The following is a 115,343-nucleotide window of genomic DNA, read 5'->3' on the forward strand; positions in this document are numbered from 1 at the left end:
TCGTCCTGAGCCAGGATCAAACTCTCCATAGTAGAAAGATGACTTGCTCATTTGAAGCTAGCGAGATTTTGCAATCTCTTTATAGTCGATTGCTCGACTGTGCTTACTCACTCGTTGTTCAGTTTTCAAAGATCAATTTCTTTCGTCCGCTACCGTGTTACCGAAGCAGCGAGAAGTAATATACCATGTTTATTTTTATTGTGCAACTACTTTTTTTCGAGTTACTTTCAGTTGCTCTCGCCTGCCCTCTTGCGGCCGGATTGATAATATAGCATGGTTTCGACAAAGAATGCAATGTTTTATTTTTCCAAATTAAAAACTAATTATTTAGCGTTGTTATTGCATCCAATTGTAGAAACCATACTTTATCCTGCAGATCACAAAGGTGAATCCTTGTTATTACTTTACTGAATCAAAATGTACTGGTCTTCCATCTGAACGATTCAGGTGGAAGAAAACAATAAATAGATCTGTCATCGCATCACCAGTTTGCATTTTCTTTAACATTTTTTGAGTTTTCTTTATGATGTAATCTTTATGGTCTGCTAACAAGATAAATCCAAGCCCTGATGTCATGCTGAACTCCCCAAGTTTAACCAACCGTGTAAATAGTAAAGCATTCTTCTTTAAACTTTTACTCAAACTAAGGTCTACAAGTTTAATAGGATTGCTTACTTCACTAAGTATATCGGTAATGAGGAGAGTTCCTTCCTCCTTGTTAATCTCCACAACTTCATAAAGAGAAATATGAGATTCTAGCATTGCGCTTAACAATTCTTCTTCATCGGTAATTTTGGGCGAATAACTGTCGCTGAATTCTGATAACGCACTTCTTCCATTTCGAATCTTTGCATAAACATTAAAATCATAGACCGAGTCCATTTCCATCTCCGAACTGAGTCCCACTCGACCATTGTTAAGTATGCCTAAAATATTTGCCGCCTCTTTGTATTTTACTAAATCAACATGCCTATCCAATACTTCTGTGTGAAATCCGACTTGTGTTTGTCTGTACCTCTTATATTTTTCTATGAATTCCATGTATGTGCCTCCTATTGTTGTATTTCATATTTCTTAATTAGGTTTAACTTTCTTCCGTTTAGCTCCTCTCGCTCAACGACTGATTCAACTTCGCCTTCATATCCTCATAACGATCCAATAGAGGCAGCAACTGCTTGCGAGTTAGCGAAAGTAGCGTGCATTCCGTTAGCGCTGTAATGTTCGCATTACGAGGCGCATCCTTCAGCAGCGCAATTTCTCCGAAATGATCTCCATCTTGTAGAACAGCAACCCTGATATTCTCACCTTGGGCGTTATTTTTCGATACTTCAACTTTGCCCCGTACAATAATGTACAATTTATGCCCAGCTTCACCTTGGCGAAACACATCTTGTCCGCTCGTAATTTTCTCCGTCATCAATAAATCCTTGATCTCGTGAAGTAGATCTTCATTCATATAAGAAAAGAACGGCATCTGTCTTAATCGCTCGACTTCAACAACAACTTCCCCAGTTTGGGATAGTTGGAAGCCTTGCTGCTTTTGCCACAGTTGGTGGTAGGCACCTTGTCGCTCTAACAATTCCTGGTGCGTTCCGTGTTCGATTACTTGCCCCTTTTGTATAAAATAGATTAGATCCGCATGTGAAACGGTCTTCAAGCGATGCGATACGGCAACAACCGTACGCCCCTGATTGGCACGCGTAATAGTCTCATTTAATGCTATTTCTGACTCCGGATCTAATGATGCCGCAACTTCGTCCATGAATGTGAGCTCATTCGACCGTAATAATGCACGAGCGATTGATATCCGATGCCGTTGACTGACGGACAGATTGGCACCATCATTCTCAATCCAGGTATCGTAGCCATTGGACATTTGCATAATTGCCTCGTGAACGCCGACTGCAAGCGTCGCTTCAATAAGCTCTTCCTCGGTCGCATCGGGATGACCCATCAGTAAATTTTCGCGTATTGTCGTATTGAATAAATAAGGTTCCTGAAAAATAACACCAGCTTGCTTAAGCAGTGCAGACAATTGAATTTTACGGAGATCAAGGTCATCCACTTGAATGGAGCCCTTTTGCGGATCATAGAAACGCATGAGCAGTTGGAGCAACGTGCTTTTGCCTGAACCACTAGGACCCACCAAAGCCACGTAGCTGCCTACCGGAATAGCTAAGTTGAGATCTTGAATAATAGGTTGCGCCTCCGTATAGCCGAAGGTCACATTGTCGAACTTAATCTCGTTGGTTAAAGAGGGATTCTGAACGGCTTGCTCGTCCTCATCCAAATCTGGTTTAATCTCCAGCACTTCGTTAATACGTCGTATGCCAACCTCACCTTCAATTAGGTCAGGTACAACCTCCATGAATTGAATCACAGACACTCCTACTGTGTCAAAAACTGAATAAAAAGCAATTAAATCCCCGATCGTCATCGTACCTTGGAACGTAAAATACCCACCTAATCCAAGAATAATCACGTTAATAACGGATAAGACCATGATCGGAAGTCTCTCTAAATTAGAGTTAATGAAGCTCCGCTTCACCCCTAACCGAAACCACACTTGCAGTTGCTTCGTGAACCTATTTTTCATGGATTCTTGCAATTGAAAACCCCGAATAACCTTAAAAGCTTTCATTTCCTCATCCATATTATTTGAAAATGATTCTACGATACCAACGTACTCCTCGTTGTAGCGCTGCGCACGTTTATTCAGTAGTTTTTGTGGGACGAACATGAACACAATGCCGACGAACGCAACAAGTGCCAGTTTCCACTCTAGTACAAACAAAATGACTGTGCCCACTACCATGCTAAGACTGGCCAAAATGAGCGTAGAAAACGTCTGCATCATCGCATGCTCTACCGCTGGAATATCCATCGTAAATCGCGCAACAATATCCCCGATTCGATAGCGTGAGAAGAAATGAGCAGAAAGCTTCTGCGTCTGTTCGTAGAGATCTTTGCGCAGTCCGATAAGAATCGTCTCGTTTAATTTGGACATCGCATAATCGCCGCCGACACCAATCAATAAATTCAAAACACCGCCAATAAGCAGCGCTAAGAGCAGACCAAAGAAAATGGTCATATTCCGAGGGGTAATGGCATCGTCAATTAAATATTTAATACTTAATGACGTAAAGTACTCGAAACTGAGTTCAAATAAGAGTGCAATGATGAATACGGTAAATATTTTTTTGCTATTCGCTAAGTATCTTAGAACGGATCGGTATAAGTAAAGCATCGATGGTTTCAGCGCCTTTTCATAGATTCAGTCGATAGGATGTGAGGATATAGTTCATTTTACCTATAGTTTACCACATCTGATTTGTGCCCGGTAACGATTTAATTAACCTTAATAATTGAAAAAAAGCCTCGTCCGTGGGACGAAGCAATTATCTCTACTACTCTGCAAACCGGATTACTGCGCGGTACTCCAATTCCATTCCACTGTATCCCATGGCCCGATAACCAGCTATTCTTTTCTTGTACATACTCATGAGAATAGAGACTTGGATATCGATATAATCGTAGATCTGGACGTCTTTTTTGTTAGCATGGGATCGGTGTAATCTTCCTGCGTATTGTTGTAAGCTCCCTTTCCATGAAATGGGGTGTACAAGAAATAAGGTATCTAACCTAGCATCGTCAAATCCCTCACCAATCAATTTACCTGTGGCAATAAATACCCGTTCTTCTGTATCAGGGATACTAGCAATCTTTTGTCTTATCGCTTCCCTCTGTTTCTTCCCCATACCGCCGCGTAATACAATGACATTCTTGGCAAACTTCTCAAGTCTCTTTTCAAAATATTCAACATGAGCAGTTCTCTCTGCAAGAAGAATCGGTGATCTGCCCTGATTCAAGCATTTTAATAGATCATCAAAAATGAGCTCGTTCCTATTCTCATCATCTACTAAATGTTGATAAATAGTTTGAATTGATGGATTAATTGTCTGTGGCGGCATTTGAAAAGAAGTATATCTAGGCACAACTTTATGTTCAAAGCCTCTTGTTAGTACTTGTGATTTGGCATCAATTCGAGTTCGTATCGGACCGCATTGCATCAGTACGATCGGTTGGTGTCCGTCCTGTCTCGTGGGGGTAGCTGTAAGCCCAATGACATATTTGGCCTTCGCCTTTTTTAACACCTGCTCAAAGCTAAAAGCCGAAATATGGTGACACTCATCAACGATAATTTGCCCGTATTCCGATAGATATTCCTTAATATGCCCCTTATTATTCAAGCTTTGAATGACGGCAATATCTATTTTCCCTGTTCGTTTCTCCTTACCACCACCAATAACACCGATTTCTTTGATATTCACATTTAAAAAAGTGCTCAATCTTTCCTTCCACTGATCCATTAATTCCCGACGATGCACAAGAACTAGCGTATTCACTTTTCTAGAAGCGATAATAGAAGAGGCAACTACCGTTTTACCAAAAGCTGTGGTAGCTGAAAGAATTCCCGTATCATGGGCTAGAATGGATCGAGCAGCTGCATCCTGTAGCACTGAAAGTTGCCCTTTAAATTGAACATCTATATCGATACCTACATTTCTCTCATCGGTAATCGAATACGTTACATTATTCTTCTCAAATAATTTGATTAAAGCATGAAAACAACCTCTCGGCAGAGCGATATGCCTGGCGAAATCCTCCGCACAGCCTATCACTCGAGATTTTCCATACGTAGATAATCGCATCGCTTGTGTTTTATAGAAATCAGGATTAGGAAAGGAAGCAAGTTGTTTAATCCGATTAATTGCATTGTTTGATAATTCATTCTTTTCAATATAAATCATGTTCGAAAGAACCAGCTGTACTTGGGACGGCAAATCTATCCCTACTTCTTCATCGTTAAATTGGACTTGCTGAATTTCCCAAGGTCTATCCTCGCTTACATCCTCCCAGTTTCCTACATTCAGAATACTCGAGTACCTTGTTACTTCTTGTAGAAGAGTTTCGACTTGAGCTAAACTAAGTTTTCTTAACCCCGCTAAGAAACTCCATTGATCCTCGTACGGTTTAAAATTTGCGTCTATAAAAACGCTATTCCCTTCTTTCCTAGGACCTCCTTGCAAAGGCAATGCAATTAGATTTCCAAATCCTCCTCGGGGGAGTGTATCTTGATTAGGAAATAATCGATCGTATGAGTCTAGTCCAAGCTCATGTCTATTCTCCATCGTCCTAGTTATTAATGCACATCCTAACGACCTAGCAACACTGGCTTCAATTGGTTGTTCAAAAAATATCCATATATGCCCACCGTTACCTGAACGAGAGCGTTCAAGCGCAGCAGGAATTTGAAGATCCTCACAAGTAGTAAGTACAGCAACTGCATCCTGATTCCAATCTTGTTTGTCAAAATCCATAGCTAGAAACCAACAAGTCTCATTTTGCAGCATCGGATACACACCTATTGTCTGGTCAATCTTTGCATCTAAATGGCGGGATATTGTCTCATCCGTTATAGGAAGGAAAGCTCTGTGAGAACAATCCGAACATTTAATCTGAGGCTTCTTACAGATCAGAGACCACTCGTTCCCACATGCTGGAGAGTACCCTGATTTTCCTACTTTACTTTGCCATCGATTAGGATATACATCCTCACGTCCACGAAACAGCGAACGAAATAGCGCAATTTTTTCACTGGGCGTTGAATAATTATGCACGGAGCCTGGACTAGGTGGTAAATATTTAGGAATAAGTTCCTCGCTAATTTGGCTCGGTGTAGGCTTGTAAGTAGAAACCTCAGATGGTGATAACTCCTCGAGCATCTGTTTCAATAATTGATTCTCTCTTAATAAACGTTCGATCTCTTTCAGGGCAATTTCTAGTTGCTTGGCTAGATCACTCATAATTCCTCCAGCGGAAATATCTTTGTAAAGCTAGTTTAGCATAGGAATAAACGAATAAATAACAAGAAACCGTCCAATCACATGGACTGTGATAATAGACGGCCGATTAAGTGCATGCTTCAAATCATATGTGACCCTTCATTTCTTCCAATTAGGCATTTTCTCGCTTAAGCTTAATTCCATCTATCCAAACAACTGAGTTATCTTCATCTACTTCAAATACAAGAATGACTTGATAAAGGCCTAGCCTGGCCCAATAACCTTTCAATTTACCAAACGATATTTGTTTTGCCGTGGACCAGAATACATTATAATTTTTCTCCATGCTCAGCTTCCCCCACCTTTTCACGGAGGTAATCGAGCCCTGCTTGCTGATCATAAACTCGCCCAGAATTACGATCCTCGCGGCTCCGCTGAACTTGTCGAATGAAATCTTCATCTATAGATAGTGCTTCAATATCCAAATGCTGTGCAGCTTCGCGTTCTCGTTTCATATTCAAGTAACCAATAAAGTCAAGCACTTCAATCGCATCTTGTTCAGGAATATGTTCGATTAACCTTTTTAATTCTTCACGATTCACACTCATGGATAACCCCACCTTTCGATTACTATTACCATTATAACATAACAACAATAACATCAAATCGCTCACTGCTCTTGCATTTACACAGTACTTGGATTAATTGATAAAGAGCTAGGTTCATGAACCTAGCTTCTCCTGTCCTACCTATTGTTTAGACGCCTGCTCACCGATCCGTTCCCAATCCGCAGCCGTATAATTCCCCATAAACCATAATGAAACACCTTGCAAATCATAGAATTTGGCAAGCCAAATCTTCTTGGCTATGCTCTGCGAGTCTTCGTAGTACAACACATGGCTCCCCCGATGGTCGGCGAATGTGGCTTTCGTCAAGAAATATGGCATTGTCCATGAGCTATCGACACCTGGCATCGCCAACCTTTTCTCAACATCGGCAACAGCTGGTTTAAGGGCAGTTCCAGTTGCGCCAGATTGGGTAATCCACTGGTTAGCCTGTTTGGATATGCCGAGTACCAGCTTTTCTTTCGGTATCGATTGAAGCGCTGTAACGACAGTATCGTTCACTAATGGTAACGGTGCCGATGGCAACATGTTATCATCATGTGTGAAGTCATACGCCATCAGGATAACTGTATCGGCTAGCTTGCCGATCTCTTTTAGATCATAACCCTTATAGTAGTAAATTGGAGGAACGGCTACGGACAACGAAAGCGATCCTAATTGGCTTTTCAACTCCTGAAGAAATTGGGTGTAATCTGCCGCACTTGCCGCGTCTTTCAATCCTTCAAAATCAATGCTTACCCCAGTAAACGAGTAGGCTGGATCTTTCAACGTACTGAGCAATGAGGCGGTAAAGGTCTTCTTGGCAGGAGCATCTTTAAGGAAGTCTTTTAAATTGGCGCCATCATAGAAAACCATCAGTTCTTTCGTGATTTGGGCAGCATCCGCAGTGGCAATGACTTCTTCATAACCTTCCGGCACACGATTTACTGTTGAGCTAATGTTCAATGAAGCTGTTCCAGCTGCGCTGTATGACAAGTTAGACCAACCCATAATGACACGGGAAAGCTTGTTCATCTGCTGAATTGCAGGGTAAGATACCAGGGCATAGTAGCCTGTGAAATCGATCTTCTGCTCGGCAATTCGCTTATCAATTAAGCGATAGATTACGGCTGCGGCCTGTTTGCGAATCAGAGACTCTTTCGGGGTAAATCCTGTCAGATCCCCCTCCATGATGCCACGACGCGCTGTGTAGTAGACATAAGGTTTCATATCTTCATGTATACTCGAATCATCTTTAAAGCCTCTACTACTTTGTTCCTTCTTCCATTCGGTAGTTAGCCATTGTTGACGGGCAGCTTCACTTTCAGACTCCAACAGAGATTTTCCTACGAGCATAGCAACTTCTTCTCTCGTAATTGTCTGCGTAGGATGAAGGAAACCTTCCTTATCTAGTAAACTATCAAGCCATTTCCGTTCGAAGACAGCAGCAATATAAGGCGCCGACCAGCGGTCCTTCGTTACGTCTGCGGGGATGCTCCCCACGGTGGCTTTACTCTCTATTTTACCTGCCATAACGAGCAACTTAATGAAAGCCTCTCTAGACAGATCATCATTAGGACGATACGTTTGGTCATCGTAACCATTAATAATACCTAATGCGGATAATGTGTAAATCGGATCCTTGGCATAGTCTTGTTCCTCATCCTTGAAAGGCTGAAGTTGTACATCGTAAGCAAACGCGGTATTCGCAAACAAAAGAACAAACAACGCGCCGAATAAGATTGTCTTTTTCCACATAAACGTCTTCTTTCCTCTCCTCTATATCTGCGATTGCTAGAATGAATACTCATAGCAACATAGTAATAGACGCTTTGGGTTGGTGTTTAGTTACGTTAATAGGAAAAAACCGTCCTATCACATATAGTGTGATTGTGGACGGCTGGGTTATGGTATGTTCCTTAGAACTCAATCTTCATCATCAAATCCGCCGACGTACGTGTAATAAGCGTCAGCTAGTCCCTCTTGAAATCCCCAACCTACATTCCCGGCTCTTTGCATAATGAATATCAATTTCTCGCGGAACATACGATGCAGCGCACCGCTATCATCTGTCGCAATTTTTTGAACAGCCGATTGATACATGGACACCATACTATTATAAAAAGACTCGTACATATCCCCGTAATCATTGGTCATCTGTACACCTAACTCGACGTAGTAAATCATTAACTCAATCGTTCTAACTTGATTATTGGTGAGCTTACTGAATTCAGAAATTGCCTTTCTGGCATCTGCAAATTTCAGTTTGGGCTCACCGCGGTCAGGATAAAATTGAATTAATATCTTCTTTTCTGCCGCTTCAAATAGTTGATTTTCTGTATGTTCAGGATCTAGCATCATGTGAATATATTTTTTGACATCTTCACTAGATTTGTAGCAATCTACAATAATAGATACTAGCTCTTCCGGTTTGTACGTTTTGAGTTGTTTCTTAAGCTCTGGCAGTGAAATCTTGGACATGTTGATCTCTTTCCTTCCTTCTAAAGATCTTTGTCCACTATTATATCAAAAAGTGATTTCAAATGAGCTACTTTTTCTCCGCTAACGTGTTAGCTTCCTGCAAGTAAATCACATGATTAAATAACAGCGAAAGTAACTTCCGCATGGATTTGATACCAGCTTTGTTCATTATATTAGCAAGATGAATCTTGACCGTTTTCTCGCTGATTCTGCAGCGTTCGGCAATTTCGTGATTGGAAAAGCCATAGATTGCGACCATCAGGAAAATTTCCGACTCTCGTTTCGTGATTTGATACCTATTGGAAAATACGTCGATGGAATTACCCGTTTCCTGAATGAGAAACTCATTCATACGATCATAATCCGTAGTGCCTAATGCATGCGTGTCCCCATTTTTTCGATGAAGCAAGTCTTCATTCAAGTCCTACTCCCTCCTACTCAGGGTTACGTTCCAACAGTGATTTCAGGGGCAAATATAAACTTAAAATTAGAAGAATGCCGCCTAGTAAGTTCCATAAAACCATTAACATGTGGACATACCTCCCTTGGAATCTCTAAATCCCTCTATCTATATTATAGATGATACTAAAGACCTATCCTAGATGAAGAAATTCACTAGATATGCAACTTTTTCGACGCCTTCTGCGTTCAAGGTATGACTTAAGTCATGTTTATGCTAAAATGAATGGTAAATAATGCTTTATTTGAGGGTAACGATATGGATGTACATCTAAATAAAAATATGACGCTCACTTTGAATATCATCGTGATAGGCGCAACACTCTCCCTATTGTTTCATACGAGTAAGTTTTCGGTAGGGCTGCTGCTGCTAGCATGTACGTATATTGCTGGTGTCCTTACGCGGGATTACATCCTGAAGATCGCTCTGCATAGTAAGAGAGGTTTCCAGTTTTTATACGCTCAACTAGCCTTGGCGCTTGTTATCTGTGTTTGGTCAGAAAGTTATTTTTCACAAATTTACCTCTTGATTCTCATTGGCGAATTTACCTTTCATCATGGTAGAAAGCATGCGATTATCTTTACAATCGTTACTTATGTTTGTGTTTTACTAGGCGTCATGATCTATCGTCAGTTCCCACCCTTTGAGGACATCTATTTAATAATTCCTAGAGTGATTGATTTCTTCGCTATTTACGGCATGAGTTTACTGGCTCGGATCGCATTTCAACAAAAGAATCAGTTGGCTATCGACAATGAACATCTGCGAATTGCCTCTATTGCGCTGGAGCAGAAGGCCAAATTACAAGAACGCACGCGAATTTCCCGTGACATTCATGATTCCGTTGGACATACGCTGACATCCGCGTTAACTGGGTTACAGACTGCCTCACATGCGTTAGAGAAAGGTCAATATTCCATCGCTCAAGAGATGGTAGATAGAACGAAAGAAAGTATTCTCAGAGGGTTACATGATGTACGAAGCTCTGTCCATGTGTTGCGAGAAAGCTCTACCGATCACTGCTTCACACCTGATCTTATTCGGCTGATCGAAGATACCAAAAAGCAAACTAACGTGGAAATTGCCTATACGATCGACAGCATGACGCCTGATTTGACACCCATTATTGAGATCACCATTTACCGTGCACTACAAGAAGGTTTAACTAATGGCATTCGCCATGGCCTAAGTACCTATTTCCACTTATCGCTAACGTATCACGAGGAAGTCCTTCGCTTCGTTCTATCCAATAATGGACATTCACCGACCCAGATTGTTTATGGCTACGGACTTAGTGCGATGAAAGAGCGAGTGGAAGATGTGGGGGGAACGTTAACCATACGTAACAAAGGTGCATCTGGCGGAGTAACGCTAGATATAGCCATACCCTTCAGTCGAAAATGATCGGAAGGAGTGATCGATTTGTCGCAGACAACCATTCTTATTGCAGACGACCAACCCCTCATCCGCGACGGATTAGCAGCTATTCTAAGCATGGAAGAAGGATATTCTGTCGTAGCTACAACAGGGGATGGCATAGCCACAATTGAACAAGTACAACTGCATCGGCCACAGCTCGTTATGATGGACATCCATATGCCTAAGCTTGATGGGCTAGAAGCTACGAAACGAATCAAAGCCGAATTCCCCGAGATCAAAGTACTTATTCTGACCTCATTCGAGGATGAAGCCTACATCTGGGAAGCGATACGTCACGGTGCCAGCGGATATTTAGTGAAAGGCGTCGAGACGAAAAAAATACTCTCAACCATTCAGGTATGCCTAGATGGCGGCATTACATACCCCTTAAGTATTCAGCCGCGACTTGTCCAAGCAATGCGTTCCTCAGAAGAGCATGAAGAACGGGTACTAGAGGAAAACATACAGCCAATTAAAACGGAACTCTATGATGACAAGCTGTCTGGGTTATCAGCTCAGGAACGGAACATTCTGCGGAATTTGAAGCAAGGGAAGTCGAATCAAGCCATCGCTTCTGATATGTTTCTGACTACGGGGACTGTGAAGAATTACTTAAGTGTCATTTATAAAAAGCTGAATGTCTCTGGACGGTCGGAGACGATTGCTTACTTACATGAGAATGATCTGTAGGGATCATTGAAAGGGATAGAATAAAAGGAGTAAGAGTCCAGTTAATCGAATCTTACTCCTTTTATTTGTCTCACATTATAGCGTCATCGCCTGTCCGTACCGAGCTAGGAAAGCTTCCTTCTCTTTATAATTCGGCATGATACCGCCAACACGTCGCCAGAAGGAGCGATCATGATTCATATGTAGAAGATGGCATAGTTCATGAACAATAACATAATCAATGACCTCAACCGGCGCCATGGCTAGGCGATAATTGAACGTTAACTTTTTATCCGAACTGCAACTCCCCCACTTCGTTCTCGACTCATCGATCTCGATCGTCTTGGGTTTAACCTTTAGTTGAGCTTGATACGTTTTAATTCGCTCCCCTATGACTTTCTTACAGCTGCCAAAATAAAACTTCTTCAAGTTGATTCTCAACTCGTCTTCCGTGAGACCATTCGTTTCGATGAGCTCGTGCAGGAAATAATATTTCCCAAGATGTAAGAACTTCCCTTCGTCTTCGTATTCCTTGACTTTGGGGATGGGTTGCCGAGCTTTGGTAATGGCCTCTAGCTTGTCTAGGATAGGCTTGCTGTGTTGTTGCACAGCATGAATGATTTGCTCCTGACTAGTGCCATTGGGCGCTTTGACCGTGATGAAACCTGTGTCATCGATGTAGATGTGAAGTTTACTGCGGATCGCATATTGGACATTGACGTCTATGGTTGTGTTGTTGAGTTCGATTTTCACGATGATGTATCCTTGCTCTGAATGAATTTCATGATTTGCTCAACCGTTACCTGCTGCTGTTGTTCACTTGAGATCGTCGCTGTGCCATCGCCTTTTTGAGCGCCGTAATTTCCAAATTGCCCATGATTGCCACCCTCAATAACGAACACATTCTCTGTGTAGCTAATCTTCGATTTGTCTAAAACACTATCAAGCGAGCCGTAGACAGTTAGCGCATTGCTCGGCGGAATGTCACCGTAAATATAAGCACCAAGCAGTACTAGTCCCTTGATCTTATCCGGATGCTTTGATGCGTAATTGCTTGCCATGGCTCCGCCTAGCGAATGTCCACCAATGTACCAGTTATGGATTGCAGGAAGCTTGCCAAACACCTTATCCGCGGCACTGCTGTTAAAGAACGCAAGGTTAAATGGCATATCAACCAGCACACAGGTTATCCCGTTCTGACGTAACTTCTCCAGCATGGGTAGATAAGCCGTATGCTCAACTTTACCGCCAGGGTAGAAAATGAACCCCGTCTCGCTAGGTGTTGAAGGCGTAAGAATGGTAAGTTTGCCATCTGTTGTGATTGTCTTTTCATTGGCCAAGACGTCTTTGTCCACGCCAACGGCATGATAATAATTAGAGACATAAATTAGAAATGCTGCTGCGAGAATAACGATAAGCGAAAGAAGTGAAAGAAGCGTTATCTTAATCCATTTTTTCATGTGCTGGCCTCCATAGGTGTATGTATGTAAATCCTATTGCGTATTGATGCTATCTTACATGGTTGTGTGCCATTCTACAAATGAACTTAAATCCCATTTCTACACAATAAAGCCCCAGCGTATTGTCTCTGAGGCCTATCTGTGTTACTTATTTGCTTATTAGCGCATTCCTTTACCGCCACCAGCACCGCCTCGACCTCCACCACCTCGTGATGGGGTGATTTGGGTAATTTTTTCTCCATTGACGGTAACGTTACCTCCATTTAATTGAGCTATTCCATCCGCATCAAAAGCGGAAACCGCTTCTACATTGATCGTTCCTCCATTGATATAGAGATTACCATTTGAATCAAATGCATCCGTATCACCGCTAGCCATTTTCACATTGATGGTACCGCCATTGACTTCAATCACCACATCAGCGTTGACTTTGGCTGAGGCATTGATGCCGTCGTCATTCGCATACAAAGTAATCTGACCATCATTAATCCTAATAGCATTGGCCTCGATGCCTTCTTCACTGGTCTCAATGTTAATGATGCCGCCATCAATCTGAACAAAACTGTTGCCACGAATGGCATCGTCCGCAGCCTTAATCGTCAATGTACCACCCTCAATATAGACATACCCGCGGGAAGCATCTTCATCGTTCTCGCTATGCAACGCATCCTTACCAGAATCTATGGTAATCGTTCCGTCATTGATAAGAATTGCATCATTAGCCTCTATCGCATCGGCCGATGACTGAATGGTATACACGCCGCCCGTAATTTTGAGATCATCCTTGGAAGAAATACCGTTACCCGCCTTCGATACAATGTCTAAGCTACCAGTCCCATTCAGCGTCAGATCTGCCCTCGAGAAAATAACTGCATCCAAATTCGTATCTCCATCTGCTACATAACTTCCGGAAACCTCCATATGGTTCTTACTACTCGTGGATGTAACGAATACTTTATCCGCTGCTTTTACATAAATGGCTGGTGAATCTTCATTATTTATGCTGACGCCATCAAGGACGATTTGAACTTTGGCATCCTCGGGAGCATCAACCACTACTGTCACATTGTCTACCTCTCCGCTTAGCACATAAATGCCTTCCTTACTCAAAGTCACATCTTGATTACTTACCAATTTCATGGATGTGGCCGCTGCAAGATCCGCCGATTGTGCTAAATCTCGATCGCTGAATAGATCCGATTTATTGGGAACGGATGATGTCGCTGTAGATTTTGGCGTCGTGCTTGACGAGCTGGTCGAAGTTGCTGCTGTTGCTGTTTGTGTGGTTGTCGTCGCACTTGCATTCACATTGTCACTTGGCGCGTTAGAGCAACCCACAGCAGCTACGCTAAGTAATGCGGCCAATGTGATAACACCTAGACTGTTCAGTTTCTTTTTTTTCATAAATAAACACTCCTCGTATATGAAATAGTCATGGGCTGATTATGATTCAAGAGCATGATCGCTTCCTGATATGTCTACATCATAAGGCAGTTAACTTAAATCAAACTTAAATGACAAAAAAATCCCTACATCATGGTGATGTAGGGATTGGTTTTAATTAGAAGTTCAGGAATTGTCCGCGACTACTCTCGTTGATTAAATATTTGATAATTCGTTTCACAACATAATTAGCAGCTTCATTGATTGAGTTCTTGCTTAGATCAATTTCGATCTCGGAATTGCCAGCTGCATTGTTGGCGCTCGCGCTGCCTGCAAATGATGCTTTTACGGATACTTCGATAAATTCGTTGCCAATGATGTCACGCGCGATCGCTTGGTCACTACCACTTGAGGAATCATTCGATACCAAGGCAATAAGTCCAGCGTCGTTCATCAATTTCGCAACTTCCGCTACGCGCTGCAGTGATTCTCCTTGGCCATTACCAAGTAACATGGTATGGTGACCTGTCGATACCAGGCGCTTCTCAACTTCCTTCGCAAGCGTCGCGTGATCCGAACCCGCACCTGTGAACCACAGGGTCAACGGATTTTGACCTTTTTGCTGAGCACGAACATCTCTGGTAATTTCCGAATCTAATTGGGCAGCAGTATCTGAGCTTTGAAGAATTTGCTCAATGACGCCACAAGCAGAAGTCATATTCGTGACGCGATCAATCAGAATAAATCCGCCAATGCTTTTGTTTTCATCAAAAGAATCAATCACGATGTTGTCTGATAACGAAAACTCACAAGTGGCCAACTCATTTTTGACAATATGATCGGTCGGCACCGTTTTTCCTGTATTAATTTCGATTTTATGCGTAATAGACGTTACAGTACCAGGTAGGATTTTCGTTCCTACTTTGACCAGATAGTTCTTGCCTGGCGTTAGCACGGAATCGTCCATCCATAGGATGGTAGCGCTGAAATTGCTCGCTTCCTGAAGTTGAGCATCCTTCGTGAACACACAACCCCGCGAAACGTCGACTTCCCGATCCAATTGAATCGTGACAGGCTGTCCCGCATAAGCATAATCGCGATCTTGGTCTCCCACGAGGATCCGTTTGACTTTCGCCTTCTCATGACTAGGCAACGTCGTCAGCTCTTCGCCAACCGCGATACGCCCAGCCTCAACTTGGCCTTGGAATCCGCGGAATGTATGATCTGGACGGCATACACGCTGAATCGGCATCATAAATTGCTTCGCATTGTCGTTCTGGTGAACGTCCACATTTTCCAAATAGGGGAGCAAAGCCAGACCTTCGTACCAAGGGGTATTCGGCGATTTCTTCGTGATGTTATCCCCTTCTGTGGCGGAAACAGGAATGACCTGAATGCTTTCAAAGTGGAACTCAGCCGTCAACTGCAAAAACTCTTGCTTGATCGCATCGAAAACTTTCGGATCAAACCCGACTAAATCCATTTTATTCACAGCTAAAACAAGATGTTTAATACCCATAAGTGCACAAATCCGAGTATGGCGCTTGGTTTGGGTAATTACCCCTTTCTTCGCATCCACAAGAATGATAGCCAGATCCGCAAACGATGCGCCAACGGCCATGTTACGGGTGTATTCTTCGTGTCCAGGCGTGTCCGCTACGATGAACGAACGGTGGTCTGTCGTGAAATACCGATATGCCACATCAATCGTAATCCCTTGCTCACGCTCTGCCAGCAAACCGTCAAGGAGCAGGGAATAGTCAATTTTGCCGCCGCGGCTGCCAAGTCTGCTGTCTAGTTCTAGCGCTCTTTCCTGGTCGGCGAACAAAAGTTTGGCCTCATAAAGCATATGTCCAATCAAGGTGGATTTTCCATCGTCCACACTTCCGCAAGTGATAAATTTAAGCAGACTCTTCATTTTAGAAATAACCCTCCCGTTTACGTCTTTCCATACTTCCAGCCGCTTCTTGGTCGATTACCCGCGTTGTCCGTTCGGATGAGACCGCACCTAGAGTTTCTTCAATAATGGCATCAAGTGTATCTGCCTCAGACTCCGCGCCGCCAGTAAGCGGATAGCAGCCTAATGTACGGAAACGCATCTTCTTCATTTCGATTTTCTCATGAGGCTCCAGCTTCATGCGATCATCGTCCACCAAGATCAGATGTCCATCGCGTTCGATAACAGGTCTCTCTTGGGCAAAATAAAGAGGTACAATATCAATATTCTCTCTGTGAATGTATTGCCAAATGTCCTTCTCCGTCCAGTTCGAAATCGGGAATACGCGGATGCTCTCGCCTTTGTTAATTCTTGTGTTGAAAAGCTTCCACATTTCCGGACGTTGGTTCTTCGGATCCCAGGCATGATTCTTATTACGGAAAGAGAAAATCCGCTCCTTCGCACGCGACTTCTCCTCATCACGTCTTCCACCGCCGAAAGCAGCCGTAAATCCGTATTTGTCCAAACCTTGCTTCAAGGCTTGGGTTTTCATAATATCCGTATACGCGGAACCATGATCGAAAGGGTTGATCCCTTGTTCAATCCCTTCTTGATTGGAGTGAACGATCATGTTAATTCCGAATTCTTTGGCTTTGCGATCGCGAAAATCAATCATTTCTTTGAACTTCCACGTCGTATCAATATGCATGAACGAAAATGGCGGCTTTTCCGGATAGAAAGCTTTCAGCGCCAAATGCAGCATGACAGAACTATCCTTCCCGATCGAATACAGCATTACGGGATTCTCACATTCCGCCGCTACTTCTCGAATAATATAAATCGCTTCAGCCTCGAGTTGATCTAGATGCGTCATTTCATCTATAGAATCAAGCATCATTTTTTCCATGGAAAGGTGCCTCCTTTTAATTCTTACTAAATCTATCGCCTTTCTTTATATCCTAACAGATAATGGCTTTCGTGCAAAGTGGAAGAAAGTAAAAAACTTTAATTTTTCTGAGGGTTTGGTCGAAAATTGTCGTGTATTGCAGGTGAGCATGCAGCACTTATTTATATATGCATATAATGGGCTTATCGTTACTGAAGCATGCAGTGCTTCTTACCTCTAAAACGAAATAAAAAAGCACCTGATCATCAGGTGCTTCTAACTATATAAGAAACTTATTTCCAAAACAATCTCAAGCTGGGGACTTGGGTTTCGTTAATTCCGTCTTATCTGACTTATAGAATCTCTCTCTTGAATAAGTTAACTATCCTTTCTTCATTAAACTTATCCAAAATCGCAAAAACAATCCGATCAAATAACATCCCATATCCTTCATTGATTAGCACTTGCTTAAACATCCTTGCAACATCACCAGGATTATTCCTAAAAACGCCGCATCCATACGCACCCAGAATGATGGCTTTCTCCCCATTAATTGCCGCTACCGAAAGAATATATCGTATTCTCTCCAGCATTACCGGTTCAATCTTATCCACTTGCTGCGGTTCCCGCTCCCGGACAACCCCAGCATTAACGGCTGGTGCTGTAAGAACTGATACTAGATACGGACTCTCTAGCAGAGTGCAATCATCGCTTCGGAAGACGGGAACTCTAGGGGAGTACACCATATAATGTGAATAGAGACAAGTTTTAAGGGTACGGTTATAGACATACATCTCATCCATTTGCGAAATACAGGGGTATAAAGCTGAGGACCGAGCCAAACTTTCTTCCTGAGCCTGGCTTCCACCAAGGAACCCCCCACCCGGATTTTTGGCAGAAGCAAAGTTAAGACACAGTGTGTTCTGCAATCCTTCCTTTACCACAAGTCTTCGCGCGGCTGCCAACGTGGATTCATTCGTTACTTCAATATTTGAAGGGACTAACAACGCATCACTTATCCGAGATACCGCCTCTTCCTTAATTACTGGCAATCCGTTTGGTGAAAAAAGCTTGGATTCACGAATTGCCGTCTCTATCTCTTCCTGTACTGAAATTTTGTTCCCCTTTGGGTTAAGGTAGAAGCCTGTTTCAAGAATCTCCAGCGTTTCCTTTGCAATCTGTGATCTTATTTCTCTATTATTGTTTGGTGTATGCAATCCACTCACTCCATTACCTAAACTTAAATGTAACGCTATCATCTACGCTAACTTATATAGGGTCACGTTCACTTCCGTGAAAATATCATTCATCATACCTAAGATAACATGCCAATCTCCGCCGCCGCGGTCGCAGCCAATTTTGTAAGGAAGTGCGATGGAACACTGGTTAGCCTTGGCAAACTCGTTCAACTGACAAAGCGCGTTCCTTAAAGCTTCATCATTGGTATATTTCTTGCCATCCCTGCCGAAGGTTTGTTGGCCAAATAAATTGGCAACATACTTATTCATACGGTGGTCAACTTCAACAATTTGACAAGAACCAAGCAGGTCCCCTTTATTTTCGTTACAAAATCGTACATATTCTCTAAATACCTTTGGGTAACGTTGTTTCATTTGTTTGGCTACACCGTGAACCCATTACAGCCTGGCAATTGACTTGATGACCAACAATGGATTCAGATGCTTGAAATAAGTCTCCAGTAATGAAGTTAACCATGACACTCACTTCACTTTCTGTTTTCATTTATTCATCTCAGTGAACAGATCCTCCCTTAACTCCGTAAGCACTTCACCAAGCCAGTTAGTCCCTCTCCATGTTTCTCGCTTCAAAATTCGTGGATCATCTTCAGACAAACCTACACCCCATATGCGATCCGTCGGACTTGCTTCCACCAGTGTGGTTCCTTGTGTGACAAGCAGACTCTCGAGAAGCTGTTGGTTCTGAGTAAATTTTGCGTAATTGCCCTCGTACACGAATTGTTTGCAGTTCGTTTCCCATTGCTCACGATGAAAGTTACGTACCGCTCGTCCAAGCTCTTTCTGTTCACGCGGAGTTTGAGCGGATAATATTTGAGCAGCGATTTCCGCATCATTAAATAGCATTGCTTTTTGATACATCATGTATTGTTCAGCGCAATTAAAGTAGACTCCATCTATTTCAAATAAAGCAGGATGCCATTGTGAAAATGGCGATTCTGTCCGGTAGAAAAAAGTGAACTTTTCCATATGAAATCCGTCCTCACCTTATTAAGTGTTTTCCCAGCTGGGATTAAAGCGATATAGCTTGGAAGGGCGATGCCCAGCGTCTTTTGTATATTGATTGGTCTCTATAACCATGGGTGCAATCTTTCTTCGAAATGCCGCGGCAAGTAGCTCTTTTCCGAGAATGACTTCGTAAACCTGTTGAAGCTCTGACAGTGTGAATAATTGAGGCATGAGATGGAACGCAATGTGTGTGTACTCGATTTTATTACGCAGCCTTTCAACAGCGTATTCAATAATCTTAGCGTGATCGAACGCGATCCCCTGTGACCCTATAATCTCACGGCTGATTCTTCTCGTTCGCCCGGTAATCATCGTTGCTATTTTCACCGTTGTAGTTAAAACTTCCGCTTTATGCTTCAACGTTATTTTTATGAGACGCTCAAACTCGTATCCTTCCGCCAACATTGTTTTTTTCTCTTGGAAGACTTGGTAACTAACTTCAAACCAGCGTGCATCCTCTGCATCGTCACCTGCCCTAACATCAAGAGATGTCCGATCTACAAGCGCCATATAAGAGGAACTAATTACCCGTGTTCTTGGGTCACGTCCTACGTCGCCCCATGTGAATAACTGCTCCATATAGAGATTCTCAATATTGGTTTCGCTTTTCAATTCTCTTTGAGCCGCTTCTTCTATACTCTCATGTACAGATACGAATCCTCCTGGTAATGCCCATTCTCCTAAGTAAGGATGCTCCCCCCTCTTAATGAGCAGCAACTGCATAGATTTCTCCGGCAGCTTCCTGTAATTATCTTGTTCTTTATCAAATACCGTAAATATAAGCATATCTACAGTAACCGAAGGACGTTCATACATACTGACATCATATCTTTGCATAAATTCCTGCTCCGTCAGCCCGTTGCGGTCTCGCTTAAATATTTCCGTCACACTAATCACCTGATATCTATATTTTGTTAATAACATTTTGTTAATATCTAAGTGTTATTATATATGTTATCGCACTATTGTCAATACATGGAAATAAAGAAGTTTAATTCTCGAGCTTTGGAGCAGACGAATAGATGTTTTTTTTATTTACTGGAAAATGTACAGTTATATATGAGAATTTTCTTCAAAAACTCAATTTAACTGGAAAATATGTTGTTAAATTCACCCTTTTTCATTCCTGTTGGCTATCTGTATAAAATTAACTGTAGCTTTTCCATCTATTGAGCATCTGCCACGAAAATCCGCAATTATAACTACATAGAATCCATCTATTTCCTTTGCCTCCGGCTCCGTGTAAACCTATACATCCGAACGCCAAAAAACCGCAGAAAAGGAACCTCCCTTCTCTGCGGTCTTTCTATAAACTAACCAACGCTAGCCAAACTCACCACCGGCTGCACATACGGGCGGCTCTCATAAAGCGGAATTCTAACTTCAAAGGCGCTTCCGATCCCAAGCTCGCTTCGCACGCGTATGCTTCCATTGTGAAGCTCGACAAGCTCTCGCACAATGGCGAGCCCCAGCCCGGATGAGCCTTTATGCTTCACGGGTCTGCCTCTCTCCACTTTGAAGAAACGCTCCCAGATGAGTCCCTGGTCCTCGGGTGATATACCGATTCCCGTATCGGTGACCGTGATGAGGACACATTCCTCCGATGGAATCGCCATCGCCTTCAATTCGATCGTCCCGTTCTCGGTAAATTTAACAGCATTTTTGATCAAATTGTTTAAAATTTGTTCTAGCCGATCCGGATCAGCATGAGCCTGTGGTGAGTTATCATCCTCATAGCAGTGAATGAACGTTCCACGGAGTTCCGCTTCCGGTTGGAATTTAAAGGCTAACTTGGACAGCATCGCCTGAACATCGACGGCCACCCACATCAGATCGATCTCCTTATTTTCCAACTTCATGAGATCCGTAATATCATCGACCAACCGGTTCATATGTAAGGTTTCGTTATACAGAATTTCGTAATATCTATCCCGCGCTCCCTCTTCAATCAAACCATCCTGAAGCGCCTCTAGAAAACCCCGCATCGCCGTAAGCGGCGTGCGCAACTCATGAGAAACATTAGCCAAAAAGTCGTGGCGCATCTGATTCAGCTGTCTCTTCTCCAGATCCACGCGCGCAATCTGCTCCACCATGTGGTTAATGGTCGTCGCCAGTTCGCCGATCTCGTCTTTGGAATCGATCTGGATGCGTTCACTGTAATCTCCGATGGCAATCTTGGCTGCCGCCTTATCGATCTGTTGAATAGGCCGGGTAATGGACCAAGAAAAATAGGAGGATACGCCAAATGAAAAGAATATACCAAGGAGGGTTACCCAAAGGATGGTTTCTCGGAGCTGAGCGATCGTCTCATTCATCCCTTTAAGCGGCGAATGCAGAACAATTCCACCATATACATCGTTGTCTTTGCCCCAAGGGACGGCAACCGAAAGCATGCCTTCCTTAAATCCCTCAGACTGATTCCATACCGCGGGTTCACCACTCAAGACACCGTTTATCACATCCGCGCTAATGACCTTACCAACATTTACCTCATCCTTAGAAGAAGTCGTTACAATGTTTCCCTTTAAGTCAAATATCCAAATACGCGAATCGAAGGCTTGATCGAAAAAGCGCAGCTGTTCCTTAAATCTGTCACTCGGATCCGTTTGATCTTGAATAGCAAGATTCACCTGCTTGGCTTGGCGGATCATCTCATTACTTTTGGAATTGACGATATAATCCTTGGCAAATAGCGAAATAACGAGCCCCACCGCGCATAGCCCGAGAAGGACCGTAACCATGGAGCTTGTCAGCATTTTGCGGAGGATGCTCTTATTTGGATTTAAGTACATGCGGCTACCTCAAATTTATAACCCACTCCCCAAACTGTATGAATGCACACATGATGACACGGGCTTAATCTTTCACGAAGTTTTTTAATATGGACGTCCACTGTTCGCATATCACCTAAAAAATCATATCCCCACACCTGCTCCAACAGTTGCTCTCTCGTAAACACATCGCCTGGCGATTTCGCAAAAAATGCGAGTAATTCAAACTCTTTGGGACGCATGTCAATCTTCGTACTCCCCGCCAGCACCTCTCGGCGAGCCACATGGATGACTAAATCTTCAAACTCATATTGGACGGGTGCATCTACCTCAATAATCGGCTGCCCCTTCTGCATTCTGCGAAAAATCGCTTTAATGCGCGCCACGAGCTCCCTCGGACTGAAGGGCTTGGTCATATAATCGTCGGCACCCAGCTCAAGGCCAAGCACCCGATCGAATTCATCGTTCTTCGCTGTCAGCATAATGACTGGCACATCTTCATAGCGCTTCGTAATCTCCCGGCACGTTTCATACCCGTCGAGTCCGGGCATCATCACATCTAATATCACAATATCAGGCTTAACTTCTGCTAAAATGGTCAGGGCCGAGACGCCGTCAGGGGCTTCGATTAATTCGATGAGCTGCTGACGGAAATAGAGCCGGATGATTTCTCTCACATTCGGATCATCATCCGCAATCAACACTTTCCAAGGCACAAGCGGTCACACCTTTCTATGATCCTCCCATAGTTTTCTACAATCTTTTCCATTTTAAGGGGGTACCCTTGTTTGTATTCTTTATATGACACTTTAGGAACTAGATGACATCGCTTACAAAATATTGAAAAACCTCGCAAAATTTTTCTCACTATACACTCTCTATCCCACGCCCTACACGGCATTCCCCCGCGTATCACCCAAAAAAGCCCTCTATGGAATAGAGGACTTTAAGAAATTATTGTTACCACGAAGATAATGCCGTTCTCTTCCAGGTATTAGGTGCCACACAAACATAGACATACCCGTCATCCCAAGCCATCTCCCCTACTTCTCCGGGAGCAGTAGACGAGGCTGGTGTCATAGATTTCCTGATGCGAATGCTGTCATCACTGACATCTAACTTGGTCTTGGCGTCTGAGTTGCCAATACCGATATTACCGCTGCTGCGGTTAATCGATAATGGATTGTCTAGGGCTTTACCATCATCCGAATAACGGATGATCTGCAGATTCGAGCCGGCATTACCTCCCGATTCCTCGGAGTTATCTGCACGCATGGCCCAGCGGGGCGTCGTCACATTCTCATCGTCTGCCCTGGCCCAAGTCAGATCACGATTGACGCCAACGGTTCCAGCAACCCTGAGAACCCCATCCATCACATTAAAATTAGAGGAATGCGTGCGAATTTCAGCCACATCCTGATCGAACGGAATTTCCAGACGCGTGAACAGTTCATTCGGGTTTTTGCCGTCAGGTGACATCGTCGTTTCGAATGACATATGATTATGGTCGTGCTGCTCTGGGTTATTCGCTTTGGCATGGGCGACGATAGCCGCCTTATCCTTCCCTTTCTCATCTAGCCAAGAGATAGCAGGCTTCGCTCGATCTTTCGTCCACTGCAGCCGGATGAGATCCGACAAGTGGCCTTCTGAGGAGATCCACTGCTTATCGGTAGAGAGATGAATCCGATCATTATGAGGGACTTCAAGGCCTCCCCCAGGTAAGGACGATTCCTGAAAGGCGCCGACCGTGCCGGCCGCCTCATTGCCGCCTGCAAAGGCCATTCCTGAGACACCCAGCGCCGCACCAGCCAATAGAGAGATCACTAAACCCATTTTTTTCATCTTGCATCCTCCTCCTTCTTGTTCATCGAACCCGTTTAACGATTAGCGTTCAATAGTTCGATCCATCTCACGTAATCATGGACAGCGATGCCGATATAGCTCGGATAAAGGGAGAGGCTTGCCTTGACCTGTTTCAATTCCGACTCCATAAGCGAAGAATTCGACGTATAGAAGGTCGTGTAATCGGCTTCCTTGCTAGGCAACGTATCCACGGCAATGACCGCCTGTTTCTTCAGCGTTGCTGCCTCTAAAATGATGGATTTGGCTCTGGCAATGATACCATTGCTGCCGAGTGCCTTATTCCGATAAGCCATAATGACGACGCTATCCGCTTTCTCAAGCAGCCACGCGCTAAAGGAGTAATTAGATCCGGGAACCTTACTGCTGTTGATCCAAAAGGGAATATCGAAAGCCATCGTCATGTTGCGATCCGAGCTCTTCACTTGGGATTCAATGAGTCTGATCGTATTCATCCACTGTTCGAGCACCAAGGTCTGATTGGTCTTCCACATCTCCAAGGTGTAGGGTTCAATATCGAAATGAAAACCCTGGAAGCGCTCTAGAGCGCCTACCGAAGCGTTATATTGCGTAACCGCTGCGATCCACTGCCGGATATAGATATGGTTATACTCATAGATCCAATCCGATTGGCCTGCCAGCGCCTCCACCTTGATGCCCAGCTCATTCGCCCTGCGGATGAAATTTCGGTAAACATCCTGACTCGGATACGTTTTTTCGTAGCGGAGATAAAGCGACGTCAGCTTCTGGTTCACCGCAAACTGGAGAACGCGCTCGCCATCCGTCTCAATCAGCTTGCTATCCCAGATCCAAGTAGACCTTTGCGCTTTGTCCGCCGAAGTAATCAGTACCAAATTTTGTTCTCCCACCCAATCAACATCTGCTCCGAGGCTTTCACTGACCGCTCTCAGCGGAACCATGGTTCGGTCATTTCTTAAGACAGCCGGAGCGTCTATTTCCACCTGCTTGCCGTCCACAATTGCAACTTTTTGTCCGATGGTCAATAATGATGTGGCGTGTTTACTGCGAAAGGTTACCTGCTCCAAGGAACGATTCCATCCCACTTCAGCACCCAACTTCTCAGCAATCTCCCTTACCGGCACCATCGTACTGCCTGTCGTCTCATCAATGTAGGGCTGCGTATCTGCAAAGACGATCTTCTCCCCATTGACCTCCACGCCAAGCCCAGTGTCCAGCGAGTACACCGGGAAAAACAAAGGAACACTTACTACCAATTGAATAAAAATCAAGCAGACAATCGTCTTTCTCATAGGAACTAATAGATTAAACCACGCTATATTCAAGCTCTTCCTTGACCACCTCTACAATACCTTCCACATAACCGGACAATTCCCGTTCATCCGGTCCTTCTGCCATCACCCGCACCAGTGATTCCGTGCCTGAGGGCCGCACGAGCACACGACCGCGGCCGGCCATCTCACTCTCCACCTGGCGGATGACGGCATCAATACGACGATTGCCTTCCAGCTTGTATTTATTCATTACGCGTACATTAACAACCAACTGAGGGAATTTGACGACTGGCGATACGAGCTCAGACAAAGGCTTGCCTTCTTGAATCATCACCTGCAACAGCTGAAGGGCGGATAACATACCATCCCCTGTCGTGGAATTATCCAGAAGAATGATATGCCCAGATGACTCACCGCCCAAGTTGTACCCGCCACTGCGCATCGTTTCCATGACATGCCGGTCTCCGACCTTGCTCTTCAACGAATCAAGACCGATGGTATGCAGCGCTTGATGAAAACCAAGGTTGCTCATGACAGTAGAAACGACAGTGTTCTGATGCAGCCGTCCCTGCTTGGCCAGATGAGCTGCAAGGATATAGAGGATGTGATCCCCATCCAGTATTTCACCCCGCTCATCAACTGCAATCAGCCGGTCAGCATCACCGTCGAACGAAAGTCCCCCATGTGCCTGATGGTCCAGCACAGCCTTGCGCAGTTGCTCTGGATGCGTCGATCCGCAATCCAGATTAATATTTAAACCATCTGGCTGATGATGCATGAGAATGGTCTCCGCACCCAACTCGGCGAACAACTGCGGAGCTAACACGGAAGCAGCCCCGTTGGCACAATCGAGCACGATTCTACAGCCTAACAGCGGCATCGCAGCTGTCGACTTCAAATAGCTCAGATAGTCTTGTGCGCCTTGCGGATCATCACGCAGCGTGCCAATCCCCGCTCCCGTAGGGCGGGAACTCCGATGCTCGTCACCCTGCAAGCGGCTCTCGACTTCCGCTTCCCAGGCATCCGGCATTTTGAAACCGTCCCTTGCAAAAAATTTGATCCCGTTATCCTCCACCGGATTATGAGAGGCAGAGATCATTACCCCTGCGTCCAGGCCTGACTGCCGTGTGACATAAGCCACACCTGGCGTCGGTAGGACGCCTAGTCTTACAACATCAGCCCCGGCGGATAATAACCCAGCAGACAGAGCTGCTTCTAGCATGTGCCCCGAGATGCGGGTATCCCGCCCTATGGCGACGGTCGGCCGATTCCCCTCACAGCTGCGCATTAGCATATAGCCAACAATTAGCCCTAGTTCATAAGCCAGCTCTGGCGTTAACTCACGGTTGGCCACACCTCTAACGCCATCCGTACCGAAAATAGCTCCCATATCAACACTCCTCCCTATGGCTTGTTAGGCGAATATCCCCATGTGTTCATAAAAGGCCCGATTGGCTTCCTCCAATTGTTCCGGGGTATTAATCCCCATCACCTCTGCCTCATCCTCAAGGATTATCGCCTCGAATCGCTTCTCGCCACTGGAAATACCACGCTGCCGCATCACCTTCACGATATCGGTCAAGTAGTACTCCCCCTGCGCATTGTGATTCGTAATGCCAGGGAGGGCTTGGAACAAGCTTTCATTATCAAAACAGAAAATCCCTGTGTTAATTTCGTTAATCGCTCTCTGCTCAGGCGTCGCATCTTTCTCTTCAATGATATCGACCACTTCACCGCTTGCAGCATCTCGAATAATTCGGCCATAGCCGGTTGGATCCTTCACAATCGCGGTCAACACCACACCCGCGCTTGCTTGTGCTCGCTGAGCCGCCAGCAGCCGCTCGATGGTCGATTGCCGGATGAGCGGCGTATCGCCAGTCAGCACCAAGGTCGAGCCGCTGCGATTATATAGCAGCCGCTCCGCCTGAAGAACGGCGTGTGCCGTTCCCAGTTGATTCTCCTGATGAGCATAGGTAACCCGCGTTCCCAAGCAACTCTTCACCAGATCTCCCCGATGGCCGATCACGGCCACAATTCGGGTAATCGGCATCGCTTCCAGCTTGTCCACCAAACGGCCGATCATCGGTATGCCGCCGACAGGATGAAGCACTTTGGGGAGTTCCGACTTCATCCGTGTGCCTTTTCCTGCTCCTAACAGAATAGCGAATGCTTCCATGTAAGTGATTCAGCTCCCTTCGGGTTGGTTATTCTGGTTATTCTACCGTCACGCTTTTGGCTAAGTTGCGCGGTTTATCAATATCGTTCTCTAACGCCAAGGAGGCGTAATAGGAAATTAACTGCAGCGGTACCACGGCCAATATCGGTGCCAAGAGCCCATGGGACGGCGGGATAAAGCAGATTTCATCGACCGCGTTGAGCAGCCCTACATTGCCTTCTACTGTGATCCCCATGACGTGTGCTCCGCGTGCCTTGACTTCTTTAATATTGCTCACTGTTTTCTCGTACAGATCCATCTGTGTAGCCAGCGCAATCACTGGCGTATCCTTCTCGATCAGCGCCAATGTGCCATGCTTGAGCTCTCCGGCTGCATAAGCCTCCGAGTGGATGTAAGAGATTTCTTTCAGTTTGAGAGACCCTTCAAGCGCAACGGCGTAATCCAAGCCTCTTCCGATAAAGAATAGACTCTCGGCATCCTTAATCGATTCTGCATACAACTTCACTTGGTTCGCATTCTCCAGCAGCTTCTCTACCTGCACAGGAAGTGATTTCAAGCCTTTGATCAACTCCGCGTGAAGCTCGGCAGACAGCGTCTGTCTTTCCTGTGCCAAGTAAATGCCGAACAAATAGAAAGCAAGCAACTGAGCAGTATACGCTTTGGTCGACGCTACCGCAATTTCCGGACCAGCCTTCGTCGCGATGACATAGTCCGCATCTCGCGCAACTGAGCTGGTGGGTACATTCGTAATAGCCAATACTTTGGCGCCTTGCCTTCTGCTCTCCTGCAGCGCAGCAAGCGTATCCGCCGTCTCCCCAGATTGGCTCACGACGATGACGAGCGTTCGGTCCGTGACGATCGGGTCCCGATATCGGAATTCCGATGCGATATCGCACTGCACCGGGATTCGCGTCAGCTTCTCAAGAACCGTGCCCCCGACAAGGCCAGCATGATAGGCGGTGCCGCAAGCCACGATAAAGATTTTATCCACCTGTTGAAAGGCTCCTGCTGCATGTGCCAATTCCGGGAAACTCACTTGGTTGCCATCATTGATGCGCCCAAGCATGGTACCCCGCAGCGTTAACGGCTGTTCGTGAATTTCCTTCAGCATGAAATGCTCGAACGGTCCCTTCTCCACCTGATCGGCACTCCAATCGATATGCATCAGCTTACATGTCGCCGGCAGCCCAGTCTCGATCTTCGTAATGGAGATACCGCCATGTGTAAGGATGGCCAAATCGCCATCCTCCAGAATATAGACCTCACGCGTATGCTCAATAAGCGCAGAGATGTCTGAAGCCATGAAGTATTCACCCTGACCCACGCCAATAACTAACGGACTCGCTTGTCTGACTGCAACAAGTTTATCCGGCTCATATTCCGTCATGACACCAAGGGAATAGGCCCCTTGCAGTCTCTGAATAACCGCAAGCATAGCGGTGTAAATATCGCCTTCGTAATGCTCAGCAAGCAAGTGAGCAATCACCTCAGTGTCGGTCTCTGAAGTAAAGGTGACACCTTTGTCCTCCAATTCTTGCTTGAGTTCCATATAGTTTTCCACGATGCCGTTATGCACGACCGTGAACTTACCCGACATATCCGTATGGGGATGGGAGTTGACATCCGACGGTCGGCCATGCGTCGCCCAGCGCGTATGCCCAATACCAATTGATCCTTTCAACGGCTGCTTATCCAACTGACCCGATAAATTAGCCAGACGTCCTTCCGCCTTACTAACCTTGAGCTGATCTTGCACCAAGACCGCGATCCCTGCAGAATCATACCCTCTATACTCCAGCTTGCTTAATCCGTTCAGTAGAATCGGCTGCACATCTCGCTTTCCAATATATCCCACAATGCCACACATCGTTAGTTACTCCTCTCTCTTCTAAACTAAGTCTATACGCCAACTGCGAGCCTTACTTCTTGCTGACGAATACCCGTTCCCAATTTATAAATATTGTCCCTTTGAATATCTACAAACGCGTTGCGCGTATCAATAATCGGCACATCAAGCTCCGCTAGCTCACGGTTATTGAAGATGCGGTGATTCGTGATCAACACCATGCAATCATAGTCGGCAAAAGTGGACAGATCGTAATTCACAGAGTGCACCGTATCCCCTTCTTTATCGAGAAATGAAACGGCATGGGGATCGTAATAGTCCACTTGCGCTCCGCTCTCCCGAAGAAGCTCATACAGCTCTAGTCCTGGTGATTCACGAAGATCATCCACATCCGGCTTATACGCCATGCCTAGAATAAGAATCTTCGAATTCCGAATGGATTTGGCATACATATTGAGAACCTGCGAAGCTTTATACCGAACATATTCCGGCATATTATCATTAATGGATTGCGCCAATTCGATAAACTTACTATAAAAACGGAATTCCTTGGCCTTCCACGATAAATACATCGGATCCAGCGGAATGCAGTGACCACCGATACCAGGTCCTGGATGGAACGGCATGAAGCCAAACGGCTTCGTCGACGCCGCCTTAATAACCTCCCAGACATCAATGTCCATTTTGTCGCACATCATAGCCATTTCGTTAATGAACGCAATGTTAATACTGCGGAACGTATTCTCCAGCAGCTTGGACATCTCCGCTACTTTCGGTGAGGAAACGGGTACGACGTCTTTCACGACATGGCCGTATAACGTAACACCGAGATCGATACACGATTCCGTCGTACCGCCGATTACCTTAGGCGTATTATAAGTGTTGAATTTGGGATTACCTGGATCAACCCGCTCCGGCGAGAAGCAGAGGAAGAAATCCTTCCCTACCTTAAGTCCCTGCGCTTCCAGCTCGTACTGGATAAGCTCTTCCGTCGTTCCGGGATACGTGGTGCTCTCTAAGATGATCAAAGCTCCGCGCTTGAGATTTTTCTTAATTTCCCGGACAACACTCTGAATATAAGAGGTATCGGGATCCTGGTTTTCACTAAGTGGCGTCGGTACGCAGATGGAGATTGCATCTAGCCTCTGAACCGTATGGTAGTCATCGGTCGGAATAAACCGTCCAGACTCGATCGCTTTCGCCACCTCTTCGTTCGGAACGTCTTGAATATACGATTGACCGTTTTGAAGGGACTCTACCTTCCGGAAATCGAGGTCGATACCGTATACGGTAAACCCGCCCTTCGCCATCTCCATGCAGAGAGGTAGTCCTACATAGCCGAGGCCGATGACCCCGATTTCTGCTGTTTTTGCCTGAAATTTATATTTTAATTGGTTATATGTGTTCATGATGAATCTCCCTCCTATGTTTCCTGATTTATTAGCCGAGACGGGGAACTAGCTTCTTGATTCGCCACTCCAACTCCGAAATGGAGAAAGGCTTCGTCACATAATCGGATGCGCCTAATTCGAAGGCACGATCCATGCTTTTGGGCAGCTGCTTATCTGTTAGAACGATAACTTGTCCTTCGCCGCCATGCTCCCGCTGAATCTTGTCAATCAACTGGTAGCCGTCAAGAATGGGGAGGTTCAGCTCCGTGATCACCAAGTCTGGCATTGATTTCTCAAATTTCTCAAGTGCTTCACTGCCATCCTTAGCCTCTTCTACCTTGTAACCGCCTATCTCCAACCGCAGCTTGACGAACTCTCTGCTCACTTCGTCCGGATCGGCAATAAGAATGGAAGTAATGCCTTGCTGAGCCCCATGATTCATGAAAAGGTGGATATCTCTGCTCTCCCCTTTTCCTTGGAGTGTTGTATGAAGCATCTGTGACATCGATTGTTCCGTCAACTCTCCGCTCTCAGGGAAACTAGCGACGACCATCTGACCTTCAAGCACACCTTGTTGTTCAAGGAACTCTTTGAGCACGAGCGATGCATAGTGGGTGTTAATCAGTTTTTGCCCAGAAAGAACGATCCCAAGAAGGCCGCTCCCATCCAAGTAGAAGCATTGAAGAGGTACATTGGGCTCAAAGCCACTCACATAGGATTGCATCTGATCCAGTACCCTCTGGCCCACCACTGCGCATGGCGCAAGGATCATCCCGTACGGAGCACCCCTTTCATAGGAAGCCTGAACTTTTTCTGCGACTTGCAAAATTGCTTCTTGAATCGGATCATGCGCTAATACAGCCATCTTCTCCACTCCTCTTGTCTTTGTTTCGTATTTTATTTATTAAAGTTGGTGCGGACCATCGTTCCCCACGAGTTGTTATTTCGCAGGAATTGGACATGCCCGTTTAACCTCCACCAAACACCGATTTGCCGATACCCCGCAAACATCAAGAGCGAAAACAAGATCATTTTGCTCAAATCACTAAGCTTGGGATATCGGCTGAAGGCCGTCTCTTCAATAAACAGGGCCCCCAGACTTAAGGCAAAGCAGGAAAATAAATTAACTAATGAAAAGATCACAACGGTGTGCCAATCTGTCATATTTAGCATCCAGTAGCCCAATATCGCCAACAGACCACTGAGACGGAAATACGGATTCAAGGTTTCGAAAATAATGTTATAGGGAAGTGTCAGCATGCCGAAAATTTTGTATTTCGGGCGCAGCACCATGTGAATCCCTTCCTCAATCATGTTCTTCAGATTCCCCCGCCCCCAGCGCTTGCGCTGGCTGCTTAAGATTCGGTACGAATCAGGGGCTTGCGTCCAACAGACCGCATCGGGGCAGAAGGCTACCCGGTACGGGATTTTGTTCTCCAAACAGTGACGGTGAAGCTTAATGACAATGTTCATGTCCTCACCGGGGTAGCCCCCACGGTAACCGCCAACGGCGATGACCATCTTCTTTTGAAACACGCCGAAGGCTCCTGAGATAATAATGAGGCCATTGACAGCGCTCCAGCCAATCCTGCCGCCTAGGAAAGCTTTCGTATATTCAACGTGTTGCAGTGCCGGCAGCAGCTTGCGAGGAAACTGAACATCCTTCACAATACCGTCTTCCACCTTGCAACTGTTCACGATACGAACATTACCCCCAACGGCGATCGTCTCCTCAGGGTTCTCCATGTACACCCGGGCAATCCGTGTTAAGGCATCCTTTTCAAGCAAAGAGTCTGCATCAATCGTTGAGATTAACGCATAATGGGAGAGGTTAATGCCTGCGTTTAGCGAATCGGCCTTCCCGCCATTTACTTTATCTATAAAATATAGATTGGGATACTCGGGATTATGGTACACGCCTCTGACTTTTCCGGTTTTAATGGAGCTGGAAAGCACCGGATGAATGAGTTCCATCTTGAATTCTTCAAGCATGCATGTCAAAGTCCCATCCTGTGAACCGTCGTTGACGACAATCACCTCATATTCGGCATAATTGAGCGCGAGCAGCGACCTGACGTTCTCAATGATCGTTAACTCCTCGTTATAGGCCGGCACCAAGAGGGAAACCGGCGGGAGCTGACTGGAACTGGATAGCTTATTGATCCGATTGTATTGAATTCCCCGCTTGATCGAGAATATATGCCGAATCGAAAAGCCGAAGATAAAATAATAGAGCAATGTGACGAGAACAACGTAAAAGAGCGCGGCGTAGCTGTAATAGAGCAGAAAATCCCTTAATCCATTCAGGAATGAATCCCAAATTACTTGATATCCGAAAACCCACATGTTTACGCAACCCTCCTATACGACACGATAAATACGTTTGGATTTGTGAAATATTTTGTCATAGGTATACATCAGTGTGTTATATTGCATGAGCTTATTCCAATTGTGCAGCCCCATAGACAGATGCTTGATCTCATCCTCAATCAGCTGCAGCATAAACTGACCGCGTTCGGTGACTTGGATAGCTGCCGCACTTTCACAAAGCGCCACCATACCCTCTTCGCCCATACGAAGCAGCCCCTTGCCTGACGCATACACAATGCGTTGATCGGGGTCGTTCAGACTGAAGGTCATCAGCTCGACGTAAGCTGTGTTCTTCATATCAGCCAAAGCCTCTATCGTTAATTGGCGAATGCTCAGATTGGAATGATTCAGCAGCTTGCTAACGATATTTCTAGGCAGCAGACGGGAGCTTTTCAGGTACAAATCCACCGCTTTAAGCTGAATGTCCTCTTGCTCGGCATCCATGAGACGGTAGACCGCAGAGGCCGCTGCTGGATCGGTGTAGACATTCAGTCCAATGAGCCCAATTCGAATGTAAGCCGGATTCTTATGACTTACATAGCCCGTGTACAACGAACCGGCATCCACGTCCGAATCGGCGATTATATTCACAATCAGCTCATAGTACTTCTTGTTGTGCCCAAGTAGAATCTCAACCATGGCTTGGAGCTCTTGCTGGCTGCAGGCACACTTAGCGACCGCTCGGGCGACGACAAACAGCGACGAATCGAGCGGATGCTTCTGCAACATGTCTAGTAATCCCGGAACTGCCTCCTTCACCCGCATGCATCCCAAATGATAGGCAGCATCCAGCTTTACCCGATAAGATCGGCCCTTAAATCGCTCCTGATGGTACTTCACAAGCCCTAGATCTAGACATAATTGCACCAGCTTATGTCGCTGTTCGCCGGAGAAAATTTCCATCATATCATTCAGCTTCTCCTGCATGGCCTCTCTTTCCACCGCGTTCATCGTCCAGGGAGGAACCCTTAACGGCTCCACCCCATCCAGATTAGCTTGCACATACGTCAGATAATCCTTGAACTTCGTCTGGAATCGATCGTTCATCCTTCTCCTTCTAATACTTCGCACCTTAATGGCATAAATGATAACCACACAGATGAGATTAAAAGCCAAAATAATATATAACGCTTGTATGGCTGCATTCAGATTGGTGTACACGCCTGCACTCTCCTCATTTTCAGCTCCCCGGTTAATCGTTAGTCGTTATGGGGCCATTGATCTTATGCAACGCCTCTTTCAACATGTAGTAACTTTGTTTCGGCCGTTCCACGTAGTTCACCTTATCCTCCCAGCCCTGCCAGGTGTATAGCGGCATAGCGGACACTGCTACTTGCTTCGCCGTAGCCGAGTTTTCCTGACCGACGATTTGGTTTTGCTTTACAATCCAAGGAACTAGGCGAACGCCTTTCACGTGCGTCATTTCAAATTTATTTTTGTTTGGCTGAGTGTAGTTGATAACGCTCAAAGAGCTTGGATCGCTGAATCCCAGCAGCATCCACGGGATGCGGATTTCGAGCACCTGCCCTTGAACCTGCCACATCGTCTTCGAATTGTAATCGGGACGCGCTGGATCGCTGTAGCCTCTTTCTAAAATGCCAACCTCCACATCCCCGAAAGGGTGGTTCACCCGGGAGTCGGGATATTCCAGCAGATAATTGACTGCTAGCTTCCAAGGTTTGAAAATCCCCGAATCATCCAACTTCTCCTTCGGATCGACCGCCGGCAGTCCGGCACGCTCATAAAGCCGCGCATGAATATCGTAATTGGAAGCAATCGTCATGCGGCTTCGAGTGTCATCTGACAGCTGAATTAATGTTTCCAACCCTTCATCAAGCACCATGCCGTGAAGCTCTGGTCCATGTCGATTGCCGCCAGGCAGCGTATCTACCCCGAAATTGATGCTTTCCGTCGATGGGTCGAACGGCTCAGAAAGCTTCGCTTCCAAGTAAAGGTAACCCTCGTCATGCGTGGCCCAGATCTCCTCAAAGCCGGAAGCTTGTATATCGAGCTTCGTCTTATCCTTCAATTTGTCCCAATCCGCAGCGTCCCCATCAATGTGAATCGCTTCGTCTTTGCCCGGGAACATGCCGAGCACCCCGAAGAAAGACTCATTCGTCAGCGTGTTATACCAGTACGCCCGGCGATCCGCTTCATCGTAGCGTTGTGTGTTCCACGTCTTCTTGAACCATTCATCCTGCCATGTGAACAAAATTGCACCTGCATAGCCAGAATCGTGAATCTGCCCGAGTAATTCTACATCGATCTCTCCCTGCCCCTTCTCGCTATGACCACCTTGATTGCGGCCAAGCGTGCCTAAGTGGGCTACACCTAAGGAAGCCGGTACGCCGTATTCAGTGACCATCACCGGCATATTCGAGTGCGCTGCCTTTAACTTATTCAGGTAGGTATAGTAACTATCCGGCTCCCCCTTGCTATTGGTCATTTCCTGGAACGACTTATCAAAGGCGAAGAAATCTGGATAGTATGGATACACATGATACGAGGCAAAATAGCCCGCTTCCCAATTCACCGCCTCAATATGCGTTGGATCGACACTGACCATATCCTCTTCAACGAGCGGTTCGCCCGGATGCGCAATCGGATCTGTCGTTACCCAATTGGCGAAGGCCATAGGATGCTGCCAACCATACTGAATCTCCGTTTGCGCCGCCGTGTCGACCATCAAGGCCAGCCACTTCTCAAAAGCGTTCGCTCCCGGTGTACTGCTGAAGTATTTCCCCGCGTAGTCCGGGGTGTCCGCATGCAATTCATTGGTCCCCTTCACCATCTTGGGATCCCATTCCGTCCCAACAATCCAGCCCATGAGATATGGACCTGCATTATATTTATAGGCACCGCCCGCTTTGCCCGAGTGAGGCTCGGGTGTGAGCGTGGTTTTGCCATAAACCGCCGCAACCGCGTCTTTAATCTCTTGCTCGAATTTCTCCTTGATCTTGGGATCGAAGGCATCCTGCCCTTCAATCAGTTGTTCCTCGGGGCTCCATACGCCCTGAAGGAAGAACAGCGGATCCTTCTGATGTTTCATGTTGTACTTGGAGAGCGCCTCGTAAAACTCGGGCATCATAATCGTATACACCCGAATCACATTCGCTCCCATGTCCTGAATCATGCCAAACCATCTCTCATACTCATCTTCGGAAATGGCCAGTTCACCTGGATAATGTCCGGGGATCGTCGCCCCCATATTAATTCCCTTGGCGAAATATGGCTGCCAGGCATCATTCGTGTATTCTTCAACATTCATTCCTTGTGTCTTAAACTTCACATGTATGCCGTCAGCCAGCGTCGTACTTTCAATTCTGACCAGAAGCGGACGCAGCCAATAATAAAACGCACCAGCTACAATCACGAGCACAAGACCTAATCTCACCAACAATTTGAGCCACTTGCCCATCCTATTCACCTTCAATAATTTGCTGAGTTCTTCTGTCTATTGCCATGGTACGACAGGAAAGTGCAATTGTCTGTTTTCAAAGTGTTAAACATTGTGATCAAATTTAGAGGGTTGTGTTCGTGATTTGAATTGTGTTATCAGAGGTTTAAAAAATTGTGATCGAAATGTTAAAAGGGGATAAGATTGTGTAAATGGGGAGATATGGGAGAAGTGAGGGGGATTTTGGCGGATGTTGGGGGAGTGTATTTAAAAGGATCATTTTTCGGCAAAATAAAACTCTACTATGTGAAGCGAACTCTATAAGTCTTAACAGACGAAGACCCATGCGTCTTCGTCGCATGGGTCTTCGTCTAAATTCGAGTCGATAGCAGCTCACAACTTTCTTAACTCAACCAGAATATCCTCTGGCTCCAAACGCTTCATAAAATCTGGGTTGACGTACGCGGAACGGATAATGCCAGACTCGTCGATCATGAATGTGGAAGGAATAGGGAGTATCCACCTCTCAGTTGCGTTATATTCTGCAAGATTCAGCTTGAACAGGTTCGTCATGGTCTCCTGAATGTAAGACGGTACGTCGTACAGAATATTGTAAAAGGCGGCCACTAGACCGTTCGTATCGCTCAGTACTTGGAACTGCAGTTCTTCCTTCTCCTGATGGGAAAGCGTGTTATCTGGGCTTTGTGGGCTAACGGCGATGAGCCTGGCACCTAGCGCTTCAATCTCCGGCAGCACTCTCTGATATGCCCGGAGCTGCGAGTTGCAGTACGGGCACCAGCCGCCACGGTAGAAGGTGAGAACGACAGGACCTTTGGCCAATTCATCGTACAAGTGAATGGGGACGCCCATCGAGTTTTTCAGCGTAAAGTCCTTCGCCTTCTGCCCTTCCTGCAGGCCGTATTGTACTCCCGACTCCTGTTGCTCTCGGATCGAACGAAACATCGCAGCCTGAACTTCTGCTGGCGAATGGGCGATAAACTGTTGTTTCATTTCTTCTAGCGTTTGATTTAATGACATGAATAATTCTCCTCCTATTATATATAACAATAAATTCTTCAGTGTTCTCACTCATTCTTAGTTTTCCAATGTGGACACCTGTCTTGTTCCAAGTGTATCAGCACACGAAGCAGTTTTCCAAGGCAATTATTTAATAAACCCAATAATCAAAAAAACAATACCAATTACGATTGAGAGGTAGCCCGCAATTTTTTTTACAGGACCGCCCCATTTTGCCAATTTGCGTAGAATAGTAATGGAAAAGACTGCAACAGCTGCGAGTACCACGCCCTTCCCTAACGTATAAGTAGTCATGAGCAACGCTCCGTGAAGCGGACTTCCCTGAAGTGCAATATAGCTAATTAGAGCAAAAAAGATGGGAATTGCACAGGGCGAAATGACAAGTCCATAAGGAATCCCTAGTCTGAAAGCGGCCACGGTGCCTTGTGGGCCTTCTGGGCGGCTCAAGGGCTTTTGGAAAGTTGGCATTGCGAATGAAATGACACCCAGCAACTGCAGCCCAGCCAATATGTCAAAGAGGGGCGGAACCCAGTTTAGTAAACGATATTTCTCAACAAAGGGCAGGAACTGTTGGCCGAGCAAAGCGAATATCAAACCAGTTATCAGTGAAGTGACAACCATACCCAAGATAAAGTTGATGGATATCCGAATGGCCTTTCTTTTATCACCGGCTGCTCCTCTCTGGACATAACCCGCAAACATGGCAAGCACAGGCAAATAGCATGCCAAAACCGCGCTCACGATTCCAACGACGAACACAAGGATATAGGTAGGGCCGGAAATTCCGCCTGTAATCGTAAAATGATATAAATCTTCCATTAGTTTCTCCTTTGATCTAGTAGATTTTCTTCCTAATTGAGCAATTCGAATACACGATCACGAAGCTTAGGCAATGAAGGTAAAGAGCCAAATTCAGCTTTCCCATTGATGAGAATCGCTCCAGCGCTGAAAATGTTCAATTCCTGGAGACGTTCAAACTGTTCGACCACATGTAACTCGCGAATCTCAATTTGCGGAAATTCCACCGCTACTTGCTTAACTAGCTTTAACGCTTTTTGACAAATCGAACACCCCGGTCCAGCTGATACAACCTCAATTAACAAAGGAACTCCTCCTTCTTTTCATTCTGTTAAACACCCTCCATGCAAAAGGAAGATATGCTTTGATTATAAGGGTCGAGCTGTTAAATCCTTGTTAAGTAAGCTCCGAAAGAAGCGATTATTATCCTCGCATCTCGCATCGCAAAAATGGGAGTGGTATGCTATTGTCATAAAAGGAAGGGAGTGGTATTATGCGAATCCTCATTGTTGAAGATGAGGAGGACCTTTCACGTGCATTAGCCAAGGGCTTAAAGCGGGAAGGTTATGCAGTGGACAGCGCTGTTGATGGGCTTACAGGATGGGAGTTGGCAGATACCAATGAATATGATGTGATTCTCCTCGACATCAACCTTCCGGAGCTGGATGGCATTTCACTTTGTCAACGAATTCGCCAGTCATCACACCATAACGATGTTTTTATCCTCATGTTGACAGCGCGCAGCCATCCGGACGAGGTGGAAGAAGGGCTCGATTCAGGTGCAGACGACTACCTCCGCAAACCCTTTGTGTTCAATGAATTGCTTGCCCGCATACGGGCGCTCCTTCGCCGGAGTTCTTCCGTGAAAAGCCCTGTCTTGCAGTTCGAGCAGCTTACCCTTGATTCGAAAACGAAGGAAGTCTGGTTCGAGAATGTGCTTATTTCATTGACGAAAAAAGAATTCGGTTTGCTCGAATATCTGATGCTGCATCCCGGCGAGGTCATTTCATCTGAAAGGCTTCTTGAGCACGTTTGGGATATCCATGCGGACCCACTTACCTCAACGGTCCGGGTTCACATCAATTCCTTGCGCAGAAAGCTCTCGCACCATGATCCAGAGGCAGGAGAAAGGTATATTCAAACCGTTCAAGGTTATGGATATAAATGGGCTCTGCGCACAGCTGAAAAGAAAGAGGAAACGAAATGAGACGATGGAACCGTCTTTCACTGCGTTCAAGATTGACGCTGTTTGCTATTCTTTTTTTGGCGATAATGATTATTCTATATGCAGCTATAGAGTCTTTTTTCTCCGCTTACAGGATTGTATCAGAGATACAGGGGCGAATCATAAGCTTGCTTGTAGCTTTAGCAGGCATGGTTCTCAGCGCGCAATGGCTCGCAGTGATTATCCTGAAGCCTGTGAAACGGATGAGCGAAACCGCTGCAGGTATAACGGCAACCACCCTGCACAATCGATTAGAGATTGACCAACTACATGATGAATTGAAGAAGCTCGGGACCGCATTTAATACGATGCTAGATGGTTTGGAACACTCTTTTAAACAGCAGGCTCGGTTTGTTTCCGCCGCCGCGCATGAATTAAGAACACCACTTTCCATCCTGCGCACGAATCTTGAAGTGGCCGGAGACAGCACTGGTATTGATCCAAGTGAATGGAGAGATTACAGGGAGACAACGGAGCGGACGCTTTCGCGACTAGAGTCATTAACGGAGGATTTGCTACTGCTGGCTGACGGAACGTACGATCGGACGCATGATGAGCACAATGTTGTAGAGCTTGCCACCATTCTTGCAGATGCAACTTCATTTATGGAACCGATGGCAGTCAAATACGGAGTGACGCTTCATCTGACGGAGCCCTTCTCTGGTTCGGTTAAGGGGGAAGAAAGCTTCTTATTCCTGGTCTTTCGAAACCTGCTGGACAACGCTATCCGGTATAATCGGCCAAATGGGAGCGTTACGCTGCAGGTTTTGCATGAAGATGAACGGGTTGTGGTTCGGGTTTCGGATACGGGGAAGGGAATATCTCCTACATCCAGGGAACTGGTTTTTGAGCGGTTTTATCGAATCGACTCATCTCGGGCGCGTAGGCATGGCGGGGCTGGTCTTGGTCTGTCGATAGTCCGCCATTTACTTGCATTATTCCAGGGGACCGTTGAACTGGAGACAAGTTCCGAGTCAGGAAGTGTGTTTAAGGTCACATTGATCCGGGGTTAAGAATACATAATTAGGGCTTGTTGTACAAGTCCCTTTTTCTGTTAGGGATCGTCTAGCAAATAGCGATTCAAAGGTATTGCTTCAATCATTCTAGAACAATTCCATCAACATCAACACAATTTCATTAAAATTTTCACTAATAAAAAAGGGCTGCCCGTCTATCGCCAGATGACGATAAATGGACAACCCAGACTACAACTGCTTCATCTCATTCAGTTAATCAACCCTGACATTTGCAGCAGGCGCTGCACAAGCGTTGATATCTCCGCGCGGGACACTGCCTCTTTCGGCGCCAGATTGCTGCCGTCGCGGCCAGTCACGAGTCCGGCTTTCAGCATATCCGTGACACTACTCGCCGCCCAGTCCGCCAGCATGGCGCTGTCTGTGAAGTCGCTCACCGATGGCGTCCAAGCGGTTACTGGTTTCAGCTTCGTAATCTTCATCGCCTGGGCGATCACGACCATGGCCTGCTCGCGTGTAATGCTCTCTTGCGGACGGAACGTACCGTCCTCGAATCCGCTAATCAAGCCATATGAATGTGCCGTCTGCACAGCTCCGCTAAACCAATCACTGCTCTTCACATCTTTGAACGGCGATGTAGCGCTGTTTTCCAACTTCAATCCGAGCGCCCTTACCATGGCCGCTGCAAATTCCACACGAGTCATGCTTTGATTCGGGTTAAACAAGCCGTTGCCCACTCCATTCACGATCATCCGCGAACCCAGATTATTGACAGCTTCCTGCGCCCAGTGCGTCTCTACATCTTTAAATGTAATCGGATGATAGATCAGCGTATAAAGGCTGTTCGTCAAGCTGTTGACTATGGCGTAATATTTGCCATCAATCTTCACGACCTGCGTTGGCACATGGCGCGTTACGCCTTGCGGGTCTACGACAATCGCTGTCGTAATCTTCGATGCGTCTACATCGTCTGGGATCGCGATCGTACGCTCCACATACGAGTCGAACTTGGAAATCTCAAACGAATTGCCGTTGTAGATACCGCGAACCGTAAACTTCAACGGTGGCAGCACGATGCTGAATTCTTCCGCTTTCGCTGCGTTCGGTACGATTGATTCTTCCAACGTCGAAGGTTTGGCGATTTCGATCTGGATCTTGATATCTGACAGCTTCACGTCTTGTCCATACTGTGCCAAGATCGCATCGATATCGATCTGCTCAGCTGGAATCATGTACGTAGCACCGTCGGTTTTGATCTCGAGTATCGCTTGCTTCTTCTCCAAATTGCTGATCATTTGCCCGTTCAGCTCACCTACCACTACATCCGATGTTGTCGTGATAGGGATCGTAATGATTGCTTTTGGTCCGGCTGTGTTCAACCGCTCTTCCAGCTTAACTGGGTCGATGGCGACCGTAGTGACCTTCTGCCCATCCACCGTCGTCATCGACGCCGTGCCGATTTGCTCGGCTTTGCCGTTCACGAGTACGATTACGCCGGTATCCGGCGTACTGCCGCCAGTACCTGTCGAATTATCGACAGGGCTAAACGGCCGAGCGTTCAGTTCATTCGATGCCAAGCTTTCACCCGAGCTGTTCGTCGCTTTCACGATGTAGTAATATGTGGTTTCGTTCGTCAATCCACTGAACGTATAGCTATACACCTCGCCTGATACGGTAATCGGCGTGGCGCTTTCGTACGTACCCGATGCTGCTGCTTGGTACAAGTTGTATCCTGTCGCTCCGCTTACTGGGCTCCATCCCAAAGTCACTTGCCGGTCAGCCGGTACTGCCGACTGCAGCACTGGAGCGTCCGGAGCTGGAATAACGGTCGAATCAACCACCGTGATCGTATAGGTCTGCGGCGCACCAGCGCTGAAATTGAACGTCAGCGTCTTCGTGCCGTGCGGCAAGCTCGCCAAGTACGTGCTGTTCAGCGTGACTGTGTTGCTATTGACGCTGTACTGTTCTCCCGAGACTAGAGCGGTCGATCCATCGGAGATGTTGTCCAGTGTATTTCCATAGGTAGCCATCGTTATGCTTAACGGCGACTGCAGCGTAATGTTTTTATCAAATGTGCCGGATTCCGGCGTAATCTTGCTGTTTTGCGGGCCGGACGTATCGATAATCGATAGCGTCAGCGTCCGAGGCGTACTGATGCCAAAATTGAACGTCAGCGTCTTAGTTCCAAGCGGCAGCTGGTTCAAGTACGAGCTATTAATCGTCACTGTTTTCCCATTTACCGTATAATCCGTTCCCGATACAAGAGGTGTAGTATCATCCGTGATACTTGTCAATCCTAATCCGTTCGCCGACAACGTCACCGCAACAGGCTCTGGCAGATTTTTATCAAATTCCGCCGTAGTCGGGCTAATGGTTCGCAGTTCTGACGAGTAGAATTGCACTTTGAGTGATTGACTTCTATATGCGAAATACATGTCATTATTATGGATGGCCATATCAAATTGAGCGTTAGAGATCGGCAATACGTCGCTTTCTGCTACCCATTCGGAACCGTCGTACCGCTTTAAGAGGATACCGTTATTCCCTTTCAAATAAGATGCATATAACGTTCCATTTGAAGCGGTCATGACCGGATATCCTTCGCTTGGACCGTCACTCAGACCATTATCCGCAGCTGCCCAGGAGGAACCATTGTATTTTTGAGACTTAATTCGCCCAGAGTCCGCCCAGATCGCAAAAAGCCCGCTATCCGTCGCCCGTATGCTTGGATTCGCCAAGAGGCTTGCGCTAAGACCGCCATTGTCGACAAACTGCCAGCCGCTGCTCTCCAAACTTTTGACTCGAACATGCGTAAAATCTTGCAGCCAACCTACATATAACTTGTTATTATAAACATCAGCAGAAATCGAGGCGTGCAAATAGCCCAGTGTGCTGCCCAGCGATGCGCCGCCGTCGGCAGATACCCAGGTACCACCCACTAATTTTTTGGCGCGAATTTGGGAACTGCCAGACTTCGTTTCAGCCCAAAATGCGTGGAGAACGCCGTTAAAGCTTATCATAAATGCACCATCTGCGTATTCATCGGGGTTGTAGTTCAATCGGTCTCCGCCGTCCGCCCATGACCAACTGTTATTTTCGTACTTTTTCACCCGTAGTTTGGATTCAAATTCATATTCTGACCAGTAGGCATATAAAGCGCCGTCGTGTACAACCAGTTTAGGGTGAGAATTAATGACGACATTAACGTATTCTGAAGGTGATTGAAGACCTGAGCCAGAGATATCGACCCATGTCGAGCCGTTATACTTGTAGACCTTTACTACATCCCCTTCCTGTCCTATAGACTTCACTGTTAAATATAAATCGTTGTTGTATTCCGTTATATCGGGTACAAACACCCCATTTAACTGCTCTACGGCACCTTCGAGCGGTGCGAATATGAACGAAGCCGACGCTCGCTGTCCCCCAAACGGAATGAGCACCCCGAAGGCTAAAATAACGCATACTAGCAGTGAAACCCATCTTCCTCCAAATCGAGTAACTTTCCCCTTTAATCCCATTGCTGACAACCATCCTCTGACGTTATTTTTCAGTTTTTATTCATGTACCCCCCCTCCTTAGGACTACATTTTAACCTAATATTATCCATCTTTCGTTTTTATTCGACATAATTTGCGGGATTCCCTTCTAAAAAGTTACTAAAACTAAATGTTCTACCTTCGAGATATCTAATTCTAAGGTGAGTTTGGATTCACTTCTCGGTAGGGCAATGTAAAGGGGCACAGTTGAAGATGGAGCATACAAAATAAAAGCAGCCAAGGAAGGGTTTGTGAACCTTCGTTGGCTGTTAAACTTTTATCGTGCTATCCATAGTTTCCCAAATGAGGATGAGAGTAGAATACTCCTAATCTCTCCGAACAAGTTATGTTTGAAGTGAATTAAACTTTCTTTCCAATAAACTCTTTTCTAACCTGATATGCAGTAATTCAGTATTTAGGTCCTGACCTATCTGATGAATCGCGGTTACAATATCTTCTGCCGTTAGAATATGAATAGGATCTACCTTATCAGATACATACTTTAAAATAACTTCAATACAGTCGTTACATACTCCGATTCTTTGAATGAGTGTATCTTCTTCTACAGCAAATCCATCGTATTTACTCTCTATATCTTGAATAACAATCCTCTCCTCATTGTTACTTATATGCGTACCAGCAATAGAAATATTATATGGTACGTTATTGCGTATAGTCAACATTAATTATGCTTCCTCAAAGGTGGCTCTACAAAACATGGCAAAAAAAATAGTGGTTAAGATTGCGAACCTAACCAAACAACATAAGATATCCTTACGTGAATTATCTAGGTTATCTGATGTAAGACATGCAGCATTAAGTGAGTTATCCAATGGGAAAAGGGAAAATGTAAATTTTTCTCATATTGTTAGGATTGCTGAAGCTTTGAATATTGAGGATATACGGGAGATTATTGATCTTGTCGAGGATGAGCAAGAAGATGGGTAGTTCCGCGTACAAAATATAAGCCTACTTGAGTCTGACTAAACTCGAGTAGGCTTTATTAGTTTTATATCATTAAACAGATCTCGTCTGCCTACACTTAGGAAATGTGGAACAACCTAAGAACGGTTTCCCCTCTCTCCCTTTCCTCGTAACCATAGGAGAGCCACAGGTACATATTGCTTCTTTGGTAGCTGAGACTTGCGCTTGAGATCTTTGCACTTCGTTTTGAACTGTATCCTTCACTGCTTGTGCCTTTTTCTTCTTATTTGTTGGCTGCCATTTTTCCCATGATTTCAATTTCTGCTCGACAAGTGCCCCATGCCAATAATCAACTTTGAATTGCTCAGCTTCTTTCTTCGCTGGTTCCGTTAAATCCGAAGTAGTAACTAGTAGCGATAAAATACAATCATGATTCCTTTTAGCTCCGACCAGTTCCCGCACAGTTTGTACACCAACAGTGTTATGGTTTGCATAGCATTTGGCTTGAACGGCTGTCTTCTCACCACGTTGGTCAATAATGACAAGATCCACGCCACCATCCTTACCGCCTATACCAACTTCCTTAACCTCATAGCCTTTATCTCGAAAATACAACGCAAGCAATCGTTCGAACTCCGCTCCCGATAAGCTATCCAGTGAGCTACTTAAAATTTCTTGATCCGATCTATTTTGTGTAGAAGAGTGTGGTCGTTGCACCTTGGTGCTGCTAGATTTCACTTTCGTTTTTCTGACTCTCCCCTTTTTCTTGCTAGGAAGTAGGGCAACTACAACACCCAGTGCGACAGCTGAGATTATCATTCCTATAATCATTCCTGTAACAGTCCAGTCTTTAACGAATACCTTTATTTCATCAAATTTCTCGGAGCTTGTAAATAGAATAAATACAGCTCCAATGAACCAGACTAGTGTCGCAAGCTTCTCATGTAACCACTTACTTAAGAATCGATAATAAAGTAATGCTCCTATAAATGTAAATAGTGCAATACACATGGCAATGAAATAAAATGGGGCAACAAAACTTTGAATTGCCAATTGAGACAGTTCGTTATTCATAAGTAATTCCTTTCCAATCTTAAGTAGGTTAGCAGTCTTCTAAATGGATAAATTCTACAATAAGTTACATAAATCCTTCCAATTTGTAATATAGAAAAAACACCCTGAAATTGGGTGCTCCTGAGCTCCTCGGAAATAATCTCTTCCAAGAATTTATCCAATATAGGCCACTTAGCCAAAAACACTTATTATACGCAAAAAGCGTTGGCACTTCCCTGGCCAACGCTTCTTACTTATTTTCTCTTATAGGATTTCTCCCAATTTCTAAGAATTCTTTCTTTCGAAAATTTTGACTGAAGTCTTGCATTCGTTTCCCACTCGAGAATGGCCTTTTCTTTTGACTGATAAAACCTATAATCACAAATATTCCAGGAACAAAATAACTTTCTGTAAGATCTGCCATTTTCGACATTCCCTGCATGTCGTCTTACAGCTTTGGCAGCTTGACGCTTAGCCCACCTGGTTCCTGGAGAAGTGTGATCGGTACATACTGGTGATTTTTTATAACTTCTGCTCATTGGTCTAACCTCCTTGGGGGAAGTTAGAGGCCGTCCAGCTTCTTCATCTGCTCACCTCTTTCATTTTCTTGTTTTAACTATATATACTGAGCTACTGTGAATTATGTTTCTGTACAGATTCCAATAACTTGGAAAAAAAACTTCCCCACTTGTGGGTTCTCATACAGACTGTTTATGGGATAATGACTGTTTATGCCATAACTCCTAAATGGAGGTTATTACCTATTTAAGATCAGATTAATCCGACTTTTAAATAAAGAAAGAACAGCCCTATCTATATGAGCTGTTCTTTCTGAGGTTCAATACTTTGTATAATACATTCAATCCATGAAGGAATAGAATCAGACCGATACGTTATTAACCCATTGTCGGCGCCCAAAATAATTCTTCCCTCGGCTAGACTGTTATCAATTATGATTAAATGATCAATTAAATCAAGATGAGATAGTAAATTTTGAATCGATGTTTGATGCCGCCTTATAATATCTTCAGATGGAATATGATGTCCACCATTTTTGACCCGCACTGCCACTCTCTCAAGATTCAAATGATAATCGCCAAGACCGACATAAAACATTGTCACTTCGAACCCATTGGCCTTAGCATCACGCATCAGTCGAATGGCATTCCCTCCAGCCAGTGTAGTTTCAACTGAAAAATCCCGTCTGTTTCGAATACAATCCTTGGCCAATTTAATGGCTTCTTTCCCTGCAGATATCTTGCGACTTTCAGGATGCATCGAGTCGATTCCCCTCGCTAGAGCATCTGGATCAATATTCACACTTATTCCGAGCCGATCAACAATAAGGTTCCGAATTGTACTTTTCCCACTGCCGTTGTTCCCAGCAAAAATGTAAAAAATCGGTGATAATTCATGCATGTGGGGGATCCTGCGCAGTAACCGGGATAACATGACCATCATTGTATTCCTTTACAATCTTACCCTCTACATTTTTATAAACAATGTATGTCTCGTTAGCCTTAGCATCCAGTTTTGCTCGATCACCTGTGAGTTTGATAAATTTTTGAAGATCTTTAATGTGATTCATGTTTTCACCCTTCCTACAACTAAGAATCAACTAAACATTTCATTTATTATAGCATATATGAACTTATCGTTTCTCAAGCGTCAATAATAACCTTATAAACCCTAATTGTTCAAAATAATTCTAATAACGAAAATAAAATAATCTGACCCCTGATGAGCACAGGAATCAGCTTTTAGCCAATCCAGCAGCGCCGAGTTGCAGCCCTTGCGCGGCGGATAGACCACGATCACGTCAGGTCGGATGACCTCGGCAGGTCCTGCGGCCAAGCATCATAAGTCTGTATTGTCCATAATTGACTGATATCCCATACTCTCCTCAGCAGCTAGCAACAACCCCCCCGTATAAGGCATGTACACTAACTCTTGTTTCTTCTTCATCCTCTGTGATAAATAGGCATTCAGCTCCGGGTCCACACAGTAAACGTAGCATCCCTTTTGCCCTCTAGTCATTAAAGTACGATATGTATTCTTAATGATCTGATCAGCTATTCCTATCGCACGATCCTTGTCTTCCTTATACATTTTCTTAAATCCCGAAAGTGACTTATCCGTCTTTGCACGCTTAAACGGATCTGTTATTAATACGCCATTCACATAGCGTAAGTCTTCTCCGATAATGACACCAACATAATTAAATTCAAGCCCTTGTGAAGTATGAATGCAGCCAGCTTGTTCCACCGATTCTGGATCAATAGCCCACGTTGTCGTATTATCCAAGTTCCAACTTATATTAAAATCATGCTCTGCAATAGCTATGTCGTGAATATCACTATTACTTTTCCCGTTGGATTTCCAATCCCAACAGTAACCTGCAACAATTCTTGCTTTATTATCAATTTGATTCTTCTCAATTATTTGTCTTCTGAGTTCGTTAGGGTCATCGAAGATTTGAAAATCATATTCAAAATCAAACCCATCAAAATTGGCTGTTTTACGAATGCCTAATACATCATCCAACCAAGCTAAATAACCATCTGAACCATTGCAGCGAAATTGCGATTCTAATTCCATCTCAATTATTTCTGCATCATACTCTTCGGCAAACCATTTTATATGTTCCTTGTTGCCTATATCATGGATTGAAATCTTTTGATACTCATCGATAAAAAAGACAGAAAACTTAGAGGCATGAATGATTTCTTTCATTTGGTTTTCGCCTTTATTCTTGAAAAGCCCTGACTTTTCATTCAGCCTATGTGCTTCATCCACAATTAATACATCAAGTTCATTATGTAATGATTCATAATACACGCCAGATCCCTTAAACATATTATTGATATATGATTTCTTATGGTTTCCTTGGAGTTTCTTGGTGTACACTTCTCTAGGTGCGCTGTTTTTAGTCACATATTGACATAAGAGTCCGCGAGAAGTGAGCTCAACTAGAAGGTTAATTCCAAGAACAGATTTGCCAGTTCCCGGTCCTCCCTCAACGATAAGCACTTGCTTCTTATTGCTAGTTTGAGCTTCAACAGCCATTTGAATAGCTGTTTCATAGACGACTTTTTGCTCGTCGATCATCGTAAACTCATCATTGCCATCTAACATTCCCACTAAGGCGTCTTGCAGTGATTTTGATGGTTTGATTTTCCCATGTTCAATAAGATACAACAGTTTCTTGCGATCAGTTTTCTTAATATAAAGAGAAATAAAGCCCCTTAGCTTTAAGGCATCTCCTTTAGTAAAAATGGGGGCTTCACTAACATATTTTTCGTACTGCTCATTAGTTAGCGGATCATTGATTGGCTTCACATAGTTATGCAAATAAGCACAAGGGTAAATAGAGATTTGCTCGTTCCTTACCGACTCATTATATTCTGTGATTAACTTGGCATAGGACCAGGCCTGATAGGATGGATGTGTTGTTTCCCTTAAACGACGACCAAGATACGTTTGCACAATGCCATCCTTTTTATCAACACTACTTAAATTCTGCCATTGTTTTAACTCAATGATGACGACTGAACTCTGATTATCTGCATCTAATCCAGTGAGTATGAAGTCTATTCTTCTAGAGTTAGCAGGAACTTTATACTCAATTGCAATTGTAATATCATCTGGAATATCTGTCGTATTAAGTACTTTATACATATAATTCATTGAATTATTCCAAGAGTTAATCTCACTAGCAGAAGTTCCACCAATCTTTTCTACTAATACATCATGAATTTTTACCGCGATACTATCCTCAGTCACATGATGCATAAACTCTTCCTTGGTAGCCTCATAAATAATCATAGAATAACTCCCTCTATTCTCATTCCTCAGTATACTTCTTAGATGTACCTTTGAATTTCTCAATGGGATACTTCTCGGCATTTTTCTTCAATTTATGTGATATGGCTTGTTCGACGTCAATCTCTAGTTCATGAGCTATCATAAGGGCATAAATGAGTACATCAGCCAGTTCATCTTGTATCTGCTCTTTATTTCTATCTACAGCTTCGCCGCTTTCTTTCCATTGGAAATTCTCAAGTAGTTCACTTGCCTCCAAGGTTAGCGAAATAGCTAAATCCTTAGCGTTATGGAATTGCTTCCAATCTCTCTCATCGCGAAATTCAATTATTTTCTTTATAATAGCATCCATATCGTTATCCTCCATCCTACTCCACTTCAATCCCCACAACCGAACTCCCCTGATCCACATGCTCCCTATCCAGCGTCACACGAACCTTACCCACACGCCGTTTCTCTCGCCAATCCCGCAGCTCCTCTTCCGTTTCCAAACGTAGCTCAGAAACTTCCTTAGCCCTGTTAAGCATATAATCCGTTGTATATAAAATCCGATAAATCCCATGCCCCGCGGGAACAATGGCCGTCTCTCTTTGAATCCACTTGTCCACTTCAAACACAACATAAAGCTCATCCGTCGCACCTCTGCTAGAAGGAATTTCAGTTATGGCAGATCGTGGAACAACCTTCCAGTCTATCACTCTCCCATACCAGGAAATGCCCGCTTCCTCTGTGCCAAACAAACGGATCGACTGATACAATGCCACGTACTCTATATGAGTCAACACCTTATGATCCGTTATATTCCGCAAAGGTGTATGATAAAATCCATGCTCCAATGCAGCCTCCAGTTGAGTCTTCTTACTCAATGCGCCAACCAAGACATTCTTACCAGACATCTTATCCTTGTAATACTCCTTCGTACCTCTCGGCCTAGTCGTCCGTTCGTAAGCCTTCTCGGGACTATCCATAATGATCTCGTCCAAGAACTTCTCCATTAAGCTCGTTGAATTCGGCAAAAAAGGAAAAGCCCCAATGTTAATGAGCTCCACACTTTTATAAAACTTATGCTGCTGGAAACGCTCCTCATCATGATAGGGAAACAACACATAAGCCCCGAACATGCTCCGCTCGTACTCTCGGCCTTGCCCCTCCGAATACACAATTGCATCGCGATAACGATGCATCGTGTTAATATCATCTTCTTCTGGCCCCGGCATCCGGTATCGCTCATAATATGGCGTCCCCTCATAAGCCGGATTAATCCGATATTTTGCATCGAAAATATATTTATACTCTGCCGCGGCATCGTTTTTCTTCAAAGTAAGGACATTATCTGGCCGCTGAGAAAGCGTCGGACTCTTATCTCCCTTAGGCAGCGCGTTATAAAATAGCGTGAAAATCTCACCATTCACAGGATTCCTATATACCATCTTAGCCTGCTGCGACTTATCCAGTGTGACGAATAGCCCACTCCGATTAAGTTTAATAATATCTTGTTTCATTAGTTCATATTTGTTGCTTAAAAGGTGGTGAATCTTCAAGAAGCACCAATATTCATAGAGTTGAGCCAAATCTTTCATCGATAGTCGGAATAGATCATTCTGGATCGACAAACCTTTTAATAGCATTAAATAATACCGATACACCTCTCGGTACCCTGACGCCATCTGTAAGACTAAGGAGATCGACAGTTGCCTCATCTCACCTACATTCAGAAAATCATTCTGCAACAACCTTTGTACATGACTCTGCATTAAATTCAGTTTCCTTGTAAGTTCAGGATCTTCCACGCGACTTTTCTGCGCCAAACGTGTTTTAATGTCCTTAAGCTTTTGCCCAATACGTAAAAGTACCCATTTCACAAAACGGTTCTCAGCCGTATCATAATTTACATGACGCCTGCTCTCTAGCAAGTGAGTAGGGGTATATCGCTCTCCATTTACTGAAATAACCCCGTTCGTCGAATCTTTCATTAATAGATGAGGACGTTTTGCTAGAAAGCTGATGTTCTCTTTACCAGCTCTTTTGACACGTGCAGCGTCTACCAGGCGATTCTCGCTCTGCAGCTTGGAATGAGGTGAGAGCTTAATGCGTTCAACAGCCTGAATAAGCTGCGTAAATATATGCTGAAGGATCGTAAAATACTCCGTCAAACTCTGATGATTCGTCTCTTTCAGACCAGTCATGTTAAATGTTTTGCGCAAAAAATCGAAAGATAAATTATAAATCTGTGCATTAACATCATTAAGAATCATTTGATAATCGTTCTTATAATCGATTTTTGCCGGGAAAATCTCCAGCTGAAGACGAAAAATAGCCTCCCCATTCAAACGAAGCTCAAGTTCGGATTGACCGACCTCATTTTGAAAATTAAGAATCCCCGACAAAATCAACTTCCCTAGCGGCTTAACCGCCTGCCTTAAATGAACATTATCATGGAAAAAAGATAAAGAAATATCCGCTTTCTTTTCAATCACCAGCTCATAAGACTGCGTCTCATAAAAAGTTGGCGCACACACATCCCCCGCGCTCCAACTCCTAACAACCCCGTGTTCATGGGAGAAAACAGCAATCGACTCAATAATCAGCGTATCCGCAAGCGGAGCAGCATGAAAATGCGCATCCACCCACTCCTGATCCACATTGCGATGCAGATTTAAAGTCTCAACAGTGGGATGGAACGGCTTGCCCTGAATATAGAGATTAAACAGATTCGTCTCAATCCGCAGCAATTCCCTACTCTGATTAAGAGATCCAGTAAGAGGTAAATCCATCTTCTTCTAACCTCCGTAGCATGAAGGCAATTTTCCGTGCGCTATGTGGATATTTGGACGCTGCCAATGTCTCCATCGAAAGATATAGCTTAGAAGCATCTTCTCTGTATTCCGAAAGAGGTAGGGTGCGATCCTGAGCCACTTGCATTAATTGTAGCAAAGCATTTTTAACGGAAGCATTACTACCTTGTATTCTAGGCAAAATCTTCTGAAGCAACTGCATATCGAACGCAGCTTCCTTACTTAGCAATCCAAATCGTTCGTTATAAATCATATAGAAACATACCGCATCCCGAATCCGAAATCCTACATGTGAATGAATCTGCTCCAAAATCCCATTGATTTTAACCAATAACTCCGTCGTATCTTCCGTTAGCTGCTTATAGTCCCTATACACATCTACAAGCTGTAAATACTCGCTCCGTAATAATGAATTAGGAGGCACGGGAGCATCCGTATGATCTGTGAGATCCTCCAACGACGGATATTGACCAAGCTCAATGTAATTGAACTCGATTGTGTTCGCACGGTCTAATACCTTTTTGCTAAAAGGATGCGTCGTCTCATCCATATTTACCGTTCCTACGATGTACACATTGTCTGGCAAATAGAGATTGCCGTACATCTGTTTATCTGACTCATTTTGTAAGGAGTCTATATGTATAAGCGGCGTTGTCACAATCCTTTGGTTATGCCACTCCTGTGTCTCAAGCACGCTCAATAGATCACTAAAATAATGCTCAACCCTAGCCAAATTCATCTCATCCAAGCAGATAAAATAAGGCTTATGTTGGTTACCCGGCTTTGAAGCCTCAACCAATATTTCTGCTAACTTCCCAGGGCGAAATGTCCCTGATAAATCCTTGTACCCCAATAGGTCCGAGGGATCGCTCCAATCTGGTCTGACAGGAACTAGTGAGAATTGGCCATTGCTCGCTGTTGCTCCTACAGCCTCAGCAAACAGCTTGACTAGCTTGGTTTTCCCTGTGCCAGATACCCCCGCAAGGATGACAAAAGGCTTTGTTTTTAGAGATAGGAAGAAGTTCTCGATCCAATGGTCAGGATACATGAAGCCTTTGTTTGCAATGAAATTCTTGATTGTGGCTACTCGTTCAATTACCGTTAGTGAATCCACCAGAGGTGTCTCCTCCCACTCCGTATACGTGTACTGCTGACTTGATTTAGAAACAAACTTCAATATCTCTAACCAGTTAAGCATGAAAATAGAGCGTTGTTTCTGTGTGACTTCTCCCCATGTCTCCAGTGTGCCAAGTGCTTCGTTAAATTTGGGTGAGAATTGATCTATGGTGAAGGTATTCAGTTCCTTGCAGATTTGGATAGCTCTGTTAATGCTTTTAACAAGAGGGGTTTGGTGTTCAGTGTTAGTTAAGTACTCTCGAATTAGTTTTACTTGCGCTTCACTGAGAGTCCATTTATTTTCGTTAAAATGGTTTGCGTATTCCTGACCTAGATCAGTTAATGAGAATTGGTTCTCCTTTATTATGATTAGACCTAGATCTCGCAAAGCTCGTCCCAGATGCTTGATTCTTTCTTTGGGGTGCTTCACGTCATCTCCAGGGAGAAGAACTGTAGCTTGGTTTGCTACTAAAGTGTCTAATGAAATCGCGGTTGGTCCGTGGTCTTGAAGGTATTTTATAATGCCTTGTCCAGCATACAAATGACTGATCGTATAGTTAAAGCTGATTGACGGTTCAGGTTCCTCCGTTGGATTGATGACTCTACGAACGTATTCGTTGTAGTTGGTGACAGCATTGTTTAAGTCTGCCATTAGCTGCTCATCATCTGGCAACTGATCCAATTCGTAGCGATAGTAAGCTATTGTAGAAACTTGATAGTCTTGGCCTAGACCGCCTGATGTTAGATAAATGGCATCGTCCTTGATCATGCCTTCCAAGGGAAGCATGTTTCTGATTTCATTTACTTTTTGTTTAAAATATTGATACGCTGCTGGCTTACCTTTCTCAGCAACTGGGATCGTAACACCTTGCATGAACGTAAGGTAAACAGATTTCATATCTTCCGCGAAAAGGAACACAAGATACTCGCCTTGGCGGGTAGTCTCTGTAATACGCTTATCCATAATCGAGATCCATGGAATCGTTGCCCAGTTGCCTTGTCCAACAGATCCTTGGATCTTTAATTCAGAGTGAATGAGTGGGAGCTTCCTTAGCGCTGAGGGGATTTCTTGGCGTACAAGGTTGCCAAGTCTGTGTCCTGCAAAGGTTTCTCGCTTTGCGGTTAAATAGGTGGAAAGAATATCTGAAAGAGCTTCTTTTAGGGAGAAACTATTGTTATTTTGCTGATTGTAGTAGTCCGCTAGTTCTGATTTGGCATACTCATAAAGTTCACTTTGTACTTCATCTGACCACGATTCGAATAATCCTTCCTTGAAGCCAATTGAATCGTCTTTTTGGTCCAGAATAGCGGAAAGGGCTGCAATTGGGGTGGAAATAACCGACTGAATGTTGTTTATAGTCATGCTGTTCCAGGTAGTTCCAGCCTTCTCAGGTGGGGGGTCGACAACTAGACCGTTCGACTCTCTTTCTTGGAGTAACATGAGGAACCTTTGTTTTAAATTTAATAAAGTAACAACTCTTGATCCGGTTGCATGCATTTCTAATAAGAGTGCTAGGATGAGCACCATTTTGTAGGATTTTTGCTTGTTAGAGAATATATTATGAAGCTCTATCGGTAATGACAAATTTATCACCTGTTTCGTAAAAGAGTATCTTAGAGAAGTACGCAAAATATAAATATTTGTCTTATATATTCGACGAATAACAGGCCCTACCTTCTTCTGTAAATGGATATAAACGTGAAAAAGGAGCGAAGCCTATTATGCTCGCTCTTTTATTATTGTCTAAATTATTTGATGTAATTAGCATTATACTAGGAGCATTGAATGAACTAACTGTTTACTGTTATTAATATACCTTCCTAAGGTTGTTCGGTTTATTCTGCAGTCAACAGACATTACCGTTTTATATTTTCACGGAATTCTTCTTTATTAATAGTAATGGTATTTTTGTCGTCCATATGAATTTCATTGACAATATTGAAATATTCATGATTATTTAATGCCCCTAAGTTAAAATTAATAACCACAAAATTTTTACCTTGTTTTAAATACTCTATCGTGTCTAATTTATAATTGTATTCATATTTACTTTTATTAGACATAAAAGCTTTACTCGACCCTTTGTATATTTGAGCATCAATATTTTTAAAAAAGGTAGCACTCCCATTGCTTTCTTGCTTTTCCATAACTTCTATAAAAGAGCGACGGAACTGTGAGCGAGTGAGTTCTAATTCTTTTGTTAATACTTCATTGTCATTAATGTCTACCGAGTAAAAATATAAGATTATTTTTTCTGGAATTGAATTCTCAAAATGAAAGTTAATTGGCGCTTTCGCATCAGTTGTGAATTTTGCAATAAAGAATGCTTTTTGGGAGCCCGCCATAATAACTATTAACAAAAATAATAATGTAGTAGTAACTCCAAACCAAAGTATAATTTGTTTCCATTTTTTTGAAAAAAAATCACCAAATAATTGAAAAACACTACGAAGATTTGTACGAGCTCTTTTAAAAATAAGCAGTATTATAAATAAAAATATGAAAAATGAAGTCAATGAAATTGTAATGTAGTTCTTAGCAATAGTACCAATGACGATTATGAATAGTAGATTAAAACTGAAAGTGAGGGCAGTGTATAACTGAAGAAGCTTAAATAATAAATCGTATCTTTCATCAGCTGTATTTACTCTTGAAGAACTCGTTTCATGGTTATGTAAATGATTCAGAGCGAAAAACTCAGAATAACAATAGGACACAAGGCTTAAAAGAATAAGCAAGCCAGAAGAAAGCATGCATGAAATAATAACATGTTCGTAACTAATAAGAAATGGCAAATATATTTTATACGAAAGTGCTTTAAAGAAGAATCCTAGTGCTTTTTGATATACTATTGCAAGCGCCCCTATTACGGTCAAAACAAGAACCAATCGAGCTGTTCTTTCTGTAAAAGAAAGATTGATGTTAGAAGCGCTAGGTGCTGGATTTTCGATAGTTGGATCACTCATGAAATTAAACCTCCATATATTTCTACGTTTTCCCAAATATATACGCAAGAACAAGTGTTTGGTTTCAATGTTTTCAATTGTGTACTAGTTTGAGGAGTTTGGATTATTTGTAAGGGTATTGCCGGACATTACAACCTCAACACAAACAAAAGGCATAAGCATATTACTGCTTGTGCCTTTAATAAAACTATCCGACACTGATAATCGTCGCTCAGTGGGAAACTTTGTGAGATATTTTGTTTTCTACATTCCATGTCCCTATTCAATTAATACTGCTGTGGATAGACTTAATCGTTTATTACCAACCCATAATGCGGGTTGGTACGGTTCTGTGTTTTGACATTTCGCCTGCCAACATTACAAGTTTTACCGTACTAGGCAATTGAGAAAACCCTTCACTGTAACAGTATTCAATTGAAATATTCTATCTCTGCAAGCGATGAGGTCAGGGGTTCTTTCCTCCTATGCTCCATTTATGTTCCCCGTTATTTTACCTATTTAAGACCAGATTAATCCAACTTTTAAAAGAAAAAAGAACAGCCCTGTCTATATGAGCTGTTCTTTCTGAGGTTCAATATTTTGTATAATACATTCAATCCATGAAGGAACAGCGTCAGACCGATACGTTATCACCCCATTGTCTGCGCCCAGAATAATCCTTCCCTCGGCTAGACTGTTATCAATTACGATTAAATGATCAATTAAATCAAGATGAGATAGTAAATTTTGAATTGATGTTTGATGCCGCCTAATAATATCTTCAGACGGGATATGATGTCCACCATTTTTGACCCGCACTGCCACTCTCTCAAGATTCAATTGATAATCGCCAAGACCGACATAAAACATTGTAACTTCGAACCCATTGGCCTTAGCATCACGCATCAGCCGAATGGCATTTCCTCCAGCAAGTGTAGTTTCAACTGAAAAGTCACGTCTGTTTCGAATACAGTCCTTGGCCAATTTAATGGCTTCTTTCCCTGCAGATATCTTGCGACTTTCAGGATGCATCCGGTCGATTCCCCTAGCTAGAGCATCTGGATCAATATTCACACTTATTCCGAGACGATCAACAATGAGATTCCGGATTGTACTTTTCCCACTTCCATTGTTCCCAGCAAAAATGTAAATAATCGGTGATAATTCATGCATGTGGAGGATCCTGCGCAGTAACCGGAATAACATGACCATCATTGTATTCCTTTACAATCTTACCCTCTACGTTTTTATAAACAATATAAGTCTCGTTAGCCTTAGCATCCAGCTTTGCTCGACCACCTGTGAGTTTGATAAGTTTTTCAAGATCTTTAATTTGATTCATGTTTTCACCTTCCTACATCTAAGAATCAACTAAACACTTATTTATTATAGCATAAACGAACTTATCCTTTCACACACACCAAACCAACTATTAATAATGACCTTATAAATCCTAAATTGTTTGAAATGAACCCACCATGGAAATAAGAAAACCCCTGTCGAGGCCATTCAAAGATGAGCAACCGAGTTTACATGTAGAGATAACCCTTAACTTCTTACTATAAGAGTTATGATATAATGATTTTATGAGTAACCATACCATTTGTGGGGTGTTTAATTATGCAATGGCAAGAAGTTCGTACCATTTATCCTGATCAATACGTCCTGCTTGAAATTCTTGATTCTCATACCAAAAATAACGTTCAGTTCGTTGATGATGTTGCTTTGGTTCGAGCGATTCAAAGCGCTGATGAAGCAACCCAAGAATTATTAAAGTGCAAAAACAACAACATTGTATATCATACTGGACAAGAAAAAATAACGATTGAACTTCGAAAAAATCCTTTCTACAGGAGCCGTTAAATGAGGATCAATTCAATTGATGGTTTACTTCAAACATCTATGACAATTTGTTACAGAGGACGTTCTTTAACAATCGATAACTTAGTGATTGATACTGGCGCGGCACATTCACTGTTATCCTCAGACGTTGTATCCGAAATAGGTATTAGATTTGAAAATGGAGACAGGCTCTTGCGAAGCTTCGGAATCGGTGGGGATGAGTACTCTTTTCAAAAACGTGTAGATCAAATTTAACTAGGCAATTTCATCATGATAGACTTACCTATCGATTTTGGTCTTCTTCATGAAGATATTAATTACATTAACGGACTCATCGGTCTTGATATTCTTAAAAGCGGTGATATGATCATTGACCTTCATCGTATGGAAATGAATTCGGCAAAACCCAATCGTGATTAAAATGAAAAAAGCCAAGCGAACATCAGGCAAATACCTGAGAATCCCTTGGCTTTTTTAGGTAACAGAGAACCAATTTCACAATTAACAATCACTTCTTACAAGTAAGGCGACATTTTCTACGTGTGTCGTCCAAGGAAACATATCCACCGGCGTCACCTCCGCGACGCCGTAACCGCCATCGACCAGCACGCGCAGGTCGCGCGCGAGTGTCGACGCGGAGCACGACACGTACACCACGCGCCGCGGCTGCAGCTCGAGGATGGTCGCCAGCAACGCCGGGTCGCAACCTTTACGCGGCGGGTCGACCACAATCACGTCAGGCCGAACGCCCTGACGTGTCCACTCCGGCAGGACGACCTCGGCGGGTCCTGCCTCGAAGTGCACGTTCGTCATGCCGTTTAACTCGGCATTCTTACGTGCATCGGAGATCGCCTCTTCGACGATCTCGACGCCGTACACCTGTCCCGCGCGCTGCGCTAGGAACAGAGAAATCGTGCCGATGCCGCAGTAGGCATCGACCACAACCTCATCGCCGGTCAACGCGGCGTACTCCAAAGCTTTCCCGTACAAGACTTCCGTCTGGACGGGGTTCACTTGAAAGAAGGATCGCGCGGAAATGGCAAATTTCACTTCGCCGATATAGTCATAGATGACCTCGCTGCCCCACAGGACGCGCGTCTCATCCCCAAAAATAACATTGGTCTGTCTCACATTAATGTTATGGCAAATGCTCTTCACCGCAGGCAGAGCCTCGCGAATGCCAGCAATCCACTCGTCCGCACGCGGAATCTCCGACCCATTGGTTACCAACACAACCATGACCTCACCCGTGCGGAAGCCGACTTTGACGACGACATGGCGCAGCAGCCCAGACCCCGTCTCTTCACTATAGGCGCGAATGCCTAAGCGCGAGCCGATCTCTTTCACACGCGCAACGACTTCATCGTTAGCCGCATGCTGAATCAGGCACTCTTCCATGTCGATGATGCGATGACTGCCCTGCGCATAGAATCCTCCGATGAGGCCGCCCTGCTCTTCCCCAAAAGGAACCTGAGCCTTGTTCCGATATCTCCACGGATCGCTCATCCCAAGCGTAGGATGAACAACAATCCCTTGACCTTGCTCTTCATCTTCGCTTTCACCGGTTCGGCCGATTGTCGGCTCACCCGCCACAGCCAACTTCCCAATCCGCACCAAATTATCAATAACCTGCTGACGCTTCACGCGCAACTGCGCCTCATAACTCAAATGCTGCAACTGACAGCCACCGCACTCATCATAAATCACACAGTCGGGAGCCACACGATCCGAACTCACCGATAGCAGTTCCACCAAAGAAGCATACCCATACTGCTTTTTCAGATGCCCTACCTTAACCAATGCACGCTCACCCGGCAGCGCCCCCGCGACAAAAAGGGTAAAGCCGTTCACACGGCCCACCCCTTCGCCATCATGACTGATCCCAATAATCTCAGCCTCGTATTGCTTTCCGATCTGCACAGGCAAGCCTGCCATCCAAGCTGGCATTTCTTTTTTCCCTTTGCTGTTACCATTCCCTCTGTTCCCTGCCGAACTCCCTGCTCTTCCAGTAGATCCCGACCTGCCACTACCTCTATGTTTACCTGGCGCCGAGCCAGATGTACCTTTTGCTCTCATAATTCCCTCACTTAATTCTAGCTAAAATTAATCATTCATCTCTTCGTCGAAGCTTCCCGGCAAAAAAGGTGGGAGAAAGTTTCCCCCTACTCCTCATCATGCCCATTCCCATGCCCCTTCAAATGAAACGGCGTGGTCAAAGCCTCAAGAAATTTCTTTTTATAAATCGACTGACCCGACTCATCCACGATCACCTGCAAATGGCTCTGCAAATTCGTCATCACACATGGCAATGTCCCGCCGAACTCTCCATCGAGATTCAACTGAACATAATCCGGGGAGTTAATCTCAATATGATTGGTCTGAAAATAAATCAGATTCGGATCACTCAAATGCTCGCCGCGCAGCGCCAGTGAGACGATACGGATGAATTCTGCCAGATTGCATTTCTTCAAAATAATCACGTCGAACATGCCATCATTAATGTTGGCTTCCGGAGCCAACTTCTCGAAGCCGCCAACGGAGTTGGTGTTGCCCACGAGGAAGAGCATGACTTCTTCATGCATCTCGCGATCGCCGGCTTTGATATAGAGCTCGATGGGCTTCAGCCTAGGCAGCTTCTCGAGTCCCTTCATATAATAGGCCAACTGGCCGATCATGGTTTTGAGCTTGCTCGGGACTTCATACGTCAGCTCGGTCATCGAGCCGCCCCCAGCGATGTTGATGAAGTAGCGGTTGTTGATTTTGCCTACATCGATCGAGGTTGAATACTGCTGAATGATGAGGTCGCAGGCATACTCCAAGTTCTTAGGGATACCAAGCGCACGCGCAAAATCATTCGTCGTCCCTAGCGGCAAAATACCCAGCGGCGGTCTGCCTTCTCTCTCGGCCATGCCGTTGACGACTTCGCAGATCGTGCCATCGCCGCCAGCTGCGATGATGAGATCGAACCCTCGTCGCACAGCTTCGGTCGCTGCAAGTGTGGCATCTCCTTCACCGATGGTCGCGTGAGCGGACGTCTCGAACCCGCCGCGCTCCAAGCGCTGGAGAATTTCGGGCAATCTTTTTTTCATTTCTTCCCGGCCTGAAGTCGGATTATAGATCAATCGTGCTCGTTTGACCACTCTATGTCATCCCCTGTTCATCGTATGGGAATACGGAGGCAATCTGCCCCTCCATCCATTTGGAAATTTGCGGACTCGGCAACAAAGCCCGTCCATGATACTTATAGGTTAACCCTTCCAAACGGGAAGGAATCACTTTCTGTGTAAAATACCCTTCACTTAGAAAAAGCGGTGCAATAATCACCTTATACGTCGGCTTCTCTCGGGCCCACCAAGCCATCTTCTCGGCTAGCTGATCCGGCAAAAGCATCGCAATATCCGCCTCGGCGAAGCCGCCTAACACCTTCACCCGCTCCGCGAGTTGCGTAAGTCCTTGGCGCCACTTCTGGTGGAAGCCCTCTTCCTTACTCCCATGCCCCACCAACAGCAGAATCTCTTCCTGGGGCGACACGGACAGCTCTGCAATTTTGCCATAAAGAATGGCTGCAATATCGGGATGATCATCAATCGGCGACGTGAAGTGAATGCGCGCACGTATATCTAAGAGCTCCATGTCGGTTTCGAGCACCGGCTCGGGAATAACCCCTAACGCGTAGCTGATCTCATCAATATGTGTACTCCCAGAGGACACGAACAGCGGAACGACGATGATATCAGTCACGCCTTGTGCCTCTAAACTGTAAATGCCATCTTGTATCAATCTACCTTCGACAAGTTCCAAATAGGACGCATAAATGGGCATAGCATCCGGCATCCGAACCGCATTCACGGCATCCTCCACCAGCTGCACCCAACCCTCATCACGGGATCCATGGCTAATAACTAGCACACCATATTTACTCATTCCAAATTCCCCCACCCGTACGAACTAAGCCTATCTTCCTATGCTAACGAAAGTGGTCATCTATGTCAATTTGAGGTCTGCTTAAACAGAGAAAAACCCCGCATTACACGAGGTAATACAGGATTCTGCAAAGTCATTATTTAACGATTCAAACGATCCAACGTCAACACATAACCATCGTTCCCGTAATTCAGGCACCTTTTGACCCGCGAAATGGTTGCTGTTGAAGCTCCCGTTTCCGCTTCGATCTGGTTATACGTGCATCCTTTGCGCAGCATGCGAGCTACTTCAAGGCGCTGCGAAAGCGACTGAATTTCGTTAACGGTACACAAGTCGTCAAAAAAGACGTAACACTCTTCAATATCCTTCAACGTTAGTACAGCTTCGAAAAGCTGGTCTATGGCTTTATCATTTAATTTTTTTAATTGCATCTGCTGTCAACTCCCGGTCAAAAAGCATGTTGGCTTCGTGGTTCTCTAAGCTCCTGTGTATCATTCGACACGTCCTGGGTAATTCCTTCCTTTAGGATTGCAGAACGTTAAAATTTCTATGCGTTAATTGACTAAATAGCAACAAATCCCCATGACCCGTGACATTCGTCCATACCAAAGGTAGGCAAGTGACATATCCTGTAGGAGACAAATCTGATAAAAAAGGATCGTGAATCCTAGTGACCAACCCAAGACAACAAATTATTGGTAATGGCGCAAATCGTCCTGAAGTAGAAACAAGGAGCTTAACCCTTCCAGGTGAAGGCTTCGGTCAGTACCCCGGCTTAGGCGGTGGCAATCCCTTCGGTGGTGGCGGCTTTGAAGGCGGCGGTGGCTTCTTCGGCGGCCCTCCTGCAGGCGGCAATGCCGGTGGCGGCTTCTTTGGCGGCGGCGGTGGTGGCGGTAATGCAGGCGGTGGTTTATTTGGCGGTGGCGGTGGTAGTACCGGTGGTGGTGGCGGCGGTAACTTCCTAAGCAATCTCCTTGGCGGCGGCGGTGGTAGCGCTGGCGGTTCTTCGAACCCGCTTAGCGGCTTAAATATTAAGCAAATCTCCGGCTTCGTTGAGCGGATGGGTGGTATTGACGGCATCATCGGCACGATGGGCAAAGTTCAGAAGTTCATGTCGACATTCCAGCAAATGGCACCGATGGTGAAGACACTCCTTGGCTCCGTCGGCAAAGGAAAGGTTGCTTCTGGCGACGTAGAGGAAGTCTTCCGTCCGAAACGCAAACGCCGTAAGAAATCCGGCACGGGTAAAAGGCGCAAAGGCCGCTCCACCTCTGGCACGGCTAAACGCAAGCGCAGATAGCGCTTCCCACACATTCATAAAAGGCTCCCCGTCTTCATAGACGGAGGAGCCTCTTTACATGTTGCTATTTTTTCAATGATCTTAAAATAATTGCTGAAGCCTCCGCACGCGTTGATACCCCTTGCGGTTTCAAGGTGCCGTCTTGGTAACCATTCAATAACCCTTTCGAAGTCAAGACAGCTACTGCTCCCTGTGCCCACTCCGATATCGCTGAGTTATCGGTGAATCCCGTGCCCTCTGTGCCTTTATCATTCATATGTGCTGCACGTACAATTATGACAGCCATTTGCTCGCGGGTAATCGTATCATCCGGACCAAATGTCGTATCGGTGTAGCCTGAGATGATGCCACTAGCTGCCGCTGTGGCAATGGCATTCTTCGCCCAATGGTTCGTCGTATCGCTGAACGCCGCTTTACCGCTCTGATCGCCGAGCTTTAAGAATTTGACAACGATAGAGACGAATTCGGCTCTTGTAATACGGCCTTCCGGTTTAAATGTGCCATCTGGATAGCCATTGATTGCTCCCTGCCCAATCAACTCGCGGATGTTGGCCTCTGCCCAATGTCCCTTAATATCCGTCAGATTCGATTCATCTAATCCAGGCTTACCATCTTCTTTGGAAGTAGCCATGACCGCATATTTTGTGAAGTGATTAACGTCTACAGTAATATGATTGCCATTGACTTTACCACCCTTGACTTCCACCCATTTCTGATTGACTTCATCGAAGTAGAAGACAGATGCTCGTTGATCGGCTTTCACACTTGTAGGATCGAAAGCAAACGTCAACGTAACCGGTTTACTGAAGTTCTCTGTAAAGTTTTTGAGAATCTCATAGATTGGACTTGCTAGAACCTCATGATTCGTTAATAGGTTATCTGTTCCTGACAATTTTTCAATGGTTAACTTCAATTCTTTCGTTGAAGCATTCGCCGGAATCGAGATAGAAACCTCGTTCTTATAACTCACTTCGCCCGTTTTTCCAATTGGAAGTGTTAAAGTTCCGTCTGTCGAGGTCACTTTATCGTCAATCGGTGTCGTTGGTGGTGTTGGATAATAGGGTTCCGACGAAGAATCTTCAGCACGGTAAACCGTCAGGTTATACGGCTTCTTCGTACCATCTTGCGCTTCGACCATTATTTCAATTGGGTTAGCCCCGACCTTAAGATTAGCCGCTTTGTAGGTATATACATTGTCTGTAACAGCTGTATACTCGGCACCTGTTACCGTAAGCTTTTGATAGCTTTCCTCTTTGGTTATAGATAGATTCACCTCAGAGACGGCGTTAGATATGCCTACCGCATAATCACGTTGGGCCGAAGAGAATGCCGGATTCAAGCTGCCTTGATTAACCGCGATGTTGGAAAGCAAGACATTGTTACTCATCCTTGTAACATGAATCGTATACGTTCTAGTCGAGCTGTCCGCTGCTGTATGGACAATCGTAATCGTATTGTCTCCTAGGCTTAACGGGATCTCTTCACTCGCTTGACCATTTCGTACCGTCTTTCCGTTCACCGTTACGCTTGCAATTTCGTTGGTAAGCGTTGGTGTGACTTTCAAGCGATCTACACTGTTAACCACACTCTGCGTATAGCTTGTTCTTGAGAAGTAGAAGGGCTCGTTCAGATCTCCGCTGCTAAGACTTAGACCGGTCATATATTCAGTCGATGTTGTCCCCGTAGTAAACCTCCAAATATCTGATTTCTTTACCCCACCATACATATCGATGGCCGCCGCATACCATTGGTAACTGGTCAGTGGCGCTAGATCTTTCCAGATGACCCCGGCAACTTCACCGCTCTTCACATGATTCATGCTGCCGATCACATGATCCGTATACACGTTTACTCCGAAATAGTCCGTAGCAACACGTTTCGTAACAGGCTGCAAATTCAAATCAATGGAAAACTCATCTTTGCCAGGATACTCGGCTGGATCATAGTAATTGTAATCATCCAAATGCGGTGAATAAGTTTTCATGTTGATTTTGCCATGTGCCATGTCAAACTGCATCAGTCTGATATAACCAAGCCCACCTTCTGGTGCCCCTTGGTAGTCAGCAAGCATTTGATACACGTTACGATCGGCTACTCCGTCGTTGTTATCATCAATCGCGTCGACTTTCAACTCTGCATCGTGATAATGGCCCGAAAGCGCCGCAATAACGTTCTTATTCGGTTTGATCACGCGTTCGAATACTTTTTCCGCCATTGGCGCGCGATTATTGGAAACTAGCATGAACTCATGGAAGTTCAGAATCGCCTTCCGATTCGGGTACTTTTTCAAAACCTCGTTAATCCAGTCAATTTCCTTGTCACCATAACCCCAACCCATGTAAACGACGATAAAATCATTACCGTTGGAGGATACAAGGTCATAATGTCCCTTGTTGTTTTCGTAGGATTCGCCGTACGTGGGCTGATCCTTGAAGCGATCTTCCCCGAACCATTTGGAATAATAACTGTAATCATTATTTTGATGGCCCACGTCATGGTTACCCGCCAGTACCCCATAAGGAATGTTGGCCTTTTCCAAAACCTTCATATCTTTATCTGCTTCTATCCATTGATATTCTTGGTCTGCGATATCGACGATATCACCGGTATGAATGACATATTTAATTTTATTATCTACTTTGTGATCCGCAATCCATTTCACGATCTCCTGATAGATATACGGATAGGTCTTCGAGTAATACTGCGTATCCGACATCCATACAAATGAGAAATCATAATCCGCTGCCGCATCCGCATTCGCTTGAACTGTGGTTGCTGCAATTTCATCCTGAACCATCACTTGAATCTTCTTGTTGTTGGCATACGTACCTGCAGCTACCGTAGCTTGCAGCTCAAAATCAGCTGTGCCCGCTATAACCGTTTGTAGTGCGTTCCATTTCTGACCGCTAGGACTCCATGCATATAATGTAACTTTCCGGCCTTCCAGCGACTTGCCCTTCCAGTTAATTTCCACTTGATCCGTACTCTTGATCGCATCGTCCAATGAGATTTCAAAGCGCTGATACGGGAATTTCTCGTCGGAATCATCCACCAGATACCGCCCATCCAATGCACTAATTTTAGTGTAATCCTCTTGTGTAAAGGCAGTCTCACCATCCGGCTTTGCCTGTCTAGGCGGCTCGGTGTCTACGGCGTTGCGGAACCCGGCGAATTGCCCCTGCACGCTGGCATCGTATTTATAACCTTGATTAAAGCTTACGTCCATTTCATCATTCATGGGATCCGATACTTTAACGCTCAACGGAGCATTACGATCTACGTCCACAGCGCCTTGCCCTGGTGTCAATTGTTCAGGCAGATTCGGGTTTTCATTCGGCACTTCGAAATTAATCGTCACATTTTGCACGTTACCTACTTTATCGACAGCCTTGATGCTGAATACATGCATCCCACCTGGAAGCTTCGCAGATGATGTGGCATATGGCAACGTGATTGGCAGGGTGTCGAGGGTAGTCTCTACCTTGTCCACGCCAGCAAATGCATCAGTTATCACTGCATCCAGGCTGAAGTCTCCACGATACATAACGCCTTCTTCAACGGAAGGTTGAATCACTGGCGCTGTATTATCGACTGTCACTGTTGATGTAGCTTTGTCATTACCATGGCTCACCGTAATCTGATGTTGACCATCATTTGTAGCTGCAGTATCCCAAACATAAGCTTTAGATGCCAACTTATCCCCAGGAATGTTGAAATCGAAATCGACTACTGGAGGTTTCCCTGAAGAATCTCCCATTTTGATAACCTTGGCCGGATCATTGTTCTTCGCATCATAAATCACCGTACCATCAGCCAGTACTAAACGTACGTTCTTCACGTCAAAATTATCTTTATTCTCCGCTGGTCGGTCATCGAAAGGCGAAGCCTTCGAACCCGCTCGGATAGAAAATACGTTGCTGCCTTCCTTCAATCTGTCCGCTTGAATCTTCGTAGACAGTGTTGTATAGCTATTCACAGTATCTTGGAATGTAAAGAGAATGTCCTTATCTTGGGTGATCGCATTTTTAAAATAATAATTTACACCCGTCACTTCGAATGCAATATACGCGTCATGTTCAACCGCATGATAGGTTGATTGCGTTAGTGCTTTGCCATCAATGGCAAGCTGCAGATCATCTGCACTTAACCCTTCGCCTGTTCCTCTAATCACTTTGGGTTTGGCAATCACATCGCCGTCTTTCACATTCAAACGCAGGGCTGAGTGATCTGAGCCACCTGTAATGGCAACGCGCTTGGTGCTTGACGTACTCTCATTCTGACCATCCGAAGTAACAAAGTAATAGTCTAAGTACGTATTACCAATGAGCTCCGGCGAGAACACCGTATAGTGATATAACGTATCCGCAAAGCTTTCTTTCAAATACTTCTTCGTATAATCCGACTGTTTTTCGGTTTTATAATAGAGCGCTACGGTCTTTATCGATGTTTCATCTTTGGCATCGCCGATCATCTCAAGATCCTTGGATTGATCTATACTGGTCTCTTTGGTTAAATCGGTTAGCGTCGGTTTGATCGTATCTGCTTTCACAATCACGCTTTGGAGTGGTGTTTGGATTTGTTCAACCGTTCCTGGCGTTGCCGCAACTAATCCTCCCGAGCTATATTTCGTCATCGTTGTACTACCATTAACCGGGTATTTATACAATATCCCCATATCCGCCTTGGCATCGCCTGATACGTAGTACGCGGATGAGACTTCAATACCTGTATTTGTAGCAATGACGATACCTCGATTTCCGCTATTCGACATACCATCGGAATGTACGCGAACAAGATTGGTACCCTCAACCAAATTAGAATGGTAGTTCCCATTGAAGGCATCCACAGGAGTACCCTCATTTTGAGCGTTGATTACCCAGAAGACAAGTGTACCTTTCGAAGGAATGATCATGTCTTCTTTGTCTGCTGGCCAAATGACATCTGCATCAGGTCCCGTATCTGGGTAACGGTAAATCAATTGATAATCTTTGAAATTCATAGCTTTATCCGTATTATTGTATACTTCAATAAACTCATAACCATCCGCGGTGCCCACATTCTTAGAATCGGGTACAATTTCCGTTACGAGAAGCGGTGGGATCTTGGTGAAATCCGTTTTATCGATAGCCACGGTCGCACTATACACGTTGGATCGTATCGTACTATAACCGTCATCCGCCTGAACGTAATATTTCAAAGGCGTATCCAACAGCTTTTCCTTAGGTATCGTTGCTTGATACTGGGTGGAGCCTAGTACCGTCATAGGTACCGAATCATAGGCAGCCTGAGAACCTGTTTTAAAATAAACGGCCGCGGTTACGGATTCACTCTGCTCAGGATTGGAGATTTGCGCTTGCAGCGTTACATCCAACTTTTGGTCCGCTTGCGTAACCGGCATGTGGGTAATAACCGGAGGCTCTGAATACGTCCGTGGAATTGGTGGTACTTGAGTGGGATCGATAATGCCTGGCGTTGCATTTGCTGGCGTTGTATCTTCACCTGAACCGTACATCACCATATTTTTCGAACCATTTACGGGATATTTATAGAAAATACCTTTATTCACTTTCGTTTGATTATCATTTTGGTAACTCGCAATGGAAATATCGCTGCCGGTTTTCTCTTGAATAACCAAATCTCGAGGACCTGCGTTACTCATACCGCCCCCACCTTCCACACGGAAGAGGTTCACGCCTTCTTGCAGGTTGGAAGTAAAGGTACTATTAAACTTAGCTGGTGTTTCTTCCACATTATCTGCATTCGTTACCCAAAATACGATAGAGGATTGCGCTGGAATCGGCATACTCCCGTAAGGTACTTGTTTATACGAAGCTGGCCAAATTGTATCTGCACCTGAATTACGGTACACCAAGTTGTAATCTTTGAAGTCCACCGTTCTGTCTGAATTGTTGTACACCTCAATAAACTCATAAGCATCTGAAGAAACCCCAGTTACATTTGTCGTATCTGGCACCAGTTCAGTAATCAGAAGTTTCGGCACCTTCGAATAGTCCACAGCGCTAACTTGAACGCCGTTGTCCGCTGCAACTGCCATAGGCGCCAGCATGCTGAACATCATTCCGAATACAGTCATCCCGGAAACCCATCGTTTGAAATCTTTTTTATACACGTAGTAACGCCCTCTCATTATCAAATGATTGTTAATCTATTCCTATCTATTGAGAAACAATTCGCTCAATCAACCAGTACAGTCCGAATACGCCAATGATGCCTGAAGCATATAAATTCCAATTGATCTTGAGCGGCACGCGGCGAAGCAGCAGAAGAACTGGAATCACAATTGCTACGACGACAAGTTGTCCAATTTCGACGCCTAGATTAAAGGAGAATAACGGCAGCGCCATTTGCCCAGACAGTGTACCTCGCAGCACTTCAGCGAATCCGAAGCCGTGGATTAATCCGAACAGCATGGTGACCGTTACACGTGCGCTCTCTTTTTTCTTCCATATGTTCCCAAAGGCAATATACAAAATGCTAAGCGCAATTAAAGGCTCAACAATTTTGGGTGACAGATAAGCGATCTCCAACGAGGATAGAACCAGCGTGATACAATGACCTACGGTAAAAGCTGTAATCAACTTCACAATTTTGGCTACTTTTTGTTCAGAAGCTAGCAGTAACCCGAATAGAAAGAGCATGTGATCAAGCCCTGACCAGATATGTTCCATCCCCATAAGGACATAAGTCTTCAGCGTATTCTGCCAAGAATTAGCAGCAGCAATATCAACTATAGGCTTGCTTGCTAGCGCTGATGCCATCGTCGGATTTCCTGCCCCTGCCCCAGGACCTTGGATCTGCACAATATAATTCTGACTGCCAAGTACTTGCTGAATCGTCTGCCCCCCCACTTGAATCGTGGCATAATTGCTATGGGCTGGATCAACCCCGCTGTACCAGAAGAAGTTATATTGCACGAGATACTGCTTCACTGGAGCAGCGAACTTGTACCGGATATCAATGCCAATCATATCCATGCTGGCGCGCTTCTCATGCTTAGCGCTGACAATGACTGCCGTTCCAACCTTGCCATCCCCCGTTACAATAATGCCGTCATCCACTAGCTTGGTTAATGCCCCCAAGGAGGCTGATAATTGTTTATCACTTATCTTGTCTCCGCCATCTGCCTTGTCAGGAAAGATTTGTAGAAGGTCGTGTTCGACTAAAGACAGATGATACTGCATCGTATCTGAGCCTACTTGTATATCGGAGTAACCGCTCGATGAAGCATGCGCTCCTACCGTACTAGCTACACTTATGCTAACGATGATCGCCAAAAGGAACACGAAGAAGCTCTTCCTAATGTTCAACTCTGTTCTACTGCGCATGTGTTCTTCCCCTTATGGATTCATTTGCACTTACTTTAATACCGCCATGCCTGCCTCTCCTTCCCATGAGCCTCCGTTGATACATGCCTATCATATCCAGCCCCCCAGGGCTTGCCTATACACATGATTTGCGTTCCTGCGCGATTGTTACGATTCTTCTTTTAAGCTTTTATAAAGTGGAAAATACATAAAAGCGCCCAGCTTCCAATAAAAAGCCCATACCTTTCACGCCAGATTTCATCTACAATTAAGGTATATAACTCGCCGGAAGCAAGGCAGCAGCGGAACAATCAGAAGGAGCCTGCGACTTATGAAACTTTTCTCCCTACAGAGATCCCTATTTCGAAACATCCTAGCTAGCTTTATGATCTTGATTCTTATCTTCTGTTCATTTAATCTCTTGATTTTCTGGCTCGTCAAAAACCACCTCCGCAGTGAGATGATCGCACAGAATCGTCTTACCCTGCAGAAGGTGGCTGAGCGCTACCAGTTTCAATTAGATAAAGTGAGAGAAGCCCTGTATAAGCAATTTACCGAAAAGTCGGTTATTACCCTTAACAATCAAGTCATTTTAAAAAAGGATTCCGAGTCCCTCTCTACCCGTCCTATTGTCCTGGACATCCAGAGCATTGCAAGCGATTCGGAGCTATATGTCGATAATATGATCCTCATGTTCCGATCCACGAATCTGGCCCTGAGCAAGCTCGGTCCTGGAACAACGGTCGATTTATTCAACAGCATCTATCGAAGCTCCATATACCCACTCTCTTACTGGCAATCCCAGTTTGAGCGCAGTGACAATTATGTGCTTCATCCAGCGACTGTATTTGGCAGCCCCTCCCCAGCAGGTGAGTCAACAGGAAGAATGTTAATTCCTTATTCCATTAAGCCTGCGCTCGCTGACAACATGATGATTGCTATGATCGACGGTGATCGCTTGCGTGATGCGATGCTGAAAGAATATCCGGATCTGGACATTACGATCGTGGGGCCGAATCAAACGGTTATTTATGCGACGAATAAATTGGCTATGGCAAATGGGGCAAGTACGAGAAACGAGGCAGACCAAGCAAACGAGACAAATAAAGATTCAAATCCGGTCGCTATTGCGTATCAAGATGAAGATGGCTTACGTTACGTCATGCAGATGACGAGTCCTGAATTCACATCTAGAATTCTTCGTTTGGATAATCTTATGATGATTCTGTTAGGCGTATCTATCGCCATCGCCTTCATGGTCTCGCTCTTTTTCAGCAAACGAATTCATCAACCAGTCCGTCAACTGATTCAAGAAAAAGGCGAGATTCAGCAGGAGCTGCAAGATCAACAATCGGAATTAATTAACTATCATTTCATGAATAAACTGAAAAATATCCACCCTGACCCCCATGAATGGCAGCATATTCAAGGTACCGAGGGGACTTACACCATCGTATTGTACGAGCTGCGCTTTCGCTCACCCGCTTTCACCCAAGTCGCGATGAGTAGAGAACACCTCTCACAAACGATTGGCGAGCAGCTCAAACGTATTACAGATGAGCGCTTTCGGGATGCCCATACGTTGCAGATGGAACATCATCAGTTTCTAACGGTGTTCCCTGGCAACGAACGTGAACGCATCCTTGGGATGCTCGAAGAGTTGAAGAGTGCCTTAGACGAAGAGCGTCGGTACTGTCTAGTGACAGCCGCTATCAGTTCGGCATTCGAGCATTCCCTGCAGTTCGGTCATGCCTACCGACAGGTGAACGAATTAGCTGCGCAAGCTCGCTTGCTGGAAGAGACGCAAATTGTCGTTGAGTATCGTTCAGATCGTGCTACCTACTTCCTGACCCTCACGCAGGAGCAAGAATTGACCGCAGCGCTGAAATCGGGCAAAGAACAGGAAACGCTGGACCTCTTCCTCCCCTGGCTAGACGAGCTAGACCAGAAGGAAGCCTCCGTGGATACGTTTAAGCATATGGTGCTTGCCGTAACTGATAAGGCCAAAATGGTCCTTGACCATTACAAAGTACCAGCTGACGATACCTTGCAGCTGCGGTCCATCCTGCTTCAATTAGAGGAATGCTGTACACTAGACGAGTACAAAATAAGCTTCGAAGCTTATTTCCGTATCGTCACTCACCTCATCCGTGAGAAGAAAGAGACCCATGATCCCATCATTGATCATGTGCTTAACGTCATTAAAGATCAGTATGCGGACGATCTCTCACTCGATGTTCTCGCTGATCAGCTTACACTGAGCAGTTCTTACCTCTCTACGTATATCAAAGAGAAAACCGGCGCCAACTTCATGGAACATTTGCATGATCGGCGTGTAGGATACGCGCAAGAGCTGCTGATCCAGACCGACTCCAACATCCAAGACATCGGCCTTCAAGTCGGCTACCGCAACATCTCTTCGTTTAATCGCATGTTCAAGAGTCGCACAGGCTCTTCGCCTGGCGAGTACCGTCGAACACATTTGTTGGATAGAAGGGCATGAGAAAGGCGGCTACATAACCTCTTACAATGAGGATATATAGCCGCCTTATCACATTCTGTATTTCCACAAAAACCTCTAACTAACAAGGTTTCAGCTACATTTGTATTAACTGGAAAATATGTAGCTATTTGCGAGGAATTTCTTTAAAAACTCGATTTAACTGGAAAATATGTAGCTAAATCAACCCTTTTTCGTTCAAATTGGGTAACTATCTAAAATTAACTGTACTTTTTCCATCTATTGAGCATCTGCACGCAAAATCCCCGAAAATAACTGTACAAAATCCATCTATTTACCTTCGCGCACTATGAATACTTATAAATTCAAGAAAAACCTGAGGGCTGCCTCAGGTTTTTCTTAATAACGCAACCGTAGCATCAGTGGGAGGAGTCCAGCGAAATGTATTCGTTGCAGTAAGTCGCATTTTTCGACTTAGGGGATTCCAATGCGCCCGGTTTACCCAGCCCTCCATTACTTCACTTCAACGTCCTATTATACGCATCGATCTTGGCGTTAATTTCTGCTGTTGCTGCATCGAGGGCTTCCTGCGGCGTTTTATGCCCGCTCAGCGCTTGGCCGATGGCGTTCTCCGTCAGCTTTCTCGCTTCTGGATAGACCCCCAGAACCCCGCCCTGTGTCGCTTGATTGTGCTTGGCGGCGTTATGCTGCTCAATGGCTGTCTTGAACTGTGGGAACTGTTTCATATTGTCTTGTACGATCGGCAGCTCATACGCTTTCTCTGTAATGGGGAAGTAGCCTGTGTTGACATGGAAGAACGCCTGCTGTTCAGGCTCGGACAAATATTTCATGAATGCCCATGCCGCCTGCTGCTCTGCCTCCGACTTATTATTCAGGATCCAGTTGCTTGCCCCGCTCACCACTACACCGCCAACACTATCGGCTGGCTTGGGAAAGAAGCCCGTGCCAACTTCGAACTTCCCATTAACGGAATCGAGGATATCTCGTAGTCCAGCCGTTGTATCGAAGATCATAGCGACCTTCCCTTCGGCGAACATTTTCTTGGATTCATCGCTCTTACCTGCCGAGTGAATGGCCGCCTTACTGTCAACTAAGCCCTTCCACCAAGTAAGCGCCTTGACGCCCGCTTCACCATTCAACTGCCACTCCGTTGCTACGCCATCGCGCCCGTTGCCAGCGTTCACCAGCTCAGCGCCCTGATTGGCAATGAGCTGTTCCATGTACCAACTATGCGTGCCGAAGTAGGCGCCGGACACACCGTCTCTTGTTACTTTTTTCGCTACTTGGGCAAGGTCTGTATAGAGAACTGGCGGTTGATCCGGGTTTAGTCCTGCCGCTTTGAACAGATCCCTGTTGTAATACAGAATAGGGTTAGACGTGTTAAAGGGCATTGAATACAGCGTATTCGCCACCCGATAATAATTGAGTATGGCTTCGTCCATTTGGGACACATCATACTTGTCCTGATCTACGAAGGTCTGAATCGGTGTAATCGCCTTAGAATCGATCATGTATTGCGTGCCGATATCGTACACCTGCATCATGGTTGGACCCAAATTGGATCCAATGGATGCTCTTAACTTAGTCAAACTATCGAAGTAGGAGCCCTGAAATACAGCCTCCACCTTAATATCCTTATGTGCGGCATTGAAGTTAGTTACGAGCCGGTCCACCACTTGACCGTTCTCACCGCTCATGGAGTGCCACCAGACTACTTTCTTAACGCCATTAATGAATGGATCAACTTCACCAACTTCTGCAGCTTTAGCCGCATTCCCTGCCACCGTACCTTTCACCACATCTTCTTGCCCCCATACTGAATAAACACCCAGTAGGCCGAACACCAGCACAATGATGATGAAATAAGCGGGTATCGAAATTTTACGTCTTAAAGTCTTCATCTTATCCCTCCTATGACTAGTAATCATAGGATCTCAGTGTTTGCCTGTGATTAAGGGAATGTAAAGGGTTTGTAAAACATGACGAAACAGGACTACTCCATCTTCAACTTCGTCCCCTCCGGTACGATCTGCACCCACGTGTTGCCCGGCAGCAGCGGCACTTCCTTGCCATCGCTCGCATAGGCGCGAAGCATGCCATTCTTGCGTTCCCACGTGATCGCTTGGGACAACCCATCTTGGAAGATCACGCCCTTGTTCGGCCCGAACACATCAACAACTCGGCGCCCTTCTTTGTCGATGATCTGATGCTTGCTCTCTAGGACAAGCAGATTCTTGGTCTGCAACTGCTTGCTGGTTTCCTTATCGAGATGCGGTTTTCCTTCCATCGAACGCATATAAACACCCTTGGCAGCATCATACTCATACGATGCGAAATACCCCATGAGATAAGGGATTTGAATATAATGAACGGCTGCGCCCGTGAGTTTGCCCTGCCCCCCCTTAGCGAATGTGAGCAAAGGCCCATTCCATTCGGTGCGGAACTTGCGCGCCTCGGCACCTTTTTTCATTTTAGCCACAGAGGTATAGAGATTGTGCGGTGGCTTCCGATCCGTGGAACGCCAATAGTAGGCGCCATCGCCGTACACTTCATCGAGATGGGCCAGATTGCGGCCTGCCATCATATCCATCGCATCCTGGCTCCAGCCGGCATGTACAATAATCGCATCCAGCGCATCGCCAATCTCCACAAAATAAGGCCGAATGCTGCGCACAGGACCAATCACAGCTGCTGGTTGGCTCTGGAACACCGAGACGAATCTAGTAATCTCGCCCTCGGCTAGGATTTCATAGACGATGTCGGCCTGATCGAGGCCTGTTTGAGGCCGGGCTTGCGGCGCATTTTCGACCATGACCATATAGGGACGGGTCTTCACCTCGTAATCGGCTGGCAAACCAGTTAACGGAAATTTGTAAGGAAGCTGCGTTTCTACCGTTGTGCTAACAGACTGAGCAGCAGGCGTTGGCGTGGCCGAAGACGTCGAGGAGACGGCTTGTGGGCTTGGCGTTGGCGCGGCTGCCGGCTCCTCGCTGCAAGCTGTCATCAACAGAAACGCGCAGCCAAGAGTAAGCGTGAGGCTTAGGGATTTTTTAGTTAGTACAATCTTCAATGCTTTCAACGTATGCACCTCATTTTATCTGATTCTAGTACACATAATTAAGTATACGCCAGTGACTGGACTAATAGAATCAATGGTAAATGATTGGTTGCTTACGTCTCGATCGCTTCTTCTACGGATTTGTTCGTATCAGCGGTATAATGGAACATCTCCCTGATCCTGCTTGTTTGCCTAGTCTTCTAGCCCCTAAGTACTAGGGTTTCCAAAGAGTAGAAAAAAATTAGGAATTCTTATTTGCCGAGAATATCCATCCATATTTTCACCGTTGTAGCTACGATTAGACCAGCCAATATCCACTGAAGCAGCTTGGGATTCAATTTTTTACTGACTTTCGCCCCAATTGGAGCTGCGATGGTACTTGCAACAACCATAACAATCGACGGAATAAGAAGCATATGTCCTCCCGCTACTTTACCGGCAGTTGAGCCGATCGATGAGATAAAGGTAATGGCAAGGGAAGAAGCAATCGCTACACGTGTCGGAATTTTCAAAATAACCAGCATGACAGGTACGGTAATAAACGCGCCCGCCGCTCCCACAATACCTGAAACAACGCCGATAATAGCCGCGAAGATCGCTGCAACTGGTTTATTAAACTTCACCTTGCCAAAGTCCATATCTTCCTGTCCTTTTTTGGGAAGAAACATCATCACCGCTGCGACAAGAGCTAGTACTGCATAGGTAATGTTAATGAAGGAGTCGGATAGAAGTTTCGAACCGTAACCTCCAATAAAACTGCCAACAACGATAGTCCCCCCCATGATGATCACGAGCGATTTATTGATATACCCTCCTTTTCGAAAGGCCATCATGCCTGAAAGTGTGGCAAAAAAGACTTGAACCGCACTAATTGCCGAAACCTCATGAGCTGTAAATGCCGCAAACCCCAAGGCTGGCGGAATATACAGGAGCATCGGATACTTGATGATGGAACCGCCAATTCCAACCATGCCAGAAATGAGAGACCCTATAAAACCAATACCGAATAATAATAGTATCCATCCATAATCCATAGCTTTCTCCCCTATCTGGATTCTCACCACCTTGCTTTTAAATAAATAAATTCACTTTGGCATCTGCCGCGTCACCTAAATAAGCTGCTACCCCTGCATACTCGATCCCATCGAGCAGTTCTTCTTTTTGCAAGCCAAGCAAATCCATCGTCATAGTACAAGCCACTAGCTTAACTCCTTGCTCTTGTGCTAATTCAATGAGCTGCGGCAATGTTAGGGCATTATGCTTTTTCATCACATACTTAATCATCTTAGGACCTAGTCCGCCGAAATTCATTTTAGATAACCCCAGCTTGTTCGCACCACGCGGCATCATTTTGCCAAACATGGTCTCCAGCCAGCCTTTTTTGACCAGAACAGATTCATCTTTACGTAACGCATTAAGTCCCCAAAAGGTAAAGAACATCGTGACTTCATGGTCATAAGCAGCTGCACCGTTGGCAATAATAAATGCAGCAATCGCCTTGTCCAATTCACCGCTAAAAAGTACAATCGTTGATTTTTCTTTATTTTCTATCACAAAAGTCATCCCCTTTTCTATTCAACATACCCATACGGGTATTTAATAAGGCAAAAAAAATTCTACTTCTCTTTTAAGGACTACCACTAATGAAGTGGTAGCCTTTTTTTAATTTCCTTACCCTTTCTTTACTAAAAAGGTAAATACACCGTTGTCTTCTTTGGATTCAAGGAGTTCATGTTTCGTTTGGTTTACCCAAGCTTGAAAGTCCTTCATAGAACCTTTATCCGTTGTTTGAAGCTCCATAATTTGTCCAGACTCCAGAGAATCAATCCCTTTTTTTGCTTTAACAATCGGCATCGGACAAGCAAGACCTTTTGCATCTACAACTAAGTTTGCCATTATGCTTCTCTCCTTTTTATGATTGATCTTGTTCTTGATCATAAATCCATTCCGTCATGCCAGGCGTTACATTCTTAACATGATGAAACCCCTTGTCGGATAGGATTTGGCAGGCCATATCACTTCGATTTCCCGTACGGCAAACGACATAGTAAACCTGGCTTGGATCAAGCTCTGTTATTTTGCCTTCCAATTGCCCTAGCGGAATTGAGATCGCACCTGGAATGCGTCCAAATGCATATTCCGCGGGTTCCCGAACATCAATGATATGGATGGCTTCCGCTTCCCCGGAAGTAATCTTGGTTTGAAGCTCCTGATTTGTAGCGGTATGGGGATATTTTTGATCTGCCTTGGTATCCGCGGACTCTGCTTTACGAATAAAGTGGTGAAACACGTCATTTACCTCTTTTAATCCTACGTACTGATGTCCTGTACGGTTGGACCAGCTTTTCAGGTCGGCTATCGAGCCTTTATCTGTTGCGCGTATTTCCAATACTTCGCCTGCTTTCATTTCATCTATCGCCTTTTTCGTGCGAACGACTGGCAACGGACAAGCAAGACCTTCACATTCGATTACTCGATTCACTTGCAGGGTTGACATGAACATGACCTCCAATTTTATATTTATCTTATTTGCCGTACGCTTTTTTTCCAGTCCACTTCGACATGCCGCCTGGCATGTTGAGCACGTTATATCCCATGGAAGATAGGAAATCACAAGCTTGCCCGCTGCGGTTTCCGCTGCGACAGACGACTACTGTTTCTTGTTCCCTATCTATTTCATTTAGCGCCCTTGCGATTTGCCCTAACGGAATATGTTTGGCACCTGGGATGTGACCGGACTCCCACTCATCTTGTTCCCGCACATCTAGAAAAACGACATGTTCCTTCCTATTCATCCGAGCCAAAACTTCGTCCGGCATTTGCTCTTTATACATCGTTGTTGCCTCCTGTCTCTTAAGTAGTGATTTAGGCATCATGAACTGCGCAGCGATTAGGTCCAATCTCCATTTCTCGTTGTTCCTCATCCGATGGCGTAATTCTGCCCATATTCGTCTGACGTATTTCTTGATATGCATTCGGCTGTGGTGGTAAATTCTCAGTAACGGTACGACGGAAGGCCGTTTCCTCTCTAATGTTCAAGCCTGGATTCTCTTTGTATAAATCTCCAAGACGGGCAGATACTTGTCCCCCTTCTCCCAGTTCTGTATATTTACCAAAATGGGCAGGAAGCACGATGAGGTCATGGGACAATTGCTTATAACGCTCGTACAAAGTTGTTCTAAGATCGGTTACCCAATCCTCAGCTTTACCCGCGAGATCGGGACGACCAATGGATTTGACGAATAAAATATCTCCCGAAAGCAAGAATTGCTTGTCTACAATTAACGAGGTGCTTCCGATTGTATGCCCAGGCGAATAAATAGGTTGAATCTGAATTTCGGTATCACCAACGACAATACGGGTTCCTTCCTCAAGCTTGGCAAAGTCAAACACGACTTCTTCTGCATCTTTTGGGGGCAGCCAATACGTACCGCCTGTTTTTTCAGCTAATTTTCTTCCGCCAGAGATATGATCGGCGTGAAGATGCGTATCTATCGTGTGCTTAATGGATACTTGTTTTTCTTTGGCAAAGTTTTCAAACACCGCTGTCATTCGAACGCCATCAATGACTGCCGCTTCACCATTCGAAATCACCATGTAAGACAAGCAGCCTTTGCCGATACGGACAAACTGATAGATTTCCCCACCATCTTGCAAATCACCCACTTTAACGGGCTCCAGATGTTCACTCCAAGATTTCATGCCTCCCGCCAAGTAAGAAACACGTTCTTTGCCTTGTTCGATCAATTGCTCTCCCACGAATTTAGAAGATCCTTCTTTCGCACACACAACCAAGATTTCCTTATCATCCGGAAGCTGATCTACAACTGTTTCAACCCCATCGATTAAATCAAAATACGGTGTGTTTACTATCTGAACATGCGGCCCTTCAATTTTCCAATCCTTAAAGTCGTTTTCGTTACGCACATCTAAGATGAAGAGCGGTTCGTTATTTAAAACTTTTTTCGCTAATTGTGCCGCGCTCATTCCTTGCAGTTGAACTCCATTACCCATTGTTTCATTCCTCCCGAGAATGTGATTTAAAATCAAACGCCATTCGCCTCATACCCTGTGGGGTATATTTTTGTGCAAAAAAAATGTCTGTTAAGCCATGTATTTAGCATTACTTCATAACGTAATATACTTATACCCGTTGGGGTATGTGTATACTATAATCAAACTTTCTCTTTTCGTCAACCACTTTTGATAGCAAATACATTAGAACCCCTGTAGGCTTTCACACATACGATGATTTTAAAACAAGTAAATGGAGGATCACCTATGTACTGGAACTATTCCTATGCTTATCGCAATACCTTCCAACCTATGTGGAATGTTGGTTATGGGCACGCCTTAGAATTAATCAAAACCGCGGTGCAAGATGAACGGAACGATGAATTGTTCTATGATCAACTGATCAAGCTCGCACCTACCCCTGAACAAGCCGCCATCATTACATCCATTCGAGATGATGAACGCAGTCATAACGCCATGTTTCGGAGCATGTATCGCGAGATGACGGGCCAAGAAATTTATGGTGTCAGCGATGAGCAGTACCAGCCTGTACGCACATACTCCGAAGGCATTCAAAAAGCACTTCAAGGTGAACTAGCTGCTGTGGAGAAATATCGCAAAATCTGGTTTGGACTCCCTTATGGGATCTATAAGGATACGGTCTACGGTATTATTCTCGATGAGCTCAAGCATGCAAGCAAATATAATTATTTATTCACTTTGAATCGGTAAAACAAGCATAGTTCAAGGATGTAAAAGCCATATTAAGTTCAGAACGGCATACCTTGATTGAAAGAAGGCGAACGGGACATGTGGTCCATGTTAGGAAAGCTGCTTTTAAAACTGGTGATAAATGGCATTATCATCGTTCCCATCTTGATGTACTTAACGGATGCTACATTCATGGGGGCACTTTCTGCTACGTATACGTTTTCACTCGTTACCTACATCGTTGTTGATCAACTGTTTTTACGACTTACGAATAACATGGCTGCTGTACTAGCGGATATGTTATTAACCTATGCCTTCTTCTGGATCGTGGAAAGGCATTTCTACGACTGGTCTCTTTCTTTTACAGATATGACGATCGTCGCTATTGCTTACGGTGTGATGGAATTCTTCCTGCATACCTACTTTCAAAAAGACAAAGGCCGAATCGGTCGGCACAGTTTCTACGAGTAACACAAAAAAGTCATTAACCTACGTATAGGCTAATGACTTTTTCCTTATTGCACTTGCTTTCCGTTCCAGGACATGAGGCCACCCTTCAAATGGGACAGCTCGTTAAAACCCTGTTTCCGCAAAACTCTCGCCGCTTGCTTGCTTCTCATACCACTGCGACAGTACAGATAAATCGGACGATCCTTAGGAATCTCGCTCACTCTTTTCCCGATAGTCGATAATGAAATATTCACCGCTCCAGGGATGTATCCTTGCTTGACTTCACCAGGCTCACGCACATCGATCAGGGTATACTTATTCTTATCCGATCCCATAGCCTCTTGAAATTGCTCAGAGGACAGACTGCGCAGCCCTTTAACCCCTGCGAAACGTGAATAGAAGAACCAAACAATAAACCCTAATGCCACGATATTGAAAATCATATTGCTATCCATGACCTGCCTCCTTTCTCACAAAATAGCCGCTTATTCAGGAGGAGCATTAACGGCTTTTAACTAACAATTCTACAGCCTGCTTGACCATCTTGCTTGTGTCTCGGCCCGCTTCTTTTTCCTCCATAATGCAATTCTCTAAATTAACAGCAACAACCGTGGCAATCGTTTTATCTGCAGCGCTGCGGACAGCCGAGATTTGACTAACGACATCTTTGCAATCCTGTTCTTCCTCCATCATGCGTAGAATCCCGCGAATCTGGCCCTCCATACGCTTTAAACGCTTCTTCACATCATCATCGTATTTCATAAACAGCCTCCCCTTCATATACCCGTATAGGTATATTATTGCCGATATTGATTATAAAAACAAGTTGAAATACTTGAGAAAATATCTCTGCAGTGCCGCTCACCCAATCCAACTGGGGGCTAATAGAAAAAAACTGAACCTACGCCTCAGCGTGGTCCAGTTTTCTTTTCCTCATGTCACATTTGAAAATTTACCGCCAAGTTTAATGAGGTGTTCGCTACTGTTTCCTTGTACACGCCACCATAGGATAAGCCGAACGTATAGACGCCAGGCAGCAATTCCTTATGAATTTCGCCGCCAACCGTACTACCGAAGGTCCGCCAACTCCCTGCATAATAACTAACGGCGCCGCCATCCAGTGGATTGCCCAGACTATCTTGTAACTGAACATTCACGTTGACCGTCTGGAAGATGACCTCAGGGTTCGTTCCAATATTCTGCAACCTCTCCGTATACGTTCCCTCGTAGGTCATTGCAAACGTATAAGAGCCCGGCAGAAGTTCCTTGTGAATCTCACCGCCAACCGTACTTCCGAAGGTCCGCCAACTCCCTGCGTAATAACTAACGGTACCACCATTCAGCGGATTGCCCAGGCTATCCTTCAACTGCACATTTGCATTGACCGTCTGGAAGATGACCACGGGGTCTGCTCCAATATTCTGCACGCTCTCCCTATACGTTCCTTCATAGGTCATCGCAAAGGTATAAGAGCCAGGCAGCAATTCCTTGCGAATTTCCCCGCCAGCTATGTTCCCGAAGGTCCGCCAACTCCCTGCGTAATAACTCGCCGCCCCACTAGTAAGTGGATTGCCCAGACTATCCTTTAACTGCAGCTTCACGTTAACGGTCTGGAAGGCGATCACAGGATCAGTACCTGTGTTTTGGACTTTCTCCGTATACGTGCCTTCATAGGTCATAGCGAACGTATACGCTTTATCCGGCAACGACTTGCTGACGATTCCAGAAGCATTCGTAACGCCGAATTCTTTCCAACCCCCGTCATAGTAGGATACGACACCGCCACTGATGGCATTTCCGCTGCTGTCTTTAAATTGGACACGTACCTCATCAGCCACGGGTGGCGGATCCTGCAACACGATTTTACCGTATTGACTTACGTTTTTCGTACCGCCAATCCCACTGGCCCACTCCAAATATCCAAGCCGACCGTTGCCATTGTTATTATTGACAAGCAGTGAGACAAAGATGGGTTTCGTCGTATCCAGCATGTAAGGATATAATTCTGACCACGCAATATGAACTTTGTAGGTTTTCTTGCCGCTTTGGGAACTGTCGACGAGCATGCTGCCGTTCTGAACGAACTGACCGGCAGGCGTCCAGTTGGATGGCAAATCCCCTCCAATATACGGCACAGTTCCCTTGTAGAGGACAGGACCGTTAGCCGTCAATGCGGCTTGGAATTCCACTTGGGCCCCGACCATGCCGACTCCTGACGTATCAAGGCCAAATTGAATACTGTCACCGATATAATAATTACCTTTGGAATCGTTGGGTACGAAGCTGGCATCCGTTACCTCTATCACGAGATCGAGTCCATCATTGGCCGCCCCCACTGCAGCTCGAGCTGCAAACTCTGTGGGTTGTTCGGAAGTCAAGCTTTTGAATTCCCAATTGTCGTTAATCCAATGGATCTCCGTGCTCAACGCACCTGTGGTACGGTCAAACAAATTGCTCTTACTGCCAGCTGCGATGGGAACATTGGTGTTTTGTTGGGCTTTTTCATAGTCGGATAACAGGACATTTTGCGTCGAAGTCAATCCAGCAAGATAAGAGGCATTCACGTTGCTGATGTAATACATTTTGTTCGGTTTCACTTGCAGCGTAGGAGCTGCTTCCTCTTTACCGCCGATCCAATCGCGAACTACGGTGTTGCTTGTAAAAGCACTAGCAAGTGCTGGCTCGATTGCACCCGCATTCTCATCCTCGGACCATACCACGAGAATCGGCGATCCATCACTTTCGAAATAGACAGCTTTCTGATTTCCGCTCAGTGCGTATTCAGCCTTGTAGACAATATGATTTCCTAGTGTTTCAATAAATCGATGCATGACCACAGATCCTAGTCTCGGCTCTAGCTTCGGCTTCTTGCGGAATAATCCAGAAGATTCCGTAAACCAGCCTTCTTTATTAGCGAATGGTATAGCTTCGATTTCCGTATTATTCACCATGTCAAAATAGGCGATTTGTTCGACCCCATTTTTCATCTGGTACATATAGTCGTATAGCATATTTCTTGCAAGTACGGGCTCTGATTGGATAGTTGTTGTTTCCGAAGCATTGACGAGTCCTGCATGGGTCTCGGAAGACACCCAAGGCTTCGAAGGTACATTGTATCTTTGATCATAGGCCTGGTACTCTTTAGGATCGGGTAGCTTCCCATGAAGCGCCAACTTATCATAATAGTTCGCTCCGCCAAGACGCAGCAATTCATTATAGAAAGGCAAATATCGACGGCCGCCCATGCCTCCGATCCAAATTTCAGAATTCGGCTGAACACTTTTAATCGTCTCATATCCGGTACGCAGCAATTCCACGAACTTCTCCGGTGTATCCTGCCAGAAAATACTTCCGCCTTTCAAATGAGGTTCATTCCATACTTCCCATTTGGTAATCCGATCGCCATATCGCGCGACAAGCGCCCGCAGGAAATTAGCAAAATCATTCATGTCGGTTGGGGCGTAAGCCGCATACCCAGGAACGCCGATATAAACGTTTGTATCATCCGAGGAGGACGCCCACTTCGGTGTAAACACAATGTTGCCGATGATGTCCATGCCAGTACTTTGCAATTTATTGACATGTGCATCAAGCATTTCCCATTTATACACACCACGACTCGGTTCAATGGCCATGCTCGTATCGCCGAATTGCCCTCCCCATGGGATCGTATGAATTCTCGCAAAGTCAAAACCAATTAAATCTGCGAGGTCTATTGCTCTTAAATCACTAAAACCATTGCTAAATCCAAACAGCGGATTACGATCCGCTTTGCTTATGGATTGACTTTCTACGACAGCCACGGACGTTCGATTACGTACAAATTCTGCTGCCGTTTTCTTCGGATTAGAAAAGATCCGGTACGATTGTTGGAGCGGAAGCGTACCCGTAATCCCTTGTTTCGTATAGTCAAAAGCGATTTCGTAGTAGCCTTCGTGACTAGGTGTCCAACTCCAACCCGCTGTCAGTAAGGTTGACCGATCTACCGTAACTTGCCCAACAACCTGATTATCCGTATCATACACTGTCCCCGTCAACGTTTGCACGGAAGTGGGCAGCTGATCTTGGATACCCTTGAACACCACGTTTTGGCCGATCCTCCACCAGTTTGCAAAGACGTCTGCCGCCAGTGGGAAATACTCAACGGACTGCATGCTAACGTCGTCATAATACAGTGTTCCTGCATTCGGGATGTCCTGTAATTTCGTTGTCGCTACATTCACCTGAACTTGATTCGTTCCTGCTGGGAACTGACTATTATCTATCGTAAATGAAATATCCGTCCACGACGTGCTGCTCAAAGTTGGCGTGTTAGCTTGATCTATCTTGAGGAAGGTACCATCTTTAAAATAACTGATGAACACCCACGCGCCATTCCCTGCGTAATCAGCCGATTTCTTGGCTTTTACGGAAATCTTAATGGTTTGCATACCATTGTCGATCGGAATCATTTTGGATGAAAACCCTGCGGCTCCTGTACTTGTTGAGTTGATATATACCGCACTCGTGCCGCTGTTGACCGTTGCCGTCGTAGTGCCCATATCCACTCCGCTTGCCCCGCTCCATGAAGTAGAGTTCCAACTAATAGGGACAAGTTTGGTTCCACTTGATTTCGTTTCTTCAAAACCAGGATTCGCTACATCATAATAGCTCGTGGTAATGACATTAGCCACATTGCTCGCAGAAGAAAGATTGCCCGAACCATCTTTCGCTTTCACCGTAAACGCATATCCACTATAGGCTTCGAGACCTGTAACCGTATAGGTCACCCCGGTGACGGTTGCTACTAGCTTCGTACCATCGTTAATCTCGTAGCCTGTTACGCCCCCATTGTCGGTTGACGGGTCCCAGGTGAGCGTGACACTCTTCATCTTAATGTCGGATGCCGTTACGTTAGTTGGGGCTGTCGGCGGCTGAGTATCGTTAGTCACGTAAGCCTGGCTTGCTGGGGATTCATTTCCCGCTGCATCGACGGCCTTCACGGTAAACGTATAACTATTGGCTGCGATCAGGCCACTTGCCGTAAAGGTTAAACCTGTCACAGTCCCCACCAACACTGTGTCTTTATAAATTTTGTAGCCCGTCACCCCGATATTATCGTTCGAGGCATTCCAAGCCAAGTCAACACTTCCTGCCGTCTGACCTACGGCGTGGAGATTCGATGGCGCGCTTGGCGCTGCCGTATCAGGAATTAATTCGATCGCAGCGTCATCATAATACAGCGTTCCTTGCTGGCTAGCACTGCCGCCACGCAGCGTCGCTAGATTCAACTGCAAATTATTCGTTCCTGCAGGCAGGGCAGCGGTATTCACAGTCACCGAAATCTCTTTCCATTCACTACTGCTCAGCGCCACACTTGGCGCAACAATAGTACCAAGAAAGGATCCATTTTTCGCATAACTGAAGAAAACCCACGCATCATTGCCGACATAATCGGCCGACTTCTTGACCTTCACCGTCGCTTTAATTTGCATGTTATTGTCAATCGTCATCGTCTTGGACACCCAACCTGCGGCGCCTGCATCCACTGCGCTAATATACAGGGCGTTAGTTCCGCTATTGGCCTCAAGCGTCGTTACCCCTGTATCCACCGGCGTCGTTCGCGACCATAAGTTCGAATTCCAATTGACAGGAACAAGCTTATTTCCACTTGGCGTCGTGATCTCAAACCCAGGATTGGCGATGCTTACTACAATCGGCGTGCTCAGACTTACAGCGTTGCTGGACACAGATAGATTGCCCGCCGCATCTTTCCCTTTTACAGTAAACGTATAATTGGTACCCGCGTTGAGAGCGCTTACGGAATACGTTAACCCTGTCGTGGATCCAATCAGCGTTGTACCGTTGTAAACTTCGTACCCTTGAATGCCAACGTTATCCGTTGAGGCGTTCCATGCAAGAGTAACACTCGTCGCCGTTTGACCCGTAATGGCAAGATTAGTTGGAGCTGTTGGCGCCTCCATATCCAGCAGTTCCATCGTTACATCGTCGTAATAGAGTGTTCCGGCGTTGCTTGCACTGCCTGCTTTCGATGTCGCTAAGTTCAACCAGAGCATATTCGTTCCCACTGGAAACTGACTGCTGTTGACGGTTAACGTAATCTCTGTCCACTCTGTACTGCTTACTGTGGTCATATTGGATGAGGTTATTCCAAGGAAACTACCACTATTTCCATAGCTGATAAAAACCCAAGGATTATTGCCGGCATAATCTCCCGACTTCTTCACTTTCACTGTAGTCTTAATCGTTTGAGCACTGCCGTCAACCGGAATGGCTTTGGATGTCCAACCCGCAGCTCCAGCATCCGTTGCACTAATTGAAAGTGATTTTGTCCCGCTGCTGTACACGGCTGTCGTTACGCTAGTATCCACGGGAGTCGTTCTACTCCATAAAGACGCGGTCCAATTCGTCGGTATCAGTTTCATTTGACTCGCTGTTGTTTCTTCGAACCCGGGATTAAGTACATTAATAAAACTTGCTGCCTGAACGCGCGTTGACATCGCTGGAAACAATGCAACCAACATCGTGCAAAGTAACAGCCATACGACGGTCTTCCTCATAAATACATCCCCTCCTCGATCTCATTTGGACTCTCAAAAGCGCTTTCCATGATTCACTTCCCATTATTGATGGATTACACGGATAATTATAAGCCGAATGAGGTAGCCATCGAAACGAGACGATTTATACATCGTTATCCGATTTTAACCTTTTTGACAAAAAAAAGCCGACAACGCGATTATCGCTGCCAGCTTTCCCTATACTATTCTTTCTAAGCGCCGCCACTGCTTTGCTGTGTCACACTACCCTTCCACGCCATCATACCGCCCTTCAGATGAGCCAACTCGCTCCACCCATTCTTGCGAAGAACTCGTGCAGCTTGCTTACTTCTCATGCCACTTCGGCAGTACAAATAGAGGGGACGATCCTTCGGAATCTCACTCAACCTTCTCCCCAACGAGGATAAAGGGATATTCACCGCTCCTGGAATGTAACCTTGCTTCACTTCACCAGGCTCACGCACATCAATGAGATGATGCTTGTCCTTACTCGTGGCCTCTTGAAATTGATCGGATGATAAATTACGCAGCCCTTTGACACCCGCAAACCGAGAATAGAAGAAAAACACGATAAAACCGAGTGCCACAATATTGAAAATCATATTACTGTCCATAAGTTCCCCTTTCTTGAAGCCTGTCTTTATCTGCTTTTAACTAACAATTCCACAGCTTGCATCACAATTTTACTAGTGTCTCTGCCCGCTTCCTGCTCCTCTTTAATACAGTTCTCCAAAGCTGTCTACCTTCGATTTTCCAGTCTGCATAGTCGGTTTCGTTCCGCACATCCAGAATAAAAGTAGGTGCCTGATTCAGTACTCTACGAGCTAGTTGAGCGGCATCCATACCTTGCAATTGATTCATCGTCTTCCCTCCGTTAGTAAGTATTTCATTCATATACACCGTTATATACCCCGCCGGGTATATAACTAGCAAAAAAAAGAGACTGCAATAATATTTGACTTTACCCGTTCGTCACGCATACCCCCATAGGTATATAAGAACTAAACAAACTTATCCACTTTTCGTCAATCCTCTTACGATTTGCTCAATTAGCTGGACGTCGTATAATTAGAGTAGCTTCCTCCAACAACTGTGGCGACCAAAGGAGACATCCACCATGTCAACTCATATTGATCAGCACGCTGTTATTTTGTTTGACGGAGTTTGCCTACTCTGCAACAGCGCGGTGCAATTCATCCTGCGAAATGACCCGAATGGCGTGTTTCGCTTCGCTTCTCTCCAGTCGGAGACGGGGCAACGACTGCTCGCCGAGCACAAGCTGCCGCTAGATCAACTCAGCACCATTGTGCTGATCGAAGACGGCCGCTCTTATACGCGCAGCTCAGCCGCATTGCGTATATCACGGCGTTTGCGTGGTGCCTGGCCACTCGCCTACGCGGCAATCGTGATTCCGGCTCCGATCCGCAACCTTGGATACAGCTTCATCGCTCGCAATCGCTATCGCTGGTTTGGCAAGACCGAGCATTGCATGCTGCCGAAGCCGGAACATAAGGGGCGGTTTCTGGATTGAGCTGTGCCCCGTCCATCAACCATAACGACAAAAAGGGTTAAGCTTCGCTTACCCCATAACCGAAAACATATAAATTCTGGCATGTCAGAATAAGCAGCCACGCCGTCCTTCATCTGCCTACTTTCTCTACCTATCCCCAATAGTCCGAAATAACCGAACTAATTCCTTTGTCGCTATCCTGGATACTCCAATAGTCCGAATTAGCCGAACTAAATCCCCTCAAATGACCTCTGCATCCGAAAAATGGTCATTTAGTTCGGTAAAATCGGACTACGCACGCTTTTACGCTCGAAATCCCCGATTTAGTTCGGAAATATCGGACTACACTCACTATCAGCATCTTGCACCCCATTCTGAATACGTAAGACCTAAGTCTCCTGTTTACGTATACGTAGACTGCCGAACATCCAGCAGCATAGGCTCAGGCTGCCCATCTGAAAGCTGTGATGCAGCAGCTTAGCGTTCCGTGAAGCATCGCCTGCGCCCATTGCAATGAGCAATGGTGCAAAATGCTCCGGCGTCGGAACCGCCTCCCGCGCATGTGGCGCGCGTTCGTCGTAGCGAATCAACGCCTCCACGTTCCAAGTTTCTAGTTGCTCCGCTAGCCACTCATCGAATTCCACTGCCCATAACTGCGGTACCGGATTGTTCTCATCCAGCTTGCTCAGGTTGTGAACCGTTCCGCCACTGCCAATCATCAGCACTTGCTCCTCCCGCAGGGGACCCAACGCGGCACCAATTCGGTAATGCTCCTCAGCTGTTAATCGCGGATTAACAGAAAGTGTCACAACCGGAATCTGCGCGTGGGGGTACATAATCGAAAGTGGCGCCCACACCCCATGATCCAAGCCTCGCCTGTCATTCAACTCACAGCGTATGCCCTCTTGCTGGAGCAACTGCTGAATATGGAGACTTAGGGGAAGATCCCCTTTGGCCGGATAGTTAATGTCATAAAGTTCTTCTGGGAATCCTGAGAAATCGTACATCATCTCCGGCTCGACAGCCGAGCTAATCTTCTGCACGGGGCTTTCCCAATGTGCACTGAACACAACGATAGCTTTCGGCTTGGGCAGCGACATCGCAAGTCTTTGCAAAAACTCCGTATACGCATGGGACTCCATCGCCAAACTCGGTGAGCCATGTGCAATAAAAAATGCAGGCAGCACAGCACCGCCCCCTCCCAACCAAATCATTGCCAATTATCTACATTATTCTCGAATCTGCGAAAATAAAACCATGCCACACGCGCCTTGGAAGAAGTCCTCTGTGCTCCAACCCATCCTTGCTACGTCGCCCTCACTTACCATTCACAAATTGCTCAATTCCATCCGCAATGCCTATGGCAAGCTTCTGTTGATACGCCGCTTCCGACATCAGCTCGTCCTCTTCGGGATTCGTCATGAACCCGATCTCCACGAGCGCGACGGGTACTTTCGACCAGTTGAAGCCGCTCAAATCATCTCGCGCCGATAAGCCACGTCCCTTCGAACCCGTCGCTTGCTGCATACCAGCTAGAAGAAAACCTGCTGCTTGCTTACTTTCCGCTGCGATCGGCTTAACAGCCGGTTGCGCAGCAGATGGGTACAAGACCGAAAACCCTTTCGTACTTGCTGAGGCATCACCATCTGCATGTATCCGTACAACCAGCGCAGCTCCTGCCTCATTCGCCATATCCGCACGCTGCTTGTTGCTAATATCCACGTCATGCGTCTCGCGCGTCATCGCTACGTTGATCCCTCGCCTCGTCAGCTCGTCTTTCAGTAGCAAGGATACCTCCAGATTAAGCACATACTCTGGCTTCTTTGTACGTACCCCAACCGTTCCTGAGCTAACTTTGGCCTTCGTTTCCCGCGTATCTGGCCCGACCTGCTCAGGCCCATTATTGCCAACCCGCTGATGTCCCGGGTCGATCATGACGAGCTCCTTGCCCTTAGGGACACTTGGCAACGCGGTTGGAGCAGCCGCCTTCGTTGGTGTCGGCTTCGTCTCTGGCGTTGCGACTGGCGTCGGAGCCGCTGTCGGGGCTGGTGTTGGTGCAGCTGTAGCTGCCGCCGGCACCTCGGTTGGCGCAGCCATTGCCTGCGCTGCTGTCGCCTGCGTAGCCGTCACCTGCGGCGAAGCGCTCTGCACAGCCTGCGGCGTAAGCACTGCCGCGGGCACTGGCTGGTTATCTCCACAACCAGCCAACACAGCAACAAGCGATATGACAACCGAGAGTATGCGCATTCTTTTGTAACCCATCAGGAATTCCCCTTCTTCTCTATACTCACTCTGTATAAAAACATCCACCATTCGCGAAACTACTACTACCATGCTTCTCCACATTTGGGAGGTTCCTCTATGCAGTCACTTTGGCATTATTTCACTGATCACTGGCTGTCGATTTCATTAGTTATTGGTGCGTTATTGGCGTGCTATTTCGTCTACAAGAACAGAAGTAAATACATTCGTGGCTGGGATAAAAAGTAGCAGAAAATATCCCACTCCTTCACCGGCGGCGGCGTTTAACCAGTGATCGCACCAGTTAGTCACTACGAATGCACGCCCCCTTGGCCGATAACAACTAGTGTCACTTGAGTGCATGAACTAGCCATGCCGGCCAGTGCTGTATTTGAGACCTCTTTACAGTTTATAATCAATCAGTTTCCCGTCAGAATCGATAACCTGGACATAACGCTCCCCAGTTGGCTCTTGCCGAATACGCTTACCATTTTCTATATAAAAATGGGAGCCCCAGCTTTTCTCGCTTTATCTTGTACGGATTTTTCAATTTTCTTGTAAATTTCATCCAGTTCCTTTTCCGTCTTCAAGCCAGTCACCACCTCTGATTAACTTTCTTCTCATTATATCACACTACGACCAGACATAATCCCAACAGCTAACCCTATTAGTTAAGTAGCTAAATTGGCTTCTATCGTAATCCTACGATGAAGAACGTCCGTAATTTTACTCCACCAAGTCACCAACTATCTCTCCCCCACCTGCTGAATGGAACATAGATCAACCGTTCCCTCCTCCGTGCTTCCCTCCATATCTCCACAAAAAAACACAGCCCCTCACGCGACACCCCAATCGGGTATTCGCACAAAGAGACTGTGTATTTGTGTTAGCTAGCTGCCGTTCCTATAACTTATCTCAATGCCTTCATTGCAATATCCGTCCGGTAATGCTTACCCTCAAAATGAATCCGATCCGCATCCGCATAAGCTTTCTGACGAGCTTCTACGATGTCCTTGCCAAGGCCCGTGATCCCGAGCACGCGCCCACCATTGGTGACGATTTGCCCGTTCTCATCAACTGCGGTACCCGCGTGGAACACTAATGCATCTTGCACTTGATCCAGTCCCGTAATTGGCAATCCCTTCGGATACGGACCAGGGTATCCTGGGGAAGCGACGATGACACAGACTGCGGCTTGCTCGCTCCACTCGATTGGCTGCTCAGCCAACGTACCGTTGTTGATCGCTAGAAAAATATCCAGCAAATCCGTTTGCAATCGCGGCAAAATGACTTGCGTCTCAGGGTCACCGAAGCGCGCGTTGAACTCGATGGTTTTTACACCGTTCGGAGTCAAAATCAGACCCGCGTACAGCACGCCCTTGAACGGACGGCCTTCTGCTACCATCGCATCGGCTGTCGGTTGAACGATGTTCACAAGTGCTTCTTGCACGATGGACTCAGGAATATGTGGAAGTGGGGAGTATGTACCCATTCCGCCTGTATTCGGTCCTTTATCATTATCAAAAACCGGCTTATGATCCTGCGAAGGCACCATCAAACGCACCGTCGAACCATCCACGAACGCCAGCAAGGACATTTCTTGCCCGGTCAGGAACTCCTCGATCACGACGCTTGCGCCTGCCGATGCCCCAAAAACCTGCCCAACCATGATGTCCTTCAACGCAGCTTCGGCTTCTTCCATCGTTTGGGCAACAGTAACGCCTTTACCAGCGGCTAAGCCGTCAGCTTTAATAACGATTGGCGCTGTCTGCGAGCGCAAGTATGCCAGTGCTGGCTCGTATGCGTCGAACGACTCGTAAGCAGCTGTAGGGATGCTGTATTTTTTGAGCAGCTGCTTCATGAACACTTTGCTGCCTTCGATAATCGCTGCGTTGGCGCGAGGGCCGAATGCTGCGATGCCTTTGGACTCCAGATGATCGACCAAACCTGCCGCTAACGGATCATCAGGCGCGACCATAACCAAATCAATTGCCTGCTCCTTGGCAAATGTAGAGATCTCTTCGAACTGTAGTTCCGTAATCGGCACGCATTCCGCTAAGCCAGCGATACCGCCGTTGCCTGGTGCGCAGAACAGTTTGCTGACCTTCGGGCTTTTGCTAAGTGCCCATACAATCGCATGCTCACGTCCGCCACGTCCAATAACTAATACACGCATTGCTGAAATCCCCTCTCATGGGGAATGCCCACGGTCCCCTTACGAATCGTGAGCATTCTCAATTGTTTTAGTGTTTAAAATGACGAACGCCTGTCATGACCATCGCAATACCATTTTCGTTGGCAACGCGAATGGATTCTTCGTCTTTGATGGAGCCGCCTGGTTGAATCACCGCAGTGATGCCGGCTTTAGCTGCCATTTCGAGCGTGTCGCCCATCGGGAAGAAAGCATCGGACGAAAGGACGGAGCCTTTCGATTTGTCGCCAGCTTGCTCGATCGCGATTTTTGCTGCGCCAACACGGTTCATTTGACCCGCGCCTACGCCAACAGTCATATCATCAGCCACAAGAACGATGGCATTAGATTTAACGTGCTTAACGACTTTCCATGCGAAAAGCAATTGCTTCATCTCTTCCGCTGTCGGTTGACGCTCGGAAACGACTTTCAAATCGGCTTCTGTCAGTTGGTAAGCATCGCTAGCTTGTACCAGCATGCCGCCTTCAACTGTTGTGATCACTGGCTGAGACTCACGACCAGCAATCGTATCCAAACCGGCTACTTTCAGTAGGCGGATGTTTTTCTTTTTAGCCAGAATATCAAGCGCTTCTGGAGTAAAATCTGGCGCGATGACGATTTCCAAGAAAATCTCATGCAGCAATTGTGCAGTCGCTTCGTCGATCGCACGGTTCGCAGCCACGATACCACCGAAGATGGACGTCGGGTCAGCATTGTACGCTTTCGTGTAAGCTTCAAGCACGTTCGTTCCGATACCTACGCCGCAAGGGTTCATGTGCTTAACGGCAACAACCGCAGGCTCGCTGAACTCTTTTACAATTTGAAGGGCTGTATTAGCGTCATTAATATTGTTGTAGGATAATTCCTTACCGTGTAATTGTTCAGCCGTTGTAATGTTGCCAGCAGCTGCATTCGGCGTGCGGTAGAACGCTGCGCTTTGGTGCGGGTTTTCGCCGTAGCGAAGCTCTTGCATTTTCTCAAACGTTACTGTGTAACGCTCTGGGTAAGGCTCACCTTGGAGGCCAGTCAAATAGTCGCCGATCAAAGCATCGTAAGCGCCCGTGTGACGGAACACTTTTGCAGCAAGCGTTTTACGCGTAGCAAGTGTCGTGTCGCCCGTCTCTTGCACTTCTTCCAACACTTTCGCATAGTCATTCGTGTCTACGATAACGGAAACGAAAGCATGGTTTTTCGCTGCGGAACGAAGCATGGTAGGTCCACCGATATCGATGTTCTCGATCGCATCTTCATACGTAACATCAGGCTTCGCAATCGTCTCTGCAAAAGGATACAAATTCACGACAACCAGATCAATGTACTCAAGGCCAAGCTCTTTCATGCTCGCTTGGTGCTCTTCGTTGTCACGAACAGCCAGAAGTCCGCCATGCACGTTCGGGTGAAGTGTTTTCACACGGCCGTCCATAATTTCTGGGAACCCTGTAACCTCGGAAATACCGATAACCGGTACCCCTTTATCCTTTAACAAACTAAGCGTACCACCTGTGGAAATGATCTCAACGCCCAGCTTTGACAGCTCGCTCGCGAATTCAACGATGCCCGTTTTATCGAAAACGGAGATCAGTGCTCTTTTGATTGCCACTATGCTTCCTCCTTAGGGAATGGGATTGTATGTGAATGAATGCTTAGTGATGTAAAACATCACTAAAGCGGATATTTCTTGCGGGATGCCCTACTTAGTGATGAAAAACATCACTAAACACACGACACTCCCACTTTGCGGGGCATATTCGACTCTTTAGTGATGAAAAACATCACTAAATACACGACACTCCCACTTTGCGGAGCATATTCGACTCTTTAGTGATGAAAAACATCACTAAATACACGACACTCCCACTTTGCGGAGCATATTCGACTCTTTAGTGATGAAAAACATCACTAAATACACGACACTCCCACTTTGCGGAGCATATTCGACTCTTTAGTGATGAAAAACATCACTAAATACACGACACTCCCACTTTGCGGAGCATATTCGACTCTTTAGTGATGAAAAACATCACTAAATACACGACACTCCCACTTTGCGGAGCATATTCGACTCTTTAGTGATGAAAAACATCACTAAATACACGACACTCCCACTTTGCGGAGCATATTCGACTCTTTAGTGATGAAAAACATCACTAAATACACGACACTCCCACTTTGCGGAGCATATTCGACTCTTTAGTGATGAAAAACATCACTAAATACACGACACTCCCACTTTGCGGAGCATATTCGACTCTTTAGTGATGAAAAACATCACTAAATACACGACACTCCCACTTTGCGGAGCATATTCGACTCTTTAGTGATGAAAAACATCACTAAATACACGACACTCCCACTTTGCGGAGCATATTCGACTCTTTAGTGATGAAAAACATCACTAAATACACGACACTCCCACTTTGCGGAGCATATTCGACTCTTTAGTGATGAAAAACATCACTAAATACACGACACTCCCACTTTGCGGAGCATATTCGACTCTTTAGTGATGAAAAACATCACTAAATACACGACACTCCCACTTTGCGGAGCATATTCGACTCTTTAGTGATGAAAAACATCACTAAATACACGACACTCCCACTTTGCGGAGTATATTCGACTCTTTAGTGATGAAAAACATCACTAAACACACAACACTCCCACTTTGCGGAGCATATTCGACTCTTTAGTGATGAAAAACATCACTAAGAGTCGAAGTAGAACGTCTAGCGCTATATAAAAAATGATAAGTGCCACACACGCACCCATGCGCGTGTCGTTTCCAAACCCTACTTCCGCACGCTCACCCTGCGGCCGTCCAAGCTCACGCGGCCCTCGCGCAGCCACCGCACAACCTGCGGCAGCAGCACGTGCTCGGCCGCATGGATTCGCTCCGTGAGCGAATCGGCTGTCTCGTGCTCGTGGATTTCCACGGCACGCTGAGCGATGATCGGGCCGGAATCCAGCCCGCCATCGACGAAATGCACCGTGACGCCTGTCTGCTTCACGCCATACTCAACCGCCTGTTCCACAGCGCGCACGCCGGGGAACGATGGCAACAACGACGGATGAATGTTAATCATCCGCCCGAAGAACGGCTCAACCAGCACATTCGTAATAATCCGCATGTATCCTGCCATCACGACCAGATCAACCTGCCGATCCTGTAGCTCTTTCAAGATCAACGTCTCATAAGCCTCACGGCTCGCGTATTCCTTCGGGTTAAAGGCAAAGACAGGTACCTTCGCTTCCTTGGCCCGCTCGATAACGAACGCCTGTGGGCGGTCACAGACAAGAAGCTCGATGCTAACATCAAGCTTCCCCTTCTGTACCTGATCCACAATGGCCTGGAAATTCGAGCCGCTGCCTGAAGCCATCACCGCAATGCGATAAGGCTGCATTAGACGTCAGCTCCTTGGAACGTAACAACACGCTCTCCTTCGGTTACAACACCTAGACGGTATGCTTTCTCGCCTTGTGCTTGGGCTGCAGCGATTGCTTTCTCTGCATCGTCAGCTGCCACGATCACAACCATCCCGATTCCCATGTTGAATGTGCGGAACATATCGTTATTCGTGATGTTACCTACACGTTGCATCAAGGAGAAGATTGGAAGGATCGGCCATGATCCGTATTGGATATCCACGTTCACGCCATCCGGCAGAACCCGCGGAATATTTTCGATGAAACCGCCGCCTGTGATATGCGCCATCCCTTTAATCGCTACGTCTTCCAACATAGCAAGAACTGGCTTCACATACAGCTTCGTTGGCTCAAGCAACACGTTGCCAAGCTTGTCGCCAAGCTCATCCACATGCCCTTGAAGCGTATATCCGTTATCTTCTAGCAAAAGCTTGCGCACAAGCGAGAACCCGTTGCTGTGTACACCGCTTGAAGCTAGTCCTAGCACGACATCTCCAGGACGGATCGTTGTTCCGTCGATGATCTTTTTCTTGTCGACGATTCCAACCGTAAAGCCAGCAATGTCATACTCCCCTTCAGCATACATGCCCGGCATTTCCGCCGTTTCGCCACCGATTAGTGAGCAACCTGATTGCGCACAACCGTCGGCGATCCCTTTAATGATCGCTTCAATTTTCTCTGGAATGACTTTGTCACAAGCGAGATAGTCTAGGAAGAACAACGGCTCTGCGCCTTGCACGATAATATCGTTCACGCACATCGCAACCGCGTCAATCCCAATCGTATCATGCTTATCCATGGCAAAAGCAATCTTCAGCTTCGTGCCCACGCCGTCCGTACCCGATACGAGTACAGGCTCCTCATACTTGTCTTTGTTCAAGCTGAACAGCCCGCCGAAGCCTCCGAGATCTGTTAACACTTCCGGACGGAATGTCCGTTTTACGTGCTTTTTCATCCGTTCTACTGCTTCGTTCCCCGCCGCGATATCGACGCCAGCCTTTTTATAAGCATCCGACACTGACCAACACTCCTTAGTTTGTCTATATATGGGGGAGGTCGTTAGACCCCCGTTTTCTCTCTTTTTTCCTGACCGTGGCCCCAATGCTGCCCCTAATCAGCCTTTAGCTGAATCATCCTTTAATCACAAGCACAACCGACCTTCGTCACATCAACAATTTCCGTTGGATAGCTGTTATCGAAACAAGCCGTACAATATCCGCTCTCTTTGCCTGCGGAACCTTGACCGATTGAATCCAGCAGTCCATCCTTGGTTAAAAAATGAAGCGAATCCGCGTTGATTGCCTTACGAATCTCTTCGATAGAGTTCATCGCCGCGATAAGCTCTTTGCGATCTGGCGTATCAATCCCGTAGTAACATGGGTTCATAAATGGCGGCGAAGAAATCCGCACATGAACCTCCGTTGCCCCTGCTTCACGAAGCAGGTTGACGATGCGTAAGGACGTTGTCCCACGAACGATGGAGTCATCGATCATCACGACACGCTTGCCTTCGACCACCTTGCGAACGGCGCTCAGCTTCATTTTGACACCTTGCTCACGAAGCTCTTGGCTTGGAATGATGAACGTCCGGCCTGTGTAGCGGTTTTTGATCAGACCCAGCTCATAAGGAATCCCGGTTTGTTCCGCAAAACCAATCGCAGCTGAAATACTGGAATCCGGCACGCCGGTTACAATGTCCGCATCCACGAATGCTTCCATCGCCAGTCGTTTACCCATCCGTTTACGAGCGGAATGAATATTGACGGTATCAATGTCGCTGTCTGGACGAGCAAAATAGATGTATTCCATCGCACAAATCGCGCGCTTGCTGCCTTCTGCAAAACGTTCCGAACGGAAGCCATCACGATCAATCACGATGATCTCGCCAGGTTGTACATCACGGAAATAGGTTGCCCCAACCGCATCGAAGGCACAAGTCTCTGACGCGAACAAGTAGGATTCACCCAGACGACCGATCATGAACGGACGCAAGCCGTTTGGATCAAGTGCAGCAATCAATTTATCTTTGGTGATAATAAGGAAGGCGAAACCGCCGATGACTTGATTCATCGCATCCTTAACGGCATCAACAATATCATCATGCTCGGAGCGAGCAATCAGATGCGCCATAACTTCAGTATCACTTGTTGTTTGGAAAATGGAACCCTTCCGCTCCAGTTCACGTTTGATAATGTTGGCATTATCAAGATTCCCGTTCGTTGCAATCGCTAGATCGCCTTCGCGGTATTTGAACACGAGTGGCTGTGCATTCGCAAGCTTGCTTTCGCCTGCTGTTGAATAGCGCACATGCGCGATAGCCGTTGAACCCGTAAGTGGATGCAAGTTATCATTTGTAAAAACTTCCTTCGCAAGTCCCATCCCACGGTAATAGTTGAATTTGCCTCCATCGACTGTACAGATGCCGGCACTTTCCTGTCCACGATGCTGAAGGGCGTGCAGCCCGTAATAGCATAGGGAGGAAGCTTCGGGATGACCATACACCCCGAACACCCCGCACTCTTCATTCAGCTTATCGAACAATCCGCCTTGGCCGCCAATACCTTCGTTGTAGTAGTCACCTGTCCAAAGCTCGTGCTGGCCTCCAGCTAGTTGCACTAGTGGAGCCTCAGGAAGCTTCAGGGCCTTGGATTGCTTTACGCCATTAGACATGGAATCGCATCCTTCCAGACTTTCGCCAGCTCGCTTACAGGAGACTGGAGACGCTGTTCGTCATTGATTTTCACAGTTAAGTAGGAACCTGTTACTTTTCCGATTTCTTGATATGGTACGCCTTGGGAAGCGATCCAGTGTTTCAAAGCATCCGCTTTGTCTGGTGTCGCGCTCAATACGATACGAGATTGTGTTTCACTGAACAATGCGAAATCAGGACGCAGTTCAGAAGTTACGTTAACTTCTGCGCCGATGTTTCCGCTGATACAGCTTTCTGCAAGTGCTACAGCCAAGCCGCCTTCGGACAAGTCATGTGCAGAAGCAACTAGACCTTCTTGGATCGCTTTAAGCACTGCGTTTTGCAGGCGTTTCTCGGTAGCCAAGTCCAACTCTGGAGGACGGCCTTCGGTTACACCGTGAATCACATATTGGAATTCGCTGCCGCCGAGCTCTGCTTTCGTCTCGCCTAGCAGGATAATGATGTCGCCTTCGTTTTTGAAGTTTTGCGTCGTGATGTGGTCTGTGTCATGCACAAGACCAACCATTCCGATAACCGGAGTCGGGTAGATCGCGCCCTTGGAGTTTTCGTTATAAAGCGAAACGTTTCCGCCGATAACCGGCGTATCCAAGAAGCGGCAAGCTTCTGCCATACCGTCCGTGGATTTCTCCAACTGCCAGAAGATTTCAGGCTTGTCCGGAGAACCGAAGTTCAAGTTATCCGTCACTGCAAGCGGCTCAGCACCGGAACAAACGATGTTGCGCGCTGCTTCGGAAACCGCGATACGTCCGCCCACTTCCGGATCAAGGTACACGTAGCGTCCGTTACAATCCGTTGTCATCGCAAGACCTTTGCGCGTGCCGCGGATCGTTACGACTGCTGCGTCAGAACCTGGACGCACAGCTGTTTCCGTACGAACCATGTAGTCATACTGGTTGTAAACCCACTCTTTGCTCGCTACCGTCGGGGACGCGAGCACGGATTTCAGCGCATCCGTCAACTTCGTTACCTCAGGGTAACGAGTTGTATCGATCGCTGCGCTTGCTTCGTAATAAGCCGGCACTTTGCTTGGCTTATTGTAAACCGGGCACTCGTCAACGAGTGCGCCTACAGGCATGTTCGCCACGACTTCACCGTGGTGAATCAATTTCAAGAAACCGTCGTCGGTTACTTTACCGACTTTCGCACAGTGCAAGCCCCAACGCTCGAAGATGCCTTTCGCTTGCGCCTCATCCTTCGGCTCTACAACGAATAGCATACGCTCTTGGGACTCCGACAACATCATTTCATACGCTGTCATGCCTTCTTCGCGTTGTGGAACTTCATCCAGGTACAGCTCCATACCGTTCCCTGCTTTACTTGCCATCTCAGCGGAGGAACACGTAAGTCCCGCTGCACCCATATCTTGAATTCCTAGCACGATGCCGGAATCGATTAACTCTAAACAAGCTTCTAGGACTAGCTTTTCCATGAACGGATCGCCAACTTGTACCGCTGGACGCTTCGCTTCGGATTCAGCCGTCAATTCCTCGGATGCGAATGTCGCACCGTGGATACCGTCGCGGCCAGTTGCCGGGCCTACGTAGAAGACTGGGTTGCCTACACCTTTGGCAACACCGCGTTGGATCATGTCGTGGTCGATTAGACCCACGCACATTGCGTTAACGAGCGGGTTACCCTCGTAGCTCTCGTCGAACATCACTTCGCCGCCGACTGTCGGAATCCCGATACAGTTACCGTATCCAGCGATACCGGAGACAACGTGCTCGAACAAGTACTTCACGCGATCGTTTTCCAATTTACCGAAACGCAAGGAGTTCAATAGCGCAACTGGGCGTGCGCCCATGGAGAAAATATCACGAATAATACCGCCCACACCTGTCGCCGCGCCTTGGTAAGGCTCGATAGCGGAAGGGTGGTTATGACTTTCAATTTTGAAAACAACCGCTTGGTTGTCCCCGATATCTACAATCCCTGCACCTTCACCAGGTCCCATAAGAACGCGAGGTCCTGTAACTGGGAATTTGCGAAGAACAGGTTTGGAATTTTTGTAAGAACAGTGCTCGGACCACATTACGCTGAATACGCCGATTTCTACATAGTTCGGAGTACGACCAAGGAAACCACAAATCTTAGCAAACTCCTCGTCGGTTACACCCATTTGCTTGTAAATCTTCTGTTCCGCGATTTGTTCCGGGGATGGTTCCTTAGCGGATAGCTGCTGCGTCATGTTTTTCCCTCCAAGCACTTAGAATTGATGTGAACATTTTCTTACCGTCTGCGGAGCCTAGAATCTCATGAATGGCGCGCTCAGGATGGGGCATCATACCCACTACGTTCCCTGCTTTGTTGCTGATTCCTGCGATATCATCAAGTGATCCGTTCGGGTTGTTGCCCGCTTCATAACGGAACACGATTTGGTTATTCTCTTGCAAATCTTTCAATGTAGCTTCGTCACAGTAGTAGTTGCCTTCACCGTGCGCAATCGGAATGTTGATCAATTCACCTTCCGCATAATCACGCGTGAACGCCGTTGTATTGTTCTCAACTTTCAGAACCGCTTGGTGACAGCGGAATTTCATGCCGTTATTGCGCAGCAAGGCCCCTGGCAGCAAACGAGCTTCCGTCAACACTTGGAATCCGTTACAAATACCTAGAATGTACTTGCCTTCTTCCGCAGCTTTCACGACAGCCTTCATGACATTCGTAAACTGAGCAATCGCTCCACAACGCAGGTAATCCCCGTAAGAGAATCCTCCTGGTACTAGGATGCAATCATATTTGGACAAGTCGCCGTCCGTATGCCACACATAGTCAACGGGTTGACCAATTGTATCTTCAATCGCTTTGTACAAGTCGATATCGCAATTCGATCCCGGGAACACAAGAACCGCAAAATTCATGACTTCTTCCTCCTAAAAGTTGTGCTGTAGTAAAACTTCAAACTCTCTCGCAAGCATGTACGTGGGCTAACCCTCTTATTACACTAGTTCGTAACGGTAGTCTTCGATTACTGTGTTTGCAAGCAACTTCTCGCACATTGCTTTTACGCGTGTTTCCGCTTCTGCTCTGTCTGTAGTACCAAGCTCAAGCTCCAAATATTTACCGATGCGCACTTTGCCAACTTCTTCGAAGCCCATGGAGTGAAGTGCTCCTTGAACAGCTGTTCCTTGCACGTCCAATACGTTCTGTTTAATCGTTACATAAACTGTTGCTTTCATCGTGAAATCGCTCCTCAGCGTTATTTTAAATATAGTTAGTAAGAATATGTTTCACTTATTACATCGGCTATATTTCTTGATAAACGCACCCATCCATCAAGGACTGCGTAGCCGTTTATTTCGAGTCAACCAAGCGGTGCAGAATGCCTTTATATCGGTTCGAAGTCTCTTCCACTACGGATGCTGGAAGTTCGTCCGGTTCACTATTTTTGTCCCAGCCAGATCCCGCCAAATATGTGCGAACAGGCTCTTTGTCCATGGAATCAATCTCGATATCCAACGCATATTTATCTTCTGACCAATAACGGGAAGAATCCGGTGTGAAAATCTCATCAATTATAATAAGTTCGCCCGCATAAAAACCGAATTCAAACTTCGTATCTGCCAAAATAATGCCTTTTTGCTCACAGATGGAATGCGCCAACACGTACAGCATGATGCTGCGCTCTTGCAATGCGTAGGTCAGCTCTTCACCAACCAACTCTTTCATTTGCGCTAGCGAAATATCTTCGTCATGACCGACATCGTTTTTCGCTGCTGGTGTGAAAATCGGTTCTGCCAAGCGCTGATTTTTGCGCAGGCCTTCAGGTAGTGGAATACCGTTAATTTCCCCGGTTTTCTCGTACTGTCTCCAGCCATTCCCCGTAATGTAGCCACGCACCACGCACTCGATGGAGATACGCTCTGCCTTTTTCGCTACAATAATACGTTCCTTCAACAATTCACGATCTTCCGCACTTGGAATAATCGCTTGAAGCTTCTCAACATCCGTGTGGATGATGTGATTGTTCATATAACCGCTAGTAATACCGAACCAGTACTTGCTGAGTGCATTCAGCACATACCCTTTATCCGGAACACCAGGCTTCAAAATATAATCAAAAGCCGAAATTCGATCCGTTACCACGATCAAAAAGCTATCGCCAAGATCATACAATTCACGTACTTTGCCTTTGTGCACAAGGGGTGCATTAATCATTTCCTCAGCTGTATCTACGATCACGCCTGCGTTTGCCACGAATTCCACTCCCTTTCCCCTAGGTAAATGTATCTCTATCTTCTAGTTCAAACCAAGACGGTCAAAGATCGTACTTACATGTTTCAAATGCCAGCTAGGATCGAAGCAATCTGCGATTTCTTCTGGGCTAAGCACTTCGGTGATGACCGATGTGTTCTCAACGATTTCGCGGAAGGAGCGTTGCTCTTCCCATGCTTGCATCGCTCTCGGTTGTACCGTATCGTATGCTTGCTCACGGGCAAAACCTTTGTCGATCAACTTCGTCATCACGCGGCCAGAGAAAGGAACATCGTACGTGCTGCGCATGTTGCGTTTCATATTTTCAGGGAATACCGTCAAATTCTTGATGATGTTGCCAAGACGGTTCAGCATGTAGTTCAACAGCTGCGTCGAATCTGGCAGGATGATACGCTCTACGGAAGAATGCGAAATATCGCGCTCATGCCATAGCGTCACGTTCTCATAAGCGGACACCATGTGTCCACGAATAACACGGGATAGACCAGAAATGCTCTCGCAACCGATAGGGTTACGTTTGTGCGGCATTGCGGAGGAACCTTTTTGACCTTTGGCAAACGGCTCTTCCACTTCACGGAACTCGCTCTTCTGAAGCGCACGGATTTCTGTTGCGAATTTGTCCATGGAAGTCGCGATTAGCGCTAATGTAGCCATGTAATCTGCGTGGCGGTCACGTTGCAGTGTTTGTGTCGAGATTGGAGCTGGCGTTGTGCCTAGCTTCTCGCACACATATTGCTCAACGAACGGATCAATGTTCGCGTACGTGCCTACTGCTCCTGAGATTTTACCGAATTGCACGCCATTCGCAGCGGTACGGAAACGCTCCAGGTTACGCTTCATTTCTTCGTACCATAGCGCCATTTTCAAACCAAATGTTGTTGGCTCTGCATGAACACCATGCGTTCTGCCCATCATCGCTGTATCTCTATGTTCGATCGCTTTATTGCGAAGAATTTCAATGAAATTAATGATGTCTTTCTCCAAAATTTCGTTTGCTTGTCTCAATAAGTAGCCCATCGCTGTATCAACAACGTCAGTTGAAGTCAAACCGTAGTGAACCCATTTGCGCTCAGGCCCCAATGTTTCGGATACAGCACGTGTGAATGCAATAACGTCATGACGCGTCTCTTGCTCGATTTCGTAGATGCGGTCGATGTTGAAGCTCGCTTTTTCGCGCAATACTTTGACATCTTCCTTCGGAATAACGCCAAGCTCTGCCCAAGCCTCGCAAGAAAGAATTTCTACTTCCAAATACGCTTGAAATTTATTCTGTTCTGTCCAAATGCTTGCCATCTCAGGGCGTGTATAACGATCGATCATGTTCCGTTCCTCCAGTTGTTGTCTTTTACTTACTTTCCCAAATGCCTGTCTGTTCTATCCAAGTCAATGCTTTCTCAACATCGTCGGTTAAAAGGTTGATGTGACCCATTTTGCGTTTCTCTTTCGCTTCTTTCTTGCCGTACAAATGAAGTTTGGCAGAGACGCCTAACGTTTCATTCTCTAGGAAGCCTGGATCCGCAAGTCGATCGTGCAGCGGCGCAATGTGCTCGCCTAGCAGATTGACCATGACCACAGGCGTCAACAATTCCGTTGAGCCCAGAGGCAAATTACAAATCGCGCGTACATGCTGCTCGAACTGCGAAGTCCGGCAAGCTTCCATCGTGTAATGCCCGGAATTGTGCGGGCGTGGCGCAAGCTCGTTGACGTACAGTTGACCATCCTTGGTTAGGAATAGCTCAACTGCAATGAGCCCGATGACACCGAGCGACTCCGCGATACGAATCGCGAGTTCTTCGGCTGCCTTCTGCACGGGCACTGGAATACGTGCCGGTACGATGGATTCGTGCAGAATATTATGTACATGTATATTTTCAGCGGCAGGAAATGCTTTAACCTCACCGCGTGGACTTCTAGCTGCAATAACGGATAATTCTTTGTCAAAATGAATGAATTGTTCGAGCACTAGCTCGGTTTTGGCGCGGCTTAGCGTTTCATAAGCTTCTGCGACTTCGTCTAAGGAGCGAAGCACCCATTGCCCTTTGCCGTCATAACCGCCGGTTGCGGTTTTGAGCACGCATGGAATGCCGAAGCGCTCAGCCGCTTCTCTAAGGTCCGCTTCGCTTTTGATCTCTGCATAAGGCGCTACTGGCACACCTGCTGCTTCAATCGCTCTTTTTTCACGAAGACGGTGCTGGGTCGTGTATAAAAGATGACTGCCTTGTGGAACATAGGACTCTTCCATCAAGATATTGGTAACGTGCGCGTCGACGTTCTCGAACTCGTACGTGATTACGTCCGACAGTGCGGCCAGCTTTCTAGCTGCCTCCACGTCGTCGAAATTCGCCTCAATTTGCGTCGCCACTTGCCCGCAAGGTGCGTCCTCTGTCGGGTCGAGCGTCACGAAGCGATACCCCATATTGCGTCCGGCTAGCGTCAGCATACGGCCTAATTGCCCGCCGCCAAGGATACCGATGGTTCCGCCTGGCCCAATCACCTTACCGCTGGAAGTGTCACTCATAGGTTGTCACTGCTTTCTAGCACCGTTTGCGTGATGCGCGCACGGCGTGCTTTCACTCTCGCTTGAATATCTGGGTCAAATGCGCCCAGAATTTGTCCAGCGAGCAAACCTGCATTCGTAGCACCTGCATGGCCGATCGCAACGGTAGCAACCGGAATGCCGCCTGGCATTTGCACGATAGAAAGCAAAGAGTCCATACCATTCAGCGTAGACGTTTTGACTGGAACACCAATAACCGGTAGCTCCGTTTTGGCTGCAACCATTCCTGGTAAATGCGCCGCACCGCCTGCTCCGGCAATAATGACTTGTAACCCACGTTCGATAGCCGATGCTGCATAATCAAACATCAGATCTGGCGTTCTATGCGCGGAGACAACCTTCTTCTCATACGCTATACCCAGTTCGTCCAACATATCACAAGCATGCTTCATCGTTTCCCAATCCGACTGGCTTCCCATAATTACACCAACACGTACCGTCGTCATCTTAAACCCACTTTCGTCACCTATATAATAGAAAAATGCCCAGAGCTAGAATTCACGATTCTACACGCTGGACAGCAAAAGAACCGAATGCAAAAAGACCATCATTTCCTATGGTTCCCCTCATTCGTTTCCTCGTAGTCCAAAAATTCATGGTTTTTGGGTAGATACTTCCAGGCCTTATTCCTGATTTTATACGAGTTGATTCGACATTTTCAATTAGTGCGGCTTCATTTCCCGCTTTCCTAGTTTACTACCAACTGACGTGCCATGTCAATTTGAAAAAACGAACGTTTTTCTCTTATTTCTTTTAAATAGTTCGCTTTTTAGGCGCAATTTCTAGCTTTTACCTGTTGCAGAGTAAAGCTGCATTTCTCAACGGTTTCTCAACATCTACATGGAATCCTGCGATGTCCCCTGGACATCTATATTACTTCTGTAACAATCTTTCATATTTTTCGACAATCACGAGTGGTAGGCCACGGTCTGAGCGTTGTCAGGCCGTGGCTGGGTAGCTTCTGGGGATTAGCAGGATTTTCTACATCTATTTCTAGCGAAAACTAGCCTTTGGAGCGTTTAAATGGATTTTCTACATCTAATTTTGCTCGAAATGCCCCATTTGACGAAATCCGCCTGAAATAACGGGAGAAAATCCAGTTAGTTTGCCGAATACCCTGATTCCGCTTGAAATAGCTGCATAAAATCCAGTTAGCTTGGGTCAGTTTGTTCAGAGATAACACCTTACATCATCCCCCAGCTATCAAACAAATAAATAAACACACTGACATAAAGTTGTCAGTGTGCACCGTTTACAATACTCATATAGACCATACTTGCATGTTGATAATATGGATGCCACACTTACAAACTTGAAGGCCATGGAGCCGTAGAGTACGAACCATCTACACACCGCAGCGAAGTATTCATCACGGCTTCCGTCATCAATCCTTTTGGCAACGTGCTCGGCATTAGGTACAATGCTCATTATTTGCAAATCGTAACAACCACTAATCGGAGGTGACTATCATTTATGATCATAGATAAACTAGTACAAGTAGAAACGCGACAAGAATGGCGTGAGTGGCTAGTTAACAATCACAATACAGAGAGTTATTGTTGGCTAGTTCCTACTCAGCGCACTTCCATGAGTTACATTGACTTTGTGGAAGAAGCCTTATGCTTTGGCTGGATTGACAGCACAACAAAGAAAGTTGATGACTCCCACACAGCACAACGCTTCTCCCCTCGGAAAAAAAAGAGCAAATGGACAGAGCTCAATAAAGAGCGTGTCCGGCGGTTAGATAAATTAGGCCTCATGACAGAAGTTGGGCATGAAGTATTGCCTGATATGAACACGGCCTCTTTCACCATAGATGAAGATATTTTGAGGCAATTGCGTCAGGACGAAGTGCTCTATGGTCATTTTCAATCCTTGCCAGCACTCTACGTGAGAGTGAAACTCGACAATATTCAGTCGGTACGAAAAGACGCAACGTTGTATCAGAATCGTTTGACCAAGTTCATTGAACATACCCGTCTCAATCAACTATATGGACAATGGCATGATTACGGTCGGCTACTGGCGTACTAGTATTCAAATTGACTTACGAACATACGGCAGCTTCATATCGTAAAGAGGTTCCTCCAACCGCCAACTCATTCACTAATCCTAGCTGTTTAAAAACGTGCAGAGAACTGTTAACGGTCATTGCGTTCACATGCGGATACTCGCCGACCATTGCCTCGCAAATATCCTTCACCGCCACGTAACTTTCCTGTTCATATAGATACGTTAGCAACGCTCGCCGTTGCGGAGTTAACGGGATATTTCTAGCTCGCATCCGCTGTAAGGCTTGATTCAGATCATGTTTGACCATTAGGGTAACCTCCTCTTTCATTTCTCATTGTATGGTGTGCATCGACTTAGGGTTCGATCATTGCACCTAATGTCGTATCTTGATTCAGGGCTGCCATAAGTAATGGATGAAAAGTATAACATTAATTATAATTATTATAATATAATAATAATTATATTTTTATCGATAATGATTGTCAATACGGGTAACTTTTCCATTACGAAGAAAAACCGCCAAGGAGCTATCCTCCTGATGGCCTATAGCAAGCTAATCGCTCGTTTCCCCCTCCCGCTGCGGGGGCGGGCTTCTCTTTAAGGCCCAAAATGGGCCTTATCCTTCGGCTGCCACGCCGGGGGAACGCATTAGCGCCCTTTTTGGGCGCTATCTCTCGTTTCCCCCTCCCGCTGCGGGCGCGTGCTTCTCTTAAGGCCCAAAATGGGCCTTATCCTTCGGCTGCCACGCCGGGGGGAACGCATTAGCGCCCTTTTCGGGCGCTATCTCTCGTTTCCCCCTCCCGCTGCGGGCGCGGGCTTCTCTTTAAGGCCCAAAATGGGCCTTATCCTTCGGCTGCCACACCGGGGGGAACGCATTAGCGCCCTTTTTGGGCGCTATCTCTCGTTTCCCCCTCCCGCTGCGGGCGCGTGCTTCTCTTAAGGCCCAAAATGGGCCTTATCCTTCGGCTGCCACGCCGGGGGGAACGCATTAGCGCCCTTTTCGGGCGCTATCTCTCGTTTCCCCCTCCCGCTGCGGGCGCGGGCTTCTCTTTAAGGCCCAAAATGGGCCTTATCCTTCGGCTGCCACACCGGGGGGAACGCATTAGCGCCCTTTTTGGGCGCTATCTCTCGTTTCCCCCTCCCGCTGCGGGCGCGTGCTTCTCTTAAGGCCCAAAATGGGCCTTATCCTTCGGCTTCCACGCCGGGGGGAACGCAATAGCGCCCTTTTTGGGCGCTATCTCTCGTTTCCCCCTCCCGCTGCGGGCGCGGGCTTCTCTTTAAGGCCCAAAATGGGCCTTATCCTTCGGCTGCTACGCCGGGGGAACGCATTAGCGCCCTTTTTGGGCGCTATCTCTCGTTTCCCCCTCCCGCTGCGGGCGCGGGCATCTCTTTAAGGCCCAAAATGGGCCTTATCCTTCGGCTGCCACGCCGGGGGGAACGCATTAGCGCCCTTTTTGGGCGCTATCTCTCGTTTCCCCCTCCCGCTGCGGGCGCGGGCTTCACTTAAGGCCACGCGCAAGCCGCTATCGTGTCTTACCTCCCGCTCCGTACCGACGGATCCCATCCATCGTCACCTGCTAGAACTCGCTGGGCTGTCCACGCGGCCGACTCACCAGCCGGCAAATCCAATGCCCACTCAACGCGCCCACTCGTTACAGCACCAGGACCCACACTCCCGCTCTCCATGTACACAACCTCATCGACCGGTTCCTGTTCATTCCATCGATCCCAGCCAGCAGCCTTGATATGGGAGCCTATCCAGCAATCTATGAATGCAGTCTTCGCATAATTCCGCCACGGCCTCCCTAGGCCAACTGACTGCTCAGGGGCATCACCAGATAGCTTACACCTCAGAAATACATAACCATAGGGAACTTCCTCCGGCGTAGAGGCTGCTGTAATCCAGCCGCGTCCCAAGGAAACAATCTCACAGTCCTCAAACACCGCTGTCGCTGAGCCAAAAATAAAATCAATATCCCCCTCCACATAGCAGCGTTCGTAATACTGCCTCACTGGACGTCTCGGCGCACCTTCCCTTGGACCGCCAAAGCTGCCGCGGTCTCGCGGTTTCGGTGGTAGCGGTCCCGTGAACAGCGTGTCCTGATGGCCGAGGAATCTGCAATCGCGAAAGGCTACGCAGTCCCCATCCACATAAGCGGCCAAAGCTTGCCCTACGACGTCCCCACTTCCTGCTGTATTCTCAAAGGTAATCCCTTCTACCGTAATATGATCCCCACCTATATAGGCCGTGTAAGAATGAAACGTGTGGTAAGGTTCACCGCTCGGAAACACCTTTTTCGCATAATCATCATAAGAAATCACGGTCGTGTCCGCTCCATCGCCAACTAGCGTTATCCATGATTTATCGATATATAACTTCTCTTTATATATACCGCTTTTAATATGAATGATTGTTGGCTCTGTCTGTCCCTCTGGGATATGATGAACAGCCTCTTGTATGCTCAGGAAGTCGCCGCTCCCATCTGCTGATACAGTAATCATGATTTTTCACCCTTTCTACTTGCGCGGTATGCATCAAATTGCCGTTGAATTTCCGCAATCACATGCGTCATTCCCGCATCTTTTAATTTGACTCTGAAGCTAGCCATTGTCGTTGTCCAATCCATCTTGGCATCATACAATTTCGGCAAATACTCTGTAATGATCACATTGAGCTGGGCTATCTCCGACTTAATTGGAGCCAGATCAGGTACAAAGCCGAGCGTCGGGGAAACGATCGCTTCCTTATCCCAATCCCGCAGCTCCTTGCTGTATGCAGGCGAGATATAAGTACTAAACCGAGCAAACCGGATATCATTCCAAGTCCAACTAATCGGGTTATACTGATGCTCAGGTGCGATACCTTCATAAACGATAGCCTCGTCCTTTAGCTTGTAATTCACATCTTTGATTCCATAGGTGAAGAGATCGTAATTCTCCTGACTGCTTCTCAGCCAATTGAGGAAAGCAACCGACTCATTCACATGCTGGCTTGTCGAAAATACCGACAGAATATTGTCAGCCCCTGCGTACAGATACTTCGGCTTCTCTGGATGCAAATATACATTCTCCAGCTCTCCCGTTGGAAGCATGGCTTTGAACGCATCAATTCGCTCGGTTTGCTTCATGACAACACTCCAGGTTGCGGCCACTTTGCCTGAGTTAAAAGCAAGCTCTGGATCCGGATATTTCGAGGTATCCGACGGACCATAGGGGATATAACCCTTCTCTTGCCATTCATGCATCTTCTCCATGATACGCACGAAGAAATCCGACTCGTAGGTATCTCTGACCTTAAGCTGCGGATCCGCTGGGTCAATATAGACTGGAGCATTCAAGTACCCCCCCGCGAAAAAGGCAACATCTCCATATTCTCGAAGCAAGAAACGACCCGTGTCGTAAAAATAGGGCGTCATAGTCGGTTCATTCTGATGAATCGTCTCCAAATACCTGTCCATATCGGCCACTGTTCTTATCTCTGGCAACCCATACTTCTTCCTCAGATCACCTCGAATCTGCACGAAGCTCTGAAACTCTGCGATCGGCATCACACGAGGGATACCGTAGATATGACCGTTAATCGTGACACCTTGAAATGCGTAATCTGGGGTGCTGTTTACGATCGCAGGACCATAATCGCGCAGCGCATCATCCAAGGGGGCTAATACTTTCTTCGAAACTAAATCCGCAATATTCGAATATGCGGATAGGGCAATATCGTAAGGCTCCCCGCTTGCCGCATTCAGCCACATTTTCTTCCAGTACTGATCATAGGGAATATAGGTGAATTTGAGCTTAATCGGCAGACCGTCCTTGGCTAACTTGTTCTCAACAGCTTGGATAACTTCATCTTGGGCAGCCGGCTTCTCCAAAGGAAACAGCAGATGCAAGGTAGTTGGCGCTAGATCTTGCCCCGTTTTGTTCGTGTGCGATGCTCCTGGTATCAGCCCAGGGTCTTCACCCTTGCCAACGAATAGGACGACACCAATCGAAGTACAGATCACGATGAACAGCAGCGTATAGGTGAGTCTTCTCATCCTGAGACCGTCCTTTTCGAAATTCGTCGCCGCAAAATGGATAAACACAGCAGCCCTATCCGCGGCTGCTGTGCTCGTTACACATACGACGATCGTTATTATTTTTTACTGGCTGTGAGATAACGGTCATATTGCGCTTGTCTACCTTTGATGACATCCTCAACACCCATACTTTTCAACGACTTGATATAGCTATCGAATTTATCTAGGCTTTCCTTGCCGGTAATAAACTTGATATTCATTTCGTTCACATAGGTTGTAATATCTGGCATCACCGTATTCTCTTTATCCGCCTCAGCTTTCAGCGCGTAGACGAATGGGAATGGTGCTTTGATATATTTCTCCATCTCTTTATCAATCTTAGCATGCCATGGCGCTACCAGTACATCCGTTGCATCGACGGATTGCTCAATCGGCAAGTTCGTTGGATTGATACCGAATTTCTGGATAAAATCATTATCCTTGCCCTTTTCCGTAAATTGTTTCTTACCGTCAACCACATCAAACGTCTGTCCTTTCAGTCCCCACGCATACATCTCCTTGGATTCTTCACTGCTCGCATAGTCCAAGAATTTGAAAGCCAGCTCTGGATCCTTCGCATTCTTCGAAACGCCGAATATACCAGTGATGGGATTACGACCAATATAGAACTGATCGCCATGCGGCCCTTTGAATGGTGCGATCCCTTTAATGAGCGGCTGTGCAGGATCGTAATCCTTGAACAGCTTGCTATATACCATGGAGGTATACCAACTAAAGTTAAATGTAGCGCCTGTAATGTTTTGCGAGAATTTCGATGTAATCTGATCCGCAGTAACGCTGGCGAAATCCGACTCTAACAATCCCTCTTTATACAAACTATTTAAGTAGGTTAAATACTCCTTATAGTTCGGCTCATAGAATGAATAATGCACTTTACCGTCTTTGTCTGCGTAGAAGTTATTCGCTAGATCCAATCCGAATACAGGTCCAAATGCACTCGCTAGTTGATTAGGCGCTACGGAGAACGGGATTTCATCCTGTTTGCCATTGCCATTCGGATCATTCGCTTTGAACTTGCGCAGCATATCCGTGAATTCATCGAGCGTTGTTGGCTCTTTGAGATTTAGTTTTTCCAGCCATCTGACATTCACCATAAAAGTAGGCATATAGTTCTTCGTCACAGCCAATTGCGGTAGATAGTATATCTTCCCGTCTGGTGTCGTTAAGCTCGCTTTCAGCGCAGGGTATTTCTCGAACAGCTTCTTGATGTTCACGCCATACTTATCGATATAATCGTTCAGAGGTTTGAACAAGCCTCCCTGAATGTTCTTCATCGTCTGATCCTGGTCCAACTGATAGATCACATCGGGAAGATCGGCTCCTGCGGCAAGTCGCGGGCTAATTGCATCCTGATAAGTCGATGGCGGAAGCAGCTCCCAATTGACGGTAATGCCTGCTCGTTTACTCAACTCTTGGACAATCGGAGCTTGATTGAGATCCACATTGTTCGTCCATGCATTCGTTGCCAGAATTTTGAGCGAACCGGCTTTATCGGTAATTGGCCCTGTGCCTGTGTATGTGAACCCCGCTGGTGCAGCACTCGCATCGGGTTTCGTCGTTGCCGCCCCCGTGCTTGCAGCAGGCTCAGCGCCGCTATTACTTGTACAGGCTGCGGCTACCATAGCGAATAAAGCAGTAATCAGAGACAAACTTGCCGTTGTTTTGAGTGTTTTTTTCATATACGAACCCTCCCTTAATATATAAAGCCCAGTTATCTATCCAGCAAGAGTATCGCTACCCTTTGACTGCACCTAACGTGATACCACGAACGAAATACTTCTGAATGAACGGATAGATCGTAATAATCGGTAAAATGCTGACAACAATCGAAACGTAACGAACCTGCAGCGTTGAAACAGCAAGTGCTTTAGCCGCTGTCTCTCCCCCCATTTTCTGCATAATCTCAGGTGAGGCCATGATAAGCACTCTTCGCAGGAAAATCTGCAGAGGCTGGAGCTCCGACTTCCCGAGATACAGCAGGGCATTGAAGAAATCGTTCCAATGGGCAACGGCATAGTAGAGAGTTAGTACCGCT

General features: G+C 46.0%; 97 protein-coding genes and 1 riboswitch (1 of these 98 running past the window's edge). Of the genes, 14 read left to right on the forward strand and 83 right to left on the reverse strand.

The genetic code is table 11. From position 1 onward, the window contains the following. Positions 1-399: 399 nt before the first annotated feature. From A8708_RS33390 to A8708_RS33420, 8 genes are all read right to left on the reverse strand, one after another. Positions 400-1,041 carry a hypothetical protein gene (locus A8708_RS33390; protein ID WP_068671199.1) on the reverse strand — a complete coding sequence of 214 codons (642 nt, stop codon included), beginning with the start codon at positions 1,039-1,041 and terminating at the stop codon, positions 400-402. Positions 1,042-1,099: 58 nt separating this feature from the next. Next, positions 1,100-3,247 carry an ABC transporter transmembrane domain-containing protein gene (locus tag A8708_RS33395; protein WP_068671202.1) on the reverse strand — a complete coding sequence of 716 codons (2,148 nt, stop codon included), beginning with the start codon at positions 3,245-3,247 and terminating at the stop codon, positions 1,100-1,102. A 160-nt stretch (positions 3,248-3,407) separates the two neighbouring features. Next, entirely contained in the window at positions 3,408-5,867 is a 2,460-nt protein-coding gene (locus tag A8708_RS33400) for a TOTE conflict system archaeo-eukaryotic primase domain-containing protein (RefSeq protein WP_068671204.1), read from the reverse strand. Between the two features lie 151 nt (positions 5,868-6,018). Continuing rightward, entirely contained in the window at positions 6,019-6,192 is a 174-nt protein-coding gene (locus A8708_RS35735) for a hypothetical protein (protein WP_157265165.1), read from the reverse strand. Then, entirely contained in the window at positions 6,176-6,454 is a 279-nt protein-coding gene (locus A8708_RS33405) for a hypothetical protein (protein WP_068671206.1), read from the reverse strand. The genes A8708_RS35735 and A8708_RS33405 overlap by 17 nt, the downstream gene beginning before the upstream one ends. A 141-nt stretch (positions 6,455-6,595) precedes the next feature. Next, positions 6,596-8,209 (reverse strand): glycosyl hydrolase family 18 protein, encoded by a 1,614-nt coding sequence (locus A8708_RS33410; protein WP_068671208.1) that lies wholly within the window; start codon positions 8,207-8,209, stop codon positions 6,596-6,598. Positions 8,210-8,377: 168 nt separating this feature from the next. Then, a complete protein-coding gene (locus A8708_RS33415) occupies positions 8,378-8,932 on the reverse strand; it encodes a DUF6155 family protein (protein WP_068671210.1) in 555 nt (184 codons plus the stop codon). Positions 8,933-8,999: 67 nt separating this feature from the next. Beyond that, positions 9,000-9,353 (reverse strand): helix-turn-helix domain-containing protein, encoded by a 354-nt coding sequence (locus A8708_RS33420; protein ID WP_068671212.1) that lies wholly within the window; start codon positions 9,351-9,353, stop codon positions 9,000-9,002. 297 nt (positions 9,354-9,650) lie between these two features. On the opposite strand from A8708_RS33420, the gene A8708_RS33425 reads away from it, so the two are divergent. Both A8708_RS33425 and A8708_RS33430 read left to right on the forward strand, forming a co-directional pair. Next, positions 9,651-10,796 carry a sensor histidine kinase gene (locus A8708_RS33425; protein WP_068671214.1) on the forward strand — a complete coding sequence of 382 codons (1,146 nt, stop codon included), beginning with the start codon at positions 9,651-9,653 and terminating at the stop codon, positions 10,794-10,796. 18 nt (positions 10,797-10,814) lie between these two features. Further along, positions 10,815-11,501, forward strand: a complete 687-nt coding sequence (locus A8708_RS33430) for a response regulator transcription factor (RefSeq protein ID WP_068671216.1) — start codon at positions 10,815-10,817, stop codon at positions 11,499-11,501. A gap of 75 nt (positions 11,502-11,576) precedes the next feature. Here the strand turns inward: A8708_RS33430 and A8708_RS33435 are convergent, their stop codons facing one another. The 24 genes from A8708_RS33435 to A8708_RS33550 all read right to left on the reverse strand — a co-directional run bounded on the left by A8708_RS33435 (position 11,577) and on the right by A8708_RS33550 (position 38,614). Beyond that, positions 11,577-12,233: a M48 family metallopeptidase gene (locus A8708_RS33435; RefSeq protein ID WP_068671217.1), complete on the reverse strand. Its 657-nt coding sequence runs from the start codon at positions 12,231-12,233 to the stop codon at positions 11,577-11,579. After that, positions 12,230-12,940, reverse strand: coding sequence for an alpha/beta fold hydrolase (locus A8708_RS33440; protein ID WP_068671219.1), 711 nt, complete (start codon positions 12,938-12,940; stop codon positions 12,230-12,232). The genes A8708_RS33435 and A8708_RS33440 overlap by 4 nt, the downstream gene beginning before the upstream one ends. A gap of 159 nt (positions 12,941-13,099) precedes the next feature. Further along, positions 13,100-14,344, reverse strand: coding sequence for a carbohydrate-binding domain-containing protein (locus tag A8708_RS33445; RefSeq protein ID WP_068671221.1), 1,245 nt, complete (start codon positions 14,342-14,344; stop codon positions 13,100-13,102). Between the two features lie 157 nt (positions 14,345-14,501). Then, positions 14,502-16,241: a GTP-binding protein gene (locus A8708_RS33450; RefSeq protein ID WP_068671223.1), complete on the reverse strand. Its 1,740-nt coding sequence runs from the start codon at positions 16,239-16,241 to the stop codon at positions 14,502-14,504. 1 nt (position 16,242) lies between these two features. Next, a complete protein-coding gene (cysD, locus tag A8708_RS33455) occupies positions 16,243-17,166 on the reverse strand; it encodes a sulfate adenylyltransferase subunit CysD (protein ID WP_239696926.1) in 924 nt (307 codons plus the stop codon). Between the two features lie 332 nt (positions 17,167-17,498). Continuing rightward, positions 17,499-18,404, reverse strand: coding sequence for a TIGR02452 family protein (locus A8708_RS33460; RefSeq protein WP_068671225.1), 906 nt, complete (start codon positions 18,402-18,404; stop codon positions 17,499-17,501). Further along, positions 18,405-18,758, reverse strand: coding sequence for a macro domain-containing protein (locus tag A8708_RS33465; RefSeq protein ID WP_239696927.1), 354 nt, complete (start codon positions 18,756-18,758; stop codon positions 18,405-18,407). A 126-nt stretch (positions 18,759-18,884) separates the two neighbouring features. Then, positions 18,885-19,370 carry an NADAR family protein gene (locus A8708_RS33470; protein ID WP_068671227.1) on the reverse strand — a complete coding sequence of 162 codons (486 nt, stop codon included), beginning with the start codon at positions 19,368-19,370 and terminating at the stop codon, positions 18,885-18,887. Positions 19,371-19,391: 21 nt separating this feature from the next. Continuing rightward, a complete protein-coding gene (locus A8708_RS33475; RefSeq protein ID WP_204787694.1) occupies positions 19,392-20,297 on the reverse strand; it encodes an NUDIX hydrolase in 906 nt (301 codons plus the stop codon). Positions 20,298-20,722: 425 nt separating this feature from the next. Beyond that, positions 20,723-22,201 (reverse strand): sensor histidine kinase, encoded by a 1,479-nt coding sequence (locus A8708_RS33480; RefSeq protein WP_068671230.1) that lies wholly within the window; start codon positions 22,199-22,201, stop codon positions 20,723-20,725. Beyond that, on the reverse strand, positions 22,192-22,896 hold the full coding sequence (locus tag A8708_RS33485; RefSeq protein WP_068671232.1) for a response regulator transcription factor: 705 nt from the start codon (positions 22,894-22,896) through the stop codon (positions 22,192-22,194). Before A8708_RS33485 ends, A8708_RS33480 begins: the two co-directional genes overlap by 10 nt. 244 nt (positions 22,897-23,140) lie before the next feature. After that, entirely contained in the window at positions 23,141-24,022 is an 882-nt protein-coding gene (locus tag A8708_RS33490; protein WP_068671234.1) for a hypothetical protein, read from the reverse strand. A 35-nt stretch (positions 24,023-24,057) separates the two neighbouring features. Next, positions 24,058-25,344, reverse strand: a complete 1,287-nt coding sequence (locus A8708_RS33495; protein ID WP_082927976.1) for a copper amine oxidase N-terminal domain-containing protein — start codon at positions 25,342-25,344, stop codon at positions 24,058-24,060. After that, complete coding sequence (glmM, locus tag A8708_RS33500) at positions 25,325-26,683, reverse strand: phosphoglucosamine mutase (protein ID WP_068671236.1); 1,359 nt, start codon at positions 26,681-26,683, stop codon at positions 25,325-25,327. Before glmM ends, A8708_RS33495 begins: the two co-directional genes overlap by 20 nt. Positions 26,684-26,707: 24 nt before the next feature. Further along, positions 26,708-27,469, reverse strand: coding sequence for a sugar phosphate nucleotidyltransferase (locus tag A8708_RS33505; RefSeq protein WP_068671238.1), 762 nt, complete (start codon positions 27,467-27,469; stop codon positions 26,708-26,710). Positions 27,470-27,506: 37 nt separating this feature from the next. Continuing rightward, the gene (gene glmS, locus A8708_RS33510; protein ID WP_068671240.1) at positions 27,507-29,336 is read right to left on the reverse strand and encodes a glutamine--fructose-6-phosphate transaminase (isomerizing); all 1,830 of its coding nucleotides are present in this window, start codon (positions 29,334-29,336) and stop codon (positions 27,507-27,509) included. 32 nt (positions 29,337-29,368) lie between these two features. Beyond that, on the reverse strand, positions 29,369-30,724 hold the full coding sequence (locus A8708_RS33515; protein ID WP_068671242.1) for a nucleotide sugar dehydrogenase: 1,356 nt from the start codon (positions 30,722-30,724) through the stop codon (positions 29,369-29,371). Between the two features lie 31 nt (positions 30,725-30,755). Next, positions 30,756-31,571, reverse strand: coding sequence for a response regulator transcription factor (locus A8708_RS33520; RefSeq protein ID WP_068671244.1), 816 nt, complete (start codon positions 31,569-31,571; stop codon positions 30,756-30,758). Between the two features lie 32 nt (positions 31,572-31,603). Continuing rightward, a complete protein-coding gene (locus A8708_RS33525) occupies positions 31,604-33,052 on the reverse strand; it encodes a glycosyltransferase family 2 protein (RefSeq protein ID WP_068671246.1) in 1,449 nt (482 codons plus the stop codon). A 15-nt stretch (positions 33,053-33,067) separates the two neighbouring features. Further along, positions 33,068-34,237: a HEAT repeat domain-containing protein gene (locus tag A8708_RS33530; protein WP_068671248.1), complete on the reverse strand. Its 1,170-nt coding sequence runs from the start codon at positions 34,235-34,237 to the stop codon at positions 33,068-33,070. 31 nt (positions 34,238-34,268) lie between these two features. After that, a complete protein-coding gene (locus A8708_RS33535) occupies positions 34,269-36,494 on the reverse strand; it encodes a hypothetical protein (RefSeq protein WP_068671250.1) in 2,226 nt (741 codons plus the stop codon). A 372-nt stretch (positions 36,495-36,866) separates the two neighbouring features. Then, positions 36,867-37,511 carry a peroxiredoxin-like family protein gene (locus A8708_RS33540; RefSeq protein ID WP_068671252.1) on the reverse strand — a complete coding sequence of 215 codons (645 nt, stop codon included), beginning with the start codon at positions 37,509-37,511 and terminating at the stop codon, positions 36,867-36,869. Positions 37,512-37,637: 126 nt separating this feature from the next. Next, positions 37,638-38,330, reverse strand: a complete 693-nt coding sequence (locus A8708_RS33545; RefSeq protein ID WP_068671254.1) for a cytochrome c biogenesis CcdA family protein — start codon at positions 38,328-38,330, stop codon at positions 37,638-37,640. A 32-nt stretch (positions 38,331-38,362) separates the two neighbouring features. Beyond that, positions 38,363-38,614: a thioredoxin family protein gene (locus tag A8708_RS33550; RefSeq protein WP_068671256.1), complete on the reverse strand. Its 252-nt coding sequence runs from the start codon at positions 38,612-38,614 to the stop codon at positions 38,363-38,365. Positions 38,615-38,802: 188 nt separating this feature from the next. On the opposite strand from A8708_RS33550, the gene A8708_RS33555 reads away from it, so the two are divergent. Further along, positions 38,803-39,516 (forward strand): response regulator transcription factor, encoded by a 714-nt coding sequence (locus A8708_RS33555; protein WP_068671257.1) that lies wholly within the window; start codon positions 38,803-38,805, stop codon positions 39,514-39,516. Then, positions 39,513-40,547: a sensor histidine kinase gene (locus tag A8708_RS33560; RefSeq protein ID WP_068671259.1), complete on the forward strand. Its 1,035-nt coding sequence runs from the start codon at positions 39,513-39,515 to the stop codon at positions 40,545-40,547. The genes A8708_RS33555 and A8708_RS33560 overlap by 4 nt, the downstream gene beginning before the upstream one ends. Before the next feature lie 212 nt (positions 40,548-40,759). On the opposite strand, the gene A8708_RS33565 is transcribed toward A8708_RS33560, so the two are convergent. Beyond that, the gene (locus A8708_RS33565) at positions 40,760-44,029 is read right to left on the reverse strand and encodes a X2-like carbohydrate binding domain-containing protein (protein WP_068671261.1); all 3,270 of its coding nucleotides are present in this window, start codon (positions 44,027-44,029) and stop codon (positions 40,760-40,762) included. Between the two features lie 362 nt (positions 44,030-44,391). Beyond that, positions 44,392-44,730, reverse strand: coding sequence for a hypothetical protein (locus A8708_RS33570; protein ID WP_239696928.1), 339 nt, complete (start codon positions 44,728-44,730; stop codon positions 44,392-44,394). Between the two features lie 34 nt (positions 44,731-44,764). Here A8708_RS33570 and A8708_RS33575 point away from each other — a divergent pair, with 34 nt between their 5' ends. Beyond that, a complete protein-coding gene (locus tag A8708_RS33575; RefSeq protein ID WP_068671263.1) occupies positions 44,765-44,995 on the forward strand; it encodes a helix-turn-helix domain-containing protein in 231 nt (76 codons plus the stop codon). A gap of 69 nt (positions 44,996-45,064) precedes the next feature. Here the strand turns inward: A8708_RS33575 and A8708_RS33580 are convergent, their stop codons facing one another. The 11 genes from A8708_RS33580 to A8708_RS35975 form a co-directional block, all read right to left on the reverse strand. After that, complete coding sequence (locus A8708_RS33580) at positions 45,065-46,045, reverse strand: restriction endonuclease (protein WP_239696929.1); 981 nt, start codon at positions 46,043-46,045, stop codon at positions 45,065-45,067. Positions 46,046-46,278: 233 nt separating this feature from the next. Further along, positions 46,279-46,563 carry a hypothetical protein gene (locus A8708_RS33585; protein ID WP_068671265.1) on the reverse strand — a complete coding sequence of 95 codons (285 nt, stop codon included), beginning with the start codon at positions 46,561-46,563 and terminating at the stop codon, positions 46,279-46,281. 274 nt (positions 46,564-46,837) lie between these two features. Further along, positions 46,838-47,443, reverse strand: a complete 606-nt coding sequence (locus A8708_RS33590) for a zeta toxin family protein (RefSeq protein WP_068671267.1) — start codon at positions 47,441-47,443, stop codon at positions 46,838-46,840. Beyond that, positions 47,436-47,612 carry a hypothetical protein gene (locus A8708_RS35970; protein WP_167355953.1) on the reverse strand — a complete coding sequence of 59 codons (177 nt, stop codon included), beginning with the start codon at positions 47,610-47,612 and terminating at the stop codon, positions 47,436-47,438. Before A8708_RS35970 ends, A8708_RS33590 begins: the two co-directional genes overlap by 8 nt. 269 nt (positions 47,613-47,881) lie before the next feature. Continuing rightward, the gene (locus A8708_RS33595) at positions 47,882-49,849 is read right to left on the reverse strand and encodes a DUF2075 domain-containing protein (protein ID WP_068671269.1); all 1,968 of its coding nucleotides are present in this window, start codon (positions 49,847-49,849) and stop codon (positions 47,882-47,884) included. Between the two features lie 19 nt (positions 49,850-49,868). Further along, positions 49,869-50,198 (reverse strand): nucleotide pyrophosphohydrolase, encoded by a 330-nt coding sequence (locus A8708_RS33600; RefSeq protein ID WP_068671271.1) that lies wholly within the window; start codon positions 50,196-50,198, stop codon positions 49,869-49,871. 16 nt (positions 50,199-50,214) lie between these two features. Beyond that, positions 50,215-52,620, reverse strand: a complete 2,406-nt coding sequence (locus A8708_RS33605; protein WP_068671273.1) for a restriction endonuclease-like protein — start codon at positions 52,618-52,620, stop codon at positions 50,215-50,217. Next, on the reverse strand, positions 52,592-55,120 hold the full coding sequence (locus A8708_RS33610; protein ID WP_239696930.1) for an MrcB family domain-containing protein: 2,529 nt from the start codon (positions 55,118-55,120) through the stop codon (positions 52,592-52,594). The genes A8708_RS33605 and A8708_RS33610 overlap by 29 nt, the downstream gene beginning before the upstream one ends. 494 nt (positions 55,121-55,614) lie before the next feature. Next, the gene (locus tag A8708_RS33615; RefSeq protein ID WP_068671275.1) at positions 55,615-56,724 is read right to left on the reverse strand and encodes a hypothetical protein; all 1,110 of its coding nucleotides are present in this window, start codon (positions 56,722-56,724) and stop codon (positions 55,615-55,617) included. Between the two features lie 546 nt (positions 56,725-57,270). Then, positions 57,271-57,876 (reverse strand): zeta toxin family protein, encoded by a 606-nt coding sequence (locus A8708_RS33620; RefSeq protein WP_068671277.1) that lies wholly within the window; start codon positions 57,874-57,876, stop codon positions 57,271-57,273. Then, positions 57,869-58,045 carry a hypothetical protein gene (locus A8708_RS35975; protein WP_167355954.1) on the reverse strand — a complete coding sequence of 59 codons (177 nt, stop codon included), beginning with the start codon at positions 58,043-58,045 and terminating at the stop codon, positions 57,869-57,871. The genes A8708_RS33620 and A8708_RS35975 overlap by 8 nt, the downstream gene beginning before the upstream one ends. Before the next feature lie 278 nt (positions 58,046-58,323). Here A8708_RS35975 and A8708_RS33625 point away from each other — a divergent pair, with 278 nt between their 5' ends. Continuing rightward, positions 58,324-58,566 (forward strand): hypothetical protein, encoded by a 243-nt coding sequence (locus tag A8708_RS33625; RefSeq protein WP_068671279.1) that lies wholly within the window; start codon positions 58,324-58,326, stop codon positions 58,564-58,566. 249 nt (positions 58,567-58,815) lie between these two features. After that, positions 58,816-58,965 carry a hypothetical protein gene (locus tag A8708_RS36280; protein WP_204787693.1) on the forward strand — a complete coding sequence of 50 codons (150 nt, stop codon included), beginning with the start codon at positions 58,816-58,818 and terminating at the stop codon, positions 58,963-58,965. An 81-nt stretch (positions 58,966-59,046) separates the two neighbouring features. Here the strand turns inward: A8708_RS36280 and rlmD are convergent, their stop codons facing one another. From rlmD to A8708_RS33650, 4 genes are all read right to left on the reverse strand, one after another. Then, the gene (rlmD, locus tag A8708_RS33635) at positions 59,047-60,492 is read right to left on the reverse strand and encodes a 23S rRNA (uracil(1939)-C(5))-methyltransferase RlmD (protein ID WP_068671404.1); all 1,446 of its coding nucleotides are present in this window, start codon (positions 60,490-60,492) and stop codon (positions 59,047-59,049) included. 215 nt (positions 60,493-60,707) lie between these two features. Continuing rightward, entirely contained in the window at positions 60,708-61,634 is a 927-nt protein-coding gene (locus tag A8708_RS33640) for a diacylglycerol kinase (protein ID WP_239696932.1), read from the reverse strand. 52 nt (positions 61,635-61,686) lie between these two features. Beyond that, complete coding sequence (locus A8708_RS33645; RefSeq protein WP_068671283.1) at positions 61,687-62,469, reverse strand: sirohydrochlorin chelatase; 783 nt, start codon at positions 62,467-62,469, stop codon at positions 61,687-61,689. A 140-nt stretch (positions 62,470-62,609) separates the two neighbouring features. Next, a complete protein-coding gene (locus A8708_RS33650; protein WP_056612830.1) occupies positions 62,610-62,900 on the reverse strand; it encodes a YerC/YecD family TrpR-related protein in 291 nt (96 codons plus the stop codon). A gap of 239 nt (positions 62,901-63,139) precedes the next feature. On the opposite strand from A8708_RS33650, the gene A8708_RS33655 reads away from it, so the two are divergent. After that, complete coding sequence (locus A8708_RS33655; RefSeq protein WP_082927978.1) at positions 63,140-63,769, forward strand: hypothetical protein; 630 nt, start codon at positions 63,140-63,142, stop codon at positions 63,767-63,769. Between the two features lie 64 nt (positions 63,770-63,833). Here the strand turns inward: A8708_RS33655 and A8708_RS33660 are convergent, their stop codons facing one another. Together A8708_RS33660 and A8708_RS33665 are read right to left on the reverse strand one after the other, a co-directional pair. Further along, positions 63,834-69,899: an S-layer homology domain-containing protein gene (locus A8708_RS33660; RefSeq protein ID WP_068671285.1), complete on the reverse strand. Its 6,066-nt coding sequence runs from the start codon at positions 69,897-69,899 to the stop codon at positions 63,834-63,836. Between the two features lie 46 nt (positions 69,900-69,945). Beyond that, positions 69,946-71,115, reverse strand: a complete 1,170-nt coding sequence (locus A8708_RS33665) for a HupE/UreJ family protein (RefSeq protein WP_068671287.1) — start codon at positions 71,113-71,115, stop codon at positions 69,946-69,948. A 310-nt stretch (positions 71,116-71,425) separates the two neighbouring features. Here A8708_RS33665 and A8708_RS33670 point away from each other — a divergent pair, with 310 nt between their 5' ends. Beyond that, complete coding sequence (locus A8708_RS33670; RefSeq protein WP_068671289.1) at positions 71,426-73,597, forward strand: helix-turn-helix domain-containing protein; 2,172 nt, start codon at positions 71,426-71,428, stop codon at positions 73,595-73,597. Between the two features lie 476 nt (positions 73,598-74,073). On the opposite strand, the gene A8708_RS33675 is transcribed toward A8708_RS33670, so the two are convergent. The 8 genes from A8708_RS33675 to A8708_RS33710 form a co-directional block, all read right to left on the reverse strand. Further along, entirely contained in the window at positions 74,074-75,477 is a 1,404-nt protein-coding gene (locus tag A8708_RS33675; protein ID WP_068671291.1) for an ABC transporter substrate-binding protein, read from the reverse strand. A gap of 92 nt (positions 75,478-75,569) precedes the next feature. Continuing rightward, positions 75,570-76,655: a DUF3048 domain-containing protein gene (locus A8708_RS33680; protein WP_082927980.1), complete on the reverse strand. Its 1,086-nt coding sequence runs from the start codon at positions 76,653-76,655 to the stop codon at positions 75,570-75,572. Between the two features lie 230 nt (positions 76,656-76,885). Next, positions 76,886-77,668 (reverse strand): sulfite exporter TauE/SafE family protein, encoded by a 783-nt coding sequence (locus tag A8708_RS33685; RefSeq protein WP_068671293.1) that lies wholly within the window; start codon positions 77,666-77,668, stop codon positions 76,886-76,888. Positions 77,669-77,705: 37 nt separating this feature from the next. Next, on the reverse strand, positions 77,706-78,188 hold the full coding sequence (locus tag A8708_RS33690; protein ID WP_068671295.1) for a DsrE/DsrF/DrsH-like family protein: 483 nt from the start codon (positions 78,186-78,188) through the stop codon (positions 77,706-77,708). A 117-nt stretch (positions 78,189-78,305) separates the two neighbouring features. Then, a complete protein-coding gene (locus A8708_RS33695; RefSeq protein ID WP_068671297.1) occupies positions 78,306-78,530 on the reverse strand; it encodes a sulfurtransferase TusA family protein in 225 nt (74 codons plus the stop codon). Positions 78,531-78,546: 16 nt separating this feature from the next. After that, complete coding sequence (locus tag A8708_RS33700) at positions 78,547-79,131, reverse strand: sulfurtransferase TusA family protein (protein WP_338044260.1); 585 nt, start codon at positions 79,129-79,131, stop codon at positions 78,547-78,549. A gap of 28 nt (positions 79,132-79,159) precedes the next feature. After that, the gene (locus tag A8708_RS33705) at positions 79,160-79,468 is read right to left on the reverse strand and encodes a rhodanese-like domain-containing protein (RefSeq protein ID WP_068671301.1); all 309 of its coding nucleotides are present in this window, start codon (positions 79,466-79,468) and stop codon (positions 79,160-79,162) included. Positions 79,469-79,499: 31 nt separating this feature from the next. Further along, positions 79,500-80,648, reverse strand: coding sequence for an MBL fold metallo-hydrolase (locus tag A8708_RS33710; protein ID WP_068671304.1), 1,149 nt, complete (start codon positions 80,646-80,648; stop codon positions 79,500-79,502). 267 nt (positions 80,649-80,915) lie between these two features. On the opposite strand from A8708_RS33710, the gene A8708_RS33715 reads away from it, so the two are divergent. Both A8708_RS33715 and A8708_RS33720 read left to right on the forward strand, forming a co-directional pair. Continuing rightward, positions 80,916-81,380: a ferritin family protein gene (locus A8708_RS33715; RefSeq protein ID WP_068671306.1), complete on the forward strand. Its 465-nt coding sequence runs from the start codon at positions 80,916-80,918 to the stop codon at positions 81,378-81,380. A gap of 78 nt (positions 81,381-81,458) precedes the next feature. Then, the gene (locus A8708_RS33720) at positions 81,459-81,830 is read left to right on the forward strand and encodes a DUF2512 family protein (RefSeq protein ID WP_068671308.1); all 372 of its coding nucleotides are present in this window, start codon (positions 81,459-81,461) and stop codon (positions 81,828-81,830) included. Positions 81,831-81,874: 44 nt separating this feature from the next. On the opposite strand, the gene A8708_RS33725 is transcribed toward A8708_RS33720, so the two are convergent. The 5 genes from A8708_RS33725 to A8708_RS36285 all read right to left on the reverse strand — a co-directional run bounded on the left by A8708_RS33725 (position 81,875) and on the right by A8708_RS36285 (position 89,230). Continuing rightward, complete coding sequence (locus A8708_RS33725; protein ID WP_068671310.1) at positions 81,875-82,264, reverse strand: rhodanese-like domain-containing protein; 390 nt, start codon at positions 82,262-82,264, stop codon at positions 81,875-81,877. Positions 82,265-82,310: 46 nt separating this feature from the next. Further along, the gene (locus tag A8708_RS33730) at positions 82,311-82,571 is read right to left on the reverse strand and encodes a metal-sensitive transcriptional regulator (protein WP_068671312.1); all 261 of its coding nucleotides are present in this window, start codon (positions 82,569-82,571) and stop codon (positions 82,311-82,313) included. 176 nt (positions 82,572-82,747) lie between these two features. Next, complete coding sequence (locus tag A8708_RS33735) at positions 82,748-88,369, reverse strand: fibronectin type III domain-containing protein (protein WP_068671314.1); 5,622 nt, start codon at positions 88,367-88,369, stop codon at positions 82,748-82,750. A gap of 212 nt (positions 88,370-88,581) precedes the next feature. After that, the gene (locus A8708_RS33740) at positions 88,582-88,983 is read right to left on the reverse strand and encodes a rhodanese-like domain-containing protein (protein ID WP_068671316.1); all 402 of its coding nucleotides are present in this window, start codon (positions 88,981-88,983) and stop codon (positions 88,582-88,584) included. Positions 88,984-89,044: 61 nt separating this feature from the next. Further along, positions 89,045-89,230 (reverse strand): rhodanese-like domain-containing protein, encoded by a 186-nt coding sequence (locus A8708_RS36285; protein ID WP_068671318.1) that lies wholly within the window; start codon positions 89,228-89,230, stop codon positions 89,045-89,047. Between the two features lie 256 nt (positions 89,231-89,486). On the opposite strand from A8708_RS36285, the gene A8708_RS33750 reads away from it, so the two are divergent. After that, positions 89,487-89,900, forward strand: coding sequence for a thiol-disulfide oxidoreductase DCC family protein (locus A8708_RS33750; protein ID WP_068671323.1), 414 nt, complete (start codon positions 89,487-89,489; stop codon positions 89,898-89,900). Positions 89,901-90,268: 368 nt separating this feature from the next. Here the strand turns inward: A8708_RS33750 and A8708_RS33755 are convergent, their stop codons facing one another. Both A8708_RS33755 and A8708_RS33760 read right to left on the reverse strand, forming a co-directional pair. After that, positions 90,269-91,066 carry a DODA-type extradiol aromatic ring-opening family dioxygenase gene (locus A8708_RS33755; RefSeq protein WP_068671324.1) on the reverse strand — a complete coding sequence of 266 codons (798 nt, stop codon included), beginning with the start codon at positions 91,064-91,066 and terminating at the stop codon, positions 90,269-90,271. Positions 91,067-91,196: 130 nt separating this feature from the next. After that, entirely contained in the window at positions 91,197-92,141 is a 945-nt protein-coding gene (locus A8708_RS33760; protein WP_068671326.1) for an N-acetylmuramoyl-L-alanine amidase, read from the reverse strand. A 99-nt stretch (positions 92,142-92,240) separates the two neighbouring features. On the opposite strand from A8708_RS33760, the gene A8708_RS36930 reads away from it, so the two are divergent. Continuing rightward, positions 92,241-92,369 carry a hypothetical protein gene (locus A8708_RS36930; protein WP_275667950.1) on the forward strand — a complete coding sequence of 43 codons (129 nt, stop codon included), beginning with the start codon at positions 92,241-92,243 and terminating at the stop codon, positions 92,367-92,369. Between the two features lie 661 nt (positions 92,370-93,030). Here the strand turns inward: A8708_RS36930 and purD are convergent. From purD to purE, 12 genes are all read right to left on the reverse strand, one after another. Further along, a complete protein-coding gene (gene purD / locus A8708_RS33765; RefSeq protein WP_068671328.1) occupies positions 93,031-94,296 on the reverse strand; it encodes a phosphoribosylamine--glycine ligase in 1,266 nt (421 codons plus the stop codon). Positions 94,297-94,363: 67 nt separating this feature from the next. Next, positions 94,364-95,911 (reverse strand): bifunctional phosphoribosylaminoimidazolecarboxamide formyltransferase/IMP cyclohydrolase, encoded by a 1,548-nt coding sequence (gene purH, locus A8708_RS33770; RefSeq protein WP_068671330.1) that lies wholly within the window; start codon positions 95,909-95,911, stop codon positions 94,364-94,366. A 1,189-nt stretch (positions 95,912-97,100) separates the two neighbouring features. Beyond that, positions 97,101-97,712: a phosphoribosylglycinamide formyltransferase gene (purN, locus tag A8708_RS33775; RefSeq protein ID WP_068671332.1), complete on the reverse strand. Its 612-nt coding sequence runs from the start codon at positions 97,710-97,712 to the stop codon at positions 97,101-97,103. Continuing rightward, on the reverse strand, positions 97,712-98,752 hold the full coding sequence (gene purM, locus A8708_RS33780) for a phosphoribosylformylglycinamidine cyclo-ligase (protein ID WP_068671335.1): 1,041 nt from the start codon (positions 98,750-98,752) through the stop codon (positions 97,712-97,714). Before purM ends, purN begins: the two co-directional genes overlap by 1 nt. A 119-nt stretch (positions 98,753-98,871) precedes the next feature. Then, positions 98,872-100,404: an amidophosphoribosyltransferase gene (gene purF, locus A8708_RS33785; protein ID WP_082927982.1), complete on the reverse strand. Its 1,533-nt coding sequence runs from the start codon at positions 100,402-100,404 to the stop codon at positions 98,872-98,874. Then, on the reverse strand, positions 100,389-102,632 hold the full coding sequence (gene purL / locus A8708_RS33790) for a phosphoribosylformylglycinamidine synthase subunit PurL (RefSeq protein WP_068671337.1): 2,244 nt from the start codon (positions 102,630-102,632) through the stop codon (positions 100,389-100,391). The genes purF and purL overlap by 16 nt, the downstream gene beginning before the upstream one ends. Continuing rightward, positions 102,610-103,305, reverse strand: a complete 696-nt coding sequence (gene purQ, locus A8708_RS33795; RefSeq protein WP_057311519.1) for a phosphoribosylformylglycinamidine synthase subunit PurQ — start codon at positions 103,303-103,305, stop codon at positions 102,610-102,612. The genes purL and purQ overlap by 23 nt, the downstream gene beginning before the upstream one ends. A 78-nt stretch (positions 103,306-103,383) precedes the next feature. Next, positions 103,384-103,623 carry a phosphoribosylformylglycinamidine synthase subunit PurS gene (gene purS / locus A8708_RS33800; RefSeq protein ID WP_065850552.1) on the reverse strand — a complete coding sequence of 80 codons (240 nt, stop codon included), beginning with the start codon at positions 103,621-103,623 and terminating at the stop codon, positions 103,384-103,386. A gap of 115 nt (positions 103,624-103,738) precedes the next feature. Continuing rightward, the gene (locus tag A8708_RS33805; protein ID WP_204787695.1) at positions 103,739-104,626 is read right to left on the reverse strand and encodes a phosphoribosylaminoimidazolesuccinocarboxamide synthase; all 888 of its coding nucleotides are present in this window, start codon (positions 104,624-104,626) and stop codon (positions 103,739-103,741) included. A 57-nt stretch (positions 104,627-104,683) separates the two neighbouring features. Continuing rightward, positions 104,684-105,979 (reverse strand): adenylosuccinate lyase, encoded by a 1,296-nt coding sequence (purB, locus tag A8708_RS33810; RefSeq protein ID WP_068671339.1) that lies wholly within the window; start codon positions 105,977-105,979, stop codon positions 104,684-104,686. 25 nt (positions 105,980-106,004) lie between these two features. Further along, positions 106,005-107,177: a 5-(carboxyamino)imidazole ribonucleotide synthase gene (purK, locus tag A8708_RS33815; protein ID WP_068671341.1), complete on the reverse strand. Its 1,173-nt coding sequence runs from the start codon at positions 107,175-107,177 to the stop codon at positions 106,005-106,007. After that, positions 107,174-107,662 carry a 5-(carboxyamino)imidazole ribonucleotide mutase gene (gene purE, locus A8708_RS33820; protein ID WP_068671343.1) on the reverse strand — a complete coding sequence of 163 codons (489 nt, stop codon included), beginning with the start codon at positions 107,660-107,662 and terminating at the stop codon, positions 107,174-107,176. The genes purK and purE overlap by 4 nt, the downstream gene beginning before the upstream one ends. A gap of 115 nt (positions 107,663-107,777) precedes the next feature. Then, positions 107,778-107,879: riboswitch (purine riboswitch) on the reverse strand. Positions 107,880-108,689: 810 nt separating this feature from the next. Here purE and A8708_RS33825 point away from each other — a divergent pair. Then, on the forward strand, positions 108,690-109,250 hold the full coding sequence (locus A8708_RS33825; RefSeq protein ID WP_068671344.1) for a YdeI/OmpD-associated family protein: 561 nt from the start codon (positions 108,690-108,692) through the stop codon (positions 109,248-109,250). A gap of 13 nt (positions 109,251-109,263) precedes the next feature. Here A8708_RS33825 and A8708_RS33830 read toward each other — a convergent pair whose 3' ends face one another. The 5 genes from A8708_RS33830 to A8708_RS33850 all read right to left on the reverse strand — a co-directional run. Next, complete coding sequence (locus tag A8708_RS33830; protein WP_068671346.1) at positions 109,264-109,536, reverse strand: Fur family transcriptional regulator; 273 nt, start codon at positions 109,534-109,536, stop codon at positions 109,264-109,266. 1,226 nt (positions 109,537-110,762) lie between these two features. Further along, positions 110,763-111,731, reverse strand: a complete 969-nt coding sequence (locus A8708_RS33835) for a pectinesterase family protein (RefSeq protein ID WP_068671348.1) — start codon at positions 111,729-111,731, stop codon at positions 110,763-110,765. Beyond that, the gene (locus A8708_RS33840) at positions 111,728-113,266 is read right to left on the reverse strand and encodes an ABC transporter substrate-binding protein (protein ID WP_082927984.1); all 1,539 of its coding nucleotides are present in this window, start codon (positions 113,264-113,266) and stop codon (positions 111,728-111,730) included. The genes A8708_RS33835 and A8708_RS33840 overlap by 4 nt, the downstream gene beginning before the upstream one ends. Positions 113,267-113,364: 98 nt before the next feature. After that, the gene (locus A8708_RS33845) at positions 113,365-114,987 is read right to left on the reverse strand and encodes an extracellular solute-binding protein (RefSeq protein WP_068671350.1); all 1,623 of its coding nucleotides are present in this window, start codon (positions 114,985-114,987) and stop codon (positions 113,365-113,367) included. A gap of 55 nt (positions 114,988-115,042) precedes the next feature. After that, positions 115,043-115,343: the end of a carbohydrate ABC transporter permease gene (locus A8708_RS33850; RefSeq protein WP_068671352.1), read on the reverse strand. Its footprint extends 581 nt past the window's final position; only the last 301 of its 882 coding nucleotides appear in the window; the start codon falls outside the window, past its right edge; its stop codon occupies positions 115,043-115,045.

The organism is Paenibacillus oryzisoli (genome assembly GCF_001653565.1).
In the GTDB taxonomy this organism is placed as follows: Bacteria; Bacillota; Bacilli; order Paenibacillales; family NBRC-103111; genus Paenibacillus_E; species Paenibacillus_E oryzisoli.

Excerpts from the sequence above, each read along its gene's own strand:
- A8708_RS33390 (WP_068671199.1), bottom strand. The coding sequence starts at position 1,041 with ATGGAATTCATAGAAAAATATAAGAGGTACAGACAAACACAAGTCGGA.
- A8708_RS33395 (WP_068671202.1), bottom strand. The coding sequence starts at position 3,247 with ATGCTTTACTTATACCGATCCGTTCTAAGATACTTAGCGAATAGCAAA.
- A8708_RS33400 (WP_068671204.1), bottom strand. The coding sequence starts at position 5,867 with ATGAGTGATCTAGCCAAGCAACTAGAAATTGCCCTGAAAGAGATCGAA.
- A8708_RS35735 (WP_157265165.1), bottom strand. The coding sequence starts at position 6,192 with ATGGAGAAAAATTATAATGTATTCTGGTCCACGGCAAAACAAATATCG.
- A8708_RS33405 (WP_068671206.1), bottom strand. The coding sequence starts at position 6,454 with ATGAGTGTGAATCGTGAAGAATTAAAAAGGTTAATCGAACATATTCCT.
- A8708_RS33410 (WP_068671208.1), bottom strand. The coding sequence starts at position 8,209 with ATGTGGAAAAAGACAATCTTATTCGGCGCGTTGTTTGTTCTTTTGTTT.
- A8708_RS33415 (WP_068671210.1), bottom strand. The coding sequence starts at position 8,932 with ATGTCCAAGATTTCACTGCCAGAGCTTAAGAAACAACTCAAAACGTAC.
- A8708_RS33425 (WP_068671214.1), top strand. The coding sequence starts at position 9,651 with ATGGATGTACATCTAAATAAAAATATGACGCTCACTTTGAATATCATC.
- A8708_RS33440 (WP_068671219.1), bottom strand. The coding sequence starts at position 12,940 with ATGAAAAAATGGATTAAGATAACGCTTCTTTCACTTCTTTCGCTTATC.
- A8708_RS33445 (WP_068671221.1), bottom strand. The coding sequence starts at position 14,344 with ATGAAAAAAAAGAAACTGAACAGTCTAGGTGTTATCACATTGGCCGCA.
- A8708_RS33450 (WP_068671223.1), bottom strand. The coding sequence starts at position 16,241 with ATGAAGAGTCTGCTTAAATTTATCACTTGCGGAAGTGTGGACGATGGA.
- cysD (WP_239696926.1), bottom strand. The coding sequence starts at position 17,166 with ATGGAAAAAATGATGCTTGATTCTATAGATGAAATGACGCATCTAGAT.
- A8708_RS33460 (WP_068671225.1), bottom strand. The coding sequence starts at position 18,404 with ATGATAGCGTTACATTTAAGTTTAGGTAATGGAGTGAGTGGATTGCAT.
- A8708_RS33465 (WP_239696927.1), bottom strand. The coding sequence starts at position 18,758 with ATGAAACAACGTTACCCAAAGGTATTTAGAGAATATGTACGATTTTGT.
- A8708_RS33470 (WP_068671227.1), bottom strand. The coding sequence starts at position 19,370 with ATGGAAAAGTTCACTTTTTTCTACCGGACAGAATCGCCATTTTCACAA.
- A8708_RS33480 (WP_068671230.1), bottom strand. The coding sequence starts at position 22,201 with ATGTACTTAAATCCAAATAAGAGCATCCTCCGCAAAATGCTGACAAGC.
- A8708_RS33490 (WP_068671234.1), bottom strand. The coding sequence starts at position 24,022 with ATGAAAAAAATGGGTTTAGTGATCTCTCTATTGGCTGGTGCGGCGCTG.
- glmM (WP_068671236.1), bottom strand. The coding sequence starts at position 26,683 with ATGGGAGCTATTTTCGGTACGGATGGCGTTAGAGGTGTGGCCAACCGT.
- A8708_RS33505 (WP_068671238.1), bottom strand. The coding sequence starts at position 27,469 with ATGGAAGCATTCGCTATTCTGTTAGGAGCAGGAAAAGGCACACGGATG.
- glmS (WP_068671240.1), bottom strand. The coding sequence starts at position 29,336 with ATGTGTGGCATTGTGGGATATATTGGAAAGCGAGATGTGCAGCCGATT.
- A8708_RS33515 (WP_068671242.1), bottom strand. The coding sequence starts at position 30,724 with ATGAACACATATAACCAATTAAAATATAAATTTCAGGCAAAAACAGCA.
- A8708_RS33520 (WP_068671244.1), bottom strand. The coding sequence starts at position 31,571 with ATGGCTGTATTAGCGCATGATCCGATTCAAGAAGCAATTTTGCAAGTC.
- A8708_RS33525 (WP_068671246.1), bottom strand. The coding sequence starts at position 33,052 with ATGTGGGTTTTCGGATATCAAGTAATTTGGGATTCATTCCTGAATGGA.
- A8708_RS33535 (WP_068671250.1), bottom strand. The coding sequence starts at position 36,494 with ATGGGCAAGTGGCTCAAATTGTTGGTGAGATTAGGTCTTGTGCTCGTG.
- A8708_RS33540 (WP_068671252.1), bottom strand. The coding sequence starts at position 37,511 with ATGTCATTAAATCAAACGCTAGAAGAAATGAAACAACAGTTTATCGCC.
- A8708_RS33545 (WP_068671254.1), bottom strand. The coding sequence starts at position 38,330 with ATGGAAGATTTATATCATTTTACGATTACAGGCGGAATTTCCGGCCCT.
- A8708_RS33555 (WP_068671257.1), top strand. The coding sequence starts at position 38,803 with ATGCGAATCCTCATTGTTGAAGATGAGGAGGACCTTTCACGTGCATTA.
- A8708_RS33560 (WP_068671259.1), top strand. The coding sequence starts at position 39,513 with ATGAGACGATGGAACCGTCTTTCACTGCGTTCAAGATTGACGCTGTTT.
- A8708_RS33565 (WP_068671261.1), bottom strand. The coding sequence starts at position 44,029 with ATGGGATTAAAGGGGAAAGTTACTCGATTTGGAGGAAGATGGGTTTCA.
- A8708_RS33570 (WP_239696928.1), bottom strand. The coding sequence starts at position 44,730 with ATGTTGACTATACGCAATAACGTACCATATAATATTTCTATTGCTGGT.
- A8708_RS33575 (WP_068671263.1), top strand. The coding sequence starts at position 44,765 with ATGGCAAAAAAAATAGTGGTTAAGATTGCGAACCTAACCAAACAACAT.
- A8708_RS33580 (WP_239696929.1), bottom strand. The coding sequence starts at position 46,045 with ATGAATAACGAACTGTCTCAATTGGCAATTCAAAGTTTTGTTGCCCCA.
- A8708_RS33585 (WP_068671265.1), bottom strand. The coding sequence starts at position 46,563 with ATGAGCAGAAGTTATAAAAAATCACCAGTATGTACCGATCACACTTCT.
- A8708_RS33590 (WP_068671267.1), bottom strand. The coding sequence starts at position 47,443 with ATGCATGAATTATCACCGATTTTTTACATTTTTGCTGGGAACAACGGC.
- A8708_RS35970 (WP_167355953.1), bottom strand. The coding sequence starts at position 47,612 with ATGAATCACATTAAAGATCTTCAAAAATTTATCAAACTCACAGGTGAT.
- A8708_RS33595 (WP_068671269.1), bottom strand. The coding sequence starts at position 49,849 with ATGATTATTTATGAGGCTACCAAGGAAGAGTTTATGCATCATGTGACT.
- A8708_RS33600 (WP_068671271.1), bottom strand. The coding sequence starts at position 50,198 with ATGGATGCTATTATAAAGAAAATAATTGAATTTCGCGATGAGAGAGAT.
- A8708_RS33605 (WP_068671273.1), bottom strand. The coding sequence starts at position 52,620 with ATGGATTTACCTCTTACTGGATCTCTTAATCAGAGTAGGGAATTGCTG.
- A8708_RS33610 (WP_239696930.1), bottom strand. The coding sequence starts at position 55,120 with ATGACTATAAACAACATTCAGTCGGTTATTTCCACCCCAATTGCAGCC.
- A8708_RS33615 (WP_068671275.1), bottom strand. The coding sequence starts at position 56,724 with ATGAGTGATCCAACTATCGAAAATCCAGCACCTAGCGCTTCTAACATC.
- A8708_RS33620 (WP_068671277.1), bottom strand. The coding sequence starts at position 57,876 with ATGCATGAATTATCACCGATTATTTACATTTTTGCTGGGAACAATGGA.
- A8708_RS35975 (WP_167355954.1), bottom strand. The coding sequence starts at position 58,045 with ATGAATCAAATTAAAGATCTTGAAAAACTTATCAAACTCACAGGTGGT.
- A8708_RS33625 (WP_068671279.1), top strand. The coding sequence starts at position 58,324 with ATGCAATGGCAAGAAGTTCGTACCATTTATCCTGATCAATACGTCCTG.
- A8708_RS36280 (WP_204787693.1), top strand. The coding sequence starts at position 58,816 with ATGATAGACTTACCTATCGATTTTGGTCTTCTTCATGAAGATATTAAT.
- rlmD (WP_068671404.1), bottom strand. The coding sequence starts at position 60,492 with ATGCCAGCTTGGATGGCAGGCTTGCCTGTGCAGATCGGAAAGCAATAC.
- A8708_RS33640 (WP_239696932.1), bottom strand. The coding sequence starts at position 61,634 with ATGAAAAAAAGATTGCCCGAAATTCTCCAGCGCTTGGAGCGCGGCGGG.
- A8708_RS33645 (WP_068671283.1), bottom strand. The coding sequence starts at position 62,469 with ATGAGTAAATATGGTGTGCTAGTTATTAGCCATGGATCCCGTGATGAG.
- A8708_RS33650 (WP_056612830.1), bottom strand. The coding sequence starts at position 62,900 with ATGCAATTAAAAAAATTAAATGATAAAGCCATAGACCAGCTTTTCGAA.
- A8708_RS33665 (WP_068671287.1), bottom strand. The coding sequence starts at position 71,115 with ATGCGCAGTAGAACAGAGTTGAACATTAGGAAGAGCTTCTTCGTGTTC.
- A8708_RS33670 (WP_068671289.1), top strand. The coding sequence starts at position 71,426 with ATGAAACTTTTCTCCCTACAGAGATCCCTATTTCGAAACATCCTAGCT.
- A8708_RS33675 (WP_068671291.1), bottom strand. The coding sequence starts at position 75,477 with ATGAAGACTTTAAGACGTAAAATTTCGATACCCGCTTATTTCATCATC.
- A8708_RS33685 (WP_068671293.1), bottom strand. The coding sequence starts at position 77,668 with ATGGATTATGGATGGATACTATTATTATTCGGTATTGGTTTTATAGGG.
- A8708_RS33695 (WP_068671297.1), bottom strand. The coding sequence starts at position 78,530 with ATGGCAAACTTAGTTGTAGATGCAAAAGGTCTTGCTTGTCCGATGCCG.
- A8708_RS33700 (WP_338044260.1), bottom strand. The coding sequence starts at position 79,131 with ATGTCAACCCTGCAAGTGAATCGAGTAATCGAATGTGAAGGTCTTGCT.
- A8708_RS33705 (WP_068671301.1), bottom strand. The coding sequence starts at position 79,468 with ATGTATAAAGAGCAAATGCCGGACGAAGTTTTGGCTCGGATGAATAGG.
- A8708_RS33710 (WP_068671304.1), bottom strand. The coding sequence starts at position 80,648 with ATGGGTAATGGAGTTCAACTGCAAGGAATGAGCGCGGCACAATTAGCG.
- A8708_RS33715 (WP_068671306.1), top strand. The coding sequence starts at position 80,916 with ATGTACTGGAACTATTCCTATGCTTATCGCAATACCTTCCAACCTATG.
- A8708_RS33720 (WP_068671308.1), top strand. The coding sequence starts at position 81,459 with ATGTGGTCCATGTTAGGAAAGCTGCTTTTAAAACTGGTGATAAATGGC.
- A8708_RS33725 (WP_068671310.1), bottom strand. The coding sequence starts at position 82,264 with ATGGATAGCAATATGATTTTCAATATCGTGGCATTAGGGTTTATTGTT.
- A8708_RS33730 (WP_068671312.1), bottom strand. The coding sequence starts at position 82,571 with ATGAAATACGATGATGATGTGAAGAAGCGTTTAAAGCGTATGGAGGGC.
- A8708_RS33735 (WP_068671314.1), bottom strand. The coding sequence starts at position 88,369 with ATGAGGAAGACCGTCGTATGGCTGTTACTTTGCACGATGTTGGTTGCA.
- A8708_RS33740 (WP_068671316.1), bottom strand. The coding sequence starts at position 88,983 with ATGGACAGTAATATGATTTTCAATATTGTGGCACTCGGTTTTATCGTG.
- A8708_RS36285 (WP_068671318.1), bottom strand. The coding sequence starts at position 89,230 with ATGAATCAATTGCAAGGTATGGATGCCGCTCAACTAGCTCGTAGAGTA.
- A8708_RS33750 (WP_068671323.1), top strand. The coding sequence starts at position 89,487 with ATGTCAACTCATATTGATCAGCACGCTGTTATTTTGTTTGACGGAGTT.
- A8708_RS33760 (WP_068671326.1), bottom strand. The coding sequence starts at position 92,141 with ATGGGTTACAAAAGAATGCGCATACTCTCGGTTGTCATATCGCTTGTT.
- A8708_RS36930 (WP_275667950.1), top strand. The coding sequence starts at position 92,241 with ATGCAGTCACTTTGGCATTATTTCACTGATCACTGGCTGTCGATTTCA.
- purD (WP_068671328.1), bottom strand. The coding sequence starts at position 94,296 with ATGCGTGTATTAGTTATTGGACGTGGCGGACGTGAGCATGCGATTGTA.
- purN (WP_068671332.1), bottom strand. The coding sequence starts at position 97,712 with ATGCAGCCTTATCGCATTGCGGTGATGGCTTCAGGCAGCGGCTCGAAT.
- purF (WP_082927982.1), bottom strand. The coding sequence starts at position 100,404 with ATGTCTAATGGCGTAAAGCAATCCAAGGCCCTGAAGCTTCCTGAGGCT.
- purL (WP_068671337.1), bottom strand. The coding sequence starts at position 102,632 with ATGACGCAGCAGCTATCCGCTAAGGAACCATCCCCGGAACAAATCGCG.
- purQ (WP_057311519.1), bottom strand. The coding sequence starts at position 103,305 with ATGAATTTTGCGGTTCTTGTGTTCCCGGGATCGAATTGCGATATCGAC.
- purS (WP_065850552.1), bottom strand. The coding sequence starts at position 103,623 with ATGAAAGCAACAGTTTATGTAACGATTAAACAGAACGTATTGGACGTG.
- purB (WP_068671339.1), bottom strand. The coding sequence starts at position 105,979 with ATGATCGATCGTTATACACGCCCTGAGATGGCAAGCATTTGGACAGAA.
- purK (WP_068671341.1), bottom strand. The coding sequence starts at position 107,177 with ATGAGTGACACTTCCAGCGGTAAGGTGATTGGGCCAGGCGGAACCATC.
- purE (WP_068671343.1), bottom strand. The coding sequence starts at position 107,662 with ATGACGACGGTACGTGTTGGTGTAATTATGGGAAGCCAGTCGGATTGG.
- A8708_RS33825 (WP_068671344.1), top strand. The coding sequence starts at position 108,690 with ATGATCATAGATAAACTAGTACAAGTAGAAACGCGACAAGAATGGCGT.
- A8708_RS33830 (WP_068671346.1), bottom strand. The coding sequence starts at position 109,536 with ATGGTCAAACATGATCTGAATCAAGCCTTACAGCGGATGCGAGCTAGA.
- A8708_RS33835 (WP_068671348.1), bottom strand. The coding sequence starts at position 111,731 with ATGATTACTGTATCAGCAGATGGGAGCGGCGACTTCCTGAGCATACAA.
- A8708_RS33840 (WP_082927984.1), bottom strand. The coding sequence starts at position 113,266 with ATGAGAAGACTCACCTATACGCTGCTGTTCATCGTGATCTGTACTTCG.
- A8708_RS33845 (WP_068671350.1), bottom strand. The coding sequence starts at position 114,987 with ATGAAAAAAACACTCAAAACAACGGCAAGTTTGTCTCTGATTACTGCT.